This window comes from Streptomyces sp. NPDC107559, assembly GCF_055657365.1.
In genome coordinates this window covers 57,672-167,814 of the sequence record NZ_JBVKBD010000014.1, presented here as the reverse complement: position 1 = coordinate 167,814, position 110,143 = coordinate 57,672, and the positions used below count along the sequence as shown (strand labels likewise).

Below are 110,143 nucleotides of genomic sequence, written 5' to 3'. Positions count from 1 at the left end.
TACGCGCCGCTCTGCCGGTCCACGTTCGCGTCGAACCACAGGGTGATCAGCACCGCCGCCGTCATGTAGACCAGCACCAGCGGACGCACCGCCCGGGTCCACTCGGGGGCCATGCCGTAGCGCGGCAGGTAGCGCGGTACGAGGTTCAGCAGCCCGGCCAGCGCGGAGGCGCCCGCGAACCACAGGATCGTGATCGTCGAGACGTCGTACACCGTGCCGAACACCTGGCCGAGATGCTCGTGCGCGAGATAGGCCAGCGCGCGGCCGTTGGCCTTGCCGCCGCTCTTGAACTCCGACTGCGGGATGAGGATCGTCGTGGCCAGGCTGGACAGCAGCAGGAAGCAGCTCATGATCAGCGCGGCCGTGGTGAGCAGCCGACGGGTGCCGTGGATACGGCCCGCCGGGTTCTCGTACGTATCCGTCGGAGCGCCCCTGACCTGGGGCATCACGGCCACACCTGTCTCGAAGCCGGACATGCCGAGGGCCAGCTTCGGGAAGACCAGCAGCGCCACGCCGACCATCATCAGGGGCGAGGAGTGCTGCGCGCTCAGCGCGTCGATCCAGTCGTCGATGCGCACCGGCTCGGTGAACACCTCCCACGCGGAGACGCCGAGCACCACCAGATTCATGGTCAGATACGTCGCCACCAGCACCACCGCGATGCCGATCGCCTCCCGGAAACCCTTCAGGAACACCCCACCCAGCAGACCCACCAGCACCAGGGTGATCCACAGGTTCTCGCCCTGCAGCCACGGCGGCGCGAACGGGTTCTCCACCACGTGCGCGGCGGCGTCCGCCGCCGACAGCGTGATGGTGATGATGAAGTCGGTCGCCGCGAAGCCCAGCAGCACCAGCACGAAGATCTTTCCCGACCACCACGACAGCAGTCGCTCCAGCATGGCGATCGACCCCTCGCCGTGCGGGCTCTCGCGCGCCACCCGGCGGTACACCGGCAGCGCGCCGAACAGGGTCAGCGCGATCAGCACCATGGTCGCGAGCGGGGAAAGCAGACCGGCGGCGAGCGCCGCGATGCCCGGCTGGTAGCCGAGCGTCGAGAAGTAGTCGACACCGGTCAGGCACATCACCCGCCACCACCGGTGGCCCTCCTGCCCGGCCCGCGCCTTCGCGTGCGGGCCGGGGTGCCGCGCGGTCTGCTCGCTCAGGCCCTCCAGCAGCCAGGCCCGCCAGCGGGCCGTGCGCGCGGCGCCGCCCGACGCGGTGGGGCTCGACGGGGTGGCCCCGGCACCGCCGGTGCTCCCCACGTGCGTGCCGGTCATGCCGGTGTCTCCCGTCTTGCGGACCTCCCCACATCGTCGCCCGCACCCGCGACGCGGGCGACCGCACGGGCGGCCGTACGAGCAGCCGTGCGGGCGCTCTCCTGGGCTCCGTCTAGGCTGGCCGGATGCAGGACCAGTACCGCACCGTCGCCCACCCGGGTGTGCACGAGACCGAGGTCAACCGCTCCCGCTTCCTGTGCGCGCTCGCTCCGGCGGCCACCGAGCAGGAGGCGCAGGACTTCGTGGCCGCCGTCCGCAGGGAGCACGCCGACGCCTCGCACAACTGCTGGGCCTACGTCATCGGAGCCGACGCCTCCGTCCAGAAGGCCAGCGACGACGGCGAGCCGGGCGGCACGGCCGGGGTCCCCATGCTCCAGATGCTGCTGCGCCGCGACATGCGGTACGTCGTCGCCGTCGTCACCCGCTACTACGGCGGCGTCAAGCTCGGCGCGGGCGGACTGATCCGGGCGTACGGAGGCGCCGTCGGCGAGGCCCTGGACACGCTCGGCACCCTGACCCGGCGCCGCTTCCGGGTGGCCACGGTGACCGTCGACCACCAGCGCGCGGGCAAGGTCCAGAACGACCTGCGCTCGACCGGGCGGGAGGTACGGGACGTGCGGTACGGGGAGGCGGTCGCCATCGAGATCGGGCTGCCGGACGCGGACGTGGCGGCCTTCCGGGGATGGCTCGCGGACGTGACGGCCGGCACCGCCGGGTTCGAACTGGGCGGCGAGGCGTACGGGGACGCTTGAGGGCTGAGGGCTGAGGGCTGAGGGCTGGGGGCCGTCGTTCGACGTCGGACGCCTGACGCTCCGGTGGTGCCGGGGACGTATCTCGTTGCTCACCTCGGCGGTGGCCATCCGTCCTCCCAATGTGGATATATCGGGCAATTGACTGTTGTGCGGGTGTGACGGACCGGGATCCGTGGGGGATCGGTTGCCGAAAAGCGTTAGCGTGGTGAACGCCGACCGGAGGGTCCACACCGGTTCGGCCCGAGTGCGCGCCGGTGCCTTCCGCCGCGCGCCCGCGAGTACCGGTCCAGAAGGCGCAGGTGGGGGAGACGTGCAGGTCGGAGCGGTTTCTTGAGGTTGCTGCACACGTCCGACTGGCATCTGGGCCGGTCGTTCCACCGGGTCGGCATGCTCGGCGCCCAGGCCGACTTCATCGGTCACCTCGTCACGACCGTGCGTGAGCACGCCGTGGACGTCGTGGTCGTGTCGGGAGACGTCTACGACCGGGCGGTGCCACCGCTCGGCGCGGTCGAGCTGTTCGACGACGCCCTGCACCGGCTCGCCGGTCTCGGCGTGCCGACCGTGATGATCTCCGGCAACCACGACTCCGCCCGTCGGCTGGGGGTCGGCGCCGGGCTGATCGACCGCGCCGGCATCCATCTGCGCACCGAACCGGCGGCCTGCGGCACACCGGTGGTGCTGGCCGACGCGCACGGCGACGTCGCCTTCTACGGCCTGCCGTATCTCGAACCCGCCCTGGTCAAGGACGAGTTCGCGGTGCCGAAGCCGGGGCACGAGGCCGTGCTCGCCGCCGCCATGGAGCGGGTCCGCGCCGACCTCGCCGGACGGGCGCCGGGCACCCGTTCCGTCGTCCTGGCCCATGCCTTCGTCACCGGGGGAGAGGCCAGCGACAGCGAGCGGGACATCACCGTCGGCGGAGTGGCCGCCGTACCCGCCGGAGTCTTCGACGGCGTGGACTACGTGGCCCTGGGCCATCTGCACGGCTGCCAGACGATCACCGAGCGCGTGCGCTACTCCGGCTCCCCGCTGGCGTACTCCTTCTCGGAGGCGGAGCACCGCAAGAGCATGTGGCTCGTCGACCTCGACGCCGGCGGCGCGGTCACCGCCGAGCGCGTCGACTGCCCGGTCCCCCGCGCGCTGGCCCGCATCCGCGGCCCGCTGGAGCAGCTTCTCGCCGACCCCGCGCTCGCCCGGCACGAGGAGGCGTGGGTCGAGGCCACGCTCACCGACCCGGTCCGCCCGGCCGACCCCATGGCCCGGCTCGCCGAGCGCTTCCCGCACACCCTCAGCCTCGTCTTCGACCCCGAGCGCGCCCCGGACGACCCCGGTCTGTCGTACGCCGCACGGCTCGCCGACCGCAGCGACCAGCAGATCGCGGAGGACTTCGTGGCGCATGTGCGCGGCGCAGGGCCCGACGAACGGGAACGGGACGTCCTGCGGGACGCGTTCGACGCGGTCCGCGCCGACGACGCCGCGCGGGAGGTGGCCCGGTGAGGCTCCACCGCCTGGACATCACCGCCTTCGGGCCGTTCGGCGGGGCGCAGACGGTCGACTTCGACGCGCTGTCCGCCGCCGGTCTCTTCCTGCTGCACGGCCCGACCGGCGCGGGCAAGACCTCCGTCCTCGACGCGGTCTGCTACGCGCTCTACGGCGCCGTCCCCGGCGCCCGCCAGGGCGCCCAGGGCCTGACCCTGCGCAGCGACCACGCCGCGGCAGCCGTCCGTACCGAGGTGCGCCTCGAACTGACCGTGGCCGGGCGCCGGTTGGAGATCACCCGGCAGCCGCCCTGGGAGCGCGCCAAGCTGCGCGGCTCGGGCACCACGGTCGACAAGGCGCAGACCTGGCTGCGCGAGTACGACGCCGCCGCCGGCGCCTGGAAGGACCTCAGCCGCTCGCACCAGGAGATCGGCGAGGAGATCACCCAGCTGCTCGGCATGAGCCGCGAGCAGTTCTGCCAGGTCGTCCTGCTGCCGCAGGGCGACTTCGCGCGGTTCCTGCGCGCCGACGCCGAGGCCCGCGGCAAGCTGCTCGGCCGCCTCTTCGACACGCGCCGCTTCGCCGAGGTCGAGAAGCGTCTGACCGACCGCAGGAAGGCCACCGAGGCCCAGGTGCGCGAGGGCGACGCCGCGTTGCTCGCGGACGCCCACCGGATGCAGCAGGCGGCGGGCGGCGCCCTGGAGCTGCCCGAACTGACCCCCGGACAGCCGGGGTTGGCCGACGCCGTGCTGAGTGCCGCCGCCGTCGCCCGCAGCACCGCCCGCGAGGAACTGACCGTCGCCCAGTGCCGCCTCGCCGCCGCCGAGAGCGTTCAGCACGCCGCCGAGCGCGCACTGTCCGACGTACGCGAAGTGGCCCGGTTGCAGCAGCGGTTCGCCCAGGCGCGGCAGCGGGCCGCGCTCCTGGCGGAGCGGGCCGACACGCACCGGGCGGAGCAGAGCCGCATGGAGCGCGGACGCAAGGCCGAGGCGGTCGCACCGGCGCTGGAGCTGCGCGAGACCGCCGACACCGAGCACCGCAGGGCGTCCGCCGCCGAGACACACGCACGCGCCCAGCTGCCCGGTACCTTCGCGGACGCGGGCGCGGCCGGACTCGCGGCCGCCGCGCGCCGGGCCGCCGAGGAGCTCGGCCGGCTGGAGTCGGCCCGCCGCGCGGAGCACCGCCTCGGTGAACTCACCGCCGAACGCAGCGGCCTGGACCGCCAGGAACGCGCCGACGACGACGTCCTCGCCGAGGCCGAGAGCTGGCTCGGCGCATGGGAGACGGCCCGGACCGGCCTCCAGGCCCGGATCGCCACGGCCCAGGCGGCCGCCGGCCTCGCCGAACAGCTCGCCGTACGACGCGAGCCCGCGCAGGCACGCCTCGACGCCGCCCGCACCCGCGACCGGCTCACCGTGGACGTCGAAGCCGCGCGCCGACGGGCCTTCGACGCGGACAAGGACGCGACGCAGGCCCGCGCCGACTGGCTGGACCTGAAGGAACAGCGGCTGAACGGCATCGCCGCCGAACTGGCCGTGGGCCTGCGGGACGGCGAGCCCTGCGCCGTCTGCGGGGCCACCGCGCACCCCGCGCCCGCCCGCAAGGTCGCCGGACACGTCGGGCGGGAGGCGGAGGAACGCGCCCTGGCCGCCCACCGCGACGCACAGGAACGCCACGCGGAGGAGGAACGGCGGCTGGCCGCCGTACGCGAGGCACGGGCCGCCGCCACCGCCGAGGCCGGCGACACCCCGACCGAACAACTGGTCCGAGAGGCCGACGAGTTGGAGCGGCAGTACGCCGAGGCCCGTCGCGACGCCTCCGGACTGCACCCGGCCAACGAGGAGTTGAGGCAGGCCGAGCAGGAACGCGAACGGCGTACCGCGCTGCGCCAGGAGGCGGCCGTCCGGGCCGCCGCCCGGGTCGGTCACCGCGACCGCCTGGAGCGCGAAAGGGCCACGCTGGAGGCGGAGTTGGCGCAGGCCAGCGGCGAGGCGGGCAGCGTCGCCGCGCGCAGCGCCCAGCTGGAGCGGCAGGTCGGCCTGCTCACCGACGCGGCCGACGCCGCCCGCACCGCCGAGGACACCGCGCGCCGGCTCAAGGACGCCGACGCGCGCCTGGCCGACGCGGCCTTCCGCGCCGGCTTCGACACCCCGGCGGCCGCGGCCGCCGCCCTGCTCGACGACACCGCCCACCGCGAGCTGCAACGGCGCCTGGACGTCTGGCAGTCCGAGGAGGCGGCGGTACGCTCCGTGCTCGCCGAGGCAGACACCGCGGCCGCCGCCCAGCAGCCGCCCGCCGACGGCGACGCCGCCGAGCGGGCCGCCGCCCTGGCCGGCCGCCGGCTGCGGGAGGCCGCCTCCGCACGCGACGCGGCCGCCCGGCGCTGCGCCGAACTCGACCGGCTCTCCACCCGTGCGGCCACCGGGGTACGGCGGCTGGCCCCGCTGCGCGAGGAGTACGACCGGGTGGCCCGCCTGGCCGGCCTCGCCGCGGGCACCTCGGCCGACAACGAGCGCCGGATGCGCCTGGAGTCGTATGTGCTGGCGGCCCGGCTGGAACAGGTCGCCGCCGCCGCGAGTGCCAGGCTGGAGCGCATGTCGTCCGGCCGCTACACCCTCGTCCACTCCGACGACCGGGCCGGCCGTGGCCGCAGCGGGCTCGGGCTGCACGTGGTCGACGCCTGGACCGGGCGGGAACGGGACACGGCGACCCTGTCGGGCGGCGAGACGTTCTTCGCCTCGCTCTCCCTGGCGCTCGGCCTCGCCGACGTCGTCACCGACGAGGCCGGCGGGGTCCGTCTGGACACCCTCTTCATCGACGAGGGCTTCGGCAGCCTCGACGACCAGACCCTCGACGAGGTCCTCGACGTCCTCGACTCACTGCGGGAGCGGGACCGCAGCGTCGGCATCGTCAGCCACGTCGCGGATCTGCGGCGGCGCGTCCACGCGCAACTGGAGGTCGTGAAGGGCCGCTCGGGCTCGACGGTGCGGCAGCGGGATGCGGGGCGCGCGGGCTGAACCCGGGGCTCCGGGGCCCTGCCGGGTCACCGGCCGAGCGGGCGCCGGGGCAGGGGCGAGGAGTAGACGACGCTGGTGGTGACCGAACCCAGCGTGCCGATCTTGCCCGAAACCTCCTCCAGATGACGCATCGAGCGGGCCGCGACCTTGATGACGAAGCAGTCGTCGCCCGTCACATGGTGTGCCTCCAGGATCTCCGGCGTCACCGCGACGAGGTCGTGGAAGGGCTTGTAGTTGCCGTTCGGGTAGCGCAGGCGGACGAACGCGAGGATCGGCAGGCCGAGCCGCTCGGGATCGACGACCGCCGTGTACCCCTGGATGACCCCCGCCTCCTCCAGGCGACGCACCCGTTCGGTGACGGCGCTCGCGGACATCGAGACGGCGCGGGCGAGGTCGGCGAAGCTGGCGCGGCCCTCGTGCTGAAGGGCCTCGAGGATCCGCCAGTCGGTGGCGTCCGGGGAATACGTGGTCATGACCGAGAAATAGCAGGGGAATCCCCGGCCGATCAAGTGGACGGCCGGGGATCACCACTTCAGGACGGTGATCAGCGCCCGTAGATTTCCGGGTGTCGAGATCCGCCGCACTGCCGACGCGGCGGCCCGAGGGAAGGCCGCACCATGACCGCCACCGCCACCGCCACCGCCACCGCCACCGCCACCGCCACCACCGTCAACCCCGTCCTGCGTGTACCCCCGGCGGCCCCGGCCGAGGCCGCCGCCTACTTCCGCGCGAGCCTCGTCTTCCACGCAGACGTCTCCGATGTCGCCGCCGCGCTCGCGGCCGAGGGCGACCCCGGCTTCGTCGTCCTGGACTCCCGCTCCACCGAGTCCTGGGACCAGGGCCACATCCCCGGCGCGGTCCACCTGCCGACCGGGCTCATCGCGGAACAGGCCGCACGGCTCCTCGACAAGTCGGTGCCGGTCGTGACGTACTGCTGGGGACCCGGCTGCAACGGTGCCACCCGGGCCGCCCTCGCCCTCGCCGAACTCGGCTACCAGGTCAAGGAGATGCTGGGCGGCTTCGAGTACTGGGTGCGCGAGGGCTTCGCCTACGAGACCTGGGAGGGCCCCGCGCGCCGGGACGCGGACGCCCTGACGGCACCGGTGGACGCGCAGGACTGCGGCTGCTGACCTGATGGCCGCGTGACCGGCGGCTGAGTGACGTGGCGACTGCGTGGACCGGCGCCCGCGTCACCTGGTGTCCGCGTGACCCGGCGGCTGGGTGACGTGGTGTCCGCGTGACCCGGCGGCTGGGTGACGTGGCGTTCGCGTGACTCGGCGGGCCGACGTGTTCCGGTGGGCCGACCGCCGCGGGAAGATCCGATATTCGTGTGCGCCGTTTCCGCAGGGGCTCCATCATGGTCGTCCATGACCCGCACCCCGCACCCCGCGCCCGAGGAACTCCGTCGCGACCCGCTGCCCCTGCGCGGACGGACCGCCCTGGTCACCGGGGCCAGCCGCCGGGCCGGCATCGGGCACGCGGTGGCCCGGCGGCTCGCCGCGTACGGCGCGAGCGTCTACCTGCACCATCACGTCCCGCACGACACCGCCATGCCCTGGGGCGCCGACCGGCCCGAGGAGGTGGCCGCCTCCGTACGCGCCGCACTCGGCGACCCGCGGGCCCGGGTCGTGGCGGGGCCGGGCGACCTGGCCGACCCGGCCGCGCCCGCCGCGCTGGTCGACACCGCCGCCGCGGCGCTGGGCGGACGGCTCGACATCCTCGTCGCCAATCACGCCCTCAGCGGATCCGACGGCACTCTCGACACGATCGACGCGACCATGCTCGACGCGCACTGGGCGGTCGACGCCCGCTCCGTGCTGCTCCTCGTCCAGGCGTACGCCCGGCTGCGCGCCGCCCTGCCGCCGCGCACCGTGGGCGGACGCGTGGTGATGATGACGTCCGGCCAGGACCACGCGGGTGGGATGCCCGACGAGATCGCGTACGCCCTCCAGAAGGGCGCCCTGGCCTCCGTCACCCGCTCACTGGCGACCACGCTCGCCGAGCACGCCGTCACCGTCAACACCGTCAACCCGGGCCCCGTGGACACCGGTTACGCGACCGGCGACGACCACGCGGCCGTCGCCGCCCGCTTCCCGGCCGGCCGGTGGGGACTGCCCGACGACCCGGCCCGCCTCATCTCGTGGCTGGCCACGGACGAGGCGGAGTGGGTCACCGGTCAGGTCATCGACTCGGAGGGCGGCTTCCGCAGTTGAGCCCCGCGGATCACAGCCGCGACAGCTCGTCCACCAGGTCGTCGAGGCCCAGCGAACCCTGCGACAGGGCCGCCATGTGCCAGGCCTTGAGGTCGAAGGCGTCGCCGTGCCGCTCGCGCGCCTTCTCCCGGCCCAGCAGCCAGGCCCGCTCGCCGAGCTTGTAGCCGATCGCCTGGCCGGGGATCGTCAGATAGCGGGTCAGCTCGCTCTCCACGAAGTCCGCCGGCCGGCTGCTGTGCGCGCCGAAGAACTCCTCGGCCAGCTCCGGGGTCCAGCGCTCGCCCGGGTGGAACGGGGAGTCCGCCGGGATCTCCAGCTCCAGGTGCATGCCGATGTCGACGATGACACGCACGGCGCGCATCATCTGCGCGTCGAGATAGCCGAGGCGCTGTTCGGCGTCGGTGAGGAAGCCCAGCTCGTCCATCAGGCGTTCCGCGTACAGCGCCCAGCCCTCGGCGTTGGCGCTCACCCCGCCGAGCGTCGCCTGGTAGCGGGAGAGGTCCGCCGCGACGTGCGCCCACTGCGCCAGCTGGAGGTGGTGGCCGGGGACGCCCTCGTGGTACCAGGTGGAGACGAGGTCGTAGACCGGGAAGCGGGTCTGGCCCATCGTCGGCAGCCAGGTACGACCCGGACGGGAGAAGTCCTCCGTCGGCGCGGTGTAGTACGGCGCCGCCGCACCGCCCGGAGGCGCGATGCAGGACTCCACCTTCCGCACCCGTTCGGCGAGTTCGAAGTGCGTGCCGTCCAGGGCGTCGATCGCCTGGTCCATCAGGCCCTGCAGCCAGTCGCGGACCTCGTCGACGCCTTCGATGTGCTTGCCGTGCTCGTCGAGGTGGGCGAGCGCCACCCACGGCGTCGCGGCACCCGGCAGGATCCGCTCGGCCTCCTGCTGCATGTCGCCGAGCAGCCGGTGGTACTCGGCCCAGCCGTACGCGTACGCCTCGTCGAGATCGAGGTCCGTGCCGTTGAAGTAGCGCGAGAAGCGGGCGTAGCGCTCGCGGCCCACCGTGTTCGGCGCGCCCTCGATCGTGGGCGCGTACACATCACGCATCCAGTCCCGCAGCTCCACGACGGCCGCCGTCGCCCCGCGCGCCGCCTCGTCCAGCTCAGCGCGCAGCGCCTGCGGCCCGTCCGCCGCGAACTGCTCGAACCAGCCGCGACCGCTGCCGTCCGGGTCCGACCACTCGGTGAGCTGGCCGATGAACGTGGCCGTCGGGCGCGGCGCCGCGTACAGCTTGCGCTCCAGGCCCAGGGCGAGGGACTCGCGGTAACCGCTCAGCGCGGCCGGCACCGCGCGCAGCCGCTCGGCGATCGCCGCCCAGTCCTCCTCGGTCTGCGTCGGCGTGATGGTGAAGACCTCGCGCACCGAATGCGGCGCGGTGTGCAGGTTGCCGACCGCGCGCAGATGCTCGTCGGCCTCGTGCACGGCGAGCTCCGCGGTCAGCCGTTCGCGCAGCAGCCGTCCGCAGCGGCGCTCGATGTCGCTGTCCGCGCCCGGCCGGCGCTCGGCCTCGTCGAGCCGGGCGAGCGTGGTGCGGGCCAGCGCGGCGAGCGCCTCCTGTCCCGCGGGCGAGGTGTCGGGCAGGCGGCTGGAACTCTCCTGCACGCCGAGATAGGTGCCGGTGATCGGGTCGAGGGCGATCAGGTCGTCGACATAGGCGTCGGCGACCTGGCGGGGCAGCGGGCTCTTCGTCTCTGACATGCGGACATCCTCGTACGGATACCGGTGCCGCGTCAGCCCGGTTTATCAGGCAAGGTACGGCGCGGCCGGGTTGCGTCAGCCGGGCTTGGACGCGCCCGGCTTCTCCGGCGGCAGCAGCGGGCCGCACTCCCACTGCTGGAAGATCAACCGGGTCTCGACCCTGGCCACTTCGCGCTGCGAGGTGAATTCGTCCAGCACCAGGCGCTGGAGGTCGGCCATGTCCGCGACCGCGACATGGACGAGATAGTCGTCCGGACCGGTGAGGTGGAAGACCGTGCGCGCCTCCGGCAGCGCGCGGATCCGCTCCACGAACGGTCCCACCAGCTCCCGTCGGTGCGGCCTGACCTGCACCATCAGCAGCGCCTCCAGCCCGCGACCCAGCTTCGCCGGGTCCACCTGCAGCCGGTGCCCGAGGATCACCCCCGAGCGGCGCAGCCGCGTCACGCGGTCCAGACATGTCGACGGTGCGACCCCGACCTGCGCGGCGAGATCACGGAACGTGGTCCGGGCGTCGTTCTGCAACAGCCGCAGCAGATGAAGGTCCACCGGATCCAGTACGACAGATTCGGCCATGACCCGAACGTAGCACGGTGTTCGAATCCATTGCCCCGGCCGCTGTTCACCCTTCGGTCCATGGACTCAGCGAGCACGTTCGCGCCGTACGACGACGTACGCATTCCTTCGAGGGCACTGGCCACCGAGGCCGTGCATGCCGGCCGGGACGACCTCGCCCGCCAGGGGCTCCACGCCCCGCCCATCGACCTGTCCACCACCTACCCCTCCTACGACAGCAGGGGTGAGGCCGCCCGCATCGACGCGTTCGCGCAGACCGGCGCCGAGCCGGACGGCCCGCCGGTCTACGCCCGGCTCGGCAATCCCACGGTCGCCCGGTTCGAGACGGCCCTGGCGCGGCTGGAGGGCACCGAGAGCGCGGTCGCGTTCGCCAGCGGAATGGCCGCGCTCAGCGCCGTGCTGCTGGTCCGCGGCTCGATGGGCCTGCGGCACGTGGTGGCCGTGCGCCCGCTGTACGGATGCAGCGACCATCTGCTGACCGCCGGACTGCTCGGCTCGGAGGTGACCTGGACCGACCCGGCCGGCATCGCCGACGCCCTGCGCCCCGACACGGGCCTGGTCATGGTCGAGACGCCGGCGAACCCGACCCTCGCCGAGGTTGATCTGCGGGCCGTCGCCCACGCCTGTGGCTCGGTACCGCTGCTCGCCGACAACACCTTCGCCACGCCCGTCCTGCAGCGCCCGGCCGAGCAGGGTGCGCGGCTGGTGCTGCACAGCGCCACCAAGTACCTCGGCGGACACGGGGACGTGATGGCCGGCGTGGTGGCCTGTGACGAGGAGTTCGCCGGGCGGCTGCGCCAGGTGCGGTTCGCCACCGGCGGGGTGCTGCACCCGCTGGCCGGCTATCTGCTGCTGCGCGGCCTGTCGACGCTGCCGGTACGGGTGCGTGCCGCGTCCGAGAACGCCGCCGAACTCGCCCGCCGCCTCACCGCCGACCCGCGCGTCGCCCGCGTCCACTATCCGCGGATAGGCGGCGCGATGATCGCCTTCGAGGTCCACGGCGACCCGCACGAGGTCATCGCCGGCGTCCGGCTGATCACTCCGGCCGTGAGCCTCGGCAGTGTCGACACGCTCATCCAGCACCCCGCCTCCATCAGCCACCGGATCGTGGACGCGGTGGACCGGCACGGGGCCGGCGTGGGCGACCGGCTGCTGCGGCTCTCGGTGGGCCTGGAGGACGTCGAGGACCTGTGGGCCGACCTGGACGGGGCACTGGGCGAGCCGGCCACGGCCACGGGTACCGCCGACCGGACCGAGGCGGCAGACCCGCAGCCGTCGGCCGTCTGACCCGAGCGGTCAGGAGCGGGCGCCCGAACCGGACCGCCCGATCCGGGGACTTGCAGGTCCGTCACGGGGTTGCGGACCTGTGAGTAGTCCCCCGGGGCACGCCGTCGGGCAGCGACGGTGCGCCGTCGCTGCCGCGAAGGGCGAGGCGGGCCGGTTCCGGGCTCCGCCGAGCGTGCGGCAGGCCGCCGGCCGCTCGGCTCCGCCGGAAGGGCTACTCGCGGGTGATCCGCTCTCCGTGCCGGTCCTGGTGCTGCTGCCGCGCGGTGGCCGACGCCGTGTCCAGCCGGGCCGTGATCACCAGGGTGCCCTCCTCGATCTGGTAGTCGAGGGGCAGTCCCAGGCCGCGCATCGCGGCGACCATGCCGGTGTTGGAAGCCTGGGTCACGGCGTACACGCTCTCGCAGTGCGCCTCGGCGGCCATCGCGACCAGACGGCCGAGGAGCTCGGCCCCGATACCGCGCCGCTGCCACTCGTCCTCGACGAGCAGCGCGACCTCCGTCTCGTCCCCGTCCCACAGCAGGTGGCCCAGGCCGACGATGCGCCCGGACGCCGTCTGCACCGCGAGCGTGCGTCCGAAGCGCGGGCTGAGCAGGTGGTTCAGATAGCGGTCCGCGTCCTTGACCGGGCCGTGGTAGCGCATGGAGAGGGTGCGCGGCGAGCACCGCTCGTGCATGTCCTTCGCGGCCTCCAGGTCTCCGGTGTCGGCCCGGCGCACGGTGATGTCGTTGCCCTCGGGCAGCGTCAGTACGTCCTGGCCGAGCGGAACGCGCGGGCCGAGCCGGGCGTCCAGTTCCACCAGGGCCCGCGCCCGCGCGAACTCGGTCGGCGTGAACGGCAGATACGGACGCTCCACGGTGATCACCCCGCCTTCCGGTGCCCGCAGCCGCATCACGGTGTCCTCCAGCACTCCTTCGACGGGTACGACGTCCGCCCCGCGTCCCTGGCCGAGCGGCCGGGCGGGCAGCGACCGGATGGTGCACCGGCCCAGCAGCTGGCGCAGCGCGAGGGGGAGTTCCGCCGCGTCCAGTGCGGTGCGGGTGGCCAGTCCGAGCACTCGGGTCGGGGCATCCACCAGGTCGTGCGCGTCGGCCCGTTCGATCCAGGTTGCGGTGCCGCCCGCGTGCGCCACCGCGCGGGTGATCTCGGTCGCGGGCAGCTCGGCGGGGGCCCGCAGCAGGAACTCGTCGACCGTCCCCTCACCCAGCGGATGCGTCTGGAGGCTGAGGATGTCCACCCGCTGTCCGGCCAGCGCGGTGCACAGGGCCGCGAGTGATCCCGGCGCGTCCTTGACCGTCGTCCTCATGCGCCAGAGGGTGCTCGCCCCGCCCTGGGACGGAACGGTCGCGTGCGACGGGTCGAGCGGCCCGGCCTGCTCGGCGGAGCGAGGCCGGGTCCCGGTATCGGTCTCCGGAGGTGCGTGACCGTGGCGGCGTGCCCACCAGACGTGGAAGCCCGCCGTGGCCGCGAGCGCCGCAGAGGAGATCACCAGCAGGACCGGGCCGTCCGGGCCGTGCCCGATCAGGTTCGCCACGGCGTCCGCCACCGCCACGGCCGTGAAGACGGCGGCGAGTTCCACGACATCCCTGCGCCAGTGGTGCACGGGCCGACCGTGCTTCGCGCGCGTCACATCAGACATGTCTCGATTCATGCAGCCACTGTGAAGGATGTGTGTTGCGTGATCACGAACGCTTTGTGACTGAGTGGTAAAGACAGAATCTGTACCTTTTACTGCTTTTTTGATTGCTGCGATGCGCCACCAGACCGCCCGCCCATCGAACCAGTTCACCCCCGGTCGGCGCCCGGCCGGCCCGGCCCACCGACTACGTCAGGCGGCCACCCCCTCCGTCAGCGCACTGCGCAGTCGCCGGGCCTGCGTCACCAGCCGGGAGGAGCCGCGCCGGGCCGCCGCCTGCGCCAGATGCGGCAGATCCCCGCGCGCACCGGACCGTTCGGCGCACTCCGAGGCCACCGTCAACAGCTCCCCGAGCCCCCGCCCGGCCGCCCGGTCGGCCGGCAGATCGGCGAGCAGGGGCGGCAGCGTCCGGCCGAGCACGCCCCAGACGGTGGCGTTGGCTCCGGTGGCCGCCGCCGTCCGCAGCGAGTCGGCCAGCCGCTGCGGCTTCACGGCCGCACCGCGCATCAGCTCCGCGAGGTCCGCGCCCAGCCCGGCCGCGTCCAGCTCGCCCCGGGCCGCCAGCACCAGCAGCGCGTCCACGGCGGCGAGCCGGTCCTCCGCGTGACGGGCGCCGAGCCCGTAGGCCAGGCACAGGCGCACGGCGTCCCCCGCCTCCCCGCCCGACTCCGCGAGCAGCGGCAGGACGGCGGTCCCGCGCGCGTCGTCCACCGCGACCGCGGACAGGTCCCGCAGCAGCCGCATCGCCACCAGCTCGCGCCGCTCCGGGAGCAGGGCCAGCCAGTGCGGGCGCAGCTCGTCGCTCCAGTGCGGGCAGTACTGCCGTCCGTCGAAGGCGCCCACCGGGCGGCCCAGATGCGCGAACTCCGCCGGGAAGTCCTCCTGCAACTCGGGCAGTTCCGCGGACTCGACCAGGACCCGGGGGCCCGAGGTGCGTCTGCGCCGCGGCGGCAGCGAGGGCCCCTCGGAGGTGAGCCAGGCGGCGAGCCGTGTTCCCTCGGGTGTGCCGAGCGCCGCCGCCCGGGTGGCGGCCGCCGCGCCCGCCACCCGGTCCGTGCGGCGCACTCGCAGCAGCGCCTGGGCGAAGTCGGCCGTCGCGACCCTGGCACCCAGCCGTCGGTAGGAGTCCAGGCGCTCCACCAGCTCGTCCGGCTCCAGCAGGCCGGTGCTCCAGGTGGGCGTCGACAGCAGGAACGGCAGCGGGTCGGTCCGTATCCGGTACGCCACCTCCCACACCCGGGCCTCGAAGGCGCGGGCGAGCGCGCTGTGCGCGCAACGCCGCTCCGTCGCGCCCTGCACGACGGCCCGGTGCAGCCGGGCGGTCGTGCACTGTCCCGCCAGCGTCGCCAGGACGAGGTCGAGGGCGTCCTCGGCGTCGTGGAACGCGTGGAAGGACGCCCCGTAGTGGTGCTCGGCCGGCAGGTGATACTCGCGGTCGGGGTGGGCGCCGCTCCACCACCGGCGGGCCGTCACCGGGGCGAGCGCCTCCAGCAGGCCCTCACGGTCGCTGTACACATGCCGTACCAGACCGTCGAGAGCGCGCTCGAACGCGGCGACGTCCCCCGAGGACGCCAGTACGGCGCCCAGTTCCGCCGTGAGTTCGACGGCCGAAGCGGGCGTCGGCGCGAGCCGCGGCGGCACGGGCACCGGCGGGAGCACCTCCGGGTGCGCCAGGGCATCCCCGGCCCCGGGCGCGGCGCCCAGCGACCGCACCGCCCGGGTGCGCAGCACGGGGATCAACCCCGCCGCCGCATCGGCGACTTCGGCACGCACCCCGGCCGAGGTCACCTTCCCGAGGTGCCGCTCGGCGAGCTTGAGCGCCCGCTCCTGGACATCCGGATCGTCGTACCCGAAGGCCTGCGCCACCACGGGCAGCAGCTCACCCGCCGAGGAGGCGTCCCGGGCGAGCACCTTCCCCAGCAGCACCAACTGCGCCCGTACGAGCTTCTTCTCGGTACGGAACAGCACGGCGGCCGACATCTCCGACAGCCGGCGCGTGGTCAGCTCGCCCTCCACGGCCAGCGCGCCGAGCACCGACTGGGCGTACGCGGCCACCACGGAGACCGCGTTCGAGGCCAGCGCCAGCCAGTCGGCCGTCCGCTCCCGCTGCTCGTCGCGGGTGAGCGCCAGGGCCTTGAGCAACCGCAGGAACACCCGGTGGTCGGCGGCGGTACCGCCGCGCAGGAGCCGGGCCACGCACGCGTCGACGGTCGCCGTCCGGTCCAGGGCGCCCTCGACGGTCAGCAGGGCGAGCGCGTCGGTCCAGTTGTTGGGCCCCTCCGCGGCACCCCATTGCATACGGCTGCCGATGTCGTCCGTCTCGAACAGTGCCGCCACCAACCGCGCCAGGTGCGGATCCCTGCGCAACTGCTCCAGCACCGAGTCCCCGCGGTACCAGGTGGAGCCGATGCGTTCCACCCAGCCTCGTACATAGGCCTCGGTGGTCGGGACCGGGTGGCCCGAGAGCCGGACCAGTCCCGCCATCAGCTCGTGCGGCACACCCGAGGCAGCCGGGCGCTCGGCCAGCCGGCGGGTCACCTCGGCGAGCCAGGCGGGGTCACGGTCGCCCAGGACGTGCAGCAGCAGGTCCGACCTGGACGACGACCACTGGAGGTCGGAGGCCGCGATCCAGCCCGCCACACCCGCCGCCCCGGTCTGACAGGCGGCGCCGGCCAGATGCAGCGCGGGGTAGGCGCGTAGCGCGTCCGGCTCCCAGCGGCGCGGCCGCAGCTCCTTGCGGAGCTGCTTCAACTCGGGGAAGGCCGCCCGCCGCTCGGTGTCCGTCATGCCGTCCAGCAGACGGACCACCTCGGCCGTCCGGCCCGTCCGCACCGCGTCCGTCAGTCCACTCATCGCGCACCCCCGTCGATTCCGGTCCCGCTCAGCACCGCGGCGGTGCCCCGCCGCGCCATCCGTACCGCGAGCGCGTGCTTGCACGGCCCGCGCCCGCCCCGGTACGCCGCCCACCACTGACAGCTGCACGTCAGCACCCCGGCCTCGTCCCGCACCCGGTGTATGTGTCCGTCCTCGGCCGTCACCGTCCCGGTCGCGCCGTCCAGGACGACCGCCCCCGCCGCCACCAGGGCCCGGGCGGATCGCAGCCTCGGGTTGTGGCGCTCCACCCGCCGCGCGTCGTAGGGCAGTTCACGATGGAAGTAGGCCGCCTCCGCGGTGTCGTACCCGACGCGGCCCGAGGTGCCCAGCCGGACCAGGGCCGCCCGGACCCGCTCCATCGTCAGGCCCGAGGCGGCGGCGAGGTCCGCGACGTCGACACGGGGCTCCCAGGCCAGCAGCACCGACAGGAGTTCGGCGTCCGTCGCCGCCTCGTCCGTGGCCAGGGCCTCCAGGACCCCGCCCTCCCCGGAGAACCCGCGCGAGGCGTCCGGCGACAGCGTCAGGGTCAGCCGCATACCCGGCAGGACCGCCTCCCAGGCACTCGCCGTCGCGGCGACGGAGCCGCCCGGGGCGATCGCCGGCCCGTACACCCGCAGGGCCGTCGCGTGCCGCAGCACCCGCTGGAGTGCGACCAGCCGCTCCGGGCCGGGCAGACACACCGCGCCGGACACCGCGCGGGTCGTCGGCCGCAGCCCACGGCCCGCGGGCACCACCCACAGCGGGCCGCCCGAGCCGCCGCGGCCCGAACCCCGGGGCAGCGCGCGCAGGAACCGCACCGCCTCGGCGGCGGGCAGTTCGGCCCGCAGATCGAATCCGGCCGCCACCACCTGGGCCTCGGCGAAGCCGCGCAGCCAGCGGTCGGGCAGCGGCACCTTCTTCTCCACGACCGGGCCGTCCAGCGTGGTCACGGCGAGTTCCTCCGGTCCGACGCTCAAGTGCAGCGGATCGTCCCCGCCGAGCCGGGACAGGGCCTCGCGCAGCGGGTTGTTGACGTCCACGTTCGTCGTGCCGTGCCCCACCGCGCCGCCGTCCAGGCCGCCCCCGAGGACGTCCAGCCGCGCGTACACCCCGCCGCAGCCGGAGAAGGATTCAAAGCGCAGCCGGTCGCCGTTGCCCGTCACCACCGGATCCAGCGACGCGGGCAGCTGCCGCTGGTAGTAGCGGGTGGCCGCGACGTCCGCCACCGCCAGCAGCCCCGCCGCGGCGACCTGCGGAGCCGTCAGGAACCCGGCGAAGAAGCGCGGATGCGCCTCGGCTCCCACGGGTGTCAGTCCTTCGGACGTCTCCAGCGCCAGGCGCCGTCCGCCCGCGGCGGATTCCAGCACGGAGGGTCGTCGATAGGCCACGGCCTGCAAAGATCGCGTCATGGGAAAACCGTAGAGGCGACCACTGACAATCGGCCTGACCTGCGAAAACGTCGTCCTGCGACGCCTGTTGGGCAGGCGGGGACACAACCTGCCCAACAGGCCCGGGGCCGGGAGCTACTGCCCGACCCGACCCGGCTGGAGGACCTGGGTGAACAGCACGGTGCCGTCCTGCTCGCGCAGCCGCACCGTCAGTTCCCCGCTGCCGCCGTCGATGTCGACCTCGCCGAAGAACTGGTAGCCGCCCGCGGGCGAGACGTTGGACGCCGTCGGCGCCTTCACGAACACCCGCTCGGGACCGAAGGTGCCGTCCAGCGCACTGGCCGGGAAGGCACCGGCGTTCAGCGGGCCCGACACGAACTCCCAGAACGGCTCGAAGTCGGAGAACGCCGCCCGCGACGGCTGGTAGTGCTGGGCCGAGGTGTGGTGCACGTCGGCCGTCAGCCACACGGTGCCGGTGATCCGCCGGTGCTTGATGTACCGCAGCAGTTCGGCGATCTGGAGCTCACGGCCGAGCGGCGCGCCCGGGTCGCCCTGCGCCACCGCCTCGAAGTTCGCCCGGCCCTCGGTGGCGTCGGGCACGACCAGCCCGATCGGCATGTCAGCGGCGATGACCTTCCACACCGCACGCGAGCGCGACAGCTCCCGCTTGAGCCATTCCAGCTGTTCGCGACCGAGGATGCCCTGGGGGTCCACGGTCTGGTCGTCGGGCGAGTTGGCGTTGCGGTAGGTCCGCATGTCCAGCACGAACACGTCGAGCAGCGGTCCGTGACGCATGACCCGGTGGACGCGGCCCTGCGCCGCGCCCGGCCGCAGCGTCGAGACCGGGAAGTACTCGCCGAACGCCCGCCGGGCGCGGGCCGCCAGGGTGTCGACGCTCTTCTCGGTGTAGCGGGTGTCGGAGTCCGCGATCACCTCGCCCGGGTACCAGTTGTTGCGCACCTCGTGGTCGTCCCACTGGATGACCGACGGCACCTGGGCGTTGAACCGCCGCAGGTTCTCGTCGAGGAGGTTGTAGCGGAAGTTGCCGCGGAACTCGGCCAGGGTCTCGGCGACCTTCGCCTTCTCCTGGGTGGTGATGTTGCGCCAGGTGCTGTCGTCGGGCAGCGTCTGGGTCGCCGCGATCGGGCCGTCGGCGTAGATGTTGTCGCCGCTGCACACGAAGAAGTCCGGATCGAGCGCGGCCATGGCGTCGTAGATCCGGTAGCCGCCGAGGTCGGGGTTGATGCCCCAGCCCTGTCCCGCCAGGTCACCGGACCACAGGAAGCGCACCCCGTGCCGTCGGCCGGCCGGCACGGTGCGGAAGGTGCCGGTGACCGGTTCGCCGGTGCGGCGCGGGTCGTCCGGGTCGGCGAGCACCACCCGGTAGTGGATCTGCTCGCCCGCGGGCAGCCCGTGCAGCCGGGTGGTGCCGGTGAAGTCGGTGTCCGGGCCCAGCAGCGGACCGTGCCAGGTGTGCGGGTTGCGGAACGACTCCGTGGCGGAGGTCTGGACGGTCATCCGGGCCGGGCGGTCGGAACGCACCCACACCAGCCCCGAGTCGGACGTCACGTCGCCGCTCTGCACGCCCCAGTCCGCCCGGGGGCGCCCGGACCGGGCGAACGCCGGTGCGGCACCGAGGCCGAGGGGCACGGTCAGGGCCGCCGACGCGGCCAGCGAGCCGCGCAGCACGCTGCGACGACCGGGGAACGGACGGTGTGACATGGATGCGCCTCCAGTGACGGGAACCGGCCGGTGTGCGATGTCACCCCACACCTACTGGCACGCCGCAGCGCACACGCAAACCAGGAGTGAACAACGGACCGCGCCGCCGGGACGCGCGAACCGGCCGACGGCGCGGCCCGGTTCACCCGCCGGCCGCCAGGGCCATCCGGTGAACCCCGGCGCGGATCCGGGCGGATGGCAGATGCGCGTACCCGAGGACCAGCCGCACCTCCCCGGACGGATCGGCAGCCGGACCCCGGCAGGCGGGTGCGCGCAGTGCGTGGGGGTGCTCGTGGGCTGCGCGCCGGTGGTCGTGGCCGTCGTCGTACCCCTCCTGGAGGGACGCCGTCCCCGACGGGCCGTCCCGTACGGGGCGTTGCTCGTCGCCAGGCGGTGATCGTCACCGTCGTCGGCTTCGTGTGCTGGTACATGGGCATGCGGCGGATCGGCGCGGAGCGCGCCACGCTGTTCTCCGGGCTCATCCCCGTCGCGGCCGCCTGCACCGCGCCGCTCGTCGGCACCGGCTCCTACGGTGCCGCCCAGGTCGTGGGCAGCGTCCTGGTCGGCGCCGGGGTCGCCCTCGGCTCGGCGGCGCCGACCGCACGCGCGCGGGGATCAGCGGCTTCCGTCGAGGATGACCCGGGCGACCAGGGCCGGGTCGTCGTTCATCGGGCAGTGCCCGCAGCCGGGCAGCCGCACCAGCCGGGCCCGGGGGATGATCTGCTTGGCGCGCACCCCCTGGCGGCGCACGAGCAGCAGGTCCCGGGTGCCCCAGGCCACGGTGACCGGGATCCCGGGGATGTCGTCGGTGAATTGGACGTCCGCTCCGGTCCGCAGGGTCGCGTCGAAGCCCGTGGCGTGGGCCAGGGCGAGGGTCTCGGCGACCACGGCGTCGGGTGAACGGCGTCCGGGGCGGGCGTAGATCGTGCTCGTCAGCGCCGTACGGCCGGCTGCCGTGCGTGCCAGGCGCTCGACCAGCGGCAGCGGCATCCGGCGGGCGATCCGCCGCATCGTGACCAGGACACCGAAGGCGTAGCGCCGTTCGGCCTCGGACCAGAACCCGGCGGGGGACAGCGCCGTGACGGACCGTACGAGCTTCTCGCGCCCCAGGTCGAGGGCGAGCAGGCCGCCCAGGGAATTGCCCGCCACATGCGGACGGTCCAGCTCCAGCGCCTCGCAGAACGCGCCGAACACGGCGCTGGTCGTGGGCAGGTCGTAGGTGAGGCCGTCCGGCAGGCCCGGGGACGCGCCGAAGCCGGGCAGGTCCACGGCGATCACGTCCCGTTCGGTGGCCAGGATGTCCACCACGGGGTCCCAGGCCTGCCGGTGGTGTCCTATTCCGTGCAGCAGGAGCAGTGGTTCGCCCCGGCCCACGCGCGCGTACGAGACGGTCACGTTCTGCGGGCCCCGGGGGGACGGGACCGGGAAGGAGACGGTGGTGGACATGGGGGTGCTCCTCGGCTGGACTCGCTGACGGACGCCGTAGACAGCTTGTCAGCAATTACTACCGGCGGGTAGCCCTTCGTCGCCGTGCGTGTCCCGGCCGGCCCGGGCCTCAGCGGGCCCTGCGCGCCTCCGGGTTGAGGATCGGACGCCCGACCTCCGGAACGTGGCCGGCCGGAGCCCGCCCGGCCCGCGCACTGGACGGATCGTCACCCGGCGGTCTGTGGTCGTCACCCGGCGGTCGGCGGTCGGCCGTACGGGGAGGTGGGGTGAGCGGGCCCCTGACCGGGGGGTTTCGCTCGGATGTCACGAATGCGGCCCTGTGCGAACGCCTTGTGAACGCTCCACGGCGACCGGCCCAAATCGGGTCGGAAGGATCGAGGATTGGTATTGACCAAGGGTGGAGCCCGCCTTATCGTCGCAGAGAAGTGCAACAACCTTTAATAAACAAGGGCGCTTAAACGCCGCCGGAGCACGGCGATTGCGGAGGACAGGGTGGGGACCACGCAGCTGGAATCGGTGCCGGAACCGAAGTACTGGCATCTCAGGACCGTACTCAGCGAGGCACTGGACTCCGAGTTCGCCGTGGGCGAGATCCTGCCCAACGAGCGAGACCTCGCCGCCCGCTTCGGCGTCGCCCGCGCCACCCTCCGTCAGGCCCTGGAGCAGTTGGAGCTGGAGGGCCGGCTCCAGCGCCGTCGCGGCGTCGGTACGACCGTCGCCCCGCCCCGGGTCGGTGTGGCCGTCGGCACCGGACAGCACGCCTGGCCGGGATCGGCCGAGGACGCCTGGCAGCCCGTCGACTGCACCCTGGACGTGCCGCCTGCGGCCGTCGCCGAGGTCCTGGGCACCGGCCCGGACGAGGCCGTGCACACGGTGCGCCGGTCCCGGACGAGCCAGGGGCAGCCCGTCGCCGCCGAACTCCTGCACATCCCGCGGGCCTCGGTCCCCGACCTGTCCGCCATAGACGCCCCGTCCGGCACGGCACGCGCCCGTGCCGTGCTGCGTGAGGTGCAGCGGCTGGAGCTGGAGGGCCGGGAGAACTCCGTCGAGCTCGGCTCGGCCCGCGCCGACGACGCCAAGGAGCTGGACCGGCTGCCCGGCGCCCCCGTCCTCGTCGTCACCACCCGCTTCCTCGGCGGGGGCCGGGTCGCCGCGCTCTCCGTGGCCACCTACCGCGCGGACACCTGCCGGCTCACCTTCGGCGCCTCGGGCGTGGAGATCCACCACGGACCGGAGCGGCGCGCCTCCTGACCGACGTCCCGCCCGCGCCCCGGAACTCCACCGGGGCGCGCGGCGTTCTCCATGACGACACCCCGCGACGAACCGTCAGCTCCCGGTTGCGCGCCCGTCCGCCGCGCCCGTCCGCCGCGCCCCTCCGCCGGGCTCGGCGTCCGTGCGCCGCCCGCGGCTCCCGCCCGCCGGGCCGGCCGCAGGACGGTCCGTGCCCGGCGTCGGTCGGTCAGTCCCGCGCGGTCGCCGCGCCCTCCACCGCGAACAACTGCTTCTCCACATGGTCCAGAGCCAGCCGCAGCGCCCCCGTCGCCACGGCCGCCTCGCCGAGCAGGGACAGGGTCACCTTCGGCGGCCGCAGACAGTAGCGGGCCAGCTCGCGCCGCAGCGGCTCCAGCACCCCGTCCAGACCGGCCGCCCAGCCGCCGATGACCACCAGTTCCGGGTCGAGCGCCAGAGCGAGCGCCGCGACGTCGTGGACGAGCCGCTGGATGAACCGGTCGACGGCCGCCAGCGCCCGCTGGTCGCCCTGGCGCGCCTGCGCGAAGACCTGCGCGACCGCCTGCTCGTCCAGCGGGTGCAGCGGCTCGTCCGTGGTCGACAGCAGCGTCTCCGGAGTGACCTCCCGGCCCAGCAGATGCAGCGCGCCGATCTCGCCGGCCGCCCCGCCGAACCCGCGGTGCAGCCGCCCGCCGATCAGCGAACCGGCTCCCGGGCTCAGCCCGGCCAGCACGAACACGATGTCGTCCGACTCCCTGGCGCAGCCCTTCCAGTGCTCGGCGACGGCCGCCGCGTTCGCGTCGTTCTCGACCAGCACCGGACACTTGAAGGAACGGCTCAGCCGTTCACCGAGCCGCAGCCCGGTCCACTCGGGCAGCGCGGTGCCCAGCCGTACGGTGCCGTCCGCCTCGACGATCCCGGGCGTCGCCACCCCCACCGCGCGCAGCGAGTTCCGGGGCACCCCCGCCCGCCGCAGCAACTCGGCGACCGCGGTGCGCAGCCGCTCCAGACGGTCGTCGGCGGAAGCCGTCTCCTCCACGTCCTTGGCCTGCGCCCCTATGATCCGGCCGTCCAGGTCGGCCAGGAGCGCGGCGACCCGGTGCGGGCCGATCTCCAGCCCCAGCAGATGACCGGCCTCCGCACGGAACCGGAACCGGCGCGCGGGCCGCCCCTGGCGCCGCGTCGCACCCTCCTCGGCGGCCGTCTCGACGACCAGGCCGCCCACGATGAGGTCCTCGACGACGCCCTCGACCGTGGGCCGGGACAGTCCCGTCACCCTGGTGATCTCGGTCAGCGTCGCGCAGTCCGTGGCACGCAGCGCGTGCAGCACCACTGCGGAGTTGATCCTCCGCAACAGCGAGGGATCCCCGCCGGTCAGCCGCCCCAACGTCCGTCCTCCCAGCTCGTGCGCGTGTTGGCCGGATCGTACTCGGCGCGGACGGGCCCGGCGAGCGCCGGGCACCCGGTCCCGCCCCGGAGGTACCGTTTCAGCTCGGTGTCACGAACCCCGACTCGTACGCCATGATCACCGCCTGGGTGCGGTCCCGCGCCCCCAGCTTGGCCAGTACGGCGCTGACATGCGACTTCACCGTCTCCGTACCGACCGTCAGCCGGGCGGAGATCTCCCCGTTGGACAGGCCCCGGGTCATCAGGCGCAGCACCTCCGCCTCCCGTTCCGTCAGCCGGGCCCGTTCCAGGACCGCCCGGGCCTGCACGTTCCCGGACCGGCCGCCGTACTCGGCGGCCAACTGCCGTACCGTCGCGGGGAAGAGCAGCGAGCCGCCCTCGGCGACCAGCCGCACCGCGTGCACGATCTCGGCCGGCCGGGCCCGCTTGAGCAGGAAACCGTCGGCCCCGGCGCGCAGCGCGTCGTACACGTACTCGTCGTTCTCGAACGTGGTCACCACAATGATCTTCGGCGGTTCCGCGACCGTCCGCAGCACCGCGCGGGTGGCCTCGATGCCGTCCATCAGAGGCATGCGCACGTCCATGGCGACGACATCGGGCCGCAGTTGCCGCACCAGCGGGATCACCGCCGCGCCGTCCGCCGCCTCGCCGACCACCACGATGTCGGGCTGCGCCTCCAGGACGGCCTGCAGACCCGCGCGTACGAGGGGTTCGTCGTCGACGAGGAGAACGGTGATCGCCACCCGGCCAGCGTAGATCAGTGCAGCGGCAGCTCCGCGTGCACCTGCCAGTCGCCGTCGTCGACGCCCGTCCGCGCCCGGCCGCCGAGCAGCGCGGCCCGCTCGCGTATCCCCCGCAGACCGCTGCCCCGGCCGGACCGCACCGCACCCGCCGGGAGCGGATTGCGGACCTCCAGCGCGAGAGCGCCCCCGGCGGCCTCGACCCGCACCCGGACGGGTACGGCACCCGCGTGCCGCAGCACGTTCGTCAGGGCCTCCTGGAGAATGCGATAGCCCTCCCGGGAGACGGGACCGGGCAGCGTGTCGAGCGGCCCGCTGAGCTCGGCGTCGACCTCGGCCCCGGAAGCACGCGCGGAGTCGAGCAGCCGGGCGGCATCGGTCAGCGTCGGCCGGCTGCCGACGGGCCGCTCCGACTCGCGCAGGACGCCGAGGACCCGCTCCAGATCGTCGAGGGCGGCCCGGCCCGTCTCCTCGATGGCACCGAGCGCCCGGTCGGTGAACGCCGGGTCCCCCGCGGCACGGGCGGCCCCCGCCTGCACCACCGCCACGGTCAGGGCGTGACCTATCGAGTCGTGCAACTCCCGCGCGATCCGGTTGCGTTCCAGGAGTTGCTCGGTGCGCTCCTCCAGAGCGGCGAGACGTTCGGCGGGGGAGGGGCCCAGCAGGCGGGGGGCCAGCGCGCTGACGACCCGGCCCGGGACGACCACCGTCACCGCCAGCGCGACCAGCACCGGCGGCAGGAGCAGCAGGTGCCACGGGGACCGGCCGTCGAGGGAGGACAGCGCCCCCTCCCCGACGTCGCGGCCGACGACCGACAGCACCAGGTCCACCGACGTGAGCAGGAGCCGGGCGAAGGACAGGGTGGTCGCACAGCCCAGCAGCAGCCGCGTCTCCAGCCACACCACGAGCCGCGCCCGGTCGCCCCAGGAGACGGACGGCGCGACGACGATGCCCGTGCCCTTGCCGTCGTGCCCGTGAGCGGTCAGCAGCAGCCTGGCCTGGAGCCCCTCCACGGTACGCATCGCGGGCACCAGCCCGACCGGGACGAGGACCGCGGCCGCGGCCACCCAGGTCCACCACGCCTCCTCGACGAACAACCACAGGCTCGGCCACACGATCGCGATGAACAGGTGCAGCAACCGTGTGTACGTGACCACCCGTCCGAACGGGCGCAGCAGTCGGGCCATGGCGACATCGTCGCAGCCCCCACCGACAACGGACCTCCCCCGGGCGGGGGAGACGCTCTACCCCCACGGGGGAGGACCCGGCCCCGGCCGGACGGCCAGGCTGCTGCCATGACCAGCATCGACATCCAGAACCTCACCAAGGAGTTCGGACACCGGCGCGCAGTGGACCAGCTCACCTTCCGCGTACTGCCCGGCCGGGTCACCGGCTTCCTCGGCCCCAACGGCGCGGGCAAGTCCACCACCATGCGGCTCGCGCTCGGCCTCGACCGGCCGACCTCCGGAACCGCCACGATCGGCGGCCGCCCCTACGCCACGCTCACCGACCCCCTGCGCCGGGTGGGCGCGCTGCTCGACGCCGGGGCCGCGCACGGGTCCCGCACCGGCCGCGACCATCTGCGCGCCATCGCCGCGAGCAACCGCATCCCGGTGCGCCGGGTCGACGAGATGCTGGCGGAGACCGGGCTGACGACAGTGGCGCGGCGCAGGGTGAAGACGTACTCGCTGGGCATGCGCCAGCGGCTCGGGATCGCCGCCGCACTGCTCGGCGATCCGGAAGTGGTCCTGCTGGACGAGCCGTCCAACGGTCTGGACCCGGAAGGCATCATCTGGATCCGCGGGCTGCTGCGCCGGCTCGCGGCGCAGGGCCGTACCGTCCTCGTCTCCAGTCACCTCATGACCGAGACCGCCTCGTTCGCCGACCACCTCGTCGTCCTCGGACGTGGCCGGCTGCTCGCCGACACCCCGGTGCGGGACCTCATCCACGCGCACGTGCAGCCCCGTGTGCGCATCCGCACCTCGGACACCGACGCACTCCGGAAGGTGCTCGCCGCGCACGGTCATGACGCCGCCGAGCACGAGGACGGCCGCTGGAGCGTGGAGCACGCGCACGTGGCGGACATCGGACGCCTGGTGTCCGCCGCCGGGGTACCGATCCTCGAACTGGCCGCGGAAGAGAGCACGCTGGAACAGGCCTACCTCGATCTGACGACATCCGAAGCCGAGTTCACCGCACCGTCCAAGGAGGCCTGACCATGCCGTTCGCACCCGCGCTCCGCTCGGAGTGGACAAAGATCCGGACGCTGCGGTCACTTGTCGGCAGTCTCGGCGCGGTCGTCCTCGCCACCGTCGTGTTCTCCGCGCTCGCCGCACTCGATCCAGGGGACTCCGGCTTCGACCCCCTGGCCACGGCCTTCTTCGGTGTCGTCCTCGGGCAGATCGCGGCGATCGCGTTCGGCACCACGGCCGTCTCCGCCGAGTTCCGGGGCGGAGCGCTGCGGCTGTCGCTGTCGGCGGTGCCGCGCAGGGGCCACTGGTTCGCGGCCAAGGCGACGGCGATCGGGCTGTCGGCGCTCGCCGTCGGGCTGGTCACCGGCGTCGCTTCCCTGTCGGTGGGCCGGGCGGTCCTGGGGACGAAGGCCGACGGGCCGGTCTGGACCGAGTGGATCCGCGGCGCGGTCGGCTGCGGTGTCTACCTGGCGTTGATGGCGCTGTTCGCGGCGGGACTCACGGCCCTGCTGCGCAGCGGCGTGGCGGCGATGGGCCTGCTGATCCCGTTCCTGCTCATCGTCTCCTTCGTCGTCGGAGACGTCTCCGGCGGCGTCGCCGACTTCCTGCCCGACAAGGCCGGCCAGGTGGCCCTGCACCGCACCTGGGACGGCACCCTCGGACCGTGGACCGGACTCGCGGTGACCGCGCTGTGGGCGGCGGCCGCCCTGCTCGCCGGGGCGTGGCGGCTGTGCCGCAGGGATGCCTGACCCCGCGGCAGGACTGATACCCCGCCAATTGTCAGTGGTCGCCGTTTTACTGGACCCATGGACATCGCACGGTGCCTCACCACGATCGACCTGCTGTGCACCCGGGACCTCCACCCGCGGCACGGCAGGACGGACGCCGGCACGAGCGGCCCCGGCTACCTGGTAGCCGTGTTGCAGACCAGCGGCGAATTCTGGGAGGACGACGGCACGGAACGCGACGAGACGGGCGCGCAGTACGAACACGACAGGGACGGCCTGACCGAGCGGCTGACCGCACGCTGGGGAGCACCGCAGAGATTCAGCCTGGCGAGCGTTTTCGACCGGGGCATGACCGGCGAGGAGATACCCGAGCCCTGGGCCCTGCTCGCCGGCCACGTACCGGACCTGCACCTGTGGCGGCCGACGGGGACGGAACGCTGGCTGGCGCTCGGTGTGTCCCAGTGGGACAAGGAACTGCCGTACCAGCTCATCGCCGTGGTCACCGACGTGGACCCGCCATGACGCGCCGGGCCCGCGTCGGGTGCGCCGAACGGACCGGGTGCGCCGTATGGACCGGGTGCGCCGGACGGCGACCCCGGTGGTGTGCCACGCGCGTCAGGCCTGTGCGGCCTCGCGCAGCCGCGCGAACTCGTCCGCCATGGTCGCCGTCGTCCAGTGCGCGTTCAGCCCGCTGGGATTCGGCAGCACCCATACGCGCGTCTGACCGATCAGCCGCTCCTGGGGCCCCACCTGCGCCTTGCGCTCCTCGAACGCGGCACGGTAGGCCGTGACACCCACGACCGCGAGCCAGCGCGGCCGCAGCCGCGTCACCTTCGCGGTCAGCAGGGTCCCGCCCTCGCGGTACTCCCCGGCGCTCAGCTCGTCGGCCCGCGCGGTGGCCCGCGCCACCACGTTGGTGATGCCGAGCCCGTACGCCGGCAGCTCACCCTGCTCCGCGGGCTTCATGAGGCGCGGGGTGAACCCGGACAGATGCAGCACCGGCCAGAAGCGGTTGCCGGGGCGGGCGAAGTGGTGGCCCGTGGCCGCGGTCATCAGCCCGGGATTGATCCCGCAGAACAGCACACGGAGGCCGACCGCTACCACGTCCGGGACGACACGGTCGCGGGCGGCCTCCAGTTCCGCCTGGGTGAAGCGAGTCAGAGGATCGCTCCGGGGGTGTAACCGGCCGCCTCCGGACGCTGCTTCACGATCTCCTCGACCCGGCCCACGACGACGCCCACCTGGGCCGCCGCCGCGCCGGTGAAGGACAGCTTGTCCGCCATCAGCGCGTCGAGCTGCGCGCGGTCGAGCGGGAGGCGCTCGTCGGCGGCGAGCTTGTCCAGGAGTTCGTTGCGCTCGGCGCCCTGCTCACGCATCGCCAGCGCCGAGGCGACCGCGTTCTCCTTGATGGCCTCGTGCGCGACCTCGCGGCCCACGCCCGCGCGCACGGCGCCCATGAGCACCTTGGTGGTGGCGAGGAACGGCAGGTAGCGGTCCAGCTCCCGGGCGACGACCGCCGGGAACGCGCCGAACTCGTCCAACACGGTCAGGAACGTCTCCAGCAGGCCGTCCAGCGCGAAGAACGCGTCCGGCAGCGCGACCCGGCGCACCACCGAGCAGGACACGTCGCCCTCGTTCCACTGGTCGCCCGCCAGCTCACCGGTCATCGAGGCGTAACCGCGCAGGATCACCGTCAGGCCGTTGACGCGTTCGCAGGAGCGGGTGTTCATCTTGTGCGGCATCGCGGACGAGCCGACCTGGCCAGGCTTGAAGCCCTCGGTCACCAGCTCGTGCCCGGCCATCAGCCGGATCGTCTTCGCCAGCGACGAGGGCGCGGCGGCCAGCTGCACCAGCGCGGTGACCACCTCGTAGTCCAGCGAGCGCGGGTAGACCTGGCCGACCGAGGTGAACGCCTGCGAGAAGCCGAGGTGCCGGGCGATCCGGTCCTCCAGTTCGGCGAGCTTCGCCGCGTCGCCGCCGAGCAGGTCCAGCATGTCCTGGGCCGTGCCGACCGGACCCTTGATGCCGCGCAGCGGGTAGCGGCCGAGCAGTTCTTCGACCCGGGCGTAGGCGACGAGCAGCTCGTCCGCGGCGGTCGCGAAGCGCTTGCCGAGGGTGGTGGCCTGGGCGGCCACGTTGTGCGAGCGACCGGCCATGACCAGCTCGCCGTACTCGGCCGCCAGCTTGCCCAGCCGGGCCAGGACGGCCACCGTGCGGTCGCGCACCAGCTCCAGCGAGAGCCGGATCTGCAGCTGCTCGACGTTCTCCGTGAGGTCGCGGGAGGTCATGCCCTTGTGGACGTGCTCGTGCCCGGCGAGGTCGTTGAACTCCTCGATGCGGGCCTTGACGTCATGCCGGGTGACCTTCTCGCGCTCGGCGATCGACGCGAGGTCGACGGTGTCGAGCACGCGCTCGTAGTCGGCGATCGCGGCGTCCGGCACCTCGATCCCGAGGTCCTTCTGGGCCCGGAGCACGGCGAGCCAGAGCTGACGCTCCAGCTTCACCTTCTGCTCGGGCGACCAGAGCGTGGCGAGCTCGGTGGAGGCGTAGCGTCCGGCGAGGACGTTCGGGATGCGGGGCTTGGCGGGCGCAGAAGTCACGTGTACGGAGTTTACCCGTCGTCCAGAGCGCCTTTGGTACGTCCATACAGTCCAGAGCACCCCAGGTCATCAGCGCTTTAGACAGGACCCATCTGCCGGTCTGTGAGACGAGTGTGAGACGGCCGCCCCCTTAGGGCTCGGTGGTCGTCTCAGGCTTGTCGGCCTCGGTGTCGCCGGCGAGCACGATCCGCCGGACCTGCTGGCGGGTGTACCCGGTCGCCTCGCAGATGTCCTTCTGTGCGACCCCGTCGGCGTCCGCCTGCCGAATGGCCGCGGCCAGCTCTTGCCGAAGGATCTCCGCTCGCTGCTCGGCCGCCCTGAAGCGCTCAGCCACCTGCGTCAGTGATCGCTTATCCATGGCACACAGTGTTCCATCAGTCGTCATGGAACATGAGGTTACTCAATCGCGGTCGATTGTCCATGTCTGAAGCGCTTGACGATGGAACACGATGTTCCCTAGAGTGGAGGTGTCGGCAAGGGAACCGGTCGACAACGCAAGCGGCCCCCGCCCGGTGTTGGAGCACCGAACGAGGGCCTTACGGAAGCACCTGACTTCACCAGGAGATCCGCTGTGACGCATCTTTCCACTCGCCGCGAGCGCCGCGCCAACCGCCGCACCCTCCGCTCCGTGCTCCGCACCCGCGCCGCCGCCACCCGCCTCGCCTCCAGCTGCCACCGCCGCCCCCGTTCCCTCGCCACCGTGGCCATCGCCGCGGGCGTCGCGAAGGACACCGCGGCCGGCATCGCCAACGGCCTGCGCACCGTGGCCAAGCGCCTCGGCCTTGCCCCCGCCGCGACCGCCCGCACCAAGCGGACCGTCGCCGGCGGCCGCGCCCGCCGCACCCACACCGTCGGCCGCTGGACGCTCGCGCAGGTCGCCCGCCTCGTCGCCGCGTACAAGCCGCGCAAGCCGGAGTTCAAGGCCGCCGTCGTCCTGATCGCCGCCCTCGCAGGGGGTGCCGCGTGATGGCCGCGACGCTCGTCCCGGACGCCACCCGGATCATCGACCAGCTGCGCGCCGACCAGGCCGCCGGTACCGCCGCCGGTCTCGGGGGCGCCGACTGGGACGCCTTCCACGACCTGGTGGTCCAGTTCGTCGCCGAGGCCCCGGACCCGCAGGCCTGTATCTGCGCGATCGCGGATCTCCTTGACGACCACGCTCGGACCGGCCACCCCTCCGGGGGTGCCCGGTGACAGAGCAGACCGAGGCGGCCCGCATCGTGCGGGCCGCCCCCGGCCGGCGACTCATCGCCGCCGGGTTCATCAGCCGCAAGATCGACGTCCGCGTCACCGAGGCCGGCGTCACCGGCGCCATCCGCAAGGGGGCCCGGCGATGAGCGACATCCGTGAACCCCTCTACGGCCAGGCCGCGGCGAACGTCCGCGACCAACTGCGCGAGGGCACCACGATCCCCGAGCCGGTCCGCGACATCCTCGCCGCGATCAGCGAACTGCTGACCCTGCCCGACCCGGGCCACGACCTCTTGGACCTGGTCCGCTACGAGAGCACCGTCTCCGAACGCCTCCACCTGGTCCGACTCACCATCCGCGACACCCTCGCCGGTAAGGACGACCTGGAGTGGGAGGCCGCCTACCTGCGCAAGCACGTCACGGAGCGCCCGCTCCGCTACCGGACGGCCGAGCAGGAGCTCGCCGACCTTCGCCGCATCGCCAACGGCGGTGAAGCCCAGTGAGCACCGAGCCCCGCACGATCACCTTGCCCACCATCGACCACGGACCGGTCACCCTGCCCGAACCGTCGTGGTGTGTCGGGCACGCCGACCACAACCCCGGCACGATGCGGGCCGACATCATCCACACCGGGCCCGGCGTGCACCTCGTCTTCCGCGGCGAAGAGATCAGCGTCGCCGAACTCGTGCAGTCCCCGTTCGCGACCGAGGGCGGCAACCCGAAGATGGGCGGCCGCACCATCGGCGTCTCCGTGAGCCTGGTGTGCCGCACCCTCAGCCCCGCCAGCCTGTACGAACTCGCCGCCGACCTCGACCGGTTCTCCGACGAACTGCGGACGGTCGGCGACCAGCTCGACCGGATCCTCGGCGGTGGCCAGTGAGCCGGCCATCGCGTATCCGCCGCCCGACCGAGCACGCCGCACTGCGCGCGGTGGGCCGGTCGGCCCGGCCTCTTCCGTCTGTCCCGGCCTTGATGGCCGCGCTGCTCGTCGCGAACGAGCGCCGTGACCGCGAAGGCGTCCAGCTGTGCGCGCACCGCGTCGTGCGCGCCTCCGAACGAGGAGTCGGCGAATGAACTCCCTGATCACGTGGGCGCAGACCTACCCCGTACCGGCAACGGCCGCCGCCGTCCTGCTGCTGGCCACCGCCGCCCTGCTGGCCAAGGCTGGCCGTAAGGCCGTGGGCCGTACCCCGGCGGCCGTCCTGGTCGCTTCGCTCGCCGCGATGGCGTGCACCGCGTACAGCGCGGACACGTCCTGGCGGTTCGCCGAGCACCGCCTCGGCATGACCTCAGCCACCGAACGCAGCGCGATGTTCGCCGCAGCGGAACTCGCCTTGTTCGCCTGCGCGCTGATGGCCAGGCAGAACCTCCGTGGTCCGCAGCAGGCGCCGGGCACGCCCGGCACCTTGGTCTGGGTCATCACCGGAGTGCAGGTGATCCCCGCCTACTCGGAGTCCGGGATCGTCGGCGGGACCGTGCGGTCGGTCGTTGGCCCGGTCATGGCCGCGCTGCTCTGGCACCTCGCCATGGGGATCGAGCTCCGCCACACCGAGCCGGGCGCCGACTCCAACTCGCTGCCCGCCCTGCTTGCCCGTGAAGGCCGTGAGCGGCTGCTGTCCTACCTCGGTCTCGCGACGCGGGACCGTACCGCGGAGCAGATCACCCGGGACCGGTGGACGGTGAAGGCCGTGGGCCTGGCCGCGAAGCTCGCCGACATGGCGCCGGATGCCCGCGGCCGCGCCCGGGTCGCCCGCCGGCTGTCCGTCGCGGTGGGCAAGGCGCAGGCCGGTGCGAGCGCAGAGCAGCGGGCGAAGCTGCTCGACCTGCTTGCCGCCCGCCGCCACGCTGCATCCCTGGCCACGATCGACCTTGCCTCGCCGTGGGAACACACCGTCGAGGTGGCCATCGAGCAGGTCCCCGAGGAGCGGAAGGAGCTGCCGCCCGCACCGCGCCCACTGATCGTCCCGGCCGGCGTCCGTCTGCTGCCAATGGTGGCGCGCCCCGAGCCCGAGAAGACGTTCGTGTTCGACCACTCCCGGCAGCAGTACATGCCGTCCGGCACGACCAACGGCTACGCCGATTGGCCCGACCCCGAGGACCTGAAGTCGGTCACCGGGTCGGGAGAGGAGCGGTCACCCGATCCCCAGCCAGAGGGGTACACGCTGGCGGGTACCCCGGGCGACGAGGTGACCGGCGCGGTGACCACTTCCGTGGGTGCCGAGACCCCCCGGCAGGTGGTCACGGAGGTCATCACGCTTACCCCGGCCGAGCTGCGGCGCAGGGCCTCCAAGCTGAACCGCGAGCTGGTCGCCTCAACGAACCGGCCGGTGACCATCGAGCAGCTCCGCGACGAGTTCGGTCTGTCTCGCCGCGACGCTGCCGAGTTGCGCCGAGAAGTGGTCAGCGTGGCGCTCGTCCCCCGGGGGGCCCAGTCATGAAGCCGCTCATCGTCGGTGCCGTCCTCGGCCTGCTGTGGCTGCTGTTCGGCCTCCCGGTCGCCGCCCCGACGGCGGTCCTCGCCGCGGTCGTCCAGCCGGTCACCGTCGCCTTCGCCCTCGGCACCCTCGCCCGCCCGCACCTGCCCGGCGGGAGGTGGACGCGATGACCGAGCCGACCCCGCTCAACAAGGCAGAGGCCGCCGTGCGGGCCGCCGAGACGGACACCGTTGCCGTGCAACTGGCCCTCGCTGCCGTCGAGCTGGCCAGGGCCGCGACTGCCCAGCAGCAGACCGTCCCGCCGCCCGCCTGTGGGCATGAGCACAAGTCCGGGCGCAGCGCTGGCGAGTGGCTCGGGATTGCCTGCGCGGTGTGCGTGGGCGGTGTCGGCGTGGCGTTCGCGTCGCTCGCCCTGGCCATCCTCGGCGGTGTCGCCGCGATTGTCGTGCTCGTCCTCCGGGACATGTGGCGCGACCTGCGAAAGGGTCGCTGACCTGCCCTTCCGTCCCGCCAGAGCAAGAGGAACAACGTGCCTCTTACTCCGGCGGGCGCGGTGGGGCCGGACAGCCCGGCCCACTACCAGGAGGACCACATGCATCGCGCCTACGTCAGCGGCACCGGCCGAGGTTCGTACACCTGGACCTGCTCCTGCGGACGACCGGGCGGCAGCTACGGCAGCCGCTCCGCCGCGCAGGCCGCCGCCGGCAAGCACGAGAAGAACGGGAAGTGACCATGGCCGCGACCAGCCAGGACCCGCACAGCGTCGGCGAGCTCGTCCGAGTCGTCGTGCTCGGCGCCCGCATCACCCGCCGCGAGAAGAAGGGCAAGGCCACCGGCCGCCTCGAACGCCGGGTGGACGCCATCCGCGAGGCCGCGCAGGCCCGCGAGGACGCCCGCGGCAAGAAGCAGTAGCTACGCCCCGGGGCGGCCGTCCTACCGCCAAGCAGCCGGCCGCCCCGGGCCCCTGATCACCCATCGAGTAACCGGAGATGACCAGCATGACCGAGACCGCCCCGGAGCGCGTAAACGGGCACGTCAACCCGCAGGTGCCCCTGCTGAAGTTCGCACCCGAGACGCCGACCGCCGAGCAGCCGGCCAAGGAGTCGGCCGCCCCGCGCCTCCGGGTCCGTATCGACTCGCTGCGCCGCGTCGTCGTCGAGACCCGCAGCAACCCGGCCTACCGGTTCACCGTCCGGCATGGCTCCTACCTCTGGGGCGGTACCCGCATCCTCGCCCGGCGGACGTGGGACGGCCGCACAACGGCCCGGTACGAACGGATGATGCGCATCGCCGAGGCCGGCGGGAACGAGGAACTCGTGCGCGAGTGGGAGCAGCGCATCAGCTCGTACCGGGCGGCCCGGCAGAAGCGGCGGATGGAGCTGCTGCAACTGGCGTTGAACGCGCCCAAAGCCCTGTTCACCTCGGCGGTCGCAGGCTCCGGGCTGCTGCTGATGCTGGGCTTGATCATGGCCTGGGCGAACCACGACGCGCACGACATCCTCGTGCCGCTGCGGGCGGTCGTCGAGTTCATCGGCGTGGTCGCCTGGCTGGTGTCCGTGGTCTGGGATCCGCTGCTGTACACGCTGCCGTGGCTGGCCCTCGGCGGCGCGTGGGCGGCCGGCCGGAACCAGCACACCGCCCCGTCCTGGGCGCTGCCCGTCGTCGAGGGCGAGCAGGGCGCCGTGCCGGACGAGGGCGCCATCCTGCGAGCCCTGGGCAGCCTGGGCATCGCCCCGCTGAACAAGGCCATCAAGGAGGGATGGCAGCCGCGGTGGGTGCAACCGACGACCCGCTCCGGGAACGGCTGGCACACGCAGTTGCAGCTGCCGCTCGGCGTCACCGTCGAGATGGTCAACGGGAAGAAGAACGTCCTGGCGCACAACCTGCTCAGGAAGCCGGTCGAGGTGTGGCCGACCGAGCCGCCCAATCAGCCCGGTGTCCTCGACCTGCGGGTGGCTGACCAGGGCTCTCTGTCCGGCAAGGTGCCGCCGTGGCCGCTGCTGAAGGAGGGCGTCACCGACTACTTCAAGGGCGTTCCCGTTGCCATCTCTCAGCGGGGCGAGCCCATCATCGGCCAGCTCATGGCGAAGAACTGGATCGTCGGCGGCATCATGGGCTCCGGCAAGACGTCCATCGTCGTGGCCCTGCTGCTGGGCGCGATCCTCGACCCGCTGGTCGAGGCCGAGGTGTACGTGATGGCGGCGAACGTCGACTACGACCCGCTCCGCCCGCGGCTGCGGACGCTGGTCAAGGGCGACGACAAGGAGCAGCTGAAGGCCGCCCTGGACCGCCTGCGCACGCTGACCAGCGAAGTCACCGAGCGGGGCAAGCTGCTGGAGGAGCTGGGCGGCGAGTCGCCCAAGCTGACCCGCGAGATGGCGCTGAGGGACGCACGGATGCGGCCCCGGGTTGTCGTCTTCGACGAGTGCCACGAGCTGTTCATGGACAAGGACTACGGCAAAGAGGCTGCTGAGCTGGCCATTCGCGTGATGAAGAAGGCTCGCAAGGTAGGCATCACCCTGATCTGGGTGACCGTGTCCCCGACCGCGGACAGCATTCCTCGGGATGTCACCCGCAACACGTCGCATCGTGTGGCGTTCGCGGTCGGCGACCAGGTCGCCAACGACGGCCTGCTCGGCTCCGGCAAGTACAAGGCTGGCATCCGCGCGACCGAGCTGGTGCCCGGCCAGGACATCGGTACCGCCGTGACCTACGGCTTCACCGCGAAGCCGTTCGAGGTGATCCGCTCGTACTACGTGGAGCGGGACGCTGAGAAGGGAGTCGACGAGGTCACGCCCGTGGTCGAGCGGGCTATGGGCCTGTACGACGGGACCGGCCCGGTGGATGCGCCGACGTTCGAGCCGGCCGACCCGCTCGCCGACACGGCCGCGGTCCTCGGCGACGAGCCGCGCGTCCTCGTACAGGAGGTCCTGCACCGGCTCGCCGCGAAGAACCCGGACGCGTACCGCAGTTGGGGGCCGACCGACCTGAAGAAGGCGCTGGAGCCCTACGGGGCGCAGCAGTACAAGTCCAACGGTGTGATGGTGGTCGGCCGCGACCGGGTCCATGACGCGGTCCTGGAGCGCCTCGCCGAGGATGCCGAAGCCGTCGATGATGAGTAGGGAGGCATCCGGATCTTGGGGAGTTCTCCCTACCCGTCTCCCTGCGTCGCCTCCCTGTACATGACCTGCGGAAATGGCCAGTCAGGGAGGCGGGGGAGGCAGCCTCTGGAGGGAGCCTGGAGGCCGGCATATGGGCTGCCGGGCTCCCCTTTTTGCTTCCCTCCCCGTGCCGTAGGTGGCTGGCCATACACTCCGCGACATGGAGGGGTGGAAGTTCTGGTGGGGGATCGCGGCCTTCTTTCTCGGGGGCCTAGCGACGCAACTGAGCGGCTGGCTCACCTATCGACGGCAGCGCAAGGACCGGGCCGAGGACGCCGCCGACGCGCTGCGACAGCGCCGTGAAGCATTCGAACTACAACACCTGATCGAGGTCAACCAGCTGCTTCGCGCCTTCTGCGAGCAGGCCAACAGTGTGCTCAACCACCGGATGTGGGCCCTTGCCACACAGCCCGACTTTGCGGAGCCGGAGTTCATAGCGGCGCAGCGAGACATGAAGGGCGCCGAACTGGCTGTGGCTGCGGAGGTCGGGTTCATCCTTGACGACCGCATCCGACAACTCGTCGAGGACGTCATCAACGAGACAGCCGAAACGGCGTTGATGAGGCCTGTCGGGAGCGCAGGCATACCCGATGTGCTTCCGATGGCGCGGGCGCAGAAGGCAGCCTATGACGCCGTCGGGGAGCGAGTCCGTGAACTGTACGCAGGCAGGTCCTGAGGTCAATGCGATGACCGGTTGGGGGCGGAATTCTCAAAAGCGGGGTCCGTGTGCGCATCCGTAGGCCATCCTGTGCGCCATGTACACGCAGGGGGAGCCCACAGCGAATGCCCACTTGACCTACGCGGCGCGGCCCCGCATGTTCCACGCTCCATGGCAGCGCTGGGTGTGGGCCGTGGTGCCGTTCGTCAGCCTGTCCGTCTTGGCGTTCCTGCCGTTCGCGGTGGCGTGGAGGCGTCGCGTCGTTCCCGCCTGGGTTGCCGCCGTGTACTCCTTGGGCAGCGCGATCGTGTGCGGTTTCGCTGTGGTGAAACCGGAGGTGAACGCCCTTTTCCCTATCTCGGTATGGGCCTTCATGATCACTGCTGCTGTTCACGTCCTGCTCCTCGACCGCCCCAAGCGGCAAAGCAAGTAGACGGTGCCGCTAGTTCCTCAGGGCACGCGCTGATGCCAGCCGACGGCCCGGCGGCAAGCGCCGGGCCACAATCCTCTACTGCGCGTGAGCGATCCCGATGGCCTGGTACAGGAACGCCGTCCGTTCCTCCTCCATGGCCGTCAGTTCTTCTTCTACGTCCACTCCGAAGAAGGCACCGAAGACCCGGACGACGGTCTCCATCGCTCCCATGGCCACCATGACCGCGGCCATCACGGTGGCCGCTTCCCCCACGAGGCCCTCTCCACCAGCCAAGTCCTTGGCGCGGCCGATCGTCCAGGGGCGACTGTGCGCGGCGCCGGAGGGCAACCGGTACGGCGCCGGGAGCCAGGACGGCATCGCTGACGCAGCGCGCTCGGTGATGTTCAGGTCCATAGGCGCCGACTCGCCGCCGATGGTGTAGCCGATCAGCTTGCCCTGCGTGTTATGCCGCTCGATGGCCTGACACTTCTGCAAGCAGTCCTGGACGTAGGCGACCAGGTCAGCGGCACCCGCCTGGTCCTCGGGTTCCAGGAACTCGGCGAGCTTCAAGGTGTGGTTGGCATCGGTCATCCATACGCCGGCGAGCCGGGCGAGACGCTTGTTCAGACTGATCGTGGGATCGAAGAGGTACTCGGAGAACAGGACGCCCTCAAGTACGACGCGGCAGAGCGTGAGCGGCGACCACACCGGCGGCGGCTCCATCAGGATGTCGTGCTCCAAGGCGCGCACATGGTCGAGAGCGTTGTCCTTCGTGAGGTCCGCGGTCTCGAGAAGCAGGCCATGAAGGCGGCTCCGTTCGCCACGGAGAGGTTCTGCGAGTGCCTCGATCTCGGCGCATTCCCTGCGGAACAGGGAGGTCGTGCTCTGATCGAATGCCTCCACGTCCTTCACACGCAGGGCGCAGTCCACAAGCTCCCGGAACCGTGCCAGGATCGCGGCGGCCGACTGGGCGAGTTCCTCAGTGATCGGCACAGTGAAGAGGCGTACCGCCTCGCCCTCAGGCATGACGTCGTTCATGAACGGAACGGTAAGCAGCGGGCGCGCTCAGGCATACCCGTTTTCCGCGGTCAGACAGTGCAGCGCGTTCGCCAGGTCAGCGCTCCCAGGTGCCCGCCCCGTTGCCCCGCCACTCGATCAGAGGGGATGACTCGACGAACGTCTCGTCCGCCTCCTCGATCCCCGCCCGGCGCAGAAACTCGGCGACGTCGCGCAGCCCGAAGGCGCGGCCGAGGATCTCCCCATCGGCGCGCACCCGCCGACCGCCGTCTTCGTCGGGCGGGTACACGATCACAGGTCTTGCAGAGGCCATGACATCAGCGTGCCCCGATCACCCGATCCCAGCATCCCGGAGATCCTCCGGACGCCAGCCCCCGGCAAGGCTCCGTGCAGGTCGATGACCCGCGAAGAAAAGTTGAGATTCCGTACTGTCTCAGCGCTCGCCCGGAGCTATAGGGGGTGACAGTACCCAGCTATCGGGAGGACCCCGTGACCGACTTCGCCACCGTCGTCGAGGCATGCGCCTGCGGCGGCCACCTCGTCATCACCCCAGCCCGACCCGGCGTCGAGCTCAAGTCCGTGCACCACGACACCAACGGCAACGAGGCGCCCTGCCCCAAGGACGTCTGACCGGATCAGCCCGACCACTCCGAGCACAGCCCCCAGCACGACCACACAAGGCCGTCTGGGGGCTTCGCTCTCCACTTTCTGGCGCCCTGTCGCGGTCGGCCGTCCGGCGGCTACGGTGCGCGCCAACTTCACCTCACCGAAGGGACACACGCCATGACCAGGCGCCTGTGGAAAGTCGGCACCAACTCCGGCAACGACGGTTGCCCCACCCTCTACACCGAGCCCGGCACAGACACATACGTCGTGCAGGGCGACCCGGTCACCGACCCCGCCGAGGTCGCCCAGCTCGACCTCGCAGCCGGCGAGGCCGCGGTGACCGTGCCCCGCGAACTCCTGGCAAACTTCGGCCCGAAGGAGCCCATCCACGTGCCCCAACCCATCACCTTCGCCGAGTTCGGCAGCATGTTCACCACCCTCCGGCACTCCGCCTGGAGGCTGGAGACCCGCCGCCGGTACGCCGAGGACGAGGTCACCGACACCTACCGCCAGTTCGCCGCAGGTGAGCCCGTCAGCTGGGACCTGGACGACCCGTGGTGCACCAACCGGCGCGAGCAGACTGCGGCCGGTAAGCGGTTCGAGCGGGTACGGATCCTCGACGAGCCCCCGACCCTCGGGCAGCGCTACCTCCTCGACAACGCCCGCCGTAACACCGCCGTCGGCGAGACCATCCGCGTCCTGCCCCGCGGCCGGGCCGACGAACTCGGTCTCCCCCGAGAGGACTTCTGGCTCTTCGACGCGCGCGTGGTCGCCCTGCTGGGCTTCGACGAGGAAGACGTCATGACCAGCGTCGAGCTGATCACCAACCCCGTCGAGGTGCTCCGCTACGCGCAGGCCCGCGAGGCTGCGTGGCACTTCTCCCTGCCATACGACCAGTTCAGCGGGTAGCTTCCCTGCTGTGGCAACGGACTTCCAACAGGCCCGCGAGGCGCTCGGCCGCCGGCTCCGTGAGCTGCGCGGCCAGCGCACCCAACGCGATCTGGCGGGCCTGCTGGAGTGGCCGCAGGCCAAGGTCTCGAAGCTGGAGACCGGCCGTCAAACCGCCACCGCCGACGACGTCACCGCGTGGGCTGCGGCCGTAGGCGCCCCTGAGACGGCCGCAGAACTCACGGCTCGACTCCAAGGCCTGGAGTCGCACACTCGGTCCTGGCGCCGCCAACTGCGAGCCGGGCACCGGCCCGTACAGGACGTCCTCACAATCGAGTACGAGCGGTCCACCGAACTCCGGGCGTGGCAGGGCTCCATGGTCGTCGGGATGCTCCAGACCCCGGACTACGCCCGGCACGTCTTCACCCGGTTCGCCGAGCTCCAGCAGTCTCCCAAGGATGTCGAGGACGCCGTGCGGGCGCGCGTGCGCCGCCAGGGACTCCTGTGGGAGCCGGGCCGGGTGTTCGACATCCTGCTGTGGGAGGCGGCCCTGCACACCGCTGTAGCGCCCCGTGAAGTCCTTGCCGCGCAGATGGACCGGCTGATGTCTGTCATCGGCCTGGACACCGTCCGGTTGGGCATCGTGCCCCTCGGCGCGCAGCTGCGGGTCCCGCCGGCCAACGCGTTCTGGCTGTACGACGACCGGCTCGCGATCGTCGAGGACTGGCACGCCGAGCTGTGGCTCGACGACGCCGACACCGTCGCCGTGTACCGACGGGTATGGGACGCGCTCGAGGACGCGGCGGTGTACGGGACGCACGCCCGGCGCCTGATTGCGAGGGCGCGCGCTCAGGTCTCCGACCTCGCGTGAGCATCACCGCGAATCAGCCGATCCTCTGGGCAAATATTCGCGAATCAGACCGGCCAGTGATTCTCGCTCGTCCCTAACTTGCTGGTCATGGCCCCTCGGATGCGATTCGCCGAACTGTACGAGGCTGGGGACGCGTGGCTCGCCGACTGCTCCGCGCACCCGGACTCCGTGCGCGAGGCATGGAGCTGCGAAGCCCTCGCCCCCATCCGCGGCGGGGACCACTGGCTGGCCGGCGAGATGCGGCTCGTCACCGGGATGCAGCTGCTGAACCGCATCGGCGAGCAGCAGCGCGGCCCGGTCCTCGCCGACCCGTCCCTGGACACGGTGTGGTGGCTGCTCCCGCCGGCCGCCGCCGAGGAGCTGGCCGACATCCGCGCCGTCCGCGTCCACCCCGCCGGTACCCCTCTGCACTGTCCGCCTACGGGCTGGCAGGCCTGCGGACGCTTCTGGCTGTCGCGGCCCGACGGATCCGGCCAACTCACCGACCCCGCCGTCCTGGGCGCTGCGTGCGGCCCCGGCGGACTCCGACTGCCCACAACGGAGGCATCAGCATGACGACCACGGAACCTGAGACCGAGGCCCGCGCCGACTTCGGCGAGGACCTGGAGACGCTGGGCGAACAGCTGGTCCGTGCGGCGAGGGGATCCCGGTACCGGGCGGCGGCGCAGGCCCTGGCAAGCGAGCGCACCATCCTCGCCGTCCCGCAGGTCCGCAAGGCGCTCGTCGTCGAGAAGGACCGGCGGCCGACATGCGAATGGGAGGGACTGATGGGGAAGCTGTACACCCTGCCCCTCGACGAGGCGCAGCGCCGGTTCCTGGGGCTGGTGCTGTCCATGGTCGGGATCGGGCACGTGTCGCTCGGCACAGTGGCGGACCTCGACGAGGAGCGCGTGCGAATCATCGCCCAAGCCGTCCTCACCGCGGCGGGCAGCGACAGCATCGCCATCGGCACCCGCCTGTAGACCTCCGGTGTCGGCGACGGCCGAAGAGGCCGGCACCGGAGTTGACGGCCGCTCCTCCTCCCCCGAGGGGAGCGGCCGTCCCACGTTCGCCCGCCCGTCCTCAGCACCCCATCTATTGAGGGCGGGCGGGCTCCCCTGCGCCTGACTGAACCAGGTCGGGGAGGGCCCGCCCGATTCCCTAGGCGGTTGCAGCCGTCACCGCAGCGGGTGGCCAGAGCGGGACTCGCGCGGTGAGATCGACCGCCTCGACCCACTCGGCAGCAGGCAGCGCCCGCTCGACGACGTACCAGAGTTCCGGGTCCCCGCCGAACCGAGTCGAGGTCAACGTCGCGTAGGCGCCCGGCGGTAGGTGCTTGCGGGCCCACGGCTTCCACTGCAAGGCCTCGGCGTCGGGAACCTCGATGGCGATGCGTATGGGCCTGGCCGCGTGGTTCCCGGGGAGCGATGCTGGATCCGGGCTGGCGGTCAAGTGGACGGTCCGCACGAGATCCGGCAAATCGTCAGGGTCCTGGGGCCAGGTCGCACGGATCTCGCAGGCCGCCAAGATGTCCGGCCAATGGTCGGCCTCGGTGAAGTGGTAGAGCAGCATCGGCGCACGATACGGGCTGGCCCTACCGATTCGGCAATCGTCCGGGTCACAACAGGGAGAAACCGGCTTCGTGGCCCGCCTGCGGCGCGCATGATGCCGTCTCAGTGCCAGAACCTCAGGGGGACCCATGCACACCCGCAGAACCGCCTCAGCTGCCCTGCTCGCCCTCGCCGCCCTCGCAGCTGGCTGTAGTAGCAGCGCCGACGACAAGCCCGCGAAGCCCGCCCCGACGGTGACCAAGACGGTCGACCAGGCCGCGGCCCGCGCCGCCTGCGTCGACGGGTGGGCCAAGGCCATTGCCGCCCGGCCGGCCGACTTCGACCCGGAGACGGACAACGATCCCGAGCCGGCCGAATGCAAGGGTCTGCCCGAGGACGGGTCCGTCGATCGCTACATGGAGGCCCTGAACAGGGTCAGCGAGGAGAACCGCAAGAAGTTCGATGAGGAGACCGACAAAGCCGCGTCTGAGGCGGCGCAGCAGCCGTAGAACGGCGAGGCGCCTGGGCAGCGCCGCCGATCCGGTCCGACCCCAGCAGACGGCCGCCCGCCCTCATACCTCGGACGGTCGAGGGCGGGCGAGCCTGGCAACCTACCTGCGTCGCGAACCCAGGGACTGCTGTACGTCGCCGCCGGTGATGCGCACGTACTTCCGGAGCTCTTCGACCAGAAGTTTGCTGTAGGCGTTGGTATCGCCGGCCCGGACTTCCAGCACGACCGTGACCGGCTGCGGGCCACGCCCAGTTGAGCCGCTACCGGACGACGAGTCTCGGCGGGGGCCGTTGAGCATCGACGCCCACGGAGCCGACGCCTTCCGCTGCGAGTCCGCGTGCGACCACACCCGCGACCCGGCCGGGAGATCGAGCAGCTCCGGTCCCTGCTCGCCCACCCATGTGAGGTTCGAGCGGATCCCGCCCGCCGCCGCGCCGCCAACGATCCCGCCGGCGGCCTTCTTCCCGATCGCCCGGGACACGGCGCGCTCCATGGTCTTGGCGAGGCTGGCCATGGTCCGCTCCAGCCGGTCCTGCGAGGCCTGGAGCTTCGACGTGGCCGCGGTCTGCGCCTTGATCGCCGCCCCGTACACCGCATCGCTCGTCGCCGCGCCAGCAGTCCCAGCAGCAGAGCTGATCTGCGACTGAAGACTGTTGATCGCGGCGATGTCGCCCGAGCCTGCGGACATCAGCGCGCCTGCGGTCTCCAGCCCGCCGCCCTCGATCCCTGCCTCGGCGATCTGCTGGATCAGCGCCCCAGCGAGGCCCTTGCCCTTCAGTCCCTTCAGCGCGCCCGCGAACGCCGTGCTCTTGTCCCGGCTGTCGGTGAGGCCCTGCACGATCGAGCCCGCGGTGACGTTCGTCCCGGATGCGCCGCGCGTGATGTTGGCCGCGGAGAGGACGCCGCTCTTCACGCTGCTGGAGAGCTGCGCCGCGCTGTTCTTCAGGTCGGTGAGCTTGTCCTTCGCCTTGGCGAGCGCGTCGTTGACCTTGGTGAGAGCCTTCTCCTGCCCGATCAGCTTGCGGCCCACCGAGTCCAGCGTCCGCACCAGACCCGACTCCGTCCTGCCCGACGTTGCCGCCCTCGCTTCCGACTTCAGCGTGTTCAGCGCAGACACGAGACTGTTCAGGTCCGACGGCGCGCCGAGCGACTTCTCCATCGACGTCCGGGAGTAGCCGGCGGACCGGCCGAGTGCACTGATCGACATCTGGCCCCGCAGCGACGAGCGCGCCGACTTCATCGCATCGGACATGCCGCCCTTCGCGAACCACTCCACCTCGCCGCCGAGGATCCCCACCGTCTCCTCAGCAATCGCACGCGAGCGAGGCCGCTTCGCCGGGCTCAGCGGGATGTACGCCTCGCCGCCCGTCTCCGGCTCCGCCCACATCCGGTACGTCGGCTGCGCGATCTGCGCGACGTGGTCCTCCATGCCGCCGTCCGCATATGAGCGGCCGCGGTAGATGTTGCCGAACGCCGACCGGCCCGCCGTAGAACCCAGATAGGTACCGGACGCCGGGCCACCCGGCTTCCCCTGGATCTTGTACTTCGTGACGACGTAGGTTGTGGCGGTCTTCCCGTCGAGGTGCGCCAGCGCCCCGGACACGTTCTGCACCGCAGCCAGCGCCGTACCCGTCCGCGCCGTGACCTTCACGGAGCCGTCCTTCAGGTGCTGAACCTTCAGCCCGAACGCCTCCAGCGTCGCCTCCGCCCCCTGCGAGAGCGTCTTCAGCGTCACCGACTTCGCGCCCGGAGTCTTTCCCACCGCAGTGTTGAACGCCTCCAGCCCGGCCTGCGCGTCCTCCTTGTTCATCTTGATCGTCATCGCCTTGCTAGGCGGGATACCGATCATCTCGTCGGCCAGGGCCTTCGCCGCCGCCGTGGTCTGACCCATGTCCTTCGCGCCGGCGATGAACTGCTCGCGCCCCCGCTTGAAGACCTCGTTCGACGCCTCCCACGTGCCCGTGTTCTGCCGGGCCTGCGCCGCGGCCTCCCTCGTCGATGCCGCCAACTGCGAAAGGGTGTCCCGGTTCGCACGGCCGGCATCCGTGTGGATGTCGAGCGTCTTGCCGTTGTCCTTCAGCGCCTTGCCGACGGCGTCGATCGCCGACTCGAACTTCGTCTCCGAGTCGAACGCCGACTGATGCGCCTCGGCCAGCGCAAAGATGCTCTGCCGCAGTCCGTCCGCCGCGGTCTTCTGCGCCGCCAACTTCTCCTGCGCCGCCTGCGCAGCCGACCCGAACAGGCCCATCGACTGCGCGGCCAACTCCTGCTCGTACTTGGCGTCGGCGATGGCGCCCTTGTAGCCGGTGGTGGCCTCGTCCAACTCCTTCAGATCACCGCCGCCCGCAATCCACGCCTTGCGGAGGATCTCGTACTGGGCCGCCGCCTCCTTGGTGTTGCCCGAGCGGACGTTGTCCGCCATGACCTTGTCCCAGGCGGCGACGTTTTCTTTGGCCTCGGAGATGCCGGGCCCGGTCGCGATCCCGATCCAGCTGCCGAAGTCGCTGACCATCGTCAGCAGCTTGTTATCCGACGACGACTTCGACACCATCGCGATGCTCGCGGCCATGTCGTCCATGTGCGCCGACAGCTCACCCGTCACCCTGCCCGACGACGCCAGGGTGTTCAGGCTCGTCGCCAGCTTGTCGACCTCAACGGTCGCCCCGGTGTCCGTCAGCTTGTGCATGGCCAGCGCCAGCCCGCCGACCACACCCAGCGCCAGCGCCGCCTTACCGCCGGTGGACAGGCCGCTGAGCGCCGCGTTCATGCCAGCGATACCGCCACCCGCCGCGACTGCTGCCGTGCGCAGCGCCGTTACCCGGCTGGCCAGGTTCGCGAAGCCGCCAGCCATCGCGCCGACCCCTGCACCCGTCAACTTGATCAGCTTGAACGCGGCATACACCTGCATCAGGTTGCCGATCAGCTCCGGCGGGACGCTGGCCACCAGCTTCGCCATGGAGTTGACCAGGGTGAGCAGCCCCGGGCCCGCCTGCGCCGCCCCCTGCATCAGGTTCGACACGGCCTCGGAGACGCTGGTCAGCAGCTCCTTCACCGCCGGGCCCTGCTGCCGCGCATACTCGAAGAAGCTCGCGATCGGGCCCGAGGCGTTGCCCTCGGACATGACGCGCATCAGGTGGATGGCCTTGTCTGTGGCCCCCTTCAGCGCGTTGTTGGAGAAGTCGGCAACCTTGCTCGACAGGGTGTCGAACGCGGCAGTGTTGACCCCGCCGCCGACCGCGTCCATGAACCGGTCCAGCTGCTTCGATGCGCCCTCGACCATGGGCGACAGCTTCGGCAGCGCCGCACCGAGCACCGCGAACGACTTCTCCACCGGCGCCATGGTGAACTTCGCCATCGAATCGGACCAGGCCGACGACGCCTCGCGCAGGTTCTGCCAGCCCGCGGCCGCCCGCTGCGTCGCCTCGGGCATCCCGTCCAGCGCCTGCTGCTGTGCCAACGCCGCGGCGGCCGCCTGCTTCGACCCACGCCCATACTGCCGAACCGCATCGCTGAACTTGTCATGCGCCTTCGCCGCGTCCGCCAGGTTCGAGACCTGCGCCTTCGCCGCCACACCGAACGCCCCGAGGGACAGCCCGGCCGCGCCCGCCTGCACCGCGATCGGCGCCAGCGCTGCCGCCACCGGCACCGCAGCCGGCGCGAGGGACAGCAGCGACGCCTTCACGTCGAGCAGGGAGTTCGACATCACCGACCCGGAGCGCCGCATGTCCCCGGCCGCCGTCGCGAACCGGCCGTTCATATCCCGGATACGGCCGTTGATATCCCGGAAGCCCTGCGCCGTCTGGTTGTTGACGGTGACTGTGATCCGAACGTCGTCGCTCACGAGCCGCCCCCCGTCACGTAGGCCAGCTCGAAATCATCGAGCGCCGTCCACTCGGAGGCCGGCACGACGTTCAGCCAGCGCAGGAACAGCACCGTATCCACGTCGGTCCAGGGCACCGGGGCGTTGTCGATGTCGTGGCCGACCACCGCCGCGAGCGCCCGCACGAACCGCATGACCAGCGGGTCGGAGAACAGTCCCGCGGCCGTCAGCTCCGTGATGCGCTGGTACTCGGCCGAGGTGCAGCCCGGCACCCTGACCAGCATCCCGTCCGAAGGTCCGCCCTCGAATCGGAGATACACATCCCCAGGACGCCGCGCACGCTGCTGCCTGCGCCGGCCGCCGCCCTTCCGCCGGCTCACCGGATGCCCCCACCGGGCCGCGTGCTCACGGCCGCGTCCAGCAGGCGCAGCCGCACCCGGCGGATGTCGGCCCGCATCTCCGGCCGAGCCCTCCACCGGCGCACCGTCCGCCCGCTGACCCCGATCTCCGGCCCGATCTCCTCCGTCGGCCGGCCCATCGCCAGCAGCACCGCCGCCCGCATCCGCGGCGGAAGATCCTCGCGTCCAAGACTGTCCATTCCTGTCCACCTCCTCCAAAGATTTTACGGCCGAGTAGGCAGATTCATGCAAAAACTCCGGCACTGAATTACAGGAACCAAACAAACAACGGCGCCCGACCCTCCCCGCAGGAAGAACCGGACGCCGCCCTCGCCGTGCCGCTCAGCGGCCCCGCTTCGCCCGCACCAGCGCAAGCACCTCATCTCGGCCCCGCGCCGCCGTCACACCCCCATACGGAGGCACCGAGACCCGCGACAGCGGATGCCGCGGCCACCCCTCCGTCACCGCCTCGGCGAGCAGCTGCACGAGGACACCGCCACCATCCGTGAGCGGCCACAGCGACCCGTCGACCCGCGCGCTCCCGTCCCGGCCGGCCCCCGTCGCCTCGTCCTCGTGGCACAGCAGCCCCCGACCCGACAGCGACGCCGACAGCGCACGCACCCGACGATCGTGGTCACCGATCGCCCCCAACGCCGCCCGCATCGCCGCCACCGCCTCAACGACCGCATCCACGGCCGCCGCACGGGACGCAGCGAGACCCGCGACCTCCCCGGCCACCTCCCGCGCAGCCGCCTCGCCCGCAGCCACACGCGCGTCCCGGACCGCCTGCTGCTGCTCCCAGTCCTCCCGCAGCACCCGCACCCGCACCTGCGCCTGGTCCGCCGCCGTGATGGCGTCCTGGTGCTTCGCGTAGGCCGTCGTCGACGCCCGGTTGGTGGCGTACTCCCGCTCGGCCTCCCGCAGCGCACGCTGCGCCAGCTCGGCCTCACGCTCGGCCTGCCCGAGATCCTCTGTCGTTACCACGATCATGCTGTCTCCTCCTCTGAACTCGCTGTTGTCACTGATCAGTCGAAGCTGGGCATCCGCAGCCGCGGCAGCTCCGGAAACTTCTTCGCCGGCGGCAGGGGCACCCTCTGCTTCAACTCCGGCTGAGCGTCCTCGACAGAGCGCCGCAACCACTCCAGCTCCAGCGCCAGGTAGTGATTCGGCGACAGCCGGGCCTCGGCGACCCGCTGCAAAATCCACGACGCCAGCGAACCCGGATCGATCGGATGGAACTCCCGGCCCTTCACCTTCAGCCGGTCGATGCCGAGGATGCTCCGCTCGCCCCCGCTCTCACCCCCGCCGAAGTCCAGCCCAGCCCCCGCAAACACCTGCACATGCGCCGCCAGGCCCTCGTTGTACGAGACCCCCGCATCCGCCAGCACCATCAACGCAGCCTGCGCCGCCGCCAAAGCCTCGACGAGCGCCTTCATCCGCCCGTCCATCTCACGGCCGGCCTCGCGGATCTCCGCCGCCGCAGCCTTCTCCAACTCCGGCCGCGACGCCCGCCGCCGCTCCTCCTCGACCTGCTGCTCCCACGCCAGGCGCAGCTCCCGCGCGTTCGCCCGCATCTGCGCAGCCAGACGGGAGGCCTCGCTGTGCTTCATGGCCGCGACGTCGCTGTACGGCGACGACTCCAGCCCGCGCTCCGCAATGTCCCGCTCCTCCTCGGCGGCCTTCGCCTTCGCCTCGGCCTGCTGCACCTGCTCCTCGGTGATGTTCATGCCGCTCCTCGTTACTCCTTGATCCGATCTACCGGTAACCGGGTGGGTACACGTCCGCCCGGAACCGTTGGTCCACCTAGGTCGAGGCCGCTCCATGCGGCCCCTTCAGCGCCCCGCTACGGGGCTGCCAACCGCCGCCGCAGGGTCACCCGCTCCAGCCGCGTCGTACCGCCCCACACCCCCCACAGCGACGGCCGCGCCACCGCGAAGTCGCGGCACGCCTCGAGGTGTACGCACCCCGCACACAGCAGCCGTGCTGCCGCCGGCCGCACCGCATCCTGGAAATACGCCTCCGGATCCGAGCGGCACCGCACCTCCGCCCCCGCCACGAGCGCGAACTCAGGCACCCCCAACGCCAGCTTCGGCCGCGGGCCCCGACACCCGTTCACTCGCTGCCCTGCTCAAGACGCCAGTTGAAGCCGAGCACCGCCACACCAGCCGCCACGAACCCCGCCGTCATCGACCACGTGAACGCCGCTGTCGCCAACAGCCCCAGCCCCGCCGAGTCCAACAACTCCGACCGCACCCCCAACACCCACCCGCCCAGCCTTCGAACCCTTGCCATCAGCCACTCCCTTCGCGCACCAACCGGCCACCGCACCAAGCCCGACATCCGGACCAACCCGCCACCACACCAACCGCACAGGCGCCGGACGTCAGCCCGCCCGCGGCGCAGCGCCCGAGGGCGGGCGGTCGTCGTCCTTGCGTTCGGCGTTCTGGCGGCGTTCGGCTTCGGCGAGGTTGCGGAGCTTGTTCGCGTGTCGTGCGGCGAGGCCGCGGCGGCGGGCTGCGGAGAGTTCGGCACGGCGCTGTGCGGCTGCCTGGACGCGGGCTCGGGCCGCGGCGATGCGGGCCTGCACCTGCTGTTCGACGTGCGAGACGGTCTCACTCACGGGGTCCTCAGTTCTGGTTGGGAATGTGGTGGGCGCGCAACTGCGCGGCGACGTGACTTTCCGTGGTGTCGGAACTGGGGTGTCGGAACTCGGAAGTTCCGACAGGGATTCGCTAACCGACCTGGCCTTTCGCGTGTCACGTGAGTCTCAACTCGATTGTTTTGTCTAGTAATGTCCATTTCTGGAGAGAGGGACTGTCGGAACTTTGGTTCCGACGTTCCGACATTCCGACAGCACCCCCTGTCACCGTGGTCACTCCGGAGCGACCGATCCCGCAGTGAGCGCAGCTCCGTCAGCCAGCACCACCAGCCAGCCCTGATCGCACCCGTACTGGAGCGCCGCCGACCACAGGGATTCGGTCGCGCCAGAGGCCCGGAACTTCTCGCGGTCCTTCGTTGCCACACACGACCGGTTGACGTCGCGCGCAGAGATCTCCTCGCCCTTGCGAGTCAGGTAGCGGTGCGCCCGCTTGGCAACGTTCACGACGGAGGGGTGCACGCCGTTCACGACCTCGTACACCGCCGCCTGAGACTCCGCGGCCGTCAGGACAGCCTCGGCCCGCCGGGCGTCCGCATCGGCCTGCGTGCGCCGCCTGGCCGCCTCCTGGACGTGGTCGCGGACCTTCCGCGAGGTCTGCCACATCACGGTGGCCATGTCCCAGTCGTCGGCCGTGACGGCGGTACGCCCGTGGAGGAGGGCGACCAGCGCAGCGCACTTCACCCGCCATAGCGGCTCGTGCGTGTCCAGCGGTGCTTCGGCACCCCGGCCGAATGAGATGGCGAGCGCCAGGTCGTCGAGCTCCTGCGTGACGTCTTCCGGCACCGGGATGGTGAGGTTGCGCAGCGTGGAGACCCAGGTAGTGACGGGAGTGTCCTCGCCGTTCCTGGCGGTCACCATGACGGGGCCCGTCGTGGCCGGCCGGTACTTCGGGGTGTCGGGACCGAGCGCCGCGTGGGACCAGGCGAGGCGTTGCGGGAGGCCGATGGACCCCATCTCCAGCAGCTTGGCCGCAGGTTCTTCCTGCACCCCGAGCGACATCGACAAGGTGTAGGAGCCTTTGGGGAGAGACCTGCGCCGCTCGACCTCGGCGTTCGATGTACCTTGCCGCTCGCTCATCCATGCCTTGCAGAGCACGCCGTTGAGGGTCGCTGCCGCGGACATCTGCGCCATGGCGTCGAGGACGCTGCCCTCGGTTGCGAGGGCGTAGCCGCGGCTCCTCTTCTGCACGAGGATCTTCTTCTTCCCGGAGTCGTCGTCAGGGTCGATGTCGAGATCGAGGTAGGCGGCGATCAGCCCTTGCCCGGTGGAGATGTCGATGTACGCGAGGTCGACGTGCGGGAAAGGGGTGAGCTCCTCGGCGGTGTTCTCGGCATTGCCCTTGCCGCTCCCGGACGGGCCGAACAGTCCGCAGTACCAGCCGATCGTCGCGGGCTGCTGGATGCCGCTGTCGACGCGGACGGTGGGGTCGGCCATGGCCGCGGTGCGGGCGAGCACGGCGTGCAGGACAGCGTCCGGCGAGGCGCGGCGAGCCTGGGCCATTTGCCGGATCTGGCCGAGGGTAGGAGTGCTGGTCCAGAAGGTATCGGGGAGCCGGTCTGCGGGCCCCTCGGAGGTCTCGCCCTCGTCGTCCGGGGGTTCGTCCCGTGGCCCGTCCCACGGATCGTCGGCGATCAGTGCGCGAAGGTTCGAAGCGTCGTCGCGGTCGAGCGGACCATTTGGCAGGCATCGGCGTGCCACCTCGGCGAGGACTGCTGCGGGCAGCCGGCTGGCGGCGCCGTGGGCCTGCCTTCCCGCCGCTGCCCGCAGGATGTCGCTCGCGGCCTCAGAGGCATCCCCGCTGTAGTGCAGGTGCGCGTACAGCCTCCCGACCGTGAGCTTCTGGCCCGGGGGCTGCGCCCCGACAGGGAGATCAGAGCGCTCGGACCAGTTGACGGCGACGTGGTCGTCGCACAGCAGGCTGTACTCGCTGCTCGGCGCGTCGCCTCCGGAGGTGGGGCGCAGCCACTTCTGCCGGCCGCCGGTCTGTCCGGCGTAGGTCCACCCCTCGGGTTCGAGGAGGTCGCGGAACTCCAGCATGTCCGCGAGGACATCGAGGGGGCCATCGCCGCTCCGCAGCCCCGTCGCCCGCTCTCGCCGCGGAGTCGGGACAACGGCGCCGGTGCGCTGCGCCTTGCGCTCCTGCTTCTCGCGGGCCGCCTGCTCCAGCAACTGACGGGCCGTGGGAACAAGGCTGGCCACGCGGTCTGCGATCTCGGCCAGATCGAACACCTCGCCCGTGCCAGGCCCGATCGTGGCCGAACGCTCCAGCCCTGCCTTCCGGTTGATGGTGCCGGGGATCTTCATTAGCCGGTCGAGGTTGCCGACCTCGATGTCCCACGACCAGCCGTGCCGGTAGGCCTCGGCCGCGAGGATCGCCTGAACACCCCGGGTGACTTCCTTCACCCTGGCCCGGTCTTCCGTGTTCTGGATCAGGTAGTTCTCGGTGAGCATCCAGATCGGGTTGTATCCGCCGCCGGTGTGCGACCAGCCCGAGGGCGCGGGCAGTCCCGACTCGGCGACGACCTTCGCCACAGCGTCTGCGTCCGGCGGTGCGGGCAGGTCGTCGGGGCCAGGCTTGTGACCGATCGTGCCGAAGTCACCGTCGGCCCACACGTGGCTCACGCCGTAGGCCAGCTCCTCGCCGCCGCGCCCCTCCGCGGGGCGTTCGAGGAGGGTTGTGGTCTGCGCGTACACGCCCTTCGCCACCCGGCGGTCCAGCGTCGAGGCGTACTGGACCGCCGCCTCGATGCCGGCCTCGTCAGTCGCGAAACGCTGCCCGGCCCATCCGTCCTTGTCGGAGCAGATGCTGATGAACCCAGGGCATCCGCCGTACAGGTGCGTCAGCCAGCCCCGCACGACTCGGGGGTCTGCGGTGAGCGGCTGCTGCTGGTCGTTCACTCGTCGCGCTCCGGGGGGTGTGCTCCCGCCCCCGCACGACGGCGGGAGCAGGGGAAGTGAGGGGAGGTCAGCACGCCGCTTCGGCTCTGCGCGCAGCGAGGCGGTTGATGGTGAGCCGCATGAGGTGCAGGACACCGTCGGCGTTGTATGCGGTGCCGTGCTCGATGTGCGGCGGCCCGCCATAGGCGGCGGTGCTGACCAGGTAGACAGCCGAGCAGTTGGCCACTGCCTCGGCGATGAACTCCGCGTCGTAGCCGATGAGCACCCTGCCCCGACCGAAGTCGAGTTCTACGGTCGTGCCGGGGGCGTAGGTGTCGAAGCAGCCGGAGCGGTGGTCCGCCGTTCGGGGTTGCACGAAGCCGTGCTCGTCGACGCGGAGCCGGAGCCGGCAGACCGTGTGCACCGTCGGGCCGGGGCCCCGCCCGGCCGCCGAAGCAACCGGACGGGGGTGGCTGTAGCCAGCGGGGGAGGTCATGCCCGGCCCTGGTCTTCGGCCGCAGCGGCGGTCTGCTGGTCGCGGAGCCGCTGCGGCGTCTCCGCGGCGGCCTCCCTGACGGCGCGCGGGTCGGCACCGGCACGCAGGTTCTTGATCAGCCAGTCGAGGAGGTAGTGGTAGTCGGGGTCCATCTCCGCGCGGGCGTGCTCGATGGCCGCACACGCGAGGAGCGGGGCGAGGGCGGCGGCCCGCAGGGCTGCGGCGAACTCGGCACCGCCCTTGGCTGCCACGGCCTTGATGACGTCCGGCATGACCTCGGCGACCGTCGCGCACATCCGGTCGAGGGTGGCCGCCGGGTTCGCCGTGCGGAGTGCCTCGTCGTAGGCGGAGGTCGCCATGTAGAGGCCAGCGGCCCGGATGGTGAGGTGCTGCTCGGTGTGCTCGGCGGGCGCCGCCTCGACACGCGGGCGCACCTCGGACGGCTCGGCGAGCTGGCTGGTGCTGGGTGCGATGGCCGTCGTACTCTTCACGTGAAGCTCCTTTCGACGGCGGCGCAACGGGTGTAGGGCCCGCGCCGCCGTTGTGCTGTTCTGGACTGGACGGCTGGTGCTTCCGGCCCCCGGCTCACAGGTGTTTGCGCACCTGCTGGGGGCCGCTTTCATGCGGCTTCGAGCAGGGCCACGAGGGATGCAGTGATCACCTTGTGTCGGCTGCCGAAGGAGAGGACCCGGACGGGCGACTCGCCCCGCCTGATCAGTTCGTAGAGCTGCGATCGGCTGCACCCGAGGGCGAGCGCGGCCTGCGGCACGTTGACCGTCGCGGGCCACTTCTTCACCTCGGCGAGCGTTGGCGGCTTGACCGCCCTGCCAGCCATCAGGCGGCCTTCGCGCAGCGGCCAGCGGTAATCCACGCGTCGACGTCGCGGCGTCGGTACCGGACGGGGGCGCTGTTCCCGTGACCGAGCTTCAGGTACGCCGGCCCTGCCCCACGACTGCGGGCGTTTGCCAGTGCCTTGACTGAGAGCTTCGTCCAGGCGCTGACCTGTACAGGCGTCAGGAGTTCGTCGGCCGCGTCGACGCTCAGCCCCGCCTGAGGGGCTGGAGCGAGTGAAGTCCTCGCAGACATGCGCATCCCTTCGATCGTCGTGCGCATCACTTCGATGCGTCGACATATCAAAGAGTAGCGCTGGGGCTCGAAGGGATCAAGTGGGATTGCTAAGGCATCATTTTGATGCGAAGCTGTGGCTCGTGATCGAGGAGAAGAAGAACCCCCTAGGCCCCACCGGTGAGCGTCTGCGCCTTGCGATTGCCCGAGTTCGCGAGGCGCGCGGCATGAGTAAGAAGGAGCTTTCGGACCGCGTTGTTGCCCTAGGGCGCCCCATTCCGCCGCTAGGTATCTCACGCGTCGAAGCTGGCACCCGGCGCGTCGACGCCGACGACCTTGTTGCGCTTGCCCTAGCGCTCCGCGTCAGCGTGAACGCCTTGCTACTGCCTACCGCGGGTGATGGCAGCGAGCCGGTCGAGCTGACCGAGCGGACAGAGCTCACCGCAGCCGAGGCCTGGCAATGGGCCGACGGCGACAAGCCGCACGCCAAGGCTGAGTTGGACGAGCAGGGTGACCTGCTTCGCTACCGCCTCGACTCCCGGCCTGCATGGGATAGGGACCCGATCCGCAAGATCTACAACCAAGCTCTCGAAGGTGCCGCCCGGAACTCTGCCATCGGCAATCAGACCGCCGAGTTTTCCAAGGAAGAAGGGCAGTGGGTGCTCCGCACGCCGACGGGCTTCGAGATCTGGCGGGGGCCGCGTCCCGAGGGTGCTGAGTAGTTGTCGTACTGACCAGGGAGGGGATATGGCCGAAATCAAGAAGGTGACGCTCAGGAACGGTGCAGTCCGTTACCGAGCTGTGGTGGACGCCGGTCGCGACGAGAACGGCAAGCGGATCCAGCTCACCATCACGAAGGACAGGAAGAAGGACGTCGAGGCCGAGCGCGACCGTATCCAGCACCAGAGGAAGAGCGGAACGCTCATCCTCCCCAGCGCAATCACGCTGGGGGAGTGGCTTGACCAGTGGCTGGCGTACAAGAGGCGCGACGTCGAGGAGACGACGATCCGCACGTACCGTCTCGCCCTGGTCCACGTGTACGACCGCATCGGGCACGTCCGGCTACAGGAACTCACCGAGGACCAGGTGACGGACTGCATCGACGACATCGTGGCCAACGGGCGCAGGAAGGGCGGTGAAGCGGGCACCCGGCTTGCCGTCTCCACGGCCGAGGGAGTGCTCACGCGGCTCCGTGAAGCGCTGAAGCGCGCGGTCGTGCGCAAGCTGATCGCCGAGAGCCCCGCTCAGTCCGTCCGGGTCAGCCTTGCCGACAAGAAGGCCGACAAGCGCGATCGCCCGCAGGTGAAGCCCTGGTCCGTCGCCGAGGTGCAGCGGTTCATCGCGGGCATCGAGCGCGACCGCCTGTACGCGCCGCTGCTCCTGTCCCTGATGGGGTTCCGGCCGGCCGAGGTCGTCGGCCTGCGCTGGGCTGACCTCGACCTGAAGCTGGCCACGCTGGAGATGGTCAACACCCGCACGATGATCGGCAACGTGCAGGTGCTGGAGAAGGACGCCAAGACGGCGGCCGGCGAGCGCGTACTGCCGCTGCCCGGCCCGGTGCTGGACGCCCTGAAGAAGTTCCGCGCCGCGCAGGCCCGCGAGAAGCTGGCCGCGGGCGAGGGGTACACCGACTCCGGGTACGTCGTCGTCGACCAGCTCGGGATGCCGCGGAACACACGGCACCTGCGCGAGCACGCCTACCGCCTCATGGGCGAGCTGGAGATGCGGCGCGTGCGGCTCTATGACGCGAGGCACTCGTGCCTGTCCTACCTCGCGGTGAACGGCGTCCCTGACGTCGTCCTCGCGGCGTGGGCCGGCCACACCAATGCGAGCTTCACAAAGCGGAAGTACGTGCACGTCGATGTCGAGGACATGAGGGCCGCGGCGACCGCGTGGGACGCCTTCCACGGCGGAGATCAAAAAGCCCCTGTGTGAGAAATTGTGAGACAAGGGCTCTTGGTGACCATGAAATATGGCCACTGACCTGCACAGATCTGATCGACGGTAGAACAGTGTACGGATTCTACTGGCGAATCGTGCAGGCCAGCGCCACGGGCTTCTTCGTCGGAACCTACGAGAGCGGAACCACGGAGCCGTCGGAGTCCCCGTGGCCCCCGGAGCCGGTGACCCCGGGGGTGCCGCGGGGGCGGGAGACCCTACGCCGCCGGGCCCTCGTAGGGCAGCAGGTCGGGGCGCTTCGGCGGGAGGCCGTCGCCGGAGGAGCGGCCGGTCAGCCGACGGCCTATCCAGGGCAGCAGGTACTCCCGGGTGAAGCGCACGTCCGCCACGCGCCGGTCGATCCAGCCCGGTGGGGCGGTGGCCGGCATGGGCGTCTGCCACTCCGGGTCCTCGGCCGGGTGGCCGAGCCGCTGCCAGACCGCCTCCGCGACCCGGCGGTGGCCCTCCGCCGTCAGGTGCAGCCGGTCCACGTCCCACAGCCGCGGGTCGCCGAGCGAGGGCGCCCCGTACAGGTCGACGACCAGCGCGCCGTGCAGCGCCGCGAGCCCGTCGATGCACTCGAACAGCTCCTCCATACGCGGCCGGAACCGGTCCAGGACCGGCCCCTGCCGACCCGGGCTGCGCATCAGCACGAGCTGCTTGCACGACGGGGCGAGCTGTTCGACGGCCTCGGTCAGCAGGCCGCGGACCCGGCCCATGTCGCACTTGGGGCGCAGGGTGTCGTTGAGGCCGCCGACCAGGGTGATCACATCGGCGCCCATCGCGGCGGCGACCGGCACCTGCTCGTCGACGATCTGGCCGATCAGCTTGCCGCGCACCGCGAGGTTGGCATACCTGAAGTCGGGCGTCCGGGCGGCCATCCGGGCCGCGAGGAGGTCGGCCCAGCCGCGGTAGGAGCCGTCGGACACGCGGTCCGACATGCCCTCGGTGAAGGAGTCGCCGATGGCGACGAGGCTGGTGTACAGGGGAGTGGGGTTCGTCTGCATGGCGTCAGAGATGGTATCCCGGGTCCATACCCGCCGGTCGGTCGCCCTTCTCACAACCTCCACGCTCCCCTGCGCTCCCGGCACGCGCCCCCGCGCCACCTCCGTACGGCCCGCGCGTCCCCGTACGGCCGTACGGCCGTACGGTCCACGCGCCCCCGCGCCACCTCCGTCGACCCGTACGGCCGACGCGGCCCGCGCCGCCTCCGCGCGGAGGCGGCGCGGGAGCCGCTCACGTCAGCTGGCCGAACAGCTCGCGCAGTACGTCCTCCATGGTGACCAGGCCCGCCAGCCGCCCGTCGTCGCCCAGCACGACCGCCAGGTGGGTGCGGCTGCTGCGCATCGCGGTGAGCACGTCGTCCAGCGGGGTGTTCTCCCGCACGCGCGCGATGGGACGCATCTCCCGCAGCCGGAACGGCAGATCCCGGGGCGCGGCGTCCAGCGCGTCCTTCACATGCAGGTAGCCGACGATCCGGCGGCCCTCGTCGGCGACCGGGAAACGGGAGAACCCCGACTCTGCCGCGAGCCGCTCCAGTCCCTCCGGGGTGACGCCCACGCGCGCGTAGACGACGCTCTCCAGCGGCAGGGAGACATCACGCACGGGTCTGCGGCCCAATTCCAGGGCGTCGTGCAGGCGCTCCTGCGCGCGGTCGTCGATGAGACCGGCCTCGCCCGCGTCCTTGACGATCTGGGCGAGTTCGGCGTCCGAGAAGGTCGCCGCGACCTCGTCCTTCGTCTCGATCCGCAGCAGCTTCAGCAGACCGTTCGCGAAGGCGTTGACCGTGAAGATCACCGGACGCAGCGCGCGCGACAGCGTCACCAGCGGAGGGCCGAGCAGCATCGCGCTGCGCGCCGGCTCCGCGAGCGCGATGTTCTTGGGCACCATCTCGCCCAACAGCATGTGCAGATACGTCGCCACGGTCAGGGCGATCACGAAGGACACCGCGTGGCCCGCTCCGGGCGGGACGCCCAGCGCGTGGAACACCGGCTCCAGCAGATGCGCGATCGCGGGCTCGGCGACCACACCGAGCACCAGGGTGCACAGGGTGATGCCGAGCTGCGCGGCCGCCAGCAGGACGGACACGTGCTCCAGACCCCACAGCACGCTCCTGGCCCGGCGGTCGCCCTGTTCGGCGTACGGCTCGATCTGGCTGCGGCGCACGGAGATCAGCGCGAACTCCGCGCCCACGAAGAAGGCGTTCACGACCAGGGTCGCGAGGCCGATCAGCAGCTGTGCCACGGTCATCGTCCCGCTCCCTTCGACGGTGCTGCGGCGCTCATCGGTCCGCCCTCTTCTCGTCGGCCGCGTGGTCGAGCGGCGCGTGCAGCAGCACGCGCGCGGCCCTGTGCCCGGACGCGTCCACGACGTCCAGGCGCCATCCGGCGACCTCCACCCGGTCGCCGACCTGCGGAATGTGGCCGAGTTCCGCCGCGACGAGACCGGCCAGCGTCTCGTACGGTCCCTCCGGCGAGCGCAGGCCGACGCGCGCGAGCTGGTCGGTGCGGGCGGCGCCGTCCGCCGAGTACACGGCGCGGCCGTCCCCGTCGGTGCCGGCCGGGGCGAGCTCGGGGGTCTCGTGCGGGTCGTGTTCGTCGCGGACCTCGCCGACGACCTCCTCGACGATGTCCTCCAGGGTCGCGACGCCCGCCGTACCGCCGTACTCGTCGATCACCACGGCCATGGTGCGCTTCGCGCCCAGCCGGTCCAGGAGCCGGTTCACGGTGAGGGACTCCGGTACGAGCAGCGGCTCGCGCATGATCGTGGAGACGGGTGTCCGGGGCCTGTGGCCCGCGGACACCGACAGCACGTCCTTGATGTGCGCGATGCCGACCACCGCGTCCAGGCTGTCCCGGTACACCGGGAAGCGGGACAGGCCCGTCGCCCGGGTGGCGTTCGCGACGTCCTCGCAGGTCGCCTGGCAGTCGAGGGCGATGACCTGCACGCGTGGGGTCATCACGTTCTCGGCGGTCAGGTCGGCGAGGTTCAGGGTGCGCACGAACAGTTCGGCGGTGTCCGCCTCCAGGGCCCCCTGCCGGGCGGAGTGCCGGGCGAGGGCGACGAGTTCCTGGGGGCTGCGCGCGGAGGCCAGCTCCTCGGCGGGTTCGATGCCGAAGCGGCGGACGACGCGGTTCGCCATGTTGTTCAGGTGGGCGATGAAGGGCTGGAAGGCGGCGCTGAACCAGCGCTGCGGGGTGCCCACCCGCTTGGCCACGGCCAGCGGGGAGGAGATGGCCCAGTTCTTGGGGACCAGCTCGCCGACGACCATCAGGACCACCGTGGACAGGGCCGTGCCCAGGACCAGGGCGGCCGACCTCGCGGTGGTGGCGGGGATGCCGAGGGACTCCAGCGGGCCGGCGATCAGCTTGGCGATCGACGGCTCGGCGAGCATGCCGACCACCAGGTTGGTGACCGTGATGCCGAGCTGGGCCCCGGACAGCTGGAACGTCAGGTTCCGTACGGCTTTCAGGGCGCCCGCGGCGCCGCGCTCACCGCGCTCCGCGGCGCGCGCCAGTTCGTTGCGGTCGACGGTGGTGAGCGAGAACTCGGCGGCCACGAAGACGCCGCAGACGACGGAGAGCAGGATCGCCAGCAGCAGGAGGAGCACTTCGGTCATCGGGTCACCTCCGTCCCATGATCCGGCAGGGAGGAGGGATGTGCGCGACGGCAGGTACTGGGAGGCTCGCCCATGGGGAGGACGCTCACGCCTTTCGGTAGAGGAACAGGAACGCCCCTCAATGGTAAAGGAAAGGCAAAGGGCCCTCCCCGGGCAGGGACGCGATCAGTCGTCGAGCGGCTTCACCCAGCGCCGCCACTGTTCCTCGGGCGTGTACCCGGCCGCCCGCCAGGCATGGTGCGCGGTCTCGTTGCGGGTCAGCACCATCGCGTCGAGACGCCGGCCGCCGAGCTCCACGAAGCGTTCCTCGGCGGCGGCCAGCAGTGCCGAGCCGATGCCCTGACGCCGGCGTTCCGGATCCACCGCGAGCCGGTACAGATGGCAGCGCCAGCCGTCGAAGCCGGCGATCACCGTGCCGACCAGCAGGCCGTCCCGTTCGGCCAGGATCAGCGCCCCCGGGTCGCGGGCGACCAGCCGCTCCACCCCGTCCCGGTCGTCGGAGATGCTCGTGCCCTCGGCGGCCGTCTTCCAGAAGGCCAGCACGGTGTCCAGGTCGGCGGGCGTCGCGGGCCGTATGCGTAGATCGGTCATGGGGTCATCGCAGCACGGACGGTGGGGCGGAGCGGGGAATTCCATCATCCGGACAGCCCCCCTGCCCCGCCCTGAGCCTTCCGGTCCGCCCTGAGCCTTCCGGTCCGCGCCGGGCCTTCCGGTCCGCGCCGGGCCTTCTGGTCCGCGCCGGGCCTTCTGGTCCGCGCCGCGCTTTCCGGTCCGCGCCGCGCCTTCCGGCCCGTCCGAGCCCTCCGCCTCGCGCTGTCACTCGTGCGCGATGGCCGCCAGCACGTTCATCCGGGACGCGCGCAGGGCCGGCAGCAGGGCCGCCACCACGCCGACCACCGCCGAACCGATCACGACCGCGACGATCGTGCCCCACGGGATCGCCAGGGCCTTCATGCCCTGGAGCGCCAGCACCTGCTGAGTGCACACGCCCCACACGAGCCCCAGCGCGAGTCCCAGCACCGCCCCGAACACCGCGATCACCACCGACTCCAGCCGGATCATCCGGCGCAGCTGCCGCCGGGCCAGCCCGATCGCACGCAGCAGACCGATCTCCCGGGTGCGCTCCACCACCGACAGGGCGAGGGTGTTGACCACACCGAGCACCGCGATCACGATCGCGAGCCCGAGCAGCGCGTACACGAGGTAGAGCAGGACGGCGATCTGGTCGTGCACCAACTTCTTGTAGTCGGCCTGGTCGCGCACCTGCACCTGCGGGTACGGGTCGAGCGTCTTCTCCAGGCGGGGCCGCAGCCGGTCGGCACCGGTGCCCGCGGCCGCGTTCACGTACAGCGCGGAGTCCTGGCCGCCGGGGACGAACCGCTCGACCGTGCCGAGACCGAAGAACAGGCCGCCCTGGGTACCGAACCCGCCGGACGACTCCTGGTCGGTGAGCGCGCCCACCTTCAACTCGGTCCTGCGGCCGCCGGGGAACTCGACCGGGACCACACTGCCGAGCCGTACGCCGTGCTCCTCGGCGAACTTCGCGTCCATGCCCATGGCGCCGTCCGCGAGCGCGGCCGCCGAGCCGCCCCCGGCGTACGTCACGTGCGCGACCTCGTCCACCTGGGCGTCGTAACCCGCCGCCGTCGTCTCGACCCGCTTGCCGTCCGGCAGCCGTACCGCGACCGGCGCGAACCGCTGCCGTACGACGAGCCCGACGCCCTCGGTGGCGCGCACCCGGTCCGTGACCTCCTGGGAGAACGGCGTGTAGTTGCTGTTCTGGATCACGAAGTCGGCGCCCAGCGTCCGGTCGATCTGCTGGTCGAAGGACCGGGACATGGAGGCGCTCGCCACCGACATCCCGCCGACCAGGGCGAGACCCACCATCAGGGCGGACGCGGTGGCGCCGGTACGGCGGGGGTTGCGCAGGGCGTTGCGCTGGCTCATCCGGCCGACGGAGCCGAACAGGGCCGGGAAGGCCCCGCCGAGCACCCGGATCACCGGACGCACCAGCAGCGGGCCCGCGATCACGGTGGCGACCAGGGTGAGGACGACGCCCAGGCCCAGCAGGGAGGCGGCCGAGGCGGTCTTCGTCGCCGTCGCGCACCCCGCCAGCGCGGCCGCGCCGACCGCCCCGACCACCGAGCCCACCACCGCGCGCACCTTCAGCGGCCGTCCCACCCCGGCGATGTCGGCGTCCGCGAGGGCGGCCATCGGCGACACCCGGGCCGCCCGCCGGGCCGGGAGGTAGGCGGCCACGAACGTGACCCCGACACCGACGACGTACGACGCCACCGGCGTCGCCCAGCCGACGACCATCTCCGTGGCCTTCAGGTTCATGCCGAACGCGCTCATGAGCTTGATCAGTCCGGCCGCCAGCCCGATCCCGGCCGCCAGGCCCAGCGTGGAGCCGACCAGGCCGAGCAGCACCGCCTCGGTGAGCACGGACCGCCGTACCTGCCGCCGGTCGGCGCCCAGGGCCCGCAGCAGGCCCAGTTCGCGGGTGCGCTGGGCGATGAGCATCGAGAAGGTGTTGACGATCAGGAACACCCCGACCAGCACGGCGATCCCGGCGAATCCGAGCATGACGTACTTGATCACGTCGAGGAATCCGCCGAGGTCGGCGGCGGCCGACTTGGCCTGCTCGTCGGCGGTGCGCACCTCGTAGGAGCCGGTGCCGACCGCGGCGGTGACCCGGCGCTTGAGCTCGGTGTCGCTCACCCCCGGCGCCGCGTCCAGCGAGATGCTCGTGACGCGGTCGGCGGCGCCCAGCAGCTCGGTCCGGGCCACGGCGGGGTCCAGGAAGACCAGCGCCGCGCCCGGGTTGGTGGTGGTGAAGGTGGCGATGCCGACGATCTCGACCTTGAAGGTCCCGGGCTGCGCCAGCACGGTGAGCGTGTCGCCGATCCGTACGTGCTTCTTGTCCGCGGTGTCCGCGTCGAGGAGGGCCTCGCCGGCGCCGTGCGGGGCATGGCCGGAGGTCAGCTTCACCGGGCTTCGGTCGGTCGGGTTCCAGTCGTTGGCGATGGTGGGAGCGCCGGTGGTCGGTCCGACCGACTCGTTCCTGCTGTCGACGACCGTGATGTTCTCGACGCTCACGTCGGGGTGGACGGCCGCGACGCCGTCGACCGTGGTCACCCGGTCCGCGAGCGCGGCGGGCACCGTCTGCACCGCACCGGTCGGCACGGCCGACTTGAGGTCCTGCTTCGCCTCGATCGTCACATCGGCGGAGGTGGACGCGAACAGCCGGTCGAAGGTACGGGTGACGGTGTCGGAGAAGATCAGGCTGCCCGCGACGAAGGCGACGGACAGGACGACCGCCAGGGCGGACAGCAGCAGCCGCCCCTTGTGCGCGAGGAAACTCCTCAGGGTCGTCTTCAGCACCGGCTCAGTCCTCCCCGCCGGGACGGCCGGGGGCACCGGGATCGCCTGCGCCGCCCGGACTCGGGGGCGCGGCGGGCACCGCGGACGCGGACGCTGCCGTGGCGCCGGCGCCCACGCTGGCTCCCGCTCCGGCTCCGGCGGTGGTGAACAGGCGCATCCGCTCGAGCACGGCCTCCGCGGTGGGCCGTTCCATCTCGTCCACGATCCGCCCGTCCGCGAGGAAGAGCACCAGGTCGGAGTGGGCGGCGGCGCCCGGGTCGTGGGTGACCATGACGACCGTCTGGCCGAGGTCGTCGACGGCCTCGCGCAGGAAGCCGAGCACCTCCAGGCCCGCGCGCGAGTCCAGGTTGCCGGTCGGCTCGTCGGCGAAGATCAGTTCCGGCCGGGAGGCGAGCGCGCGGGCGCAGGCGACGCGCTGCTGCTGACCCCCGGAGAGCTGGGCTGGCCGGTGCCGGAGCCGGTCGCGCAGACCGAGCGTGTCGATGACCTGGTCCAGCCACTTCGGGTCGGGCTTCTGGCCCGCGATGTCCATGGGCAGGGTGATGTTCTCGGCCGCGTTCAGCGTCGGGATGAGGTTGAACGACTGGAACATGAAACCGATCCGGTCCCGGCGCAGCCGGGTCAGCTCGCGGTCCTTGAGCCCGGTGATCTCGGTGTCGCCGAGCCACACCTGTCCGGCCGAAACGGTGTCGAGCCCCGCCAGACAGTGCATCAGCGTGGACTTCCCCGAACCCGAGGGGCCCATCACCGCGGTGAAGCGGCCGCGTGCGATGTCGACGTCGACCGAGTCCAGGGCGAGCACCGATGTCTCGCCCGAGCCGTACGCCTTGGTCAGACCGCGGGCGCGGGCCGCGACCCCGCCGGCCGGTGCCCGGCCGGGGGCGTGCTCCGCAGCAGGTGTGGACAAGGCTGCCTCCTCGCTCGCGTGGACGTGCCGACTCCTAGTCCCGGCCGAGCGTAGTGTGACCCGCCCCACAGCCGGTATCCCCCCTGGGACCGAGGCGCTCTCCGCCGGAGGTCGGGCGACCGATACCGATGTAAGGGGCATGCTCTACCCACCACGACGGGACGCGAGCGCGACGCAGGCGGGGCACGAGCGGGACGCAGGCAGGGCCTGAGTGGGACGCAGGCAGGGCGTGAGTAGGACGCGAATGGGACGCGAGCGGGCCCGTGAGGGGCGAGGGTCGGCCGAGGCCGGGAGTGGGGCCGGACGAAGCGCGGCGAACGCGGCGGCACTTGCCGGTGCTAGCGTTCCGGCGCTAGCGTCGAGACATGGCGAAGACCCAGCTGAACGTACGCGTGGACGAGGGCACCGCCCGCGCGGCGCGTGAACGCGCCCTGGCCCGTGGCGTGAGTGTCAACCGCTATATCGAGGAACTGGTCAGACAGGACACCGGAGAGGCGGGCCACGCCTTCGTGGAGGCCGCCGCGGACTTCATGAAGCAGTACGAGGCCGTCTTCGCCGAGGACTTGAGCACGGACGGCGACCGCCGGACCGAAGGCCGCGGCTGATCCGTTGTCCGACCTCAGGATCGACCTGGCCTGGCTGCTCATGCTCGCCGAACAGCGGACACCGGGCGATGCCCGGGTCACCGACTGGGGCGCTCTCGTCGCCGCGGTCGCCCGCCATCGGGCCGAGATCTTCGACGTCCCCGTCTACGACAGCCCCCACGCGCGGGGCGCGGCGCTGCTCCAACTCCTCATCCACATACCGGCGCTGGAGCGTTCCAACGCGCTGTTCGCGTCCGCGGTCGCCTACGGTTACCTCGTCGCCAGCGGCCTCAAGGTGGTCACCACGCCGGAGCGGGTACGTGATCTGGCCCGCCTGGTGAAGAGCGGAGAGGCCTCCGTCGACGACATCGCGCGCGAACTGCGGCAGTGGAGCGCCTGAGGCAGCTCTGAAGCCCGCTGTCAGCCCGCCGGTCCAGGGCGCCAGGCCGTGCCCAGCGCACAGAACGAGGTGGGCAGCCGGGGTCCCTTCTCCGGCAGCGCCAGGCTCCGGTAGGGACCGATCAGGAACCCGGCGTCACGCAGCGCGCCGACCGGGTCCCGGGCCAGATGGCAGCCACCGGCCAGCCGCGGCCACACCGTACGGTCCAGCAGGCGCTGGGTGGCCGTCATCACCGGGCCGCCGCCCCTGCCGTGCTCGAAGAACCGCACCTGGCCGCCGGGCCGCAGGACCCGCCTCGCCTCGGCCAGCGCCCGCTCCACATCGCGCACACTGCACAGCACCAGGCTGAGGACGACCGCGTCGAAGGCCTCGCTCTTGACCGGCAGCGCCTCCGCCGCGCCCGGTACGACGTCCACCGGGACCTCGCAGCGCAGCGCCGCCTCCATCGCCGCGTGCCGCAGCAGCCGCTCGGGTTCGATGGCGACGACCTCGGAGACGGTGCGCGGATAGTGGGCGAAGTTCAGCCCGTTGCCGGCGCCGATCTCGATCACCCGCCCCGACAGCCCGGCGAGCAGCCGTTCCCGCAGGCGGCCCATGCCGAACCTGGTCTCGGCGGTGACGCTCACGCGGGCGTAGTAGCGGGCGAACAGCGGGTGGTGGACGGGATCCCCGGCCACCTGGCCGGAGTTGACGACGGGCCGTGCGGGCATGGCGACCTCCCGGGCAGGACGGGGCCCTACGGGGGGATTGTCCCCCGCGGAGCCCCTTCGCACCCCCGTCCGCGCCGATCCGCGCGGACGGACGGCCGCGTCCCGCACCGGCCTCAGGCGATGAAGTCCCGGACCTGCTCGTACCACGCGACAACGCGACAGCCCCCGGGGCCGGACCCGACCTCGGCCCGCGCCGCGACCGGCCGCCTCCGCCCGTCCTCAGCCGTCGTTGCCGTCCGCCTCCCGCGTGCGGAACGCCTCCGCGTCCCAGCTGCCGTCCAGGCGTGGCGCCAGCCAACCCGGCGCCACCCGGCGGAAGTCGGCGGGTGCGAGCGCCCCGGCACCCGCGGGCAACGCCCCGAGCAGCGGTGCGCCCGAGACGACCGGCAGGTCCGCCACATTGCAACGGGACGCGAGATCGGGCGATTCGGGCCAGCTGCCGATCACCACACCCAGCAACTCGATCTCACGCAGGCGCAGTTCACGTGCCGTCAGTTCGGTCGTGTTCAGCGTGCCCAGGCCCGCCGAGGCCACCACCAGCACCGGGGCGCGCAGCAGCCGTGCCACGTCCGCCAGCGTCCCGCCCGCTTCGTCGAACCGTACGAGCAGCCCGCCGGCGCCCTCGACGAGCACCAGGTCGTGTTCCGTGGCCAGCTTCTGGGCCGCCTCCGCCACGTCCTGCGGACGTACCGGTGCCAGCCCGGCCCGCCGGGCCGCCGTGCCGGGCGCCAGCGGCTCCGGATAGCGGGCGAGTTCGCCCGCCGTCAGCACACCGGCCAGCCGTACGACCTCCTCGGCGTCGCCCGGCTCGTCGGGCCGCACGCCCGTCTGGGCGGCCTTCAGCACGGCCACCGAGCGGCCGGCGGCGAGCGCCGCAGCGGCGACCGCCGCCGTGGTGACGGTCTTGCCGACCTCCGTGCCCGTCCCCGTGATCACCAGTACCGGCATGTGTCATCCCTCCCGCGCCGCGGCGCACACCGCGCGCGCGATCCGTGCCACGTCCGCGTCATCGGTGACGTACGGCGGCATCGTGTAGACCAGGTCGCGGAACGGGCGCAGCCACACGCCCTCGCGCACCGCGGCCGAGGTGGCCGCCGCCATGTCCACCGGACGGTCGAGCTGGACGACCCCGATGGCTCCGAGGACGCGTACGTCCTTCACCCCGGACAGCGCGGAGGCCGGCTCCAGCCCCTTGCGCAGCCCCGCCTCGATCCGGCCGACCTCGGCCCGCCAGTCCTGGCCGAGCAGCAGCTCGACCGAGGCGCAGGCCACGGCCGCCGCCAGGGGGTTGCCCATGAACGTGGGGCCGTGCGCCAGCACCGGTACCTCGCCGCGCGAGATGCCGTCGGCCACCCGGGTGGTGCACAGCGTCGCCGCCATGGTCAGGTAACCGCCGGTCAGTGCCTTGCCCACGCACATCACGTCCGGCGTCACCGCCGCGTGCTCCGCCGCGAACAGTGCGCCCGTACGGCCGAATCCGGTCGCGATCTCGTCGAAGACCAGCAGGACGTCGTGCGCGTCGCACGCCTCGCGCAGCACCCGCAGATAGGCGGGGGAGTGGAACCGCATACCGCCCGCGCCCTGCACCACCGGCTCGACGATCACCGCGGCCAGGTCGTCCGCGTGTTCGGCGACGGCCGCGCGCAGCAGTTCGGCGTAGGACTCGTCGTACTCCGCGGGCGGGGCGTCCGTGAAGACCTGACGCGGCAGCACACCGCTCCAGAGCTCGTGCATCCCGCCCTCGGGATCGCACACCGACATCGGCTGCCAGGTGTCACCGTGGTAGCCGCCCCGCCAGGTCAGCAGCCGCCGTTTCGCGGGGCGGCCCAGCGAACGCCAGTACTGGAGGCACATCTTCACCGCGACCTCGACCGACACCGAACCGGAGTCGGCGAGGAAGACATGCTCCAGGCCGGCCGGGGTGATGTCGACCAGGAGCTTCGCCAGCCGTACGGCGGGCTCGTGGGTGAGCCCGCCGAACATCACATGGCTCATCCGCGACAGCTGCTCGCGCGCGGCCTCGTTCAGCACCGGGTGGTTGTAGCCGTGGATCGCCGACCACCAGGACGACATGCCGTCGACCAGTTCGCCCGAACCGTCGGCGAGGGTCAGCCGCACTCCGCTCGCCGACGCCACGACCAGCGGCTCCTGGCGGCCCGGCATCGGGCCGTAGGGGTGCCAGACGTGGCGTCGGTCCAGTTCGAGCAGTTCGGGCACGTTCAGGTCAGGCATTGGGCGCGAGGTCCGTACCGGCTCCCCGGCGGCGTACGGCGACGAGGTCCGGGCGCGGCTCGTCGACCCGCGGGGCGGGGGCGGCGGCCGCGGGGGCGGAGCCGCAGACGCCGGCGCCGCCGTGGCAGCCGGTGTCGCCGTCGTCGTGGCAGCCGCCGCTCTCGCCGTCGTGGCAGCCGCCGGACCGGTGCTCGGGCAGTGTCACCTGGTCGGCGCCCTCCACCTCGAACCCGGCGTCGGCGATCATCTCCAGGTCGGCCTTGCCCGCCTGGCCCTCACTGGTGAGGTAGTCCCCGAGGAAGATCGAGTTGGCCAGGTGCAGGGCGAGCGGCTGCATCGTACGGAGATGCACCTCGCGGCCGCCCGCGATCCGCACCTCGACGTCCGGGCACACGAACCGCACCATCGCCAGGATCCGCAAACAGCGCTGCGGGGTGAGGTTCCACTCCTTGGCCAGCGGGGTGCCCTCGAACGGGATCAGGAAGTTCACCGGAACGGAGTCGGGGTCGAGCTCGCGCAGCGAGAAGACCACGTCGACCAGGTCCTCGTCGCTCTCGCCCATGCCCGCGATCAGCCCCGAGCACGCCGAAAGGCCGGCCGCGTGGGCCTTCTGCACGGTGTCCACCCGGTCGGCGTAGGTGTGCGTGGTGGTGATGTCCGCGTACGTCTCCTCGGACGTGTTGAGGTTGTGGTTGTACGCGTCCGCACCCGCCGCGCGCAGCCGCTCCGCCTGGCCGTCGGAGAGCAGGCCGAGACAGGCGCACACCTCCACGCCCTCGTTCTCGGCCTTGATGGCCTTGATGGTGTCCGAGACCCGCTCCACGTCCCGGTCGGTCGGACCGCGCCCGCTGGCCACCAGGCAGACCCGCTTGGCGCCGCCGGCCAGTCCGGCCGCCGCGGCCTGGGAGGCCTCGTCCGGCTTGAGCCAGGTGTACTTGAGGATCCCGGCCGTCGAGCCCAGCCGCTGCGAGCAGTAGGAGCAGTCCTCCGGACACAGTCCGGACTTCAGGTTGACGAGGTAGTTGAGTTTCACCCGTCGGCCGAACCACTGCCGACGCACCTTGCCGGCGGCGGCCACCACATCGAGCAGTTCGTCGTCGGAGGTGGCCAGTACGGCGAGTGCTTCCTCACGGCTCGGCAGCTCGCGCCGAAGCCCCTTCTCCACCAGCGTGTTCAGCAGGTCCATGAGAGCCGATCCTGTCGTAAGGACCTGCTCGGGGCCAAGGTGACTTCACACAACAGAGACACTTCACGGTGTGTGGATTGCCACATCCTGGCCCGACGGCCGTCCGGCTAGGGTCTGTCCACTGCCTACAAAATCCCCGGAGGACCCATGGCGTTCGGCTGGATCGACGAGCAGGCGGATCTGCGCGGCCGGGCCGGACTCGTACGGACCCTGCGCCCGCGCCCGGCCGGCTCGCCGCTCCTCGACCTCGCGAGCAACGACTACCTCGGCCTGGCCCGCCATCCCGAGGTCACCGAGGGCGCGGCGCGCGCGGCGCGGACCTGGGGCGGCGGCGCGACCGGCTCCCGGCTCGTCACCGGCACCACCGAACTGCACGCCGAACTCGAACGGGAACTGGCCGCCTTCTGCGGCTTCGAGGCGGCCCTGGTCTTCTCCTCCGGCTACGCCGCCAACCTCGGGGCCGTCTCGGCCCTGGCGCCGCACGGCTCGCTGATCGTCTCGGACGCGGGCAACCACGCCTCGCTGATCGACGGCTGCCGACTGGCCCGGGGCGGCACCCAGGTCGTCGCGCACGCGGACCCGGACGCCGTGCGCAAGGCGCTGCGGACCCACGAGGGGCCGGCGGTGGCCGTCTCCGACACGGTCTTCTCGGTCGACGGCGACGCCGCACCGCTGGCCGCGCTCGCCCGGGTCTGCCGGGAGCACGGCGCCGGACTGGTCGTCGACGACGCGCACGGGCTCGGCGTGCTGGGCGACGGCGGCCGGGGAGCCCCGTACGCGGCCGGGCTCGCGGGTACCGACGACGTCGTGGCGACGGTCACCCTGTCCAAGTCGCTGGGCAGTCAGGGCGGTGCCGTGCTCGGCCCGGCCCGGGTGATCGACCATCTGGTCAACGCGGCGCGGACGTTCATCTTCGACACCGGTCTCGCCCCCGCGGCGGTGGGCGCGGCCCTTTCTGCCCTGCGGCTGCTGCGCCGCGAGCCCGAGCGCGCGGCACGGGCCCGCACGGTGGCGGGCGAACTGCACGCGCGCCTGACGGCCGCGGGCCTGGAGGCGGTACGTCCGGACGCCGCGGTCGTCTCCGTGCGGGCACCGTCCCCGGAGCAGGCCGTGCAGTGGGCGGCCGACTGCCGGGCGGCGGGTGTCGTGGTGGGCTGCTTCCGTCCTCCTTCCGTGCCCGACGGGATCTCGCGGCTTCGGCTCACCGCGCGCGCGGACCTCACCGAGGAGCAGATCGCGCACGCGGTGCGGGTGATCGACGAGACACGACCATGAGTCGGCGTGACACGGCCCTGTTTCGCCTGTTCGTCAATTGCCGCTGAATGACGGATTTTTGACACCGTTGCGGTGCCGATGTGATGCCGATCGGTGTCGGACCGATGTTGGCCGGAGTGGACCGGGAATGACCGGAATTAGCGGAATGTGGCCGTGAATTTCGCCCAGCTCTCGGGGGAGAAGAGCAGCGCGGGTCCGGCCGGATCCTTGGAGTCGCGTACGGCGAGCAGTCCGGCCCACGGCCCTCGGCCGGGCCGTGCCGTCTCGACGCAGTTGTTCGCTCCCGTGCTGTAGCTGCTGCGCAGCCACATCGCGCCGTGCAGTTGCGTGGCGGGGACCGTGTTCCGAGGCAGTGCAGTCATGGTGCCTCCTTATGTGTCGTCACCTATCCCGGCGATGAAATCCAATGAGTCCTCGGGTGAAAGGGCGTGTGTCCTGAGGGTGTTGAAGGCCTCTGAGTACGCCTGGAGGTCTTCTCTCCGTTCGAGGTAGAGGCTACTCGTCATGTGGTCGAGAACAACCACATCCAGATCAGAAGTGCTCGGAAATGACAAGATAACGAAAGGTCCGGTGATGCCAATGTGTGCTCCCGCCCGGAACGGCAGGACCTGGAGCCGCACTTGGGGCAGCCGACCCGCCTCCACCAGACGCCGCAACTGACGCGCCATCACCTCGGGTCCGCCGACCTCCCGGCGCAGCACCGCCTCGTCCAGGACCGCGGTCAGCTCCAGCGGGCGATGGGCGCGCAGCACGTCCTGCCTGGCCAGCCGCACCTCGACCAGCGCGTCCAGCCGTTCCTCGTCCAGTCCTTCGACCGCGGCGCGGGTCACCGCGCGGGCGTACTCGGGCGTCTGCAACAACCCCGGGACCACGGAAGTCTCCAGCGTGCGCATCGCGCTCGCCTGTGACTCCAGACTGATGAAATCCCGGTAGGTGGGCGGGAGAACACCACGGTACGCGTGCCACCAGTGGTCCCGGCCGCCGTCGTGGGAGCCCGCCAGTATCAGCAGCAACTCCCGCAGTTCCGCCTCGGCGACGCCGTACGCGTCCAGGAGCAGCCGCACATCGGCCGGTTTCACTCCGCTGGCGCCGGTCTCGATCCGGCTCACCTTCGACTGATGCCAGCCCACCAGGCGGGCCGCCTCACCACTGGTGAGCCCGGTGCGGGCGCGCAGTGCGCGCAGTTCGGCGCCCAGTTTCCGACGGCGCACGGCGGGACCGTACTGCATGGGAAAACTCCCTACTCCTTCCGAGCCGCCCAAATACGGTCTGCCGTCGCAGAGTTCACCGCTTCGAGCGACAGATATATGCATATCTCGGTGGATCGGCACCGCGACCGGCCCGGTAATGGCAGTCTGGCGAAGAAGCACCAGTCCGGGACCGTACTCGAATCCGCTCCTTGTCGGACTGCGGTCCCGTGGGAAGGGACGACGTCGCCATGGCAGACCATCTGGAAGCATCCGTCACTCTGCCGAGCGATCCAGCCTCGGTCTCCGCGGCCCGCAACTTCGTGGCGAGCGCCCTCGTGGAGTGGGGCCTGCCCGCGGAAGCCGAAATGGCCGACACCGTCCGACTGATCGTCTCCGAACTCGCCACCAACGCCGTACAGCACACATTCGGGCAGTCCCCGACGTTCACGGTCGATCTCACTCTCGACCGTGACGAGCGGCTGCGTGTCGGTGTCACCGACAGCCATCCGCGCTTTCCCAAACGGCTGCCGGCCGCTGTCCAGCAGGACAACGGCCGGGGCATGGTGATCGTCCGCTGGCTCACCACCGAGTGCGGCGGACGGCTGCACGTCCGTCCGACCGCCGAGGGGGGCAAGACGGTCTGCATCGAGCTCCCGTGGTCCGTCCCGGCCCGGCCGGTGCCTGCCGCGGGGCAGCAGGAGCCTTGAGGGCCGGGCGCCCGGCCGGGGAGAGGGCCCGATGCGGTGGCGGCGTGCCGGGCCGCCGCCACCGAACCGGGCGGATCAGCTCACCCGGCCGTACCAGACGCTCTTCGTCCAGATCTTCTGGAGCCGCACCACGTCCCCCGTCTTCGGGGCGTGCCAGATCTTTCCCTTTCCGGCGTAGATGCCGACGTGGTAGACGCTGGAACCCGAGTGGAAGAACACCAGGTCTCCGGCCTTGCGGTGGCGGGCCGACACGTGGTGGGTCTTGTTGTACTGCTGGGCCGCGGTGCGGGGCAGCTTCTTGCCCGCCTTCTTGAACGCGTACAGCGTGAGCCCCGAGCAGTCGAACCTGCGCGGCCCGGTGGCGCCGTACCGGTACGGCGAGCCCTTCTTGGAGGCCGCGACCTTGAGAGCCTTCGTCGCGGTCGTGGCGGCCGCCGCGTCCGCGGAGAGGCCCGGAACCACGATCGAGCCGCCCACGGCGGCGATGGTGAGCGCCGAGGCCGTACCGGCCCGGACCATCAGCGACGGGACACGATTGAGCGCAGTCATGCGCAACCCTTCGTCAGCCGCCTGTGAAGGATGACCTGTCGGATTCGGGCTGGCGAAGTTGCCCGGCCGCGATGCGGCTTCACCCCAAGGGCTGCTCGGTCCGGCCATGGCTTGACCGTTCCGGCGAACCCGTCGTGCCTGGGTCCTCCACTCCTGCCGATGCACTCCTGTCGACCGGTCATCCGGGCGGCGGCAGGACTCGGCGTCCGCCCGGACCGCCCCGCCGCTGTGGCGGGGGCTTGTCGTCAGACAGGGATCTTCACTCACAGGTGAACGAAAATCCCAACGGAACCGTGGATTTGTGTTGTTACTCACCACTCACCCGTTCGGGTGGACGCCTGTTTGTTCGATCGGCCGTCCAGGGGAACGACGGGCCCCGGACCAGCGGCGGAGCGCTTCATCCCGCCGTCGTGCTACGCGCGTTGCGCAACCCTGGAGGCCCGAGAAAACGATTCGCCGCTACTGCATCAGGGGGTACGTCGTTTGGGGCGTTTGAACTCAGCCCCGGACGCTTCGCGCGCCGCGCGGAACGTCCGGGGCGGCCGAGGGCGGGTCAACTGTCGGAGCGCGCGGGCACGGTGACACGCGCCGTGCGGCGCTCCCCGTCCAGGACGCGCAGCGCCCGCGCGAGCGTCGGCGCGTGCAGTTCGGCCTCGCCCCGCTGGTGCATCAGCGTCAGCGCGTCGCGCAGCGCGGTCGCCCTGCCCACCAGCGCCTGGGCGGCGCGCAGTCCGCGGTAGGTGTCCCCGTGGTGCGCGGGGTTGATGCGGCCGAGCAGGTCGACCACCTCCAGGTAACGATCGATCAACTCGCCCTCGGCCCGGGTCAGGGCGGGCAGCGGCGGGAGCTCCGGCGGCAGCATCCGCGGCTCACCTCGCGCCGGGAGCGGTGGGTGCGCCGGGTGCGCCGGGGAGGGTGGGGGTGCCGGACGTGCCCGGTGCGGCGGGCGGGACGTCACGGCCGTCGATGACGCGGTCCACCAGGCCGAACTCCAGCGCGCCCCGTGCGTCCAGGACCGTCTCCCGCTCGATGTCCGCGGTCACCTGCTCCGGCGTGCGGCCCGTGTGCCGGACCAACATCTCCTCCAGCAGGGCCCGGGTGCGCGCCAGCTCCTCCGCCTCGACGGCGAGATCGCTCACCTGGGCCTCGATCGGCCCGGGAAGCGCCGGCTGGGTGATCGTCACCCGGGCGCCCGGCAGCGCGTGCCGCCTGCCCGGCGTGCCCGCGGCCAGCAGCACCGCGGCGGACGCCCCGGCCCGGCCCATGCAGAACGTCTCCACGTCGCAGCTGACGTAGCGCATGGTGTCGTAGACGGCGGTCATCGCGCTGAACGAGCCGCCGGGGGAGTTGATGTACAGCGAGATCGCCCGGTCCGGTGCCGCGTGTTCCAGGTGCATGAACTGCGCGATCACGTCGTTGGCCGAGGTGTCGTCGATCGGTGACCCCAGCAGGACGATCCGTTCCTCCAGCAGCTTCGCGTACGGATCCAGCGTCCGTTGCCCGAAGCCCGTGCGTTCGGTGAACTCCGGCAGGACATGGCGGGCGGACGGTCGGGTCATGGTGTACCCCCTCCTCGCGACAAGGTGTCTCTGTAAAAAATGTACAGGACGTACGTGACGTTATGATGGGGGTATGGCCTACGAGATTCCGGTGACGCAAGCCAGGGCTGAACTTGCCGACCTGATCAACCGCGTGGTGTACGGCGGTGAGCGCGTCGTCGTGACCCGGCACGGCAAGCCCCTCGTCGCCCTCGTCTCCGCCGCGGACCTGGAGCGGCTCGACGGGCTCGACGGCCCCGACGAGGAGCAGGTGATCAGCTCGGTCTCCGCGGTCCGCGAGGCCGCGGCCGCTCCCCGGGAGCGTCAGCGCTTCGGGATCGCCGCCGAGCACCGGGGGACCGGTCCCGCCTGACCGGACGCGCGACCGGGCATCCCGCCCCGCTCGATGCGGGATGCCGTTCAGGCGAGCGGCGCGAGGTCGCGCTCCGCGACGGTTCCGTGGTCCGCGCGTGCTCCTTCGGCGCGCTGCCGGCCGGCGGCGCGGCCGGAACCGGCTGTGGACGACGGATCGCGCGGCGGTCTGCGCGTGCGCCGGGCCTCGGACTCGATCACAGCTTGGTTAACTTGCTCGAAACTCGCTCCAACTAGCCTGCCGATCCACGCCATCAGGGACGCTGCCCCGGGGCTGCGGCAACCGGACCCCGCACGGTCCGGAGCGAGGACTGTGAGGTGGGACGTGCAACTGACCCCGCACGAGCAAGAGAGGCTGCTGATCCATGTGGCGGCCGACGTCGCCGAGAAGCGCCGGGCCCGTGGCCTCAGGCTGAACCACCCCGAGGCGGTCGCGCTCATCACGTCGCACATCCTCGAAGGTGCGCGTGACGGCCGTACCGTCGCCGAACTCATGTCCTCCGGACGCAAGTTGCTCACCAGGGACGACGTCATGGACGGCATTGCCGAGATGATCCACGACGTCCAGGTCGAGGCGACCTTCCCGGACGGCACCAAACTCGTCACCGTCCACGACCCGATCGTCTGACGGGGGCGCGCCATGATTCCCGGAGAGATCCTGTTCACGGACGACCCGATCGTCTACAACGAGGGCCGTGAGGTCACCCGGCTCACCGTCCTCAACGCCGCCGACCGTCCCGTCCAGGTCGGCTCCCACTACCACTTCGCCGAGGCCAATCCCGGCCTGGAGTTCGACCGTGCCGCCGCGCGCGGCAAGCGGCTGAACGTCGCCGCCGGCACCGCCGTGCGCTTTGAACCCGGGATCCCCGCCGAGGTCGAACTCGTCCCGCTCGCCGGTGCCCGGATCGTGCCCGGGCTGCGCGGGGAGACTGGAGGCCCCCTCGATGCCTGAGATCTCACGCGCGGCGTACGCCGACCTGTTCGGCCCGACGACCGGGGACCGCATCCGGCTCGCGGACACCGATCTGCTGATCGAGATCGAGGAGGACCGCTGCGGCGGGCCCGGACTCGCCGGTGACGAGGCCGTGTTCGGCGGCGGCAAGGTCATCCGCGAGTCCATGGGGCAGGCGCGCGCCACGCGCGCGGAGGGCACCCCGGACACCGTCGTCACGGGCGCGGTGATCGTCGACCACTGGGGGATCGTCAAGGCCGACATCGGCATCCGCGACGGGCGGATCACCGGGATCGGCAAGGCGGGCAACCCCGACACCATGGACGGGGTGCACCCGGATCTCGTGATCGGTCCGGAGACCGAGGTGATCGCGGGCAACGGGCGGATCCTCACCGCGGGCGCCGTCGACGCGCACGTCCACTTCATCTGCCCGCAGATCGCCGACGAGGCGCTCGCCTCCGGCGTCACCACACTGGTCGGCGGCGGCACCGGACCGGCCGAGGGATCCAAGGCGACCACCGTGACGCCCGGCCCCTGGCATCTGGCCCGGATGCTGGCGGCGATGGAGTCCTACCCCCTGAACATCGGCCTGCTCGGCAAGGGCAACACCGTCTCGCAGGAGGCGATGCTGTCCCAGATCCGCGGCGGCGCGCTCGGGCTGAAGCTGCACGAGGACTGGGGTTCCACCCCGGCCGTCATCGACGCCGCGCTGACCGTCGCCGAACGGACCGGCATCCAGGTCGCGATCCACACGGACACCCTGAACGAGGCCGGGTTCGTGGGGGACACGCTCGCCGCGATCGCCGGGCGCGGGATCCACGCGTACCACACGGAGGGGGCGGGCGGCGGGCACGCGCCGGACATCATGACCGTGGTGTCCGAGCCGCACGTGCTGCCGAGCTCGACGAACCCGACCCGGCCGTTCACCGTCAACACCGCCGAGGAGCACCTCGACATGCTGATGGTGTGTCACCACCTCAACCCGGCGGTACCGGAGGACCTCGCCTTCGCCGAGTCCCGGATCCGGCCCTCGACGATCGGCGCGGAGGACATACTCCACGACCTCGGCGCGATCTCCATCATCTCGTCCGACTCCCAGGCCATGGGGCGCGTCGGCGAGGTCGTCCTGCGGACCTGGCAGACGGCCCACGTCATGAAGCGGCGCCGGGGCGCGCTCCCCGGCGACGGGCGGGCGGACAACCACCGGGTACGTCGCTATGTCGCCAAATACACGATCAACCCGGCCCTCGCCCAGGGACTCGCCCGCGAGATCGGCTCCGTGGAGAGCGGCAAGCTCGCCGACCTGGTGCTGTGGGAGCCCGCGTTCTTCGGCGTCAAGCCGCACCTCGTCCTCAAGGGCGGACAGATCGCGTACGCGCAGATGGGCGACGCCAACGCCTCGATCCCGACCCCGCAGCCGATCCTGCCGCGCCCGATGTTCGGGGCGATCGGGCGGGCGCCCGCGGCCAACTCGTTCAACTTCGTGGCCCCGGCGGCCGTCGAGGACGGGCTGCCGGAGCGGCTCCAGCTCGGCAAGCGGTTCGTCGCGATCGACTCCACGCGCGGGGTGACCAAGGCGGACATGCGCGAGAACGACGCGCGGCCGCGGGTCCGGGTCGACCCCGACAGCTTCGCCGTGCACATCGACGGGGAGCTGGTCGAGGCGACTCCGGCCGCCGAACTGCCCATGGCCCAGCGTTACTTCCTCTTCTGATGTCCCGGGCGGCACTGCTCGTCCTGGCCGACGGCCGCTTTCCCGCCGGAGGGCACGCGCACTCCGGCGGGGCCGAGGCGGCCGTCCGGGCCGGGCGGATCACGGGAGCGGCGAGCCTGGAGGACTTCGCCCGGGGCCGGCTGCACACGGCGGGACTGGTGGCGGCGTCCCTCGCCGCCGCGGCCGCACTCGGGGTGGATCCGCCGGTGCTGGACGCTGCGGCGGACGCCCGTACGCCGTCCCCCGCGCTGCGTGCCGTCGCGCGCAGGCTGGGCCGGCAGCTGTTGCGGGCCGCCCGGGCGACCTGGCCGTCACCGGAACTCGACGCCGTGGCGGGCGAGTTCCCCAAGGGGATGCACCAGCCGGTGGTGCTGGGGCTGCTGGCGCGGGCGGCCGGGCTCGGGCCCGTCGACGCCGCCTACTGCGCCGCGTACGAGAGCGTCGGCGGGCCGGCCACCGCGACGGTGCGGCTGCTGAGCCTGGACCCGTTCGACGCCACGGCGGTACTGGCCCGGCTGGCGCCGGAGCTGGACCGGGTGGCGGACCGGGCGGCCGAGGCGGCCCGGCGGGTGCTCGACGAAGGGGTCGACGCGCTGCCGGCGGCCTCGGCTCCCCTGCTGGAGATCGGCGCGGAGGCCCATGCCGTCTGGCCGGCCAGGCTGTTCGCGTCCTAGGGCCGCGGTACCAGGGAGAACAACCGCAGGGCACACACGCGGACCGCTCGACAGGGCACCGCAGAACAATGGTAGGAGCCGCCTCATGCATCTCGACCACCTCCACGACGGCCCGTCCGCCGTCGGCGCCGACGCCCGGCGTCCCGACGGCCGCCGCCGGGCCCTGCGGATCGGCCTCGGCGGGCCCGTCGGGTCCGGCAAGACCGCCACCGTCGCCGCGCTCTGCCGCGCCCTGCGCGCGGAGCTGTCCCTCGCGGTCGTCACCAACGACATCTACACCCGGGAGGACGCCGAGTTCCTGCTGCGGGAGGCCGTACTGCCGCCCGAGCGGATCACCGCGGTGGAGACGGGCGCCTGCCCGCACACGGCGATCCGGGACGACATCTCCGCCAACCTGGAGGCGGTGGAGGACCTGGAGGACGCGGTGGGGCCGCTGGACCTGATCCTCGTCGAGTCCGGCGGCGACAACCTCACCGCCACCTTCTCCAGGGGACTGGTCGACGCGCAGATCTTCGTGATCGACGTCGCCGGGGGCGACGACATCCCGCGCAAGGGCGGCCCCGGGGTGACCACCGCCGACCTGCTGGTCGTCAACAAGACCGACCTCGCCCCGTACGTGGGGTCCGACCTCGGGCGGATGGCCTCGGACGCGAAGGTGCAGCGGGCCGAACTCCCGGTCGTCTTCCAGTCGTTGCGCGGTGAGGACGGAGTGCGGGAGGTCTCCGCCTGGGTGCGGGCGCGGCTCGCCGCCTGGACGGCGTGCGCGTGAACGGGGTCAGTGCCACCGCCGGGATCGTCGCGCGCGACGACGGCCGCGGCGGCACCGCCCTTCCGGTGCTGGAGAGCGCCGGGCCGCTCGCGCTCCGGCGGACCCGGGCGAGCGGCCGCGAGGCTCACGTGATGCTCGTCGGCGCGATGAGCGGGCCGCACGGGGGCGACCGCCTCGCCGTCCGGGCCGAGGTCGGGCCCGGGGCCCGGCTGCGTGTCGGATCGGCGGCCGCCACCATCGCGCTGCCGGGCCAGTCCAAGGCCGAGGCCCGCTACGACGTACGGCTCGATGTCGCCGACGGCGGTGAACTCCACTGGCTGCCGGAGCAGCTGATCTCGGCCGGCGGGAGTGAGCTGTATGTGACGACCCGGGTGGATCTGGCCGGCGCCGCTCGGCTCGTACTGCGCGAGGAACAGGTGCTGGGGCGGGTCGGCGAGCAACCCGGACGGCTCACCAGCCGTCTCACTGTCCGGATCGACGGGCGGGTGCTGCTCGACCAGGAGCTCGGCTGCGGGCCGGGCGCACCCGGCGGCTGGGACGGTCCCGCCGTGCTGGCGGGTCATCGGGCCGTGGGACAACTGGTGGTCGTCCGGCCGCGGTTCGCCGCCGAGCCGGTGGCGGCCCGGATGCTGGGCGAGCAGGCCGTGCTCGTTCCGCTCGCCGGGCCGGGCGCACTGGTGACCGCGGTCGCCGCGGACGCCCTGCGGTTGCGCCGGGTGCTGGACCGGGCGCTCGCGGACCTGGACTGAGCCGGCTCCGGCCCGAGCTGTTTGCGGGTCAACTCGGGCTCGGACCAGGCTGGTTCGGCACCAGGATTCCGGTAACCGGAACATGGCACCCGGTTATCGGATTGGCAAAGAAGGTCAACGAACCCTGTTCTCAGGGACCTCACAGCCGAAATGATCCCTCTGCAGTCAATAACCAGATACGGAGAGTGCCCACTTGAGGGACATCAGACCGAGGAATCGAAAGACCGCGCTCGGTTCGGCCGGAGCGCTGGTCACCGCGACCCTGATAGCCGGCGCCTTCGCGGCGCCCACGGCGAACGCGGAGAGCCGCCCCGGCCAGGACCGCGAGGCCCGCGGTGCCGCGATCGCCGCGGAGCGCGCCGCGAAGGCGGGGATCGACTGGAAGGACTGTCCCGCGGACTGGGGCTTCGAGAAGCCGATCCAGTGCGGTTACGTCACGGTCCCGCTCGACTACGCCCGGCCCGACGGCAAGAAGATCAAGCTGGCCGTCGACCGGATCGGCAACACGGGTACCAAGGAGGAGCGCCAGGGCGCCCTCGTGTACAACCCCGGCGGCCCCGGCGGCTCCGGTATGCGCTTCCCGCGCCGGGTCACCACGAAGAGCGCGCTGTGGGCCAACACGGCCAAGGCGTACGACTTCGTGGGCTTCGACCCGCGCGGCGTCGGCCACTCCGCGCCCATCTCCTGCATCGAACCGCAGGAGTTCGTCAAGGCGCCCAAGGCCGACCCGGTGCCGGACTCCGAGGCGGACAAGCGTGCCCAGCGCAAGCTGGCCGCCGAGTACGCGGACGGCTGCTACGAGCGCAGCGGCGAGATGCTGCCGCACATGACCACGCCGAACACCGCCCGCGACCTGGATGTCATCCGGGCCGCGCTCGGCGAGAAGAAGCTCAACTACCTGGGCGTCTCCTACGGCACCTACCTCGGCGCCGTCTACGGCACGCTCTTCCCGGGCCATGTCCGGCGCATGATCGTGGACAGCGTCGTCAACCCGTCGCGCGAGAACATCTGGTACCAGGCCAACCTGGAGCAGGACATCGCGTTCGAGGGCCGCTGGAAGGACTGGGAGGACTGGGTCGCCGCCAACGACGCCACCTTCCACCTGGGCACCACGCGTGCCGCGGTCCAGGCGAAGTGGCTGGACGTGCGGGCCGCCGCGAAGAAGAGCCCCATCGGCGGGGTCGTCGGCCCGGCCGAGCTGATCTCCTTCTTCCAGAGCGCCCCGTACTACGACTCCTCGTGGGTGCCGGTCGCCGACGTCTTCGCCAAGTACGTCGCCGGTGACACCCAGGCGCTGGTCGACGCCGCCGCTCCCGACCTGTCCGACACCGCGGGCAACATCTCCTCGGAGAACGGCAACGCCGTCTACACGGCCGTCGAGTGCACCGACGCCAAGTGGCCCACCAGCTGGAAGAAGTGGGACCGCGACAACACGCGGCTCAACAAGGACTACCCGTTCATGACGTGGGCCAACGCGTGGATGAACCTGCCTTGTGCCACCTGGCCCGTCAAGCAGCAGACCCCGGTGAACGTGAAGACCGGCAAGGGTCTGCCGCCGGTGCTGATCGTGCAGTCGCAGCGTGACGCCGCCACGCCGTACGCGGGTGCCGTCGAGCTGCACCACCGGTTCAAGGGCTCGCGTCTGATCACCGAGAAGGACGCCGGCTCGCACGGTGTGACCGGCCTGGTGAACCCCTGCATCAACACCCGGGTGGACACCTACCTGCTCACCGGCAAGGTGGACGCCGCGGACGTGACCTGCGCGCCGCACGCCACGCCGAAGCCGTAACCGGCTGCCGTACCGGGGGGAGGGGCGGCGGGGACACGTCCCCGCCGCCCCTCGCTCGGGACCGGACGTCCGGCCAGGCGTACTCCGCCGCGCCGATCCCGGCGATCGTCAGCGGCTCGGGGCCGCGGGCGTCGAGCACCCGGGAACCCGGCCGCGCCGCCGCCGGCCGCACCAGCTCGGCGATGTTGCGGGCGGCCGCCACGTGGAAGAGGCTCAGGCCCCAGGTCGCAGCCGTCGCCGACCACCGGGGCCGGCGCCCCGTCGTCCTCCCGGTCGAGCCGGACCGGATCCACCTCCCCGGGCCGGCGGATCGGCCGACAGCAGAGCACCGGGACCGGCTCAACTCAGCGGCATCCTCGGGAACCTGGGCTGCCGGGCCGTCGTGTCTCCCGCCAGTTCGGCCTTGACCTCGGCCGCGTACCGGTCGACGTACTCCTGCTCGGACAGCGCCAGGATGGCGTACATGAGCTCGTCGGTGACGGCGCGCAGGATCGCCTTCTCGTTCTCCATCCCCGCGTAGCGGGAGAAGTCCAGCGGCTTGCCGAAGCGGATCGCCACGGGGTGGATGCGCGGCAGGACCCGGCCCGGCGGCTGTGCCTCGAAGGTGCCGATCATCGCGCACGGCACGATCGGCACACCGGCCCGCAGGGCCATCACCGCCACGCCGACCTTGCCCTTGTACAGCCGCCCGTCGTGCGATCGGGTGCCCTCCGGGTAGATGCCGAGCAGTTCGCCTTTGCGCAGCACGCCCAGGCCCTCGCGGATCGCGGCCTGCCCCGCCTCCTTGCCGGTGCGGTCCACCGGGATCTGCCCGATGCTGTGGAAGAACGCGGCGGTCAGCCGGCCCTTCAGGCCCGAGCCGGTGAAGTACTCGGACTTCGCGAGGAAGGTGATGCGCCGCTTGAGGATCGCGGGCATCAGGAAGTGGTCGGCGAAGGAGAGATGGTTGCCCGCGACGATGGCCGCGCCCGACGCCGGTACGTGCTCCAGGCCTTCGATCCGGGGACGGAAGAGCACTCTCAGCAGGGGGCCCAGCACCACGTACTTCAGGACGTAGTAGATCACGGCTCGCCTCTCACCCCTCCACGGTCGACCGGCGTACTTCTTCGCAAGCTTCCCGCGATGCGCAGGCCCAGGCAATCTCGTCGACATGTCCGTGCGCGGGGGACGCGCGAGGGCGGCGGCGGCCTCCGGCAGAGGCGCGACCCGTCACCCTGTGTGCCCCGTCAGGGACTGCTCGGCCCAGATGATCTTGCCGTCGGGGACGAAGCGCGTCCCCCACCGGTCGGCGAACTGGGAGACCAGCAGCAGCCCGCGCCCGCCCTCGTCCGTGGTGCGCGCATGGCGCAGATGCGGCGCGGTGGCGGAGCCGTCGAAGACCTCGCACACCAGGGCGTGCCCCCGGATCAGCCGGAGCCGGATCGGGCCCGCCGAGTGCCGGATCGCGTTGGTGACCAGCTCGCTGACGACCAGTTCCGTGCTGAACGTCAGCTCCTTCAGCCCCCACTGGGCCAGTTGCCGGGTGGCCGACCTGCGGGCCTCGGCGACGACCTCCGGATCGGCCGGCAGGTCCCAGGACGCGACGTGCCCGGCGTCCAGCCGCCGGGTCCAGGCCATCAGCAGGGCGACGTCGTCGTGCGGCCCGGCCGGCACCAGCGCCTCGACCACCTCACGGCAGCGCAGCTCCAGGCTGGGCGACGGACGCTCCAGGGCCGTGCGCAGCCGTTCGCGGTCCGCGGCGGCGAAGTGCTCCTGCGTACTGTGCGCCAGCAGACCGTCGGTGTGCAGGACCAGGGTGCTGCCCTCCTCCAGGGTCAGCTCCACCGCCTCGAAGGGCGGGCCGCCCACCCCGAGCGGCGGCCCCTGGGGGAGCTCGATGAAGGTGATGCCTCCGTCCGGCGCGATCACCACCGGCGCGGGATGGCCCGCGGCGGCCATCCCGCAGCGTCCCTCGACCGGGTCGTAGACGACGTACAGGCACCCGGCGCCCAGGGTCCCGGCCTCGTCGCCCCCCTCGGGGTCCGCCCCGGCCACCTCCTCGCACGCCGAGCGGGCGACCAGGTCGTCCAGATGGCCGAGCACCTCGTCCGGCGGGAGGTCGAGCGCGGCCAGGGTGTCCACGGCGGTCCGCAGCCGCCCCATGGCCGCGGCGGCCTGGATCCCGTGGCCGGGCACCTCGCCCACCACCAGGGCCACCCGCGCGCCGGACAGCGTGATGAGGTCGTACCAGTCGCCGCCGAGGCCCGTCAGCTCGTCGGCGGGCCGGTAGCAGGCGGCCGCCTCCACCGCGTCCTGCTCGGGCAGCCTGCGCGGCAGCAGATTGCGCTGGAGGACGAGCGCGGACAGGCGCTCGCGGGTGTAGCGGCGGGCGTTGTCGACGCAGACGGCCGCCCGCGAGACGATGTCCTCGGCCAGGGCCAGGTCGTCCTCGTCGAAGGGCTCCTGGCGGTGCCGCCGGTAGAACAGGGTGATCCCGAGGGTGATGCCGCGCGCCCGCAGCGGCACGATCAGCACACTGTGCAGCCCCAGCTCCACGAACGTGGCTTCCTTGCCCGCCGGGATGTTCGTCGCCCACTCCCGGGCCAGCGGGTCGAGGCGTTCCTCGTGCCACGAGGTGCCGGTGGACAGGCACCGCACCGGAGGGGACCCGGCCGCGTAGGCGGCGGTCTGCCCGATGGCGACGACGGCCTCGGGCATGTTCGCCTGTGCCGACCGCTGGGCGACCCGGCGCAGCCGCAGCGGATCCACGTCGCGCAGGGGTCCGGGCGCGAGCTCGGCGCCGCGCAGCACCGGCTCCAGCAGGTCCACGGTGACGAAGTCGGCGAAGGCGGGGACCACCACGTCGGCCAGCTCCTGCGCGGTGCGCATGATGTCCAGGCTGCGGCCGATGTGCTCGCCGCACCGGTCCAGCAGCGCCTGCCGCCGCCGAGCCCGGTGCAGCTCGGTGATGTCCACGACCGTGTAGTACACGCCCACCGGGTGGCCCTGCTCGTCCTCCAGACGGGTGAACGACATCATGTGGGCCGTCTCGCGGTGCGGCGCGGACAGTACACGGCCCACGTGCTCGTAGCCGGTCACCGTCTCCCCGGTCTCCAGCACCTGCCGCATCCGGGCTTCCATGCGATCGGTTTCCAGGCCCGGCTGGATGTCCGAGATCCGCAGGCCCAGCCGCTGCTGTGGCGCCCCGCCGCCGAACTGCGCGAGGGCCTCGTTGGACCATACGTAGCGCAGGTCCCGGTCCACGATGGCGAGACCGATCGGCGACTGGACCAGCTGTTCCAGCATGCCGCGGCTCAGGTCCCAGCCCGCCGCCCCGGACAGCTCCGACAACAGCATCAGCAGTCGGGCCGGGCCCGCGCCGTCCTGGGCCCGCACCAGCCGGGCCATGACGCTGACCGGCCGCCCGTCCCCGGTTCGGACGGTGAGCAGTCCCGCCCAGGCGCCGTGCGCACGGCACTGCTCGACCAGCTCCGGCACCCGCGCCGCGTCCCGCTCGCCGAGCAGGTCGGCCAGCCCCCGGCCGACCGCCTCCGCGGCCGGGTACGCCAGCAGCCGCCGGGCACCGTCGGTCCAGCCGGTCACCACGCCCTTCGCGTCGAGCAGCAGGGGCGCGGCGTCGGCCACGTCGAAGCGCGGGCGAGCCACGTCGTGCCCCTCGTGTGCGCTCACGGCCGGCCTCTCTGGCGTATGAGTGTGGTCCACCCCCACTCGACAGTCTCACCCTGCGCAACCGCAGGCGCCCGCGCCACCGCAGGACGCGACGACCCCGTCCGTACGAGCCGGACGGGCTCGTACGGACGGGGTCGCGCGGGCCCGGATCAGGCCGCCTGCGTGAGCACCTTCGCCAGGGCGGTGAGCGCTCCGGCCAGTTCTTCGCCGGTGATCGTCAGCGGCGGTGCCAGCCGGATCGTGGAGCCGTGGGTGTCCTTGACCAGGACCCCCTCGCGCATCAGGCGCTCGCTGATCTCGCGTCCGGTGCCGATGGCCGGGTCGATGTCGACGCCCGCCCACAGGCCCCGGGCGCGGAAGCCGACCACGCCTTGGCCGGTCAGCGCGGTCAGGCCGTCGCGCAGGGCCGTGCCCAGCTCGGCGGCCCGGCGCTGGAACTCTCCCGTCTCCAGCAGCTCGACGACCGCCGTGCCGACCGCGGCGGCGAGCGGGTTGCCGCCGAACGTGGAGCCGTGCTCGCCCGGCCGCAGCACGCCGAGGACCTCCCGGCGGGCCACCACGGCCGACACCGGCACGATGCCGCCGCCCAGCGCCTTGCCCAGCAGCAGGACGTCCGGGACGACCCCCTCGTGCTCGACCGCGAGGGTGCGGCCGGTGCGGCCCAGCCCCGACTGGATCTCGTCCGCGACGAACAGGCAGTTCTCGCGCCGGGTCAGCTCCCGGACACCGGCCAGATAGCCGTCGTCCGGGATCACGACGCCCGCCTCGCCCTGGATCGGCTCGATGAGCACCGCGGCCGTCGTCTCGTCGACCGCCGCCCGCAGCGCCGCGAGGTCGTTGTACGGCACCACCCGGAAGCCCGGCGTGAAGGGGCCGAAGCCGGCGCGCGCCGTCTCGTCCGTGGAGAAGCCGACGATCGTCGTCGTACGGCCGTGGAAGTTGTCCGCCGCGACCACGATCGTGGCCCGGTCGGCGGGCACGCCCTTGACCTCGTAAGCCCACTTGCGGGCCACCTTGATCGCGCTCTCCACCGCCTCCGCGCCGGTGTTCATGGGCAGCACCATGTCCAGACCGGTCAGCGCGGCGAGCCGCTCGGCGAACCCGGCGAGCATGTCGTTGTGGAACGCGCGCGAGGTGAGGGTCAGCCGGTCGAGCTGGCGGTGCGCCGCCTCGATCAGCGCCGGATGGCGGTGGCCGAAGTTGAGCGCCGAGTAGCCGGACAGCATGTCGAGATAGCGGCGGCCCTCGACGTCCTCCACCCAGACGCCCTCGGCCCGGGCCACGACCACGGGCAGCGGATGGTAGTTGTGCGCGAGGACGGGCTCCTCCGCGCGGATCAGGTCGGCCGAGGTGCGGCTGTCCGGGAGCGTACGGGCGGGTGCGGTCATCAGCGGATCTCCTGGGTGCAGCACTTGATGCCGCCGCCGGCCTTGTGGAACTCGGACAGGTCGACGGGGACGGGGAGGTAGCCGCGCTCGGCCAGCCGGGCGGCCAGCGCCTCGGCCTGCGGCGCGATGAACACGTGACGGCCGTCGGACACCGAGTTCAGGCCCCACGCCAGCGCGTCCTCGCGGGTGGCCAGGACGGCGTCCGGGAACAGCCGCTCCAGTACCTCGCGGCTGCCCGGCGAGAACGCCTGCGGGTAGTACACGATGTCGGCGTCGCGGCCCTCGCCGAGGACGAACAGCGCCGTGTCCAGGTGGTAGAAGTACGGGTCCACCAGCGTCAGGCCGATCACCGGCCGGCCGAAGAACTCCTGCACCTCCCGGTGCGCCTCCGGGGTCGTGCGGAAGCCGGTGCCGGCCAGCAGGTACCGGCCCGTCCAGACCAGGTCGCCCTCTCCCTCGCAGACCGACTCGGGACGGTGCACGGTGAAGCCCGCGGTCTTGAACCACGTGTCGTAGTGCACGGCCTCGGGGCGCCGTTCGGGCGCGTGGAACAGCGAGCCGAAGACCCGGCCGCCGACGACGACCGCCGAGTTCGCGGCGAAGACCATGTCCGGCAGCCCGGCCACCGGCTCCACCGTCTCGACGGTGTGGCCGTGGGCCCGGTAGGCGCCGATCAGCGCCCGCCACTGCTCCTGGGCCAGATCGACGTCGACATGGGTGTCGGGATGCATCCAGGGATTGATCGCGTACTGCACGGCGAAGTGTCTGGGTTCGCAGACCAGGAAACGCCGGGAGCGTGGCACACGGCTTTCGGACACAGAGGGGTTCCTCCGCTTCCTACGGGTGGCGACTGAGGGTATACACCAAGGTAAGAAGTGACAGAACCGCACGACAAGGAACGAAGCCTGCGTGTTCACGCAGCATCGCTGCGTCTTTACGCCGGTCGGCGCATGTCTGCTGCGTCCTGCGCGGGATCGGTGGGAGCCGGCTGGCTCGCACCCGCCTCCGGGCTCTCCGGCAGCAGGTGGGAGAGCACCATCACGCTGATCGTCTTCCGGATGAACGGCTCCACGCGGATCCGCTCCAGTACCTCCTCGAAGTGGTCCACGTCCCGGGCCCGCACATGCAGCAGCGCGTCCGCGCCGCCCGTCACCGTCATCGCCGCGGTGATCTCCGGATGGTTGCGCACCACCTCCGCCAGCCGCCGCGGCGGCGCCGCGCCCTCGCAGTACACCTCGACGTACGCCTCCGTGCTCCAGCCCAGCGCCGACGGCTTCACCGTGGCCGTGAACCCCGTGATCACCCCCGTGTCCCGCAGCCGGTCCACCCGGCGCTTCACGGCCGTCGAGGACAGACCGACCGCCGCGCCGATCTCGGCGAAACTGGTCCGGGCGTTCGCCATCAGCGCGGTGAGGATCTTCCGGTCGAGCTCGTCGAACGACGTGGGCCTGCTGTTCATGGCCGCACTGTATCCAGCGCGAACCCACACGCAGGGCACATGTCCAGACGTACCGATTGCTCCTACACTCCACCTTCATGCTGCGCGCCCTCGCCGTCGACGACGAACGCCCCTCGCTGGAGGAACTGCTCTACCTGCTCAACGCGGACCCCCGGATCGGCAGCGTGCAGGGCGCCGGCGACGCGACCGAGGCGCTGCGGCGCATCAACCGGGCCCTGGAGTCCGGCCCGCACGGCCCCGAGGCCGTCGACGTCGTCTTCCTCGACATCCACATGCCCGGTCTCGACGGCCTCGACCTGGCCCGGCTGCTGACCGGCTTCGCCCGGCCGCCGCTGATCGTGTTCGTCACCGCCCACGAGGACTTCGCCGTCCAGGCCTTCGACCTGAAGGCCGTCGACTACGTGCTCAAACCGGTCCGCAAGGAACGCCTCGCCGAGGCGGTACGACGGGCCGCCGAACTGCGCGGCACCACCGCCCGGTTCCCCGTGCACGAACCCGACCCCGACCAACTCCCGGTCGAACTCGGCGGCGTGACCCGCTTCGTCGCGGTCGACGACATCACCCATGTCGAGGCGCACGGCGACTACGCCCGGCTGCACACCGGCCGCGGCAGCCACCTCGTCCGCATCCCGCTGTCCACCCTGGAGGAGCGCTGGCGCTCGCGCGGATTCGTCCGCATCCACCGCCGCCACCTGGTCGCCCTGCGCCACATCGGCGAACTCCGCCTGGACGCAGGTACGGTGAGCGTCCGGGTCGGCACCGATGAGCTCCAGGTCAGCCGCCGCCACGCACGCGAGCTGAGGGACCTGCTGATGCGCCGCCCGACCAGCTAGGGAGGAATCCGTGCCCCAGGACCCCGCCGAGCGCCGCGTCGTCGTCACCGGCCCGCCCCGCCGCACCGGACGAGCCTCCGGCTACTACCGTCCCCGCACCGAGATAGCCGAGCAGACCACCCTCGGCCACACCTACGTCCGCTCCCTGATGCGCACTCAACTACGTGCCGCCCTGGCCGTGTTCGCCGTCCTCGTGCTGCTCGTCGGCCCGCTTCCGCTGCTCTTCGCCGCCATGCCGGACGCCCGCCGCCTCGAATGGGCCGTCCTGGGCTTCTGCCTCTACGTCCCCCTCGTGCTGCTCGCCCGCTGGTACGTACGCCGGGCCGAACGCAACGAGCGGGACTTCGTGCTCCTGGTGGAGGACCGCTGAGCGTCGTGAACTCCGGCTACGCCGTCCCCGCCGTCGCCCTCGTCGTGGTCGCCACCGTCCTCGTCGGCGCGTTCGGGCTGCGCATATCGCGCACCACCTCGGACTTCTACGTCGCCTCCCGCACCGTCGGCCCCCGCCTCAACGCGGCCGCCATCAGCGGCGAGTACCTCTCCGCCGCCTCCTTCCTCGGCATCGCCGGGCTCGTCCTGGTCCAGGGCCCCGACATGCTCTGGTACCCCGTCGGCTACACCGCCGGATACCTGGTCCTGCTCCTGTTCGTCGCCGCCCCGCTGCGCCGCTCCGGCGCCTACACCCTCCCCGACTTCGCCGAGGCACGGCTCGCCTCCCAGGCCGTGCGGCGGCTCGCGGGCGCCTTCGTCGTGGGCGTCGGCTGGCTGTATCTGCTGCCCCAGCTCCAGGGCGCCGGACTGACGCTGACCGTGCTGACCGGAGCGCCCGGGATGCTCGGCGGGGTGATCGTGGCGGTCGTCGTGGTGGCGACCGTGGCCGCCGGCGGCATGCGCAGCATCACGTTCGTCCAGGCCTTCCAGTACTGGCTGAAGCTCACCGCCCTGCTGGTCCCCGCCCTCTTCCTGGTCCTCGCCTGGCAGGGCGACGGCGCGCCCACGCACGCCTTCGAGGAACCCGCCGCCTTCCGCAGGCAGGGCGTCGTGCGCTTCGACTCCACCCTCGACCTGATGCTGGACCGGCCGCTGACGGTGACCGTCAGCGGCACCGTCGACGGGCGGCCCCTGGAAGGCACCCGGCTCGCCCTGCCGGCCGGCGTCCACCGCATCGAGCGGGGCACCCGGCTGACCTTCACCGAGGGCAGCACGGTGCCCGCGGCCGACCGCGGCGGCCGGGCCGGCATGTCGACCTCGCTGGCCGCCGGCCGCGAGGAGCGCCCGCTGTACGCCACGTACGGACTGATCCTCGCCACCTTCCTCGGCACCATGGGCCTGCCGCACGTCGTCGTCCGCTTCTACACCAGCCCGCACGGGGTCGCCGCCCGCCGCACGACCGTCGCGGTCCTCGTCCTGATCGGCGCCTTCTACCTGCTGCCCCCGGTCTACGGCGCGCTCGGCCGGCTGTACGCCCCCGAGCTCATCCTCACCGGCGACGCGGACGCCGCCGTACTGCTGCTGCCCGAACGGCTGATCGGGGGCCTGGGCGGGGAACTGCTCGGCGCGCTGGTCGCCGGGGGCGCCTTCGCCGCGTTCCTGTCCACCGCGTCGGGGCTGACCATGGCCGTGGCCGGTGTCCTCACCCAGGACGTCCTGCCCGCACGCGGCGTCCCGCACTTCCGGCTCGGCACGGTGCTCGCCATGGCCGTACCGCTGGCCGCGAGCGTCCTGGTCGGCGGCCTGCCCGTGGCCGACGCGGTCGGGCTCGCCTTCGCCGTCTCCGCGTCGTCGTTCTGCCCGCTGCTGGTCCTCGGCATCTGGTGGCGGCGGCTGACCCCGCCCGGCGCGGCCGCCGGGATGCTGGTGGGCGGCGGCTCGGCGTTCGTGGCGGTCGCCGCGACCATGGCGGGCTTCCCGGGCACCGGCGGACCCCCGCACGCCCTGCTCGCCTGGCCCGCCCTGTGGTCCGTACCGCTGGGCTTCCTCACCATGGTGCTGGTGTCCCTCGCGACCCCGGGGCGGGTACCGGCCGGCACGGCGGCCGTGCTGGCGCGCTTCCATCTGCCGGAGGAGCTGCGCGCCGAGGAACTGCGGCCGGAGGCGCGGGCGTGAGCGGATTCCTGGCGGGCCTGTGCGTGGCCGCGCTGCCCCTGCTGGCCGCCGGATTCTGGCTGGGACGGCGCACGGCACGCCCGGAGAGCCAGGGCGGCCTCGGCACCCCCGTCGAGCACGCCACCTTCCAGACCCTGCACACCGCCTCCCTCGCCGCACCCCCGCTGCGCGAGGGCCTCACCGGGGAGACGGCCCGCAGATCGGCCCGCACCCTGCGCTCGCTGCTCGGCACGGACGCGCTGTGCCTCGCCGACGACCAGGACGTCCTCGTCTGGGACGGCGCGGGCAGCCACCACCGGGCCGAGGTCAGGGAGCGGCTCGCCGGCCCCCTCCAGACCGGCCGGGGCGAGGCGTTCCGGCTGGACTGCGACGCCCCCGACTGCCCGGTGCGCTGGGCCGTGGTCGCGCCGCTCACCGTCGACGACCGGGTGCGCGGCGCGCTCGTCGCCTGCGCGCCGCGCGAGTCCGCGGTCCTGGTCCGGGCGGCCGGCGAGGTCGCCCGCTGGGTGTCCGTGCAGCTGGAGCTGGCCGACCTCGACCAGTCCCGGACCCGGCTGATCGAGGCCGAGATCAAGGTCCTGCGGGCCCAGATCTCCCCGCACTTCATCTTCAACTCGCTCGCGGTCATCGCCTCCTTCGTGCGCACCGACCCCGAGCGCGCCCGGGAGCTGCTGCTGGAGTTCGCCGACTTCACCCGCTACTCGTTTCGCAGGCACGGCGAGTTCACCACCCTCGCCGACGAGCTCCACGCCATCGACCACTACCTGGCGCTGGTCCGGGCCCGCTTCGGCGACCGGCTCTCCGTCACCCTCCAGATCGCCCCCGAGGTGCTGCCGGTGGCGCTGCCCTTCCTCTGCCTCCAGCCCCTCGTCGAGAACGCCGTCAAGCACGGTCTGGAGGGCAAGGCCGACGCGTGCCGCATCCAGATCACCGCGCAGGACGCGGGCGCCGAGGCCCTGGTGGTCATCGAGGACGACGGCGCCGGCATGGACCCCGCCCTGCTGCGCCGCATCCTCGCGGGCGAGGTCAGCCCGTCCGGCGGCATCGGACTGTCGAACGTCGACGACCGGCTGCGGCAGGTCTACGGCAACGACCACGGTCTGGTCATCGAGACCGCGGTGGGGGCGGGCATGAAGATCACCGCCCGGCTGCCGAAGTACCAGCCGGGCGTGCACACGGCGGGCCGGCTGACCGGCACGTGAGCCCCCGGCGTGCGCCGGACAGGCCCTAGGCCGGCCGGCCGTCGGTGATGATCATGGCGAGGGTGAGCAGTCCCAGCACGACCCAGCCGAACCACAGCCAGCCGTTGCTGCCGAGCGCCACCGTGTAGGCCGTCACCACGACGAGCCCGCCGAGGGTGAGCACCCCCATTGCTCTCGTGGAACCGTCCGTGGAACCGGGCATCGCGACACCCTCCTCAGGACACCCTGCTCAGGGTTCGTCCTCCTCCATGGTGCCCCGGATCCGGCCAGGTCGTACCGCCCGTGCGTCCGCCTCAGCGTCCCTGTGCGTTCAGGGAGGCCAGATAGGCGTTGTACGCCTCCAGCTCCTTGTCCCCGTCGCGCTCCGCGGCCCGGTCCGAGCGCTTGGCCTGCCGCTGCTCGGACCCGTACCACTGGAACAGCAGTGCGATCAGCACCAGCACCGAGGGGATCTCGCTGAACGCCCAGGCGATGCCGCCGGCCGCGTTCTGGTCGGAGAGGGCGTCGATGGCTAGCGAGGCGGGCGGGTTGCGGAAGCTGTCGACCATCGGCGTCGAGGCCATCATCAGCGCGATGCCGAAGAACGCGTGGAACGGCATGCCCGCGAACAGCTCCAGCATCCGCATCAGATGATTCGGCCGGTTCGGTCCCGGGTCCACGCCGATGATCGGCCAGAAGAACACCACGCCGACGGCGAGGAAGTGCACCATCATCGCGATGTGCCCCGCCCGGGAGCCCATCAGGAAGTCGAACAGCGGGGAGAAGTACAGGGCGTACAGGCTCGCGATGAACATCGGGATCGTGAACGCCGGATGCGTGATCACCCGCATGTAGCGGCTGTGCAGCAGCGCCAGCAGCAGCTCGCGCGGCCCCTTGCGGCCCCGGCCCGCGACCGGCAGCGCGCGCAGCGCCAGGGTGGCCGGGGCGCCGAGCAGGATCAGGATCGGCGACAGCATGCTGATCACCATGTGCTGCACCATGTGCACGCTGAACATGACCATCCCGTAGTCGTTCAGCGCGGTGCACATCACCGCCATCACCGTCAGCACCCCGACGGTGTACGACACGGTCCGGCCGACCGGCCAGGCGTCCCCGCGCCGCCGCAGCCTGACGACCCCCCAGCCGTACAGGGCCAGTGCCAGCAGGCAGGCCACGAGGAAGAAGGGGTCCGCCGACCACTGAAGACCTCGTCCCAGCGTGAACGGCGGCAGATCCATGGTCATGCCGTGCCCGCTGTGATCCATCCGCCGGCTCCTGGTTCGTGGGGGTTGCGCGCTGTCTGTCCACAGCTGTCTGTCCGCACCCAGACTAAAGCCGCCCCCGGCCGCCACTGCGGCCGGGGGCGGCTGAAGCCGCAAAAGCGCCTAGAGCACGCACTCCGCCTCGGCGTAGCGCTCCTCCGGGACCGTCTTCAGTGTCTTCACGGCCTCCGCCAGCGGCACGGTCACGATGTCCGTGCCGCGCAGCGCGGTCATCATGCCGAACTCGCCGCGGTGCACGGCCTCCACCGCGTGCCACCCGAAGCGGGTGGCCAGCACGCGGTCGTACGCGGTGGGCGTGCCGCCGCGCTGGACGTGCCCGAGGATGACCGGCCGGGCCTCCTTGCCGAGGCGCTCCTCCAGCTCCACGGAGAGCTGACGGGCGATCCCGGCGAACCGCTCGTGGCCGTAGACGTCCTTGCCGCCCTCGTCGAAGTCCATGGAACCGGCCCTCGGCTTGGCGCCCTCCGCGGCCACGACGATCGCGAACCGCTTGCCGGCCTCGAAGCGCTCCCCGACCCGTCGCGCCAGCTCGTCGATGTCGAAGGGGCGTTCCGGCACGACGATGGCGTGGGCGCCGGCCGCCATGCCCGAGTGCAGCGCGATCCAGCCGGTGTGACGGCCCATGACCTCCACGATCAGCACGCGCTGGTGGGACTCGGCGGTGGTCTTCAGCCGGTCCAGGGCTTCGGTCGCGACCCCGACGGCCGTGTCGAAGCCGAAGGTGACGTCGGTGACCGCGATGTCGTTGTCGATGGTCTTCGGCACGCCGACGATGGGCAGACCGTTGTCCGACAGCAGACGGGCCGCCTTCAGCGTGCCCTCACCGCCGATCGGGATGATCGCGTCGAGACCGAGCTCCTCGACATGACCCCGGGCCCGCTCCACGCCGTCCCGCAGATGCTCGGGGCGGACCCGGGAGGAGCCGAGGATGGTGCCGCCGCGGGCCAGGATGCCGCCCACCGCGTCGAGGTCGAGCTTGAGGTAGTCGCACTCCAGGAGACCCCGCCAGCCGTCCCGGAAGCCGATGACCTCGTCGCCGTGGTCGACCACGGCACGGTGCACGACGGACCGGATGACGGCGTTCAGGCCGGGGCAGTCGCCGCCGGACGTGAGGACACCAATGCGCATAGCCCGAACAACCTTCTCCACGTGGGCCGGGGGCCGAACCACGCTGTCCGGCACGGACGTCGCCACCCTAGCGTCAGGAGGGGGCGGGACCGCACCGTGCGTCCGCCTGCTGGACGGGCCCGCTCACCTGTGCGGACGGGGTGTCAGACGGGCCCGCTCACCTGTGCACAAGGCCCGTCGGACGGGCATCGGACGGGTGTCCGAAAGGTGTCCGACGGGCCTGTGCAGAGACGTTCAGGCAGGCTGCTGCGCGGCCGCGATCCGCTCGTTGCGCAGCGCCTCGTACCAGTGGTCGTCGATCGGCGGCAGCGCGTTCACGTCCAGGGCCAGCTTCAGCAGCAGGTCCGCGACCTGAGGGTTGCGGGCGAGCACGGGCCCGTGCATGTAGGTGCCGAAGACCGTGTCGTTGTACGCGCCCTCCGTGCCGTCCCCCGTGCCGTTGCCCCGGCCGATCCGCACCTGGGCGAAGGGACGGGCGGTGGGGCCGAGCTGGGTGACGCCCTGGTGGTTCTCGAAGCCGGTCAGCGGGGGCAGACCGAGGCGCGAGTCGATGTCCGCGAGCACGTCGCCGACGCAGCGCTCGCCGGTGCCGCGCACCGTGGTCACGTCCAGCAGCCCGAGACCCGGCTCGCGCTGGCCCAGGTCGTTGACGAACTCCTGGCCGAGGATCTGGTAGCCGGCGCACACCGAGAACACGATCGCGCCGTTCTCGACGGCCCGGTACAGGTGCCCGTCGCGGCGCAGCCGCTCGGCCGCGAGCCGCTGCGGCCGGTCCTCGCCGCCACCGATGAGGTAGATGTCGCCGGAGGTCGGGATCGGCTGGTCGCTGCGTACGTCCATCCGGGCCACGTCGAGGCCGCGCTGGCGGGCCCGGCGTTCCACGACGAGGACGTTGCCCTGGTCGCCGTAGGTGCTGAGGAGGTCGGGGTAGACCCAGACGATCCGCAGTTGGTTGTCGCTCATGAGATGACCGTCCTTGGTGGTCAGTTGCCGACGCGGCGGCGCAGGTCCTGGAAGGCGGTGTAGTTCGCGATGACCTCGATCCGCCCGGGAGGTGCCATCTGCACGGCCTGGTCGACGCTCTCGCACACCTGGAAGTGCTGGTTGGCGACCTCCAGACGCACCGCGAGGTCCAGCTTCCGGTCGCCGATCACGAAGATCGGGTGGCCGGACAGCCGGGTGTAGTCGACGTCCCACAGCCACGAGGTGTCCGTGCCGTCGGCGCCGCGCGCGTTCACCGACAGGATCACCGGGGTCGGCGGCGGGTCGATCAGGGAGAACGTCTCCAGCCAGCCGGCCGGGTTCTTGGCGAGCAGCAGCCGCAGGTCGCGCTGCATGAACTGCACGACGTCGTAGCGGCCGGCCACGGCCTGCACCTGGTACATCCGCTCCAGGGCCACCTGCGGCGGCACCCCGAAGACGGCGGCGACCGCGGCCGAGGAGGCGGCGTTGGCCTTGTTGGCGCGCCCCGGCAGCTGGAGGTGGATCGGCCAGGCCGAACCGTGCGGGTCGAGGACGTGGTCGCCGGACAGCGCCCAGCTCGGCGACGGCCGGCGGAAGCCGCAGTCGCCGCAGAACCAGTCGTCGCCCGGACGCTGCATCACACCGCCGCAGGACGGGCAGGACCAGGCGTCGTCCTTCCACATCTGCCCGGCTGCGACCCAGATCACATTGGCGGACGAGGACGCGGCCCACACGACCAGCGGGTCGTCCGCGTTGGCGACGACGACGGCCTTGGAACCGGCCAGGCCCTCACGCCAGTTCTCCGCCAGCATCCGCGTCTCGGCCGCGCGGTCGAGCTGGTCGCGGGAGAGGTTGAGCAGCGCGATGCACTTCGGGTCGGTGTCCCGGGCCACGCCCGCGAGGTACTTCTCGTCGACCTCTATGACCGCGTAGCGGGCTTCCGAACCGCCCGCGAGCGCCGAGGTGATGCCGGCCGGCATGTTCGCGCCGAGCGCGTTGGACACGACCGGGCCCGCGGCGCCCAGGGCCTCCGCGATCAGCCGGGTGGTGGTCGTCTTGCCGTTGGTCGCCGACACCAGGACGACGTCCAGGTTCTGGGCGAGCCGGGCGAGAAGGTCGGGGTCGAGCTTGAGCGCCACCCGTCCGCCGATCACCGAACCGCTGCCGCGCCCCGCTGCGCGCGATGCCGCCGCGACCGCCTTGCCCGCGGTCACGGCGATCTTGGCCCGCGGCGTGAGCGGGTCCGAGTTGCCTGCCATCAGTTCTCGATCCTCCTTGCGTACGCGCCGCGCCTCAAGCCGTTCGGCAACGTGGTGTGGACCTCAGCCTATCGAGATCCATTCACGCACCCGAACCCTGGCACCCCCGCGGCACCCACGCGACATCCGCGTGGCTGTCAGGACCGTACCCTTGCCGCCATGCGACACGGTCCGATCCCGGGCGCCCGCGGGCGCGTCCGGCCCCTCACCCTGCTCGGCGACCCGGTGCTGCACAGCCCCTGCGCCGAGGTCACCGACTTCGGTCCCGAACTGGCCCGGCTCGTGGAGGATCTGTTCGCCACGATGTACGCGGCGCAGGGGGTGGGACTGGCCGCGAACCAGGTCGGCGAGCCGCTGCGGGTGTTCGTGTACGACTGCCCGGACGACGAGGAGGTCCGGCACCTGGGTCACGTGGTCAACCCCCGGCTGGTGACGGCGGACGGACTGGTGCTGCGCGGGCCGGAGGGATGTCTGTCCCTGCCGGGCCTGGAGGCGGGCACCGAGCGCCACGACCACGCGGTCGTCGAGGGGTTCACGGTGACGGGCGAGCCGGTCACCGTGCACGGGACCGGCTTCTTCGCCCGCTGTCTGCAACACGAATGTGATCATCTGGACGGTACGGTGTACGCGGACCGGGTGACGGGATGGCGCGGCCACCGGCTGATGCGGCAGGTGAAGCGGGCCCCCTGGCACCGGTGACACGTCCGCGCGCACGTGGCGTCGGTGAGCGGCCACACGCGCGAGCGGCTCGGCCCCGACGTCGCGGTGCGCGTCCGTACGGGCGGGCGGACCGGCTTCCGATGTCGCGGTACGCGTACCCACGCACGGGTGTGGCCGGGCCCGTCCGCCGCGTCGCGCGAGGACGGACTCCGGTGGCGCGGGGTCTCAGAACCCTGGGCCGCCCACCTTGTCGCCGGCCGCCGCCAGCCGGCCCCACAGCAGGTCGGCGAGGCTGCGTACGAGTTCGGCGCGTGAGCACGGCCGTTCACCGAGCCACCAGTCGCCGGCCGCGTGCATCATGCCGACGATCCCGTGTCCCCAGACCCGTGCCAGCTGCTGGCTGCCCGGACCGAGATCCACCCGCTCCTCGATCACCTGGGCCAGTTCCTCGCCCATCCGGCGCAGCAGCGGCGCGCTGTGCTTGCCCACGTCGAAGCCCTGGTCGCCGGTCTGGCCGCCCTCCGCGGGGTGCATCAGGAACCGGTACACCTGGGGGCGTGCCTCGATCGCCGCGAGATAGGTGTCGAGGGTGGCCTCGACCCGCTCGCGCCGTTCGGCGGGCGCGTCCAGCGCGGCCCGCAGCGAGGCGAGCAGGGCGTCCGTGTGCCGGGTGGCCAGGGCGGCGTACAGTCCGCCCTTGTCGCCGAAGTGGCGGTAGAGGATCGGCTTGGTGATGCCGGCCTCCGCCGCGATGGCGTTCATCGACGCCTGCGGGCCGTCACGGAGCACCACGCGGTCGGCGGCCTCCAGCAGCTCGCGCCGTCGACGGTCGGCGGCCCGCTGCTGATCGGTCCGCTGTGTGGTGTCCATGAGCTCTCCCCACCCGTGCTGGTTCGGTGACGCCTGCGCAAACTAACACTCAACACCCCCCTGACATCGAACGGGCTGCCGACCGGTCATCAGGAGTTGACATGACCTACCCGTCGGTAACAGACTCGCGTTACCGCAAGTAACATGCACGTGCGCCGCCGCTGGAGGGGACATGGCCGAGTTCACCATGGAGCTCAACGACGAACAGAAGGAGGTCCGGGACTGGCTGCACGGCTTCGCCGCCGACGTCATCCGCCCCGCGGCCGCCGAATGGGACGAGCGTGAGGAGACTCCCTGGCCGGTCATCCAGGAGGCCGCCAAGGTCGGAATCTACTCCCTCGACTTCTACGCCCAGCAGTACTTCGACCCCACCGGCCTCGGCATCCCCATGGCCATGGAGGAGCTGTTCTGGGGCGACGCGGGCATCGCCCTGTCGATCGTGGGCACCGGCCTCGCCGCCGTGGGCGTCCTCGCCAACGGCACCGAGGAACAGATCGGCACCTGGATCCCGCAGATGTACGGCGACCCGAACGACGTGAAGGTCGCCGCCTTCTGCTCCTCCGAGCCCGACGCCGGCTCCGACGTGGCCTCCCTGCGCACCCGTGCCGTCTACGACGAGGCCAAGGACGAGTGGGTGATCAACGGCACGAAGACCTGGGCGACCAACGGCGGCATCGCCAACGTGCACGTGGTCGTCGCCGTGGTCGACTCCGAGCTCGGCTCCAAGGGCCACGCGTCCTTCATCGTCCCGCCGAACACGCCGGGCCTGTCCCAGGGACAGAAGTTCAAGAAGCACGGCATCCGCGCCTCGCACACCGCCGAGGTCGTCCTGGAGAACGTCCGCGTCCCCGGTTCCTGCCTGCTGGGCGGCAAGGAGAAGCTGGACGAGCGCCTCGCCCGGGCGCGCGAGCGGGCCAAGGCGGGCGGGGAGCGCGTGAAGAACGCCGCGATGGCCACCTTCGAGGCGTCCCGCCCGGCCGTGGGCGCGATGGCCGTGGGCACCGCCCGCGCCGCCTACGAGGTCGCCCTCGACTACGCCAGGACCCGCGAGCAGTTCGGCCGGCCGATCATCGACAACCAGGGCGTGGCCTTCCAGCTCGCCGACATGCGCACGTCCATCGACGCGGCGCGGCTGCTGGTGTGGCGGGCCTCCTGGATGGCGGTCAACGGCCGGCCGTTCACGTCGGCCGAGGGGTCCATGTCGAAGCTGTTCGCGAGTGAGACCGCGAAGAAGGTGACCGGACAGGCCATTCAGATCCTGGGCGGCAACGGCTACACCCGGGAGTACCCGGTGGAGCGGATGCACCGGGACGCGGCGATCTACACCATCTTCGAGGGCACCAGCGAGATCCAGCGCCTGGTGATCGCCCGCACCCTGTCGGGGATGCCCGTGCGCTAGCACGGCGGCGGGGCGTGGACCGGTCCGGCCCACGCCCCGGAAACCCGCGCCCCGGTGGCTCAGCGGTGCCTCAGCGGGGTCAGCTGCTCGATGTCGTAGCGCATCCTCAGTTCCTCGATGGCCTCGTGGTCCGGCGGGCCTCCGCCGTCCAGGATCGTCAGGAGTTCCTCGAAGTAGCGCTCGTGGTCCGGCGGCGGCGACGCCTGGAAGAACATCTTCGCGGGCGTCTCCGTCGGATTCGCGAACGCATGCGGGCAACCGGGCGGTACGACGATCACCGTGCCCGCCGTGGCCCGCACCACCCGGCTGCCCGAACTCGACTCCCAGGTACGCCAGTTGTCGGGGGTGCGGACGCGGGGCTCGAAGGCGAGCACGTCCAGCTCGCCCTCGAGGACGTAGAACAACTCCTCGCTGCGCGCGTGCACATGGGCACCGACGTCGAAGCCCGGGGGGACCACCACCTCGAAGGTGGAGGCCGTGCGCGAGTGCGAGCCGGTCACCTTGAACGTCACGTGCTGCGCGGGACTCTGGACCACCCGGCCGTGGCCGGGCGGCACCAGCAGTCCCTCGGTCGTCGTCATCGGGGGCTCACCAGGTGACGGGCAGGGCCTCGGGCCCGCGGATCAGCGCGCCCTTGCGGAACGGCACCTTCTCCGGCGGCACGGCCAGTTCGAGCCCCGGTATCCGGTCGAGCAGCGCGTCGACGAGCAGCTCGGACTCCAGGCGGGCCAGCATGCCGCCGGGGCAGTAGTGCGGACCGAAGCCGAACGCGACATGCGGGTTCGGCGACCGCGAGAAGTCGATCGTCTCGGGGTACGGGAAGACGTCCGGGTCACGGTTGGCGGCCAGGTAGGACACGTAGACCGGATCACCGGCCCGGATCCGTACGCCTCTGATCGCCACGTCCTCCAGCGCGATCCGGGACAGACCGACCGCGTTGCGGTGCGGGATGTACCGCAGGAGTTCGTCGATGGCCTGCGGCCGGATCTCCGGTTCGGCACGCAGCTGCCGGGCCAGGTTCGGGCGGGTCAGCAGGATGTAGAACATCTGCCCGCTGTTGTTGGTGACCGCCTCACCGCCGATCTGGAGCAGCACCGCGAGCCCCACGGCCTCCTCCAGGGTGATCTCGCCCCGGCCCACGGCGGCGCCGAGCAGCGAGGTCACGTCCTCGGCCGTGCCGTCCTGCCGCCGGCCGATCAGGTCCGCGAAGTACGCGCCCATCTCGGCCTTGGCCTTCTCGCTGACGTGTGCTCCGTGCGAGGAGGAGAGGATCAGCTGGGTCCAGGCGTGCATGCCGTGCCGGTCGGCCGCCGGGACGCCCATCAGCTCGCAGATGACCGCGATGGGGAACGGGCTGAGCACCGTCTCGGTGAGATCCGCGGGCGGGCCGTCCTGGAGCAGCTCGTCGACCAGCTCGTCGAGCAGCAGACGGGACTTCTCCCGGACCCGTTCGACCCCCTTCGCCGTGAAGGCGGCGGCCACCGACCGGCGCAGCCTGGTGTGGTCCGGCGGGTCCAGGAAGCCGACCGCGCCGCGGGCCGGGATGAAGTGCGGGGCCAGCCGGGTGACCTGCTGGTCCATGACCGCCTCGCGGCCGAACCGGGGGTCGTTGGTCACCGTGCGCACATCGTCGTGCCGGGTGACCAGCCATGCCCACCCCTCGCCGTTGGGCAGCTGGATGCGGGTGACCGGGCCCTCGTTCATCAGCTCGGTCAGGACCGGGTCGAAGTCGACACCGGTCAGATCGAGGGCCGGCCAGTGCCGGACCGGGGGCAGGGTCTCGGTGATCGTCTTCTCGGTCATGACGCCCCTTCGCCACTGATCCACCGGCCCAGCGCCATCTCGGCCGTGATGCCGGGGCCGAACCCGGCGAGCAGCCCGCGCGCCCGGTGCTCGGCGCCGCCCTCGTCGAACAGCCTGCGCAGCGCGTCCAGGACGACGGCGCTGGCGATGTTGCCGTACTCGGTGAGCGTGGCCCGGCTGAACCGGAAGGCGTGCGGATCGACCTCCAGGAACTTGCTGAGGTCGTCGAGTATTCGGGGCCCGCCCGCGTGGACGATGTAGAAGTCCAGGTCGGCCGCGTTCCAGCCGTGCAGGTTCGCGAGGTCGTGGAGTGCCGGGGCGAGCGGCTCCATGGTGGCGGGCACCCGCTTGTCCAGCAGGAAGTGGAAGCCGGTCGCCCGGACGTCGTACATGATCCACTCTTCGGTCTTGGGGATCAGGTACGAGCCGTTGCGCTCCAGCTCGATGCCGGTGCCGCCCCTGCCGCGGACCGCGGCGGCGGCGATGCCGTCCCCGAACAGGCCGTTGGACAGCAGCGATCCGATGCCGAGGTCGGTGGGCTGGTAGCACAGCGAGCAGAACTCGCAGGCCACGATGAGCGCGTTGGCGTCCGGGTACGCCGTGCAGAAGTCATGGGCCCGGTTGATGGCGGCGCCGCCCGCCGCGCAGCCCAGCTGGGCGATGGGGATCTGTCGGGTGGTGCTGTCGAAGGCCATCTCGTTGATCAGCCACGCCGTGAGCGAGGGCATCATGAAGCCCGTGCACGAGACGTAGATGATCACGTCGATGTCGGTGGTGAGCAGTTCGGCCTCGTCGAGCGCACGCTGGATGACCGCGGGGACCCGGGCCTTCGCCTCGGCCTGGTAGAGCTTGTTGCGTTCCTCGAACCCCGGGTGTTTGAGGGTCTCCTCGATCGGCTGCACGATGTGCCGGGTGCGTACACCCGTGTTCTCGATCAGACGGAGGGCCAGGGGCAGCTGCGGGTGGTCCTCGTGGTGGCTGCGCGCCAGCTCGAGCGTCTCCTCCATGGTGATGACGTGCTCCGGGACCGACACCGAGGGTTTGCACAAAGTCGCCATGACCGTGCCTGCTTTCGCCGTCCGGAGGACCCCTTCGCAGGCCCTCCGGTCAGAAGGTGGTTCACCCGTGAGGGTGGTCCACCCACGATCACCCGACAGGGCGACGGTCACTCGCTGGACTACTCCAATCGGGGGCCCCGAGGCGGAGCGGGCGGGGCATGGCGAGTGCGTCCCGGGACGGCGTCGGCCGCGGGGGCGGTTCACCCGGCGCGGGGCACACGGATGCGCAGCCCCGCAGGGGGCGAGCTGTCCCCGCGACGCCGGACCGATCCAAACGACAGGTCCTAGCCCCGCTGTCCGCTGCTGTGCGCGATGCACGCCACGTCGATCCGGTCGGCCAGCTTGGCCAGTTCGATGGTCAGCGCCGCGACCGTGTCCTCGTCCAGGCCGTCCTGACCGGCCTCCACCAGATGCAGCCAGCGGCCGCCCACCGTGCGCAGCAGCTTGCTGACGTCGGACGCCGACACCTGCAACGTGCCGCGGTCGTCGACGATCAGCGGCAGGGTCACTTCGCGGTTCACAAAGGGGATCGTAGCCGCGGAAGGCTCACGCTCCCTGCCATACGGTGGTGATGTTGCAGAACTCGCGGATTCCGTGCCCGGAGAGCTCGCGCCCGTATCCCGACCGCTTCACCCCGCCGAACGGGAACGCCGGATGGGAGGCCGTCATCCCGTTCACGAACACACTGCCCGCCTCCAGGTCCCGTACGAACCGGTCGACCTCGGCCTCGTCCCGGGTCCAGACGTTCGAACTCAGCCCGAACGGGGAGTCGTTGGCGATCAGCAGCGCCTCCTCCAGATCGCCCGCCCGGTACACCGTGGCGACCGGCCCGAAGGCCTCCTCGCGATGGATGCGCATCTCCCGGGTGATCCCCGACAGCACGGTCGGCGGGTAGTACCAGCCCGGTCCCTCGGGCCGTTCGCCGCCGCACAGCACGGCGGCGCCGCTGCGCCGGGCGTCGTCGACCAGTTCCTCCAGATCGGCCCGCCCCTGCTCGTTCGCGAGCGGCCCGACCTCGGTGCTCTCCAGCAGCGGGTCGCCGACCTTCAGCGCCCTCATCGCCGCGGTGAAGCGCTCGGTGAACTCGTCGTGGACGTCCGCGTGCACGATGAACCGCTTGGCGGCGATGCACGACTGCCCGTTGTTCTGCACCCGGGCGGTCACCGCGACCTGCGCGGCGCGCTCGACGTCGGCGGACGGCATCACCACGAACGGGTCGCTGCCGCCCAGTTCCAGCACCGTCTTCTTGATCATCTCTCCGGAGGTGGCCGCGACCGCCCGGCCGGCCGGCTCGCTGCCGGTGAGGGTGGCCGCCTTGACCCGCTCGTCGCGCAGGATCCCGTCGACCGCGCCCGCGCCGATCAGCAGGGTCTGGAAGCAGCCCTCGGCGAAGCCCGCGCGATGGAAGAGGTCCTCCAGGTAGAGGGCGGTCTGCGGGACGTTCGAGGCGTGCTTGAGCAGGCCGACGTTGCCCGCCATCAGGGCGGGCGCCGCGAAGCGGACCACCTGCCACAGCGGGAAGTTCCACGGCATCACCGCGAGCACCGGGCCCAGCGGCCGGTAGCGGACCAGGACCCGCGAGGCGCCGGAGTCCTGCACGTCGGCGGCGGCGGGCAGCTCGTCGGCGAGCAGTTCCTCGGCGTGTTCGGCGTACCAGTGCATCGACTTGGCGCACTTGGCCGCCTCCGCGCGGGCCTGCCTGACCGGCTTGCCCATCTCGGTGGTCATCACCCGCCCGATGTCCGCCTGGTCCGCCTCCAGCAGGTCGGCTGCCCGGTGCAGCAGGCGGGCACGCTCGGCGAACGTCGACGTGCGGTACGTACGGAAGGTGGCCTCGGCGAGCTGGAGCCGCCGTTCGATCTCCTCCTCGCCCATGGCCTCGTACGTCTTCAGCGTCTCGCCGTTCGCAGGGTTCACCGTTGCGATGGGCATGACCGACCTCCCTGGGAACAGGCTGTGTCTCGACCTTCCCGCGCGCCGCGGGGGACCGCAACGCGTGCGCGTCCGCTCAGGCAACACCCGCGCCCGCGCCCGGGCCACGCGTGCGCGTCCGCCCGGGTCACGCGTGCGCCCGCGCTCAGGCCGAGTGCTCCGTCAGACGGTCGAGAAACGCGGTCTGCGCCCCGACGACCAGCTCCCGGGCCCGGTCGAGCCCGAACCATTCCACCCGGTCCAGCTCGGGGAACTCCCGGACCTGCCCCGACCGCGGCGGCCACTCCATCCGGAAGGTGCCCGGACGGACCGCCGAAGGGTCGAGGTCGGCCTCGACCGCCCAGGCCGTCACGGTCTTGCCGCCGGTCTGCCGGACCTCCCCGAGCGGGATCGCGGCGCCGTCGGGCGGCGCCAGCCCGAGCTCCTCCCGGAACTCGCGCCGGGCGGCCTCCCAGGCGGGCTCCTCGGGCCCGTACTCGCCCTTGGGGAGGGTCCACGCCCCGGCGTCCTTCCGGGCGAAGAACGGACCGCCCATATGTCCGAGCAACACCTCGACGCCATGGTCGGTGTGCCGGAACAACAGCAGTCCGGCGCTGCGCCGGCCGCGGGCGGTGCTCACGGGCGTACCTCCGGGTGCGCGGCGAGCAGCGTCGACACGGTGTCCGCCTCCTCGGGGCGCTTGTCCGGCCGGTAGCGGACCACGCGGGCGAAGCGGAGCGTGACACCGGCCGGGTAGCGGCTGGAGCGCTGGAGGCCGTCGTAGGCGATCTCCACGACGAGTTCGGGGCGTACGGTGACCACCTGGCCGTCGTCCTCGACGGCCAGCCCCGCCAGCCGCTCGGTCTGCCAGGCGAGCATCGCGTCGGTCATGCCCTTGAAGGTCTTGCCGAGCATCGCGAAGCCGCCGTCGGCCGTGCGGGCGCCCAGATGCAGGTTGGACAGCCTGCCGGTGCGCCGCCCGTGGCCCCGCTCGACGGCCAGCACCACCAGGTCCAGAGTGTGCACGGGCTTGACCTTCAGCCAGGCGGCGCCGCGCCGCCCCGCGCTGTAGGGGGCTTCCAGGGCCTTGACCACCACGCCCTCGTGGCCGCGCCGCAGCGTCGCGGCCAGGAACTCCTCCGCCTCCCGGACGTCCTCCGGAGCCTGGGAGGCCTGTGTCCGCCGCACCCGCATCGGCTCGGGAACCAGCCGGGCCAGCTCCGCGTGCCGCTCGGTCAGCGGCAGGTCGAGCAGGTCCCGGCCGTCGACGTACAGCACGTCGAAGAAGACCGGGGAGACGGGCACCGCCTCGGCGGCCGTGGCCACGTCCACCCGCGAGCCGACCCGCCCGGCGGTCTCCTGGAAGGACCGCGGCCGGCCGTCCGGGCCGAGCGCGATCACCTCCCCGTCCAGGACGAACCGCTCGCCCGCCAGCCGCCTCGCGGCCGCGGTCACTTCGGGCAGGCGGTCCGTGATGTCGTCGAGGGTGCGGGTGTGGACGCGCACGGTGTCGCCGTCCCGGTGCACCTGGACCCGGATGCCGTCCAGCTTCTCCTCCACCGCGCAGGCGCCCAGCCTGCCGATCGCGTCGGCGACCGAGGCCGCGCTGTGCGCGAGCATCGGCAGCACCGGGCGTCCGACGGTCAGCCGGAACCGGTCCAGGGCCGCGGGCCCGTCGGCGAGCAGCGCCTGTGCCACCGCCGGGAGCGAGCCGGCCAGCATCACCGCCCGCCGTACGTCCGCCGCGGGCGCCCCCGTCGCCGCCGCCAGGCCCTCGACCGCGACCGCGTCCAGCGCGCCCTGCCGTACCTCGCCGGTGATCAGGCCGAGCAGGAACCGCTGCTCGCCATCGGTGGCCGCGCCCATCAGCGCCTCGACCAGACGGGCCCGTTCGGCCTGCGAGCCGGGGCCGGACACCGCGGCGAGCTCGGTCAGCCGGGCGTCCACCTCGCGCACGGTCAGCGCCGGCCCGGCAGCCGGCGGGACCGGGCGGGACAGCACCTTCCAGCCGACGCCCAGCCGGCCCTGCGGCAGCCGCCCGGCCAGGTACGGGATGACGAGCGGCACGTCGTCCGGGTCGGCGTCCCGGAACAGCCCGGCGAGCAGCGCGGTCTTGCGGGACCGCGCCGAGGCGGCGGCGACCTCCCGGGACACCTGGGCGAGCCGGCTCAGCAGCATGCAGCCATGGTGCACCGCGGGCCCGGCGGCTACACCCGCACGCCCGCGCCGACGACGGGGGTGCTCCGCCGGGCCCGGCGGAGCCGACGACGAGCGTGCTCCGCCGGGCCTGGCGGAATTGACAAACGGCTTTGCCGAATCTGCAATACGGGGATGAGTACCGACGACGTTCTCGCGGCGGTGGGCCCCAGGCTGCGCCGGATCCGCAAGGAGCGGGAGGTGACCCTGGCCGCGCTGTCCGAGTCGACCGGCATCTCGGTCAGCACCCTCTCCCGGCTGGAGTCCGGCCTGCGCAGGCCCAGCCTCGAACTGCTGCTGCCGATCGCCCAGGCCCACCAGGTGCCGCTGGACGAACTGGTCGGTGCGCCGCCGGTCGGGGACCCGCGGGTGCGGGCGAAACCGATCATGCGGGGCGGGCGTACCCACTGGCCGCTGACCAGGCAGCCCGGCGGACTCCAGGCGTTCAAGGTGTTCGAACCGCAGCGCAGCCTCGACCCGGACCCGCGCACCCACGAGGGCTACGAGTGGCTGTACGTGCTGTCCGGGCGGCTGCGGCTGGTGCTGGGGGAGCACGACGTGGTGCTCGGCCCCGGGGAGGCGGCGGAGTTCGACACGCGGGTGCCGCACTGGTTCGGGTCGACGGGCGAGGGGCCGGTGGAGTTCCTCAGCCTGTTCGGACCGCAGGGCGAGCGGATGCACGTACGGGCGCGGCCCTCGCGCCCGTGAGCCGGGGGCGGGTCCGTCACGGCCCCGGCGGCCGGTTCCGTGACGGACGTGACTGTTCCCTGATCGGCAAGCGACCGCTTAGTATGCGATCGACCGGTCGAGGACGCAGTCCCGTGGAGGCTTCGCATGCAGGCATGGCAGGTGCACGAGAACGGCGAGCCGAGTGAGGTGATGCGGCTCCAGGACGTCGAGCGGCCCACGCCCGGCGACGGCCAGGTCCTGCTGAAGGTGCGCGCTGCGAACATCAACTTCCCGGACGCGCTGATGTGCCGCGGCCAGTACCAGGTCCGGCCCCCGATGCCGTTCACGCCGGGCGTGGAGATCTGCGGCGAGACCGAGGACGGACGCCGGGTGATCGCGAACCCCGCCCTGCCGTACGGCGGTTTCGCCGAGTACGCCGTCGCCGACACCGCCGCCCTGCTGCCCGCCCCCGAGTCGCTCGACGACGCCGAGGCCGCCGCGCTGCACATCGGCTACCAGACGGGCTGGTTCGCACTGCACCGCCGGGCCCGGCTGGAGGCGGGCGAGACGCTGCTCGTCCACGCCGCCGTGGGCGGGGTCGGCAGCGCGGCCGTCCAGCTCGGCAAGGCGGCCGGTGCCACCGTCGTCGGTGTCGTCGGCGGGGCGGACAAGGCGGCCGTCGCCCGCGAACTGGGCTGCGACGTGGTGATCGACCGGCGCACCCAGGACGTCGTCGCCGCCGTCAAGGAGGCCACCGGCGGCCGGGGCGCCGACGTGGTCTTCGACCCGGTGGGCGGCGACGCCTACACCCAGTCCACCAAGGTCGTCGCCTTCGAGGGCCGGATCGTCGTCGTCGGCTTCGCCAGCGGCACGATCCCGTCCGCCGCGTTGAACCACGCCCTGGTGAAGAACTACTCGATCCTCGGCCTGCACTGGGGCCTGTACAACACCAAGAACCCGAAGCTGGTCCAGCACTGCCACGAACAGCTCACCGAGCTGGCCGCCCGGGGCGCGATCAGGCCGCTGGTGAGCGAGCGCGTGCCGCTGGCGGAGGCCGCGGCCGCCGTCCAGCGGGTCGCCGACGGCGTCACCACCGGCCGCGTCGCCGTGCTGCCCGCTCTGGAGAACGGAGCCGCCGCATGACCGACGCAGCCGAACTGCGCAGCCTCACCCAGGAGTTGCTGACCGCGTACCCGCCCGCCACGACGGACCGCACGGACTTCCTCAAGGCCCGGTTCGACGCGGGCCTGGCCTGGGTGCACTACCCGGTGGGCCTCGGCGGACTCGGCGCCCCCCGCTCCCTCCAGGCCGTCGTGGACGCCGAACTGGAGGCCGCGGGCGCCCCCGACAACGACCCGCGGCGCATCGGCATCGGCCTCGGCATGGCCGCGCCGACGATCCTGCGCTACGGCACCGACGAGCAGAAGCAGCGCTTCCTGCGCCCGCTGTGGGTGGGCGAGGAGGTCTGGTGCCAGCTCTTCAGCGAGCCCGGCGCCGGGTCCGACCTGGCCGCCCTGGGCACCCGGGCGGTCCGGGAGGGCGACGGGGACTGGGTGGTCAACGGGCAGAAGGTGTGGACCTCCAGCGCGCACCTGGCCCGCTGGGCCATCCTGATCGCCCGCACCGACCCGGACGTGCCCAAGCACGCGGGCATCACCTACTTCCTGTGCGACATGACCGACCCCGGCGTCGAGGTCCGGCCGCTGCGCCAGATCACCGGTGAGGCCGAGTTCAACGAGGTGTTCCTCACCGACGTCCGCATCCCCGACTCGCGCCGGCTCGGCGAGGTCGGCGACGGCTGGCGGGTCGCGCAGACCACCCTGAACAACGAGCGCGTCGCGATCGGCGGGATGCGGCTGCCCCGCGAGGGCGGCATGATCGGCCCGGTCTCGAAGACCTGGCGCGAGCGCCCCGAACTGCGCACCCACGACCTGCACCAGCGTCTGCTCGGACTCTGGGTGGAGGCCGAGGTGACCCGTCTCACCGGCGAACGGCTGCGCCAGCAGCTCGTCGCGGGCCAGCCCGGCCCCGAAGGCGCGGGCATGAAGCTCGCGTTCGCCCGCCTCAACCAGCAGATCAGCGGCCTCGAGGTGGAACTGCGCGGCGAGGAGGGCCTGTTGTACGACGACTGGACCATGCGCCGCCCGGAACTGGTGGACTTCACCGGCCGTGACGCCGGCTACCGCTATCTGCGCTCCAAGGGCAACAGCATCGAGGGCGGGACCAGCGAGGTCCTGCTGA

At 72.1% G+C, this 110,143-nt stretch carries 115 protein-coding genes, 1 pseudogene and 1 riboswitch (2 of these 117 only partly in view); of the genes and pseudogenes, 53 read left to right on the top strand and 63 right to left on the bottom strand.

The annotated features are described in order from the left end of the window. Positions 1-1,277, bottom strand: partial view of an APC family permease gene (locus ACZ7OY_RS32840; protein ID WP_471914816.1) — the 5' portion only. 730 nt of this gene lie to the left of the window's left edge; the window shows 1,277 of its 2,007 coding nt (coding positions 1-1,277); the start codon lies at positions 1,275-1,277; its stop codon lies beyond the left edge, outside the window. Positions 1,278-1,402: 125 nt separating this feature from the next. Between ACZ7OY_RS32840 and ACZ7OY_RS32835 the strand changes: the two genes are divergently transcribed. The 3 genes from ACZ7OY_RS32835 (at position 1,403) to ACZ7OY_RS32825 (ending at position 6,522) form a co-directional block, all read left to right on the top strand. Then, positions 1,403-2,029 (top strand): YigZ family protein, encoded by a 627-nt coding sequence (locus tag ACZ7OY_RS32835; protein WP_471914815.1) that lies wholly within the window; start codon positions 1,403-1,405, stop codon positions 2,027-2,029. A gap of 330 nt (positions 2,030-2,359) precedes the next feature. Continuing rightward, positions 2,360-3,523, top strand: coding sequence for an exonuclease SbcCD subunit D (locus tag ACZ7OY_RS32830; protein ID WP_471914814.1), 1,164 nt, complete (start codon positions 2,360-2,362; stop codon positions 3,521-3,523). Further along, positions 3,520-6,522 carry an AAA family ATPase gene (locus ACZ7OY_RS32825; protein ID WP_471914813.1) on the top strand — a complete coding sequence of 1,001 codons (3,003 nt, stop codon included), beginning with the start codon at positions 3,520-3,522 and terminating at the stop codon, positions 6,520-6,522. Before ACZ7OY_RS32830 ends, ACZ7OY_RS32825 begins: the two co-directional genes overlap by 4 nt. A gap of 26 nt (positions 6,523-6,548) precedes the next feature. Here the strand turns inward: ACZ7OY_RS32825 and ACZ7OY_RS32820 are convergent, their stop codons facing one another. Further along, complete coding sequence (locus tag ACZ7OY_RS32820; RefSeq protein WP_471914812.1) at positions 6,549-6,995, bottom strand: Lrp/AsnC family transcriptional regulator; 447 nt, start codon at positions 6,993-6,995, stop codon at positions 6,549-6,551. Positions 6,996-7,139: 144 nt separating this feature from the next. On the opposite strand from ACZ7OY_RS32820, the gene ACZ7OY_RS32815 reads away from it, so the two are divergent. After that, positions 7,140-7,652: a rhodanese-like domain-containing protein gene (locus tag ACZ7OY_RS32815; RefSeq protein WP_471914811.1), complete on the top strand. Its 513-nt coding sequence runs from the start codon at positions 7,140-7,142 to the stop codon at positions 7,650-7,652. Between the two features lie 237 nt (positions 7,653-7,889). Beyond that, a complete protein-coding gene (locus ACZ7OY_RS32810) occupies positions 7,890-8,735 on the top strand; it encodes an SDR family oxidoreductase (RefSeq protein WP_471914810.1) in 846 nt (281 codons plus the stop codon). A gap of 10 nt (positions 8,736-8,745) precedes the next feature. Here ACZ7OY_RS32810 and ACZ7OY_RS32805 read toward each other — a convergent pair whose 3' ends face one another. Next, a complete protein-coding gene (locus ACZ7OY_RS32805) occupies positions 8,746-10,437 on the bottom strand; it encodes a DUF885 domain-containing protein (RefSeq protein ID WP_471914809.1) in 1,692 nt (563 codons plus the stop codon). A 75-nt stretch (positions 10,438-10,512) separates the two neighbouring features. After that, positions 10,513-11,010: an Lrp/AsnC family transcriptional regulator gene (locus tag ACZ7OY_RS32800; protein ID WP_351620609.1), complete on the bottom strand. Its 498-nt coding sequence runs from the start codon at positions 11,008-11,010 to the stop codon at positions 10,513-10,515. 60 nt (positions 11,011-11,070) lie between these two features. On the opposite strand from ACZ7OY_RS32800, the gene ACZ7OY_RS32795 reads away from it, so the two are divergent. Then, positions 11,071-12,297, top strand: a complete 1,227-nt coding sequence (locus ACZ7OY_RS32795) for a trans-sulfuration enzyme family protein (protein WP_471914808.1) — start codon at positions 11,071-11,073, stop codon at positions 12,295-12,297. A 211-nt stretch (positions 12,298-12,508) separates the two neighbouring features. Here the strand turns inward: ACZ7OY_RS32795 and ACZ7OY_RS32790 are convergent, their stop codons facing one another. From ACZ7OY_RS32790 to ACZ7OY_RS32775, 4 genes are all read right to left on the bottom strand, one after another. Then, entirely contained in the window at positions 12,509-13,933 is a 1,425-nt protein-coding gene (locus ACZ7OY_RS32790; RefSeq protein ID WP_471914807.1) for a GNAT family N-acetyltransferase, read from the bottom strand. 189 nt (positions 13,934-14,122) lie between these two features. Further along, positions 14,123-16,783: a DUF7824 domain-containing protein gene (locus tag ACZ7OY_RS32785; protein ID WP_471914806.1), complete on the bottom strand. Its 2,661-nt coding sequence runs from the start codon at positions 16,781-16,783 to the stop codon at positions 14,123-14,125. Then, positions 16,780-18,192, bottom strand: coding sequence for an SWIM zinc finger family protein (locus tag ACZ7OY_RS32780; RefSeq protein WP_471914805.1), 1,413 nt, complete (start codon positions 18,190-18,192; stop codon positions 16,780-16,782). The genes ACZ7OY_RS32785 and ACZ7OY_RS32780 overlap by 4 nt, the downstream gene beginning before the upstream one ends. 114 nt (positions 18,193-18,306) lie before the next feature. Then, on the bottom strand, positions 18,307-19,893 hold the full coding sequence (locus ACZ7OY_RS32775) for an alkaline phosphatase D family protein (protein WP_471914804.1): 1,587 nt from the start codon (positions 19,891-19,893) through the stop codon (positions 18,307-18,309). Positions 19,894-20,176: 283 nt separating this feature from the next. On the opposite strand from ACZ7OY_RS32775, the pseudogene ACZ7OY_RS32770 reads away from it, so the two are divergent. Beyond that, positions 20,177-20,535, top strand: a pseudogene (locus ACZ7OY_RS32770) (EamA family transporter); the annotation flags it as partial. Here ACZ7OY_RS32770 and ACZ7OY_RS32765 read toward each other — a convergent pair. Next, positions 20,509-21,339 (bottom strand): alpha/beta fold hydrolase, encoded by an 831-nt coding sequence (locus ACZ7OY_RS32765; protein ID WP_471914803.1) that lies wholly within the window; start codon positions 21,337-21,339, stop codon positions 20,509-20,511. The pseudogene ACZ7OY_RS32770 and the gene ACZ7OY_RS32765 overlap by 27 nt on opposite strands. A gap of 492 nt (positions 21,340-21,831) precedes the next feature. Between ACZ7OY_RS32765 and ACZ7OY_RS32760 the strand changes: the two genes are divergently transcribed. After that, the gene (locus ACZ7OY_RS32760) at positions 21,832-22,590 is read left to right on the top strand and encodes a GntR family transcriptional regulator (protein ID WP_471914802.1); all 759 of its coding nucleotides are present in this window, start codon (positions 21,832-21,834) and stop codon (positions 22,588-22,590) included. 208 nt (positions 22,591-22,798) lie between these two features. Here ACZ7OY_RS32760 and ACZ7OY_RS32755 read toward each other — a convergent pair whose 3' ends face one another. The 3 genes from ACZ7OY_RS32755 to ACZ7OY_RS32745 all read right to left on the bottom strand — a co-directional run bounded on the left by ACZ7OY_RS32755 (position 22,799) and on the right by ACZ7OY_RS32745 (position 25,903). Next, positions 22,799-23,956, bottom strand: a complete 1,158-nt coding sequence (locus ACZ7OY_RS32755; RefSeq protein ID WP_471914801.1) for an ROK family transcriptional regulator — start codon at positions 23,954-23,956, stop codon at positions 22,799-22,801. A gap of 100 nt (positions 23,957-24,056) precedes the next feature. Further along, the gene (locus ACZ7OY_RS32750) at positions 24,057-24,719 is read right to left on the bottom strand and encodes a response regulator transcription factor (RefSeq protein ID WP_471914800.1); all 663 of its coding nucleotides are present in this window, start codon (positions 24,717-24,719) and stop codon (positions 24,057-24,059) included. A 14-nt stretch (positions 24,720-24,733) separates the two neighbouring features. After that, complete coding sequence (locus ACZ7OY_RS32745; protein ID WP_471914799.1) at positions 24,734-25,903, bottom strand: sensor histidine kinase; 1,170 nt, start codon at positions 25,901-25,903, stop codon at positions 24,734-24,736. A gap of 108 nt (positions 25,904-26,011) precedes the next feature. On the opposite strand from ACZ7OY_RS32745, the gene ACZ7OY_RS32740 reads away from it, so the two are divergent. The 3 genes from ACZ7OY_RS32740 to ACZ7OY_RS32730 are packed head-to-tail and all read left to right on the top strand — an operon-like array spanning position 26,012 to position 28,158. Beyond that, the gene (locus ACZ7OY_RS32740; protein ID WP_471914798.1) at positions 26,012-26,932 is read left to right on the top strand and encodes an ABC transporter ATP-binding protein; all 921 of its coding nucleotides are present in this window, start codon (positions 26,012-26,014) and stop codon (positions 26,930-26,932) included. Positions 26,933-26,934: 2 nt separating this feature from the next. After that, on the top strand, positions 26,935-27,657 hold the full coding sequence (locus ACZ7OY_RS32735) for an ABC transporter permease subunit (RefSeq protein ID WP_471914797.1): 723 nt from the start codon (positions 26,935-26,937) through the stop codon (positions 27,655-27,657). Between the two features lie 57 nt (positions 27,658-27,714). Beyond that, the gene (locus ACZ7OY_RS32730) at positions 27,715-28,158 is read left to right on the top strand and encodes a hypothetical protein (protein WP_471914796.1); all 444 of its coding nucleotides are present in this window, start codon (positions 27,715-27,717) and stop codon (positions 28,156-28,158) included. A 93-nt stretch (positions 28,159-28,251) separates the two neighbouring features. On the opposite strand, the gene mug is transcribed toward ACZ7OY_RS32730, so the two are convergent. From mug to ACZ7OY_RS32715, 3 genes are all read right to left on the bottom strand, one after another. Further along, positions 28,252-28,797 carry a G/U mismatch-specific DNA glycosylase gene (gene mug, locus ACZ7OY_RS32725; RefSeq protein WP_471914881.1) on the bottom strand — a complete coding sequence of 182 codons (546 nt, stop codon included), beginning with the start codon at positions 28,795-28,797 and terminating at the stop codon, positions 28,252-28,254. Beyond that, a complete protein-coding gene (purB, locus tag ACZ7OY_RS32720; RefSeq protein WP_385529767.1) occupies positions 28,794-30,236 on the bottom strand; it encodes an adenylosuccinate lyase in 1,443 nt (480 codons plus the stop codon). Before purB ends, mug begins: the two co-directional genes overlap by 4 nt. Positions 30,237-30,366: 130 nt before the next feature. Beyond that, positions 30,367-30,594 (bottom strand): hypothetical protein, encoded by a 228-nt coding sequence (locus tag ACZ7OY_RS32715; protein ID WP_471914795.1) that lies wholly within the window; start codon positions 30,592-30,594, stop codon positions 30,367-30,369. 213 nt (positions 30,595-30,807) lie between these two features. Here ACZ7OY_RS32715 and ACZ7OY_RS32710 point away from each other — a divergent pair, with 213 nt between their 5' ends. From ACZ7OY_RS32710 to ACZ7OY_RS32650, 13 genes are all read left to right on the top strand, one after another. After that, on the top strand, positions 30,808-31,203 hold the full coding sequence (locus ACZ7OY_RS32710) for a hypothetical protein (protein ID WP_471914794.1): 396 nt from the start codon (positions 30,808-30,810) through the stop codon (positions 31,201-31,203). Then, entirely contained in the window at positions 31,203-31,430 is a 228-nt protein-coding gene (locus ACZ7OY_RS32705; protein WP_471914793.1) for a hypothetical protein, read from the top strand. The genes ACZ7OY_RS32710 and ACZ7OY_RS32705 overlap by 1 nt, the downstream gene beginning before the upstream one ends. After that, on the top strand, positions 31,427-31,573 hold the full coding sequence (locus tag ACZ7OY_RS32700; protein WP_471914792.1) for a hypothetical protein: 147 nt from the start codon (positions 31,427-31,429) through the stop codon (positions 31,571-31,573). Before ACZ7OY_RS32705 ends, ACZ7OY_RS32700 begins: the two co-directional genes overlap by 4 nt. Further along, positions 31,570-31,929, top strand: coding sequence for a hypothetical protein (locus ACZ7OY_RS32695; RefSeq protein ID WP_471914791.1), 360 nt, complete (start codon positions 31,570-31,572; stop codon positions 31,927-31,929). The genes ACZ7OY_RS32700 and ACZ7OY_RS32695 overlap by 4 nt, the downstream gene beginning before the upstream one ends. After that, the gene (locus tag ACZ7OY_RS32690) at positions 31,926-32,306 is read left to right on the top strand and encodes a DUF6907 domain-containing protein (RefSeq protein WP_471914790.1); all 381 of its coding nucleotides are present in this window, start codon (positions 31,926-31,928) and stop codon (positions 32,304-32,306) included. Before ACZ7OY_RS32695 ends, ACZ7OY_RS32690 begins: the two co-directional genes overlap by 4 nt. A 190-nt stretch (positions 32,307-32,496) precedes the next feature. After that, positions 32,497-33,864: a hypothetical protein gene (locus ACZ7OY_RS32685; RefSeq protein ID WP_471914789.1), complete on the top strand. Its 1,368-nt coding sequence runs from the start codon at positions 32,497-32,499 to the stop codon at positions 33,862-33,864. Continuing rightward, positions 33,861-34,031 (top strand): hypothetical protein, encoded by a 171-nt coding sequence (locus ACZ7OY_RS32680; RefSeq protein WP_471914788.1) that lies wholly within the window; start codon positions 33,861-33,863, stop codon positions 34,029-34,031. The genes ACZ7OY_RS32685 and ACZ7OY_RS32680 overlap by 4 nt, the downstream gene beginning before the upstream one ends. Continuing rightward, positions 34,028-34,354 (top strand): hypothetical protein, encoded by a 327-nt coding sequence (locus ACZ7OY_RS32675; RefSeq protein WP_471914787.1) that lies wholly within the window; start codon positions 34,028-34,030, stop codon positions 34,352-34,354. The genes ACZ7OY_RS32680 and ACZ7OY_RS32675 overlap by 4 nt, the downstream gene beginning before the upstream one ends. Before the next feature lie 36 nt (positions 34,355-34,390). Next, a complete protein-coding gene (locus ACZ7OY_RS32670; RefSeq protein WP_471914786.1) occupies positions 34,391-34,591 on the top strand; it encodes a hypothetical protein in 201 nt (66 codons plus the stop codon). Between the two features lie 2 nt (positions 34,592-34,593). Then, positions 34,594-34,773: a hypothetical protein gene (locus tag ACZ7OY_RS32665; protein ID WP_471914785.1), complete on the top strand. Its 180-nt coding sequence runs from the start codon at positions 34,594-34,596 to the stop codon at positions 34,771-34,773. Between the two features lie 86 nt (positions 34,774-34,859). After that, a complete protein-coding gene (locus ACZ7OY_RS32660; protein WP_471914784.1) occupies positions 34,860-36,983 on the top strand; it encodes a zonular occludens toxin domain-containing protein in 2,124 nt (707 codons plus the stop codon). A gap of 199 nt (positions 36,984-37,182) precedes the next feature. Continuing rightward, positions 37,183-37,698 (top strand): hypothetical protein, encoded by a 516-nt coding sequence (locus ACZ7OY_RS32655; RefSeq protein ID WP_471914783.1) that lies wholly within the window; start codon positions 37,183-37,185, stop codon positions 37,696-37,698. A gap of 79 nt (positions 37,699-37,777) precedes the next feature. After that, positions 37,778-38,113 (top strand): hypothetical protein, encoded by a 336-nt coding sequence (locus ACZ7OY_RS32650; RefSeq protein ID WP_471914782.1) that lies wholly within the window; start codon positions 37,778-37,780, stop codon positions 38,111-38,113. A 75-nt stretch (positions 38,114-38,188) separates the two neighbouring features. Here ACZ7OY_RS32650 and ACZ7OY_RS32645 read toward each other — a convergent pair whose 3' ends face one another. Further along, positions 38,189-39,130 (bottom strand): hypothetical protein, encoded by a 942-nt coding sequence (locus tag ACZ7OY_RS32645; RefSeq protein ID WP_471914781.1) that lies wholly within the window; start codon positions 39,128-39,130, stop codon positions 38,189-38,191. A gap of 76 nt (positions 39,131-39,206) precedes the next feature. Beyond that, complete coding sequence (locus ACZ7OY_RS32640; protein ID WP_471914780.1) at positions 39,207-39,422, bottom strand: hypothetical protein; 216 nt, start codon at positions 39,420-39,422, stop codon at positions 39,207-39,209. Positions 39,423-39,598: 176 nt separating this feature from the next. On the opposite strand from ACZ7OY_RS32640, the gene ACZ7OY_RS32635 reads away from it, so the two are divergent. The 5 genes from ACZ7OY_RS32635 to ACZ7OY_RS32615 all read left to right on the top strand — a co-directional run bounded on the left by ACZ7OY_RS32635 (position 39,599) and on the right by ACZ7OY_RS32615 (position 42,436). After that, the gene (locus ACZ7OY_RS32635; RefSeq protein ID WP_471914779.1) at positions 39,599-39,739 is read left to right on the top strand and encodes a hypothetical protein; all 141 of its coding nucleotides are present in this window, start codon (positions 39,599-39,601) and stop codon (positions 39,737-39,739) included. Positions 39,740-39,892: 153 nt separating this feature from the next. Continuing rightward, positions 39,893-40,624, top strand: coding sequence for a DUF6879 family protein (locus tag ACZ7OY_RS32630; protein ID WP_471914778.1), 732 nt, complete (start codon positions 39,893-39,895; stop codon positions 40,622-40,624). Positions 40,625-40,634: 10 nt separating this feature from the next. Then, positions 40,635-41,474 carry a helix-turn-helix domain-containing protein gene (locus tag ACZ7OY_RS32625; protein WP_471914777.1) on the top strand — a complete coding sequence of 280 codons (840 nt, stop codon included), beginning with the start codon at positions 40,635-40,637 and terminating at the stop codon, positions 41,472-41,474. 87 nt (positions 41,475-41,561) lie between these two features. Next, on the top strand, positions 41,562-42,029 hold the full coding sequence (locus tag ACZ7OY_RS32620) for a hypothetical protein (RefSeq protein ID WP_471914776.1): 468 nt from the start codon (positions 41,562-41,564) through the stop codon (positions 42,027-42,029). Further along, a complete protein-coding gene (locus ACZ7OY_RS32615) occupies positions 42,026-42,436 on the top strand; it encodes a hypothetical protein (RefSeq protein ID WP_471914775.1) in 411 nt (136 codons plus the stop codon). Before ACZ7OY_RS32620 ends, ACZ7OY_RS32615 begins: the two co-directional genes overlap by 4 nt. Before the next feature lie 178 nt (positions 42,437-42,614). Here ACZ7OY_RS32615 and ACZ7OY_RS32610 read toward each other — a convergent pair whose 3' ends face one another. Then, the gene (locus ACZ7OY_RS32610) at positions 42,615-43,025 is read right to left on the bottom strand and encodes a hypothetical protein (protein ID WP_471914774.1); all 411 of its coding nucleotides are present in this window, start codon (positions 43,023-43,025) and stop codon (positions 42,615-42,617) included. A gap of 127 nt (positions 43,026-43,152) precedes the next feature. On the opposite strand from ACZ7OY_RS32610, the gene ACZ7OY_RS32605 reads away from it, so the two are divergent. Continuing rightward, positions 43,153-43,512, top strand: a complete 360-nt coding sequence (locus ACZ7OY_RS32605) for a hypothetical protein (RefSeq protein WP_471914773.1) — start codon at positions 43,153-43,155, stop codon at positions 43,510-43,512. A gap of 102 nt (positions 43,513-43,614) precedes the next feature. On the opposite strand, the gene ACZ7OY_RS32600 is transcribed toward ACZ7OY_RS32605, so the two are convergent. From ACZ7OY_RS32600 to ACZ7OY_RS32545, 12 genes are all read right to left on the bottom strand, one after another. Next, positions 43,615-47,355 (bottom strand): phage tail protein, encoded by a 3,741-nt coding sequence (locus tag ACZ7OY_RS32600; RefSeq protein WP_471914772.1) that lies wholly within the window; start codon positions 47,353-47,355, stop codon positions 43,615-43,617. Beyond that, the gene (locus tag ACZ7OY_RS32595) at positions 47,352-47,618 is read right to left on the bottom strand and encodes a hypothetical protein (RefSeq protein ID WP_471914771.1); all 267 of its coding nucleotides are present in this window, start codon (positions 47,616-47,618) and stop codon (positions 47,352-47,354) included. Before ACZ7OY_RS32595 ends, ACZ7OY_RS32600 begins: the two co-directional genes overlap by 4 nt. Positions 47,619-47,710: 92 nt before the next feature. Continuing rightward, on the bottom strand, positions 47,711-47,932 hold the full coding sequence (locus tag ACZ7OY_RS32590) for a helix-turn-helix domain-containing protein (RefSeq protein ID WP_471914770.1): 222 nt from the start codon (positions 47,930-47,932) through the stop codon (positions 47,711-47,713). Between the two features lie 142 nt (positions 47,933-48,074). After that, positions 48,075-48,722: a hypothetical protein gene (locus ACZ7OY_RS32585; protein WP_471914769.1), complete on the bottom strand. Its 648-nt coding sequence runs from the start codon at positions 48,720-48,722 to the stop codon at positions 48,075-48,077. Between the two features lie 35 nt (positions 48,723-48,757). Next, positions 48,758-49,459 carry a hypothetical protein gene (locus ACZ7OY_RS32580; RefSeq protein ID WP_471914768.1) on the bottom strand — a complete coding sequence of 234 codons (702 nt, stop codon included), beginning with the start codon at positions 49,457-49,459 and terminating at the stop codon, positions 48,758-48,760. Positions 49,460-49,575: 116 nt separating this feature from the next. Next, complete coding sequence (locus ACZ7OY_RS32575) at positions 49,576-49,773, bottom strand: WhiB family transcriptional regulator (RefSeq protein WP_471914880.1); 198 nt, start codon at positions 49,771-49,773, stop codon at positions 49,576-49,578. 71 nt (positions 49,774-49,844) lie between these two features. Further along, complete coding sequence (locus ACZ7OY_RS32570) at positions 49,845-50,024, bottom strand: hypothetical protein (RefSeq protein ID WP_471914767.1); 180 nt, start codon at positions 50,022-50,024, stop codon at positions 49,845-49,847. Between the two features lie 91 nt (positions 50,025-50,115). Beyond that, positions 50,116-50,352, bottom strand: a complete 237-nt coding sequence (locus ACZ7OY_RS32565; protein WP_471914766.1) for a hypothetical protein — start codon at positions 50,350-50,352, stop codon at positions 50,116-50,118. Between the two features lie 252 nt (positions 50,353-50,604). Beyond that, the gene (locus ACZ7OY_RS32560) at positions 50,605-53,289 is read right to left on the bottom strand and encodes a hypothetical protein (RefSeq protein ID WP_471914765.1); all 2,685 of its coding nucleotides are present in this window, start codon (positions 53,287-53,289) and stop codon (positions 50,605-50,607) included. Between the two features lie 67 nt (positions 53,290-53,356). Beyond that, complete coding sequence (locus tag ACZ7OY_RS32555) at positions 53,357-53,764, bottom strand: hypothetical protein (protein ID WP_471914764.1); 408 nt, start codon at positions 53,762-53,764, stop codon at positions 53,357-53,359. Then, the gene (locus ACZ7OY_RS32550) at positions 53,761-54,255 is read right to left on the bottom strand and encodes a hypothetical protein (RefSeq protein WP_471914763.1); all 495 of its coding nucleotides are present in this window, start codon (positions 54,253-54,255) and stop codon (positions 53,761-53,763) included. The genes ACZ7OY_RS32555 and ACZ7OY_RS32550 overlap by 4 nt, the downstream gene beginning before the upstream one ends. A gap of 128 nt (positions 54,256-54,383) precedes the next feature. Further along, positions 54,384-54,599: a DNA-binding protein gene (locus tag ACZ7OY_RS32545; RefSeq protein WP_471914762.1), complete on the bottom strand. Its 216-nt coding sequence runs from the start codon at positions 54,597-54,599 to the stop codon at positions 54,384-54,386. 373 nt (positions 54,600-54,972) lie between these two features. Here ACZ7OY_RS32545 and ACZ7OY_RS32540 point away from each other — a divergent pair, with 373 nt between their 5' ends. Together ACZ7OY_RS32540 and ACZ7OY_RS32535 are read left to right on the top strand one after the other, a co-directional pair. Then, a complete protein-coding gene (locus tag ACZ7OY_RS32540; RefSeq protein WP_471914761.1) occupies positions 54,973-55,551 on the top strand; it encodes a helix-turn-helix domain-containing protein in 579 nt (192 codons plus the stop codon). Positions 55,552-55,576: 25 nt separating this feature from the next. Next, positions 55,577-56,764 carry a site-specific integrase gene (locus tag ACZ7OY_RS32535; RefSeq protein WP_471914760.1) on the top strand — a complete coding sequence of 396 codons (1,188 nt, stop codon included), beginning with the start codon at positions 55,577-55,579 and terminating at the stop codon, positions 56,762-56,764. Between the two features lie 221 nt (positions 56,765-56,985). Here ACZ7OY_RS32535 and ACZ7OY_RS32530 read toward each other — a convergent pair whose 3' ends face one another. The 6 genes from ACZ7OY_RS32530 to ACZ7OY_RS32505 all read right to left on the bottom strand — a co-directional run bounded on the left by ACZ7OY_RS32530 (position 56,986) and on the right by ACZ7OY_RS32505 (position 64,677). Continuing rightward, positions 56,986-57,774, bottom strand: a complete 789-nt coding sequence (locus ACZ7OY_RS32530; RefSeq protein ID WP_471914759.1) for an SGNH/GDSL hydrolase family protein — start codon at positions 57,772-57,774, stop codon at positions 56,986-56,988. Positions 57,775-58,003: 229 nt separating this feature from the next. Further along, complete coding sequence (locus ACZ7OY_RS32525; protein WP_471914758.1) at positions 58,004-59,017, bottom strand: hemolysin family protein; 1,014 nt, start codon at positions 59,015-59,017, stop codon at positions 58,004-58,006. 31 nt (positions 59,018-59,048) lie between these two features. Then, complete coding sequence (locus tag ACZ7OY_RS32520) at positions 59,049-60,386, bottom strand: hemolysin family protein (RefSeq protein WP_471914757.1); 1,338 nt, start codon at positions 60,384-60,386, stop codon at positions 59,049-59,051. Between the two features lie 165 nt (positions 60,387-60,551). Beyond that, positions 60,552-60,977: a GNAT family N-acetyltransferase gene (locus ACZ7OY_RS32515; RefSeq protein WP_351600531.1), complete on the bottom strand. Its 426-nt coding sequence runs from the start codon at positions 60,975-60,977 to the stop codon at positions 60,552-60,554. Between the two features lie 225 nt (positions 60,978-61,202). Continuing rightward, positions 61,203-63,770 (bottom strand): ABC transporter permease, encoded by a 2,568-nt coding sequence (locus ACZ7OY_RS32510; protein ID WP_471914756.1) that lies wholly within the window; start codon positions 63,768-63,770, stop codon positions 61,203-61,205. 4 nt (positions 63,771-63,774) lie between these two features. Continuing rightward, a complete protein-coding gene (locus tag ACZ7OY_RS32505; protein WP_471914755.1) occupies positions 63,775-64,677 on the bottom strand; it encodes an ABC transporter ATP-binding protein in 903 nt (300 codons plus the stop codon). Between the two features lie 365 nt (positions 64,678-65,042). Between ACZ7OY_RS32505 and ACZ7OY_RS32500 the strand changes: the two genes are divergently transcribed. Both ACZ7OY_RS32500 and ACZ7OY_RS32495 read left to right on the top strand, forming a co-directional pair. After that, the gene (locus ACZ7OY_RS32500) at positions 65,043-65,282 is read left to right on the top strand and encodes a toxin-antitoxin system HicB family antitoxin (RefSeq protein ID WP_471914754.1); all 240 of its coding nucleotides are present in this window, start codon (positions 65,043-65,045) and stop codon (positions 65,280-65,282) included. 4 nt (positions 65,283-65,286) lie between these two features. Then, on the top strand, positions 65,287-65,661 hold the full coding sequence (locus ACZ7OY_RS32495; RefSeq protein ID WP_351600523.1) for a fic family toxin-antitoxin system, toxin component: 375 nt from the start codon (positions 65,287-65,289) through the stop codon (positions 65,659-65,661). A 20-nt stretch (positions 65,662-65,681) separates the two neighbouring features. Here the strand turns inward: ACZ7OY_RS32495 and ACZ7OY_RS32490 are convergent, their stop codons facing one another. The 4 genes from ACZ7OY_RS32490 to bioB all read right to left on the bottom strand — a co-directional run bounded on the left by ACZ7OY_RS32490 (position 65,682) and on the right by bioB (position 69,789). Further along, on the bottom strand, positions 65,682-66,371 hold the full coding sequence (locus tag ACZ7OY_RS32490) for a class I SAM-dependent methyltransferase (protein WP_471914753.1): 690 nt from the start codon (positions 66,369-66,371) through the stop codon (positions 65,682-65,684). Between the two features lie 219 nt (positions 66,372-66,590). Beyond that, on the bottom strand, positions 66,591-67,319 hold the full coding sequence (gene bioD, locus ACZ7OY_RS32485) for a dethiobiotin synthase (protein WP_471914752.1): 729 nt from the start codon (positions 67,317-67,319) through the stop codon (positions 66,591-66,593). Positions 67,320-67,322: 3 nt separating this feature from the next. Next, entirely contained in the window at positions 67,323-68,603 is a 1,281-nt protein-coding gene (locus ACZ7OY_RS32480; protein ID WP_471914751.1) for an adenosylmethionine--8-amino-7-oxononanoate transaminase, read from the bottom strand. Continuing rightward, on the bottom strand, positions 68,596-69,789 hold the full coding sequence (gene bioB / locus ACZ7OY_RS32475) for a biotin synthase BioB (protein ID WP_471914750.1): 1,194 nt from the start codon (positions 69,787-69,789) through the stop codon (positions 68,596-68,598). The genes ACZ7OY_RS32480 and bioB overlap by 8 nt, the downstream gene beginning before the upstream one ends. A gap of 147 nt (positions 69,790-69,936) precedes the next feature. Here bioB and ACZ7OY_RS32470 point away from each other — a divergent pair, with 147 nt between their 5' ends. After that, a complete protein-coding gene (locus ACZ7OY_RS32470; protein ID WP_471914749.1) occupies positions 69,937-71,064 on the top strand; it encodes an 8-amino-7-oxononanoate synthase in 1,128 nt (375 codons plus the stop codon). A 137-nt stretch (positions 71,065-71,201) separates the two neighbouring features. Here ACZ7OY_RS32470 and ACZ7OY_RS32465 read toward each other — a convergent pair whose 3' ends face one another. After that, the gene (locus tag ACZ7OY_RS32465) at positions 71,202-71,426 is read right to left on the bottom strand and encodes a DUF397 domain-containing protein (protein ID WP_351600511.1); all 225 of its coding nucleotides are present in this window, start codon (positions 71,424-71,426) and stop codon (positions 71,202-71,204) included. Between the two features lie 9 nt (positions 71,427-71,435). Further along, positions 71,436-72,293 carry a helix-turn-helix domain-containing protein gene (locus ACZ7OY_RS32460; RefSeq protein ID WP_471914748.1) on the bottom strand — a complete coding sequence of 286 codons (858 nt, stop codon included), beginning with the start codon at positions 72,291-72,293 and terminating at the stop codon, positions 71,436-71,438. A gap of 209 nt (positions 72,294-72,502) precedes the next feature. Between ACZ7OY_RS32460 and ACZ7OY_RS32455 the strand changes: the two genes are divergently transcribed. Then, positions 72,503-72,961, top strand: coding sequence for an ATP-binding protein (locus tag ACZ7OY_RS32455; protein ID WP_384727980.1), 459 nt, complete (start codon positions 72,503-72,505; stop codon positions 72,959-72,961). Positions 72,962-73,036: 75 nt separating this feature from the next. Here the strand turns inward: ACZ7OY_RS32455 and ACZ7OY_RS32450 are convergent, their stop codons facing one another. From ACZ7OY_RS32450 to ACZ7OY_RS32440, 3 genes are all read right to left on the bottom strand, one after another. Then, a complete protein-coding gene (locus ACZ7OY_RS32450; RefSeq protein WP_471914747.1) occupies positions 73,037-73,510 on the bottom strand; it encodes a C40 family peptidase in 474 nt (157 codons plus the stop codon). Positions 73,511-73,513: 3 nt separating this feature from the next. Then, positions 73,514-73,684, bottom strand: a riboswitch (cyclic di-AMP (ydaO/yuaA leader). Positions 73,685-74,063: 379 nt separating this feature from the next. Continuing rightward, entirely contained in the window at positions 74,064-74,372 is a 309-nt protein-coding gene (locus ACZ7OY_RS32445) for a hypothetical protein (protein ID WP_471914746.1), read from the bottom strand. Between the two features lie 7 nt (positions 74,373-74,379). After that, the gene (locus ACZ7OY_RS32440) at positions 74,380-75,069 is read right to left on the bottom strand and encodes an ATP-dependent Clp protease proteolytic subunit (RefSeq protein ID WP_471914745.1); all 690 of its coding nucleotides are present in this window, start codon (positions 75,067-75,069) and stop codon (positions 74,380-74,382) included. 73 nt (positions 75,070-75,142) lie between these two features. Between ACZ7OY_RS32440 and ACZ7OY_RS32435 the strand changes: the two genes are divergently transcribed. The 8 genes from ACZ7OY_RS32435 (at position 75,143) to ACZ7OY_RS32400 (ending at position 82,067) form a co-directional block, all read left to right on the top strand. After that, positions 75,143-75,421, top strand: a complete 279-nt coding sequence (locus ACZ7OY_RS32435) for a type II toxin-antitoxin system Phd/YefM family antitoxin (protein WP_471914744.1) — start codon at positions 75,143-75,145, stop codon at positions 75,419-75,421. Between the two features lie 324 nt (positions 75,422-75,745). Then, on the top strand, positions 75,746-76,048 hold the full coding sequence (locus ACZ7OY_RS32430; RefSeq protein WP_471914743.1) for an urease subunit gamma: 303 nt from the start codon (positions 75,746-75,748) through the stop codon (positions 76,046-76,048). Between the two features lie 12 nt (positions 76,049-76,060). Next, positions 76,061-76,372, top strand: coding sequence for an urease subunit beta (locus ACZ7OY_RS32425; RefSeq protein ID WP_471914742.1), 312 nt, complete (start codon positions 76,061-76,063; stop codon positions 76,370-76,372). Beyond that, positions 76,365-78,086 (top strand): urease subunit alpha, encoded by a 1,722-nt coding sequence (locus tag ACZ7OY_RS32420; protein WP_471914741.1) that lies wholly within the window; start codon positions 76,365-76,367, stop codon positions 78,084-78,086. Before ACZ7OY_RS32425 ends, ACZ7OY_RS32420 begins: the two co-directional genes overlap by 8 nt. Then, positions 78,086-78,760 (top strand): urease accessory protein UreF, encoded by a 675-nt coding sequence (locus ACZ7OY_RS32415; protein ID WP_471914740.1) that lies wholly within the window; start codon positions 78,086-78,088, stop codon positions 78,758-78,760. Before ACZ7OY_RS32420 ends, ACZ7OY_RS32415 begins: the two co-directional genes overlap by 1 nt. Positions 78,761-78,845: 85 nt before the next feature. Continuing rightward, on the top strand, positions 78,846-79,529 hold the full coding sequence (ureG, locus tag ACZ7OY_RS32410; protein ID WP_471914739.1) for an urease accessory protein UreG: 684 nt from the start codon (positions 78,846-78,848) through the stop codon (positions 79,527-79,529). After that, a complete protein-coding gene (locus ACZ7OY_RS32405; RefSeq protein ID WP_471914879.1) occupies positions 79,511-80,278 on the top strand; it encodes an urease accessory protein UreD in 768 nt (255 codons plus the stop codon). The genes ureG and ACZ7OY_RS32405 overlap by 19 nt, the downstream gene beginning before the upstream one ends. Positions 80,279-80,471: 193 nt before the next feature. Then, positions 80,472-82,067 (top strand): alpha/beta hydrolase, encoded by a 1,596-nt coding sequence (locus ACZ7OY_RS32400; protein ID WP_471914738.1) that lies wholly within the window; start codon positions 80,472-80,474, stop codon positions 82,065-82,067. A 339-nt stretch (positions 82,068-82,406) separates the two neighbouring features. Here the strand turns inward: ACZ7OY_RS32400 and ACZ7OY_RS32395 are convergent, their stop codons facing one another. The 5 genes from ACZ7OY_RS32395 to ACZ7OY_RS32375 form a co-directional block, all read right to left on the bottom strand. Beyond that, positions 82,407-83,132 carry a lysophospholipid acyltransferase family protein gene (locus tag ACZ7OY_RS32395; protein ID WP_385526277.1) on the bottom strand — a complete coding sequence of 242 codons (726 nt, stop codon included), beginning with the start codon at positions 83,130-83,132 and terminating at the stop codon, positions 82,407-82,409. A 144-nt stretch (positions 83,133-83,276) separates the two neighbouring features. Beyond that, a complete protein-coding gene (locus ACZ7OY_RS32390) occupies positions 83,277-85,736 on the bottom strand; it encodes a SpoIIE family protein phosphatase (RefSeq protein WP_471914737.1) in 2,460 nt (819 codons plus the stop codon). 149 nt (positions 85,737-85,885) lie between these two features. Then, positions 85,886-87,124: an ornithine--oxo-acid transaminase gene (gene rocD / locus ACZ7OY_RS32385; protein WP_471914736.1), complete on the bottom strand. Its 1,239-nt coding sequence runs from the start codon at positions 87,122-87,124 to the stop codon at positions 85,886-85,888. Further along, on the bottom strand, positions 87,124-87,942 hold the full coding sequence (gene ddaH, locus ACZ7OY_RS32380; RefSeq protein WP_471914735.1) for a dimethylargininase: 819 nt from the start codon (positions 87,940-87,942) through the stop codon (positions 87,124-87,126). Before ddaH ends, rocD begins: the two co-directional genes overlap by 1 nt. A gap of 116 nt (positions 87,943-88,058) precedes the next feature. Continuing rightward, positions 88,059-88,583 (bottom strand): Lrp/AsnC family transcriptional regulator, encoded by a 525-nt coding sequence (locus ACZ7OY_RS32375; RefSeq protein WP_471914734.1) that lies wholly within the window; start codon positions 88,581-88,583, stop codon positions 88,059-88,061. A 77-nt stretch (positions 88,584-88,660) separates the two neighbouring features. Between ACZ7OY_RS32375 and ACZ7OY_RS32370 the strand changes: the two genes are divergently transcribed. Genes ACZ7OY_RS32370 through ACZ7OY_RS32355 form a run of 4 tightly spaced genes read left to right on the top strand, consistent with a single transcriptional unit; the run spans position 88,661 to position 92,724 of the window. Continuing rightward, on the top strand, positions 88,661-89,416 hold the full coding sequence (locus ACZ7OY_RS32370) for a LytR/AlgR family response regulator transcription factor (protein WP_471914733.1): 756 nt from the start codon (positions 88,661-88,663) through the stop codon (positions 89,414-89,416). A 10-nt stretch (positions 89,417-89,426) separates the two neighbouring features. Continuing rightward, a complete protein-coding gene (locus ACZ7OY_RS32365; RefSeq protein ID WP_351600470.1) occupies positions 89,427-89,786 on the top strand; it encodes a hypothetical protein in 360 nt (119 codons plus the stop codon). 5 nt (positions 89,787-89,791) lie between these two features. Beyond that, on the top strand, positions 89,792-91,522 hold the full coding sequence (locus tag ACZ7OY_RS32360; RefSeq protein WP_471914732.1) for a sodium/solute symporter: 1,731 nt from the start codon (positions 89,792-89,794) through the stop codon (positions 91,520-91,522). Beyond that, complete coding sequence (locus ACZ7OY_RS32355; protein ID WP_471914731.1) at positions 91,519-92,724, top strand: sensor histidine kinase; 1,206 nt, start codon at positions 91,519-91,521, stop codon at positions 92,722-92,724. The genes ACZ7OY_RS32360 and ACZ7OY_RS32355 overlap by 4 nt, the downstream gene beginning before the upstream one ends. A gap of 25 nt (positions 92,725-92,749) precedes the next feature. Here ACZ7OY_RS32355 and ACZ7OY_RS32350 read toward each other — a convergent pair whose 3' ends face one another. From ACZ7OY_RS32350 to ACZ7OY_RS32330, 5 genes are all read right to left on the bottom strand, one after another. Then, positions 92,750-92,926 (bottom strand): hypothetical protein, encoded by a 177-nt coding sequence (locus ACZ7OY_RS32350; protein ID WP_351600464.1) that lies wholly within the window; start codon positions 92,924-92,926, stop codon positions 92,750-92,752. Positions 92,927-93,017: 91 nt separating this feature from the next. Continuing rightward, a complete protein-coding gene (locus ACZ7OY_RS32345; RefSeq protein WP_471914730.1) occupies positions 93,018-93,968 on the bottom strand; it encodes a cytochrome c oxidase assembly protein in 951 nt (316 codons plus the stop codon). Between the two features lie 120 nt (positions 93,969-94,088). Continuing rightward, entirely contained in the window at positions 94,089-95,114 is a 1,026-nt protein-coding gene (locus ACZ7OY_RS32340; RefSeq protein ID WP_384730194.1) for a 6-phosphofructokinase, read from the bottom strand. Between the two features lie 234 nt (positions 95,115-95,348). Further along, a complete protein-coding gene (locus ACZ7OY_RS32335; RefSeq protein WP_152886747.1) occupies positions 95,349-96,077 on the bottom strand; it encodes a type 1 glutamine amidotransferase in 729 nt (242 codons plus the stop codon). 20 nt (positions 96,078-96,097) lie between these two features. Continuing rightward, positions 96,098-97,336, bottom strand: a complete 1,239-nt coding sequence (locus ACZ7OY_RS32330) for a DUF1727 domain-containing protein (RefSeq protein WP_450662254.1) — start codon at positions 97,334-97,336, stop codon at positions 96,098-96,100. Between the two features lie 159 nt (positions 97,337-97,495). Between ACZ7OY_RS32330 and def the strand changes: the two genes are divergently transcribed. After that, positions 97,496-98,035, top strand: coding sequence for a peptide deformylase (def, locus tag ACZ7OY_RS32325; protein WP_384730190.1), 540 nt, complete (start codon positions 97,496-97,498; stop codon positions 98,033-98,035). Positions 98,036-98,221: 186 nt separating this feature from the next. Here def and ACZ7OY_RS32320 read toward each other — a convergent pair whose 3' ends face one another. Beyond that, complete coding sequence (locus ACZ7OY_RS32320) at positions 98,222-98,866, bottom strand: TetR/AcrR family transcriptional regulator (RefSeq protein WP_385529650.1); 645 nt, start codon at positions 98,864-98,866, stop codon at positions 98,222-98,224. 172 nt (positions 98,867-99,038) lie between these two features. On the opposite strand from ACZ7OY_RS32320, the gene ACZ7OY_RS32315 reads away from it, so the two are divergent. Next, complete coding sequence (locus ACZ7OY_RS32315; protein WP_471914729.1) at positions 99,039-100,265, top strand: acyl-CoA dehydrogenase family protein; 1,227 nt, start codon at positions 99,039-99,041, stop codon at positions 100,263-100,265. A gap of 59 nt (positions 100,266-100,324) precedes the next feature. Here the strand turns inward: ACZ7OY_RS32315 and ACZ7OY_RS32310 are convergent, their stop codons facing one another. From ACZ7OY_RS32310 to ACZ7OY_RS32280, 7 genes are all read right to left on the bottom strand, one after another. Beyond that, positions 100,325-100,846 (bottom strand): cupin domain-containing protein, encoded by a 522-nt coding sequence (locus ACZ7OY_RS32310; RefSeq protein WP_471914728.1) that lies wholly within the window; start codon positions 100,844-100,846, stop codon positions 100,325-100,327. A gap of 7 nt (positions 100,847-100,853) precedes the next feature. Then, positions 100,854-102,068 carry a cytochrome P450 gene (locus ACZ7OY_RS32305; RefSeq protein WP_471914727.1) on the bottom strand — a complete coding sequence of 405 codons (1,215 nt, stop codon included), beginning with the start codon at positions 102,066-102,068 and terminating at the stop codon, positions 100,854-100,856. Then, positions 102,065-103,126, bottom strand: coding sequence for a type III polyketide synthase (locus tag ACZ7OY_RS32300; protein WP_471914726.1), 1,062 nt, complete (start codon positions 103,124-103,126; stop codon positions 102,065-102,067). The genes ACZ7OY_RS32305 and ACZ7OY_RS32300 overlap by 4 nt, the downstream gene beginning before the upstream one ends. Positions 103,127-103,410: 284 nt before the next feature. Next, a complete protein-coding gene (locus ACZ7OY_RS32295; RefSeq protein WP_162468415.1) occupies positions 103,411-103,647 on the bottom strand; it encodes a DUF6213 family protein in 237 nt (78 codons plus the stop codon). Positions 103,648-103,672: 25 nt separating this feature from the next. Further along, a complete protein-coding gene (locus ACZ7OY_RS32290; protein ID WP_471914725.1) occupies positions 103,673-105,058 on the bottom strand; it encodes an NADP-dependent succinic semialdehyde dehydrogenase in 1,386 nt (461 codons plus the stop codon). Positions 105,059-105,203: 145 nt separating this feature from the next. Beyond that, on the bottom strand, positions 105,204-105,677 hold the full coding sequence (locus ACZ7OY_RS32285; protein ID WP_471914724.1) for an NUDIX hydrolase: 474 nt from the start codon (positions 105,675-105,677) through the stop codon (positions 105,204-105,206). Then, positions 105,674-107,215, bottom strand: coding sequence for an ATP-dependent DNA ligase (locus ACZ7OY_RS32280; RefSeq protein WP_471914723.1), 1,542 nt, complete (start codon positions 107,213-107,215; stop codon positions 105,674-105,676). The genes ACZ7OY_RS32285 and ACZ7OY_RS32280 overlap by 4 nt, the downstream gene beginning before the upstream one ends. A gap of 153 nt (positions 107,216-107,368) precedes the next feature. Between ACZ7OY_RS32280 and ACZ7OY_RS32275 the strand changes: the two genes are divergently transcribed. The 3 genes from ACZ7OY_RS32275 to ACZ7OY_RS32265 form a co-directional block, all read left to right on the top strand. After that, positions 107,369-107,941 carry a helix-turn-helix domain-containing protein gene (locus ACZ7OY_RS32275; RefSeq protein WP_385529671.1) on the top strand — a complete coding sequence of 191 codons (573 nt, stop codon included), beginning with the start codon at positions 107,369-107,371 and terminating at the stop codon, positions 107,939-107,941. Positions 107,942-108,067: 126 nt separating this feature from the next. Further along, positions 108,068-109,045, top strand: a complete 978-nt coding sequence (locus ACZ7OY_RS32270; protein ID WP_471914722.1) for an NADPH:quinone oxidoreductase family protein — start codon at positions 108,068-108,070, stop codon at positions 109,043-109,045. Further along, positions 109,042-110,143, top strand: the 5' portion of a protein-coding gene (locus ACZ7OY_RS32265; protein ID WP_384730172.1) for an acyl-CoA dehydrogenase family protein. It continues 83 nt past the right edge of the window; the window shows 1,102 of its 1,185 coding nt (coding positions 1-1,102); it begins with the start codon at positions 109,042-109,044; its stop codon lies beyond the right edge, outside the window. Before ACZ7OY_RS32270 ends, ACZ7OY_RS32265 begins: the two co-directional genes overlap by 4 nt.

Coding starts and splice junctions, on each gene's coding strand:
- ACZ7OY_RS32790 (WP_471914807.1), bottom strand. CDS start 13,933: ATGTCTGATGTGACGCGCGCGAAGCACGGTCGGCCCGTGCACCACTGG.
- ACZ7OY_RS32740 (WP_471914798.1), top strand. CDS start 26,012: ATGACCAGCATCGACATCCAGAACCTCACCAAGGAGTTCGGACACCGG.
- ACZ7OY_RS32610 (WP_471914774.1), bottom strand. CDS start 43,025: ATGCTGCTCTACCACTTCACCGAGGCCGACCATTGGCCGGACATCTTG.
- ACZ7OY_RS32640 (WP_471914780.1), bottom strand. CDS start 39,422: ATGGCCTCTGCAAGACCTGTGATCGTGTACCCGCCCGACGAAGACGGC.
- ACZ7OY_RS32650 (WP_471914782.1), top strand. CDS start 37,778: ATGTACACGCAGGGGGAGCCCACAGCGAATGCCCACTTGACCTACGCG.
- ACZ7OY_RS32730 (WP_471914796.1), top strand. CDS start 27,715: ATGGACATCGCACGGTGCCTCACCACGATCGACCTGCTGTGCACCCGG.
- ACZ7OY_RS32810 (WP_471914810.1), top strand. CDS start 7,890: ATGACCCGCACCCCGCACCCCGCGCCCGAGGAACTCCGTCGCGACCCG.
- ACZ7OY_RS32800 (WP_351620609.1), bottom strand. CDS start 11,010: ATGGCCGAATCTGTCGTACTGGATCCGGTGGACCTTCATCTGCTGCGG.
- ACZ7OY_RS32340 (WP_384730194.1), bottom strand. CDS start 95,114: ATGCGCATTGGTGTCCTCACGTCCGGCGGCGACTGCCCCGGCCTGAAC.
- ACZ7OY_RS32615 (WP_471914775.1), top strand. CDS start 42,026: ATGACGACCACGGAACCTGAGACCGAGGCCCGCGCCGACTTCGGCGAG.
- def (WP_384730190.1), top strand. CDS start 97,496: ATGCGACACGGTCCGATCCCGGGCGCCCGCGGGCGCGTCCGGCCCCTC.
- ACZ7OY_RS32645 (WP_471914781.1), bottom strand. CDS start 39,130: ATGAACGACGTCATGCCTGAGGGCGAGGCGGTACGCCTCTTCACTGTG.
- ACZ7OY_RS32775 (WP_471914804.1), bottom strand. CDS start 19,893: ATGTCACACCGTCCGTTCCCCGGTCGTCGCAGCGTGCTGCGCGGCTCG.
- ACZ7OY_RS32545 (WP_471914762.1), bottom strand. CDS start 54,599: ATGGCTGGCAGGGCGGTCAAGCCGCCAACGCTCGCCGAGGTGAAGAAG.
- ACZ7OY_RS32675 (WP_471914787.1), top strand. CDS start 34,028: ATGACCGAGCCGACCCCGCTCAACAAGGCAGAGGCCGCCGTGCGGGCC.
- ACZ7OY_RS32785 (WP_471914806.1), bottom strand. CDS start 16,783: ATGAGTGGACTGACGGACGCGGTGCGGACGGGCCGGACGGCCGAGGTG.
- ACZ7OY_RS32375 (WP_471914734.1), bottom strand. CDS start 88,583: ATGAACAGCAGGCCCACGTCGTTCGACGAGCTCGACCGGAAGATCCTC.
- ACZ7OY_RS32835 (WP_471914815.1), top strand. CDS start 1,403: ATGCAGGACCAGTACCGCACCGTCGCCCACCCGGGTGTGCACGAGACC.
- ACZ7OY_RS32460 (WP_471914748.1), bottom strand. CDS start 72,293: ATGCAGTACGGTCCCGCCGTGCGCCGTCGGAAACTGGGCGCCGAACTG.
- ACZ7OY_RS32820 (WP_471914812.1), bottom strand. CDS start 6,995: ATGACCACGTATTCCCCGGACGCCACCGACTGGCGGATCCTCGAGGCC.
- ACZ7OY_RS32315 (WP_471914729.1), top strand. CDS start 99,039: ATGGCCGAGTTCACCATGGAGCTCAACGACGAACAGAAGGAGGTCCGG.
- ACZ7OY_RS32310 (WP_471914728.1), bottom strand. CDS start 100,846: ATGACGACGACCGAGGGACTGCTGGTGCCGCCCGGCCACGGCCGGGTG.
- ACZ7OY_RS32425 (WP_471914742.1), top strand. CDS start 76,061: ATGATTCCCGGAGAGATCCTGTTCACGGACGACCCGATCGTCTACAAC.
- ACZ7OY_RS32595 (WP_471914771.1), bottom strand. CDS start 47,618: ATGCTGGTCAGGGTGCCGGGCTGCACCTCGGCCGAGTACCAGCGCATC.
- ACZ7OY_RS32305 (WP_471914727.1), bottom strand. CDS start 102,068: ATGACCGAGAAGACGATCACCGAGACCCTGCCCCCGGTCCGGCACTGG.
- ACZ7OY_RS32445 (WP_471914746.1), bottom strand. CDS start 74,372: ATGCTGCCGCCGGAGCTCCCGCCGCTGCCCGCCCTGACCCGGGCCGAG.
- ACZ7OY_RS32695 (WP_471914791.1), top strand. CDS start 31,570: ATGAGCGACATCCGTGAACCCCTCTACGGCCAGGCCGCGGCGAACGTC.
- rocD (WP_471914736.1), bottom strand. CDS start 87,124: ATGACCGCACCCGCCCGTACGCTCCCGGACAGCCGCACCTCGGCCGAC.
- ACZ7OY_RS32515 (WP_351600531.1), bottom strand. CDS start 60,977: ATGACCGATCTACGCATACGGCCCGCGACGCCCGCCGACCTGGACACC.
- ACZ7OY_RS32580 (WP_471914768.1), bottom strand. CDS start 49,459: ATGAACATCACCGAGGAGCAGGTGCAGCAGGCCGAGGCGAAGGCGAAG.
- ACZ7OY_RS32780 (WP_471914805.1), bottom strand. CDS start 18,192: ATGACGCGATCTTTGCAGGCCGTGGCCTATCGACGACCCTCCGTGCTG.
- ACZ7OY_RS32500 (WP_471914754.1), top strand. CDS start 65,043: ATGGCGAAGACCCAGCTGAACGTACGCGTGGACGAGGGCACCGCCCGC.
- ACZ7OY_RS32815 (WP_471914811.1), top strand. CDS start 7,140: ATGACCGCCACCGCCACCGCCACCGCCACCGCCACCGCCACCGCCACC.
- ACZ7OY_RS32685 (WP_471914789.1), top strand. CDS start 32,497: ATGAACTCCCTGATCACGTGGGCGCAGACCTACCCCGTACCGGCAACG.
- ACZ7OY_RS32620 (WP_471914776.1), top strand. CDS start 41,562: ATGGCCCCTCGGATGCGATTCGCCGAACTGTACGAGGCTGGGGACGCG.
- ACZ7OY_RS32525 (WP_471914758.1), bottom strand. CDS start 59,017: ATGACCGTGGCACAGCTGCTGATCGGCCTCGCGACCCTGGTCGTGAAC.
- ACZ7OY_RS32450 (WP_471914747.1), bottom strand. CDS start 73,510: ATGACTGCGCTCAATCGTGTCCCGTCGCTGATGGTCCGGGCCGGTACG.
- ACZ7OY_RS32665 (WP_471914785.1), top strand. CDS start 34,594: ATGGCCGCGACCAGCCAGGACCCGCACAGCGTCGGCGAGCTCGTCCGA.
- ACZ7OY_RS32465 (WP_351600511.1), bottom strand. CDS start 71,426: ATGACTGCACTGCCTCGGAACACGGTCCCCGCCACGCAACTGCACGGC.
- ACZ7OY_RS32330 (WP_450662254.1), bottom strand. CDS start 97,336: ATGGCAGGCAACTCGGACCCGCTCACGCCGCGGGCCAAGATCGCCGTG.
- ACZ7OY_RS32415 (WP_471914740.1), top strand. CDS start 78,086: ATGTCCCGGGCGGCACTGCTCGTCCTGGCCGACGGCCGCTTTCCCGCC.
- ACZ7OY_RS32765 (WP_471914803.1), bottom strand. CDS start 21,339: ATGTCCACCACCGTCTCCTTCCCGGTCCCGTCCCCCCGGGGCCCGCAG.
- ACZ7OY_RS32705 (WP_471914793.1), top strand. CDS start 31,203: ATGGCCGCGACGCTCGTCCCGGACGCCACCCGGATCATCGACCAGCTG.
- ACZ7OY_RS32275 (WP_385529671.1), top strand. CDS start 107,369: ATGAGTACCGACGACGTTCTCGCGGCGGTGGGCCCCAGGCTGCGCCGG.
- ACZ7OY_RS32530 (WP_471914759.1), bottom strand. CDS start 57,774: ATGCAGACGAACCCCACTCCCCTGTACACCAGCCTCGTCGCCATCGGC.
- ACZ7OY_RS32655 (WP_471914783.1), top strand. CDS start 37,183: ATGGAGGGGTGGAAGTTCTGGTGGGGGATCGCGGCCTTCTTTCTCGGG.
- bioB (WP_471914750.1), bottom strand. CDS start 69,789: ATGGACCTGCTGAACACGCTGGTGGAGAAGGGGCTTCGGCGCGAGCTG.
- ACZ7OY_RS32715 (WP_471914795.1), bottom strand. CDS start 30,594: ATGGATAAGCGATCACTGACGCAGGTGGCTGAGCGCTTCAGGGCGGCC.
- ACZ7OY_RS32585 (WP_471914769.1), bottom strand. CDS start 48,722: ATGATCGTGGTAACGACAGAGGATCTCGGGCAGGCCGAGCGTGAGGCC.
- ACZ7OY_RS32455 (WP_384727980.1), top strand. CDS start 72,503: ATGGCAGACCATCTGGAAGCATCCGTCACTCTGCCGAGCGATCCAGCC.
- ACZ7OY_RS32520 (WP_471914757.1), bottom strand. CDS start 60,386: ATGACCGAAGTGCTCCTCCTGCTGCTGGCGATCCTGCTCTCCGTCGTC.
- ACZ7OY_RS32555 (WP_471914764.1), bottom strand. CDS start 53,764: ATGACCTCCCCCGCTGGCTACAGCCACCCCCGTCCGGTTGCTTCGGCG.
- ACZ7OY_RS32345 (WP_471914730.1), bottom strand. CDS start 93,968: ATGGATCACAGCGGGCACGGCATGACCATGGATCTGCCGCCGTTCACG.
- ACZ7OY_RS32605 (WP_471914773.1), top strand. CDS start 43,153: ATGCACACCCGCAGAACCGCCTCAGCTGCCCTGCTCGCCCTCGCCGCC.
- ACZ7OY_RS32370 (WP_471914733.1), top strand. CDS start 88,661: ATGCTGCGCGCCCTCGCCGTCGACGACGAACGCCCCTCGCTGGAGGAA.
- ACZ7OY_RS32745 (WP_471914799.1), bottom strand. CDS start 25,903: ATGGCCCGACTGCTGCGCCCGTTCGGACGGGTGGTCACGTACACACGG.
- ACZ7OY_RS32680 (WP_471914788.1), top strand. CDS start 33,861: ATGAAGCCGCTCATCGTCGGTGCCGTCCTCGGCCTGCTGTGGCTGCTG.
- ureG (WP_471914739.1), top strand. CDS start 78,846: ATGCATCTCGACCACCTCCACGACGGCCCGTCCGCCGTCGGCGCCGAC.
- ACZ7OY_RS32440 (WP_471914745.1), bottom strand. CDS start 75,069: ATGACCCGACCGTCCGCCCGCCATGTCCTGCCGGAGTTCACCGAACGC.
- ACZ7OY_RS32290 (WP_471914725.1), bottom strand. CDS start 105,058: ATGCCCATCGCAACGGTGAACCCTGCGAACGGCGAGACGCTGAAGACG.
- ACZ7OY_RS32335 (WP_152886747.1), bottom strand. CDS start 96,077: ATGAGCGACAACCAACTGCGGATCGTCTGGGTCTACCCCGACCTCCTC.
- ACZ7OY_RS32470 (WP_471914749.1), top strand. CDS start 69,937: ATGGCGTTCGGCTGGATCGACGAGCAGGCGGATCTGCGCGGCCGGGCC.
- ACZ7OY_RS32270 (WP_471914722.1), top strand. CDS start 108,068: ATGCAGGCATGGCAGGTGCACGAGAACGGCGAGCCGAGTGAGGTGATG.
- ACZ7OY_RS32300 (WP_471914726.1), bottom strand. CDS start 103,126: ATGGCGACTTTGTGCAAACCCTCGGTGTCGGTCCCGGAGCACGTCATC.
- ACZ7OY_RS32570 (WP_471914767.1), bottom strand. CDS start 50,024: ATGGCAAGGGTTCGAAGGCTGGGCGGGTGGGTGTTGGGGGTGCGGTCG.
- ACZ7OY_RS32795 (WP_471914808.1), top strand. CDS start 11,071: ATGGACTCAGCGAGCACGTTCGCGCCGTACGACGACGTACGCATTCCT.
- ACZ7OY_RS32280 (WP_471914723.1), bottom strand. CDS start 107,215: ATGCTGCTGAGCCGGCTCGCCCAGGTGTCCCGGGAGGTCGCCGCCGCC.
- ACZ7OY_RS32490 (WP_471914753.1), bottom strand. CDS start 66,371: ATGCCCGCACGGCCCGTCGTCAACTCCGGCCAGGTGGCCGGGGATCCC.
- ACZ7OY_RS32735 (WP_471914797.1), top strand. CDS start 26,935: ATGCCGTTCGCACCCGCGCTCCGCTCGGAGTGGACAAAGATCCGGACG.
- ACZ7OY_RS32480 (WP_471914751.1), bottom strand. CDS start 68,603: ATGCCTGACCTGAACGTGCCCGAACTGCTCGAACTGGACCGACGCCAC.
- ACZ7OY_RS32350 (WP_351600464.1), bottom strand. CDS start 92,926: ATGCCCGGTTCCACGGACGGTTCCACGAGAGCAATGGGGGTGCTCACC.
- ACZ7OY_RS32320 (WP_385529650.1), bottom strand. CDS start 98,866: ATGGACACCACACAGCGGACCGATCAGCAGCGGGCCGCCGACCGTCGA.
- bioD (WP_471914752.1), bottom strand. CDS start 67,319: ATGCCGGTACTGGTGATCACGGGGACGGGCACGGAGGTCGGCAAGACC.
- ACZ7OY_RS32535 (WP_471914760.1), top strand. CDS start 55,577: ATGGCCGAAATCAAGAAGGTGACGCTCAGGAACGGTGCAGTCCGTTAC.
- ACZ7OY_RS32590 (WP_471914770.1), bottom strand. CDS start 47,932: ATGGACAGTCTTGGACGCGAGGATCTTCCGCCGCGGATGCGGGCGGCG.
- ACZ7OY_RS32805 (WP_471914809.1), bottom strand. CDS start 10,437: ATGTCAGAGACGAAGAGCCCGCTGCCCCGCCAGGTCGCCGACGCCTAT.
- ACZ7OY_RS32435 (WP_471914744.1), top strand. CDS start 75,143: ATGGCCTACGAGATTCCGGTGACGCAAGCCAGGGCTGAACTTGCCGAC.
- ACZ7OY_RS32630 (WP_471914778.1), top strand. CDS start 39,893: ATGACCAGGCGCCTGTGGAAAGTCGGCACCAACTCCGGCAACGACGGT.
- ACZ7OY_RS32420 (WP_471914741.1), top strand. CDS start 76,365: ATGCCTGAGATCTCACGCGCGGCGTACGCCGACCTGTTCGGCCCGACG.
- ACZ7OY_RS32660 (WP_471914784.1), top strand. CDS start 34,860: ATGACCGAGACCGCCCCGGAGCGCGTAAACGGGCACGTCAACCCGCAG.